The organism is Vibrio sp. D420a, assembly GCF_030248625.1.
In the GTDB taxonomy this organism is placed as follows: Bacteria; Pseudomonadota; Gammaproteobacteria; order Enterobacterales; family Vibrionaceae; genus Vibrio; species Vibrio fortis_A.
Map to the genome: position 1 here is coordinate 57,672 of NZ_JAHGAN010000016.1, position 84,458 is coordinate 142,129.

Genomic DNA, 84,458 nt, shown 5'->3' on the forward strand with positions numbered 1-84,458 from the left:
CCGTGCAGGCTAGAAATCGGTTTACCCGCATCTACACTGTTGGCGGAGACAAACAAACCTGATAGCGTTAACTCAGGGTGTCTGTTTACCATCAGAGCCAGTTCTGCTCCTGTGTAGCCGCTTGCGCCAATGATCGTGGTTTTCAACATTCTCACACATCCATTCTTGAGGTAAGTTACAGTTCAAATTTGACTAATCATACTTAATTTTTGGTTTTATTTGATTTTTTATTCACTAAATATGATTTAATATGTGTTTTACCGCCTTATGGTTTTTCTGTCAATAGTAGAAGTGAAGATATTATGCAATTACCCAGTTTTCTTGAGGTCTACCAGGGCCTAATTTCCACCGATTCGATCAGCTCAACCGATCCAAGTTGGGATCACGGTAACGAGAAGGTCATCGAGAAGATGGCTCAATGGTTTAAAGACTTAGGCTTTAGTGTTGAAGTCGTGGAGGTCGAGCCCGGCAAGCATAATATGGTGGCAAAGATGGGCTCTGGCGAAGGTGGCTTACTACTTGCGGGCCACAGCGACACGGTTCCGTTTGATGAAGGGCGTTGGAATTTCAACCCTCATGCACTGACAGAACACAACAATCGCTTCTACGGATTGGGCACAGCAGATATGAAAGGCTTCTTCGCGTTTATTTATGAGGCGGTAAAGAAGATTGACTGGAGTAAGCAAACCAAGCCTCTATATGTACTGGCGACTTGTGACGAAGAGACCACTATGCTCGGTGCTCGTCACTTCACCGATAATGCCCCTTTTAAGCCGGATTACTGCATCATCGGTGAGCCGACTAGCTTAGTGCCGATTCGTGGTCATAAAGGCCATGTAGCGAATGCAGTGCGAGTAACGGGTAAATCTGGCCACTCTTCTGACCCAGCGCTCGGCGTGAACGCCATTGAGATCATGCATGAAGTGTTGTTTGCTCTGATGCAGCTGCGCGACAAACTCATCAAAGAGTATCATCACCCAGGATTCGCGATTCCTAGCCCGACACTCAATCTTGGTCACATCCACGGTGGCGACAGTGCCAACCGCATTTGTGGCTGTTGTGAACTGCACTACGATGTGCGTCCTCTTCCGGGCATTAGTTTGGATGGTTTGGACAACATGCTGCGCAATGCGCTTAAAGAAGTAGAGGCTAAATGGCCGGGAAGAATTGAGATCACTCCGCTACACGAGCCGATTCCGGGTTATGAGTGTCAACATGATCATCCATTTATTGGTGGCATGGAGTCGGTATGTGAAACCGAGTCACAAACCGTGAACTACTGTACTGAAGCGCCTTTCTTACAACAGCTATGTCCAACACTGGTGCTAGGGCCGGGTTCTATTGATCAAGCGCACCAGCCAGATGAATTCTTGAGCTTTGATTTCATCGATCCGACCATCAATATTTTGAGTAAGTCGATCTATAAATATTGTTTCTAGCTATTGCGCGATAACTCAATATCGCTCGCACTATCGAACAAAAGCGACCTCGAAAGGTCGCTTTTGTGCTGTTTTGATATCATCATCGTGAATTTGTAATTAAATTTCACCTTCGTTCTCTCAGAAAAGAAAATTTATCGCTTCGCCATTTATATAACCAATAATTGCAAACTTAGGATGCTTTATTTGACTAGATACAGCAGTTTTCGCTAGATTGTGTACCTAACAAGGAACAATGGATGTAATTTTTTTACGAGGCAGGATGACAATGAACGAGAAATACGCCGCTCTCAAGAGTAACGTGAGCATGCTAGGACGCTTGCTAGGTAACACTATTCAAGACGCGCATGGCGACGTAATCCTAGAGAAAGTGGAAACTATCCGTAAACTTTCCAAGTCAGCTCGAGCAGGCAACCAAGCTGACCGCGACAGCCTAGTTGAAGAGATCAAAAATTTACCGAACGAGCAACTCACCCCTGTCGCTCGTGCTTTCAACCAATTTCTAAACCTCACCAACATGGCGGAACAATACCACACCATTTCTCGCCACTGTGAAGAGCACGTTTGTGAACCAGACGTACTTCAATCTCTGTTCTCTAAGCTAAACCAAAATGACATCAGCAAACTCGATGCTGCTCAAGCCGTTCGCGACCTGAATATCGAGTTAGTACTGACCGCTCACCCAACTGAAATCACTCGTCGCACCATGATCAACAAGCTCGTTAAGATCAACGAGTGTCTATCAAAGCTTGAGCTGAGCGACCTATCAAACAAAGAGCGCGTGAAAACTGAACGTCGTCTAGAGCAACTGATCGCTCAAGGCTGGCACTCAGACGTGATTCGCCAACAGCGCCCAACTCCGCTTGATGAAGCGAAATGGGGCTTTGCAGTCGTAGAAAACTCACTTTGGGAAGCCGTACCAGAATTCCTACGTGAAATGGATGGCCGCCTAAAAGGTTTCCTTGATGAAGGCCTACCTATCGATGCTCGCCCAGTTCACTTCTCATCTTGGATGGGTGGTGACCGCGATGGCAACCCGTTTGTTACGCACTCAATCACTAAAGAAGTACTGCGCCTATCTCGCTGGAAAGCCGCTGATCTTTACCTAGGTGACATCAACGAGCTGATCACTGAACTGTCGATGACGAAGTGCAACGACACTGTACGCGAACTGGCTGGTGACGAGCACGAAGCCTACCGCGCTATCCTTAAGAGCTTACGTACGCTGCTTACTGATACGCTTGAGGTACTTGACGCGAAACTGCACGATGCAGAAGTACCGAAGAAGACCACACTACAGAATATCAACCAATTGTGGACACCGCTTTACGCATGTTACCAATCGCTACATGAGTGTGGCATGGGCGTCATCGCAGACGGCTCACTGTTGGATACACTGCGCCGTATCAAAGCCTTTGGCGTACACCTAGTTCGTCTTGATATCCGCCAAGAGAGCACACGTCACTCAGACGTTCTTTCTGAGCTAACTCGCTACCTAGGTATCGGTGACTACGATCAGTGGAGCGAGCAAGACAAGATTGCCTTCCTAACCAACGAGCTAAGCTCTAAGCGTCCACTACTTCCACGCGATTGGGAGCCATCTGAGCCAGTTAAAGAGGTTTTAGACACCTGTAAGGTAATTGCTGCACAACCTCGTGAAGCCTTTGGTGCTTACGTTATCTCAATGGCTCGCACAGCGTCAGACGTACTTGCGGTTCACTTGCTACTTCAAGAATCAGGCTGCCCGTACCGCATGGACGTATGTCCATTGTTCGAAACGCTAGACGACTTGAACAACTCTGAAGCGGTAATGAAGCAGCTAATGAGCATCGACCTTTACCGTGGCTTTATCCAGAACCACCAAATGGTCATGATCGGCTACTCTGACTCCGCAAAAGATGCTGGCGTAATGTCTGCAGGTTGGGCGCAATACGATGCAATGGATAAGCTTGTAAAAGCGTGTGAAGAGGAAGGCATTGAGCTGACTCTATTCCACGGCCGTGGCGGTACCGTAGGTCGTGGTGGCGCTCCTGCACACGCAGCACTACTTTCTCAGCCACCAAAGAGTTTGAAAGGCGGTCTACGTGTAACTGAGCAAGGCGAGATGATTCGCTTTAAGCTTGGCTTACCAGATGTCGCAGTGAACAGCTTTAACCTATACGCAAGTGCAATCCTAGAAGCGAACCTACTTCCACCACCAGAGCCGAAGCAAGAGTGGCGCGATCTGATGGAAGTACTATCACAGGTTTCTTGTGAAGCTTACCGCAACGTAGTTCGTGGCGAAGAAAAATTCGTTCCTTACTTTCGTCAGGCAACCCCTGAACTAGAGCTTGGCAAACTGCCTCTAGGCTCTCGTCCAGCTAAGCGTAATCCAAATGGTGGCGTAGAAAGCCTGCGTGCTATCCCTTGGATCTTCTCTTGGAGCCAAAACCGTCTAGTACTACCTGCATGGTTAGGTGCTGGTGAAGCGATTCAATACTCGGTTGATCAAGGCCATCAAGCGCTACTTGAAGAGATGTGTCGCGAGTGGCCATTCTTCTCGACTCGCTTAGGTATGCTTGAGATGGTTTACTCGAAGTGTAATATGGAGATCGCTAAGTACTACGACCAGCGTTTGGTAGACGAAGAACTATTGCCACTAGGTGAGAAGCTTCGCGAACAACTGCAAAAAGACATCAAAGCGGTGCTAAATGTAGAGAACAATGAAAACCTAATGCAGAGCGACCCTTGGGGACAAGAGTCTATCCGCCTACGTAACATCTACGTTGAGCCGTTGAATATGCTTCAAGCTGAGCTGCTATACCGCACTCGTCAGAGTGAAACGCCACCAGCAGAACTAGAAGAAGCGCTTATGGTGACGATTGCAGGCATTGCAGCAGGCATGCGCAACACTGGTTAAGCAGAATAATATTCTAAATAAAGAACAAAAGGTCGCCCATGGCGACCTTTTTATTTTACCCAGAAAACACTATTGAGTCTTTTATCAGTTTTTTGGGTTATTTTGTCCATGTATTCTACTTTATGCTTATTATTTAGATATACTACTGCTCCGCTGCGAGAACACTCCAATCAAAATATTTCGTAGCATTGGACTAGGCAAGCTAGTCCGACTAGGTGATAAACGGCTTTATAAGGTGACACAACCAACAACAAAGAGTGTTGGTGCAACTTAGACATAACCCAATATATCGTGCCGCAAGAAGCACACTTGATGTTTAAGTTTTTGTTTACTGTTTATTGACCATTTGGATTGAAGACATGTCATTACCACACGTAATTCTAACCGTTTTAAGTACACGCGATGCTACTGGTTACGATATCACTAAAGAATTCTCAGCAAGCATTGGATACTTCTGGAAAGCTAGCCACCAACAAGTTTACCGCGAGCTCAACAAAATGGCTCAAAATGAACAGGTAACTTGCGTACTAGAACCTCAAGAAGGCAAACCTGACCGTAAAGTTTACTCAATCACAGACGCTGGCCGTCGCGCACTAGGCGAGTGGTTTGAACAGCCAACTGCTCACCCAACTGTACGTGATGAATTCTCAGCAAAATTGATGGCTTGTGCCGTTCAACCATCTGCTGCATACCAAGTACAACTTTCTGAACTAGTTGAAGAATCACGCAAGCTGGTTTCTCACTACAAAGAGATTGAAGCAGCTTACTACGCAACGCCGTCAACACTAGATAAGCAAGCACGTCTAGAACGACTAACACTGCGTCGTAACCTACTGATCCGTGAAGCTTGGATCATGTGGGCAGAAGAAGTTCTACTAGAGCTTGAAACGCTAGCGTAAGTTTGACACTGGTGATTTCACCAGAGACTAGATAAGCAAAAGGCTTGAATACTGAGTATTCAAGCCTTTTTTGTATCTGCTGTATAGAGTTGAAGCTTACAGTGCTGCAACCTGAGGGCGCACACCTAGAGTGTGGCAAAGTGCGTAAGTCATCTCAGCACGGTTCAGCGTATAGAAGTGGAAATCCTTCACACCTTCACGGCTTAGCGTTCTAACCATATCAATCGCTTGGCTCGCACCTACTAGTTGACGGGTTGTTGGGTCATCGTCTAAGCCTTCAAATTGCTTCGCCATCCAACCCGGTACTTTCACATTGTTCATCGCCGCAAAGCGAGAAGCTTGCTTAAAGTTAGATACAGGTAGAATGCCCGGAACGATCTCTACATCGATGCCTGCAGCCACACAGCGGTCACGGAAACGCAGGTAGCTCTCTACATCAAAAAAGAACTGAGTAATCGCACGGTTAGCACCCGCATCAACTTTACGTTTTAGGTTAAGTAGATCGGCTTGTGCGCTCTTCGCTTCAGGGTGAACTTCAGGGAAAGCCGCAACTGAGATATCGAAGTCATGACGAGCTTTAAGCAGTTTAACAAGGTCTGAGGCATACATTTCTGGCGCACCACCACCTGGAGGAATATCACCACGCAGTGCAACGATACTTTGAATACCATTCGCCCAGTAATCGTCAGCGATCTGAATCAACTCTTCACGGCTTGCATCAATACACGTTAGGTGTGGCGCTGCAACAAGGCCCGTCTGGTCTTTAATCTCTTTGATGATTGAGTGGGTACGGTCACGCTCACCAGAGTTAGCACCGTAAGTCACTGATACAAAATTAGGTTGTAGTGTTTTCAGACGGTGTACAGAGTTCCACAGTGTCTCTTCCATCTTCTCATTGCTTGGCGGAAAAAACTCAAATGACACATTGATGTTGTCAGAAAGCTCAGCAATGTTCTGATTCAAAGCGTCTATGTGACTTGCGTGCGTGTATCCCATCTTACTCTCCCTGTGGCCAACTCAACCACTAAAATCTCAAACCTTTAAACCGACGTTTAGACGTCTATATGTCCACAGAATGTATTGAATACGATTTAATGTCAACAGATCCATTATGAATTTTTCTCAAGTTGATCGTGAGGAATCTTCAAGTCGACAAGTGGGTCACAAAGCAATAATAACGTACAAAAAAGGCTGAAAAACACATTGTGCTTTCAGCCTTATTTATCTTAGTGGATAGTATGCTATTTACGCTAACAAACCATCGATCCGAGCTTTAGAATAATCGTTCTTAGTCTTAGAACAAGCTCGACATTCTGTTCAAATCAGACTGAATCGCACCAGCCGTTACCTCACGTCCTGCACCAGGACCACGAATCACCAATGGGTTATCTTTGTACCACTTACTCTCAATCGCAAAGATGTTGTCACATGGCAGCAGGTTCGCCAGGGCATGCTCTTTCGATAGCGCTTCTACACCTACTGTTGCCTTACCGTTCTTCTCAAGGCGTGCAACATAACGTAGTACCTTATGCTGCGATTGAGCCTTCTCTAGACGCTCAGCCAGCACTTCGCTCAATACTGATGCTTTATCAAAGAAGTCATCGACAGAGAGATCTTGCAGCTCTTCAGGTACCAAAGATTCCACTTTGACGTTCTCAGGTTCAATATCTAGACCAGATTCACGCGCCAGAATAACCAGCTTACGCATCACATCCGAACCATCAAGGTCAGAGCGAGGGTCTGGCTCAGTTAAGCCTTGTTGCCACGCTAGGTCCACCAATTCGCTAAATGGTACTGAGCCATCAAATTGTTGGAACAACCAAGATAGAGTGCCAGAGAAGATGCCTGACAGCGCAATGATGTCATCACCACTCTCACGCAAGTCGCGAACAGTATGATTGATCGGTAAGCCTGCACCTACTGTCGCGTTGTACAACCAATGGCGGCTGATCTTCGCGAACGCGTCTTGTACCTGATGGTAGTAATCACTCGATGCAGAGCCCGCGACTTTATTGGCTGAGATGAGGTGAATACCTTGTTGAGCGATGTCCAGATACTTATCAGCCAACACCTTGCTTGCCGTTACATCCAGAACCACAACTTCATCGTAGCCCTGAATTGAGCCCAGCTTGGTCAGCCACTCGCCGTCCGAATACTCGACTGCCTCGTCACCAAAGCGATCGACAACGGCACGAGCATCGATGCCTTGTTCGTCATACCAATAGGTTTGGCTATCCACCACCGCAACCAACTCAAAGTTCATGCCGCGACGCTTTTCTAGCTCAACCTTTTGCTCAGCGAACAGTGATAACCAGCTCGAACCGATGTTACCCTTACCACACAGCGCAATCGCAACGCGCTTCTGAGCTTGGAACAGCTGAGAGTGAATACCTTTCACTAAGGTTTCAGTTTCCGACTTACGAACGACGGCCACTAAGCTCAAACGAGATTGAGACTCTGAGATAAACTCAACCGGTGCGCTCTTAAGTTGTTGGTAGAAACCGTAGCAGTGGTTCGGGTTCTTCGTTACACCAGCACCTACCGCAGCAACCAGTGAGTAACCCTCTTTAAGTTTGATTTCCGCTTCAATCGCGTGGTCTTGGAGGTATTCAAGCGCTCCACCCGCAATCTCTTCAGTGTAGGCGAGACGCAAACAGTTTTGGTCCGCTTGCAGCTCGTAAGCCAGTGGCTCGAGCTGAGCACGCTTAAGCCCCTCAAGAACCTCACTCTCAAGGCGCTCAAAGTCATGGCCATGACCAAAGGTCAATTGAATCAGTAGGACATCGTCTAGAGACGTGATGATCTTAGCACCGCGTCCCGACGCCAATACACGCTCAATCTGAGTTGAGCCCGATTCCGGTTGATAGCTACAACGTAGGCTAAGATCCATTGCGCTCTGAGCCACAGGTTGTAAGGTGCGACTGTGGAGCACTGGCGCTGCCAAACGTGCTAGCTCGCTTGCTTCATCAAGACGCAGCAAAGGCAACAGGCATGCATCAGAGACCAATCTAGGGTCAGCACTATACACACCAGCCACATCACTCCAGATGGTCACACGATCGACTTCCGCCAATGCGCCAATCACGGTCGCTGAGTAATCCGAACCATTACGACCTAAAAGCACCGTTTCACCGGCACTGTTTTGCGCCATAAAGCCGGTAATCACTACGCGACAGTGAGCGTGTTGGGCGAGAGATTCTTTAATCAATGCGTATGAACGAGCGCGATCCACCTCTGGCTGAGCACCCGCTTCAGCACGCAGAAAGTCTCGTGCATCTTGCGCTACAGCTTGGAGGTCACTCTGACATAAAAGCGCCGCTAGTAAGCGCGACGACCACACCTCACCATGGCCTAACACAGACGCTTTTTGTGCTTCATTCAATGGCGCGGTTAATTCACCTAAAGCCGTAAATTCTCGTTGTAGGGTTGCAGTTAACTGCTCTGCTACTTCGCCCTCTAATAGTTCTGAAACCAGCTCGAGTTGGAACTGACGCAGAGATTGCAGACACTCATGAGCCAAGCGTCCATCTTTATCCAGCGCCTCTAAAAATTCGATCAATCGGTTAGTGGTTTTGCCTGCCGCAGACACCACAACCAAGTCTGTTTCACTAGAGTACTCTTTGAGAATACTGACGACACGCTGATAGCACTCAGGGTTTGCCAAACTGCTACCACCAAATTTATGCAATTGGCGAAAGTTAGCCATTACTTGCTCTCCCCGTTATCGATGAACTGCTGCGCTTTGGCAAAGGCTTGTTCAAGGTCAGCAATCAGGTCTTCTGCATCTTCAAGGCCTACCGATAGTCTCAGAAGCTGATGAGACACACCCGCTTCCGCTAGAGCTTCTTCGCCCATTGCTCGGTGTGTCATCGAAGCAGGGTGACAAATCAAGCTCTCGACACCCCCCAAAGACTCTGCCAATGAAAACAGCTCTAGCTCACCAACAAAGTGTTTCAACGCCTCGAAAGAACCAGCAAATTCAAAACTCAGCATAGACCCAAAACCAGACTGCTGCTTCTTAGCAATCTCATGACCTGGATGCTCAGGCAGGCTCGGGTGGTAAATGGTATCAACCAAAGGTTGTTTCTGTAGCGCCGTTAGAATCTCACGAGAGCTCTCTTCATGAACACGCATACGCGCACCTAGCGTACGAATACCACGCAGCGTCATGTAGCTATCAAATGGTGTCCCCGTTGCACCAATACAGTTGCCCCACCAAGCCAGCTCTTCAGCGTGCTCTTCGGTTTTGGTAATCACTACGCCGCCGATCACATCTGAGTGACCATTGATGTACTTAGTCGTTGAGTGGATAACAAAGTCAGCACCAAGCTCTAGAGGCTTTTGGAACACAGGAGTCAAGAAGGTGTTATCAACCGCCACCAGCGCACCCACCTCTTTTGCCTTGCGGCAGGTTTCTTCAATGTCGACGACACGTACCAGTGGGTTTGATGGCGTTTCCAACAAGATCAATTTAGGCTTGAGTGCGATCGCTGCATCGAATGCGGCTTGCTCCGATTGATCGACAAACAGAACCTTAAAGTCACCCTTTTTTGAGCGTGTATTGAAAAGACGATAAGTACCACCGTAGCAGTCGTGTGGTGCCACGATCAGATCATCGCTACCAAGGAAAGCGGAAACCCAAAGGTTTAATGCAGAAGTACCACAATTGGTCACAACTGCCCCCTTACCAGACTCCAATTCAAACAGGGCTGTTTCTAGCAAGCCACGGTTTGGGTTACCTGAGCGAGTGTAATCATACTTAGGCACTTCACCAAAAGCGGGAAAACCGTAGTTAGTCGACAGATAAATTGGTGGAACAACGGCATGATGTTGAGTGTCTGACTCGATACCAGTACGTACGGCGATGGTTGCTGGTTTCCGGCTGCTCATAGGTGTTTCCTTACAGGTTTTGGCGTCTGAGAATCACAGCAGCTTGTCGGGGTTTTGCGGCTGTGTTAGATATATGTTATTCACTTTACTTTCATAAGAATGAGACGTCAACACTTCTAGACGTCTATATGTCTTTGCTTATGGCGGTAAATCCCGCTAAAATCCCCCCTATTAATTTAATCTAACAACTAAAGTGATGAAGGTACGCAATGGCCGACTGGAATGGTGAATACATAAGCCCATATGCTGAGCATGGGAAGAAAAGCGAACAAGTAAAGAAAATTACAGTTTCTATCCCTCTAAAAGTGTTAAAGGTTCTAACTGACGAGCGTACCCGCCGCCAGATTAACAACCTACGCCATGCAACAAACAGTGAGCTGCTATGTGAAGCCTTTCTGCATGCATATACTGGCCAGCCTCTACCAACAGATGAAGACCTGCGTAAAGACCGCCCAGACGATATCCCAGCAGAAGTGAAAAAGCTGATGACAGAGATGGGTATCGAGTTCGAAGCGTTTGACGAAGAATAATCATAACTCAGTCACTACCTTCAACATTTGATTCGCTTTAGCTGAGCCATATCGATTGCCGAAATCATCTAGCATGAATTTCAGGCATAAAAAAACCGACTCCAGATGAGTCGGTTTTTTATTGTTCTCTTCGCTCTACTAAATGACGATTACGCCATCCAGTCTCTATGCCATATGCTTCTATGCCATATGCTTCTATGCCATATAGTTTGCTGGCATCTCAATACGAGCCACACCTGAATCAACCGCCGCCTGAGCCACTGCTTTTGCTACACGAGGCAGTAGACGTGGGTCCATTGGCTTAGGAATGATGTAGCCTTTACCAAACTCAAGTGCCTCGGCACCTGCTGCTTTTAGTACGTCTGCAGGTACTTCTTCTTTCGCAAGTTCACGAATCGCTTCCACTGCCGCTAGCTTCATTGCATCGTTGATTTCGCTTGCACGAACATCAAGAGCACCACGGAAGATGAATGGGAAACACAGAACGTTGTTTACTTGGTTCGGATAATCACTACGGCCAGTACCCATGATAAGGTCGCTACGAACTTCGTGAGCAAGCTCTGGCTTAATCTCTGGATCTGGGTTAGAACACGCGAATACGATCGGCTTGTCAGCCATCAACTTCAGCGATTCTGCTGGTAGCAGGTTAGGGCCCGACACACCTAGGAATAGGTCTGCACCTTCAATAACGTCTTCTAGAGTACGCTTGTCAGTGTTGTTCGCGAACAGCTGCTTGTATTCGTTCAGATCGTCACGACGAGTGTGAATCACGCCTTTACGATCTAGCATGTAGATCTTCTCACGCTGCGCGCCACACTTGATCAGCAGTTCCATACACGCAACTGCCGCTGCACCTGCACCCAAACAAACAATCTTACACTCTTCCAGCTTCTTACCTTGAAGCTCAATCGCGTTCAGCATACCCGCAGCTGTTACGATCGCCGTACCGTGCTGGTCATCGTGGAATACAGGGACATCACAACGCTCGATTAGGCGGCGTTCAATTTCAAAACAGTCTGGTGCTTTGATGTCTTCTAGGTTGATACCACCGAATGTATCGGCAATATTCGCTACTGTATCTACGAACTCATCGATTGTGCGGTGTTTTACTTCAATATCGATAGAATCTAAACCTGCAAAACGCTTAAACAGTAGCGCTTTACCTTCCATTACTGGTTTAGAAGCAATAGGACCTAGGTTACCTAGGCCAAGAATCGCTGTACCGTTAGAGATAACTGCAACCATGTTGCCTTTACCTGTGTACTTATAAACGTTATCCACGTTCTGTGCGATTTCACGAACTGGCTCAGCCACACCTGGGCTGTAAGCAAGGGCCAGATCTTCTGCAGAATTTGCAGACTTTGTCAGTTCAACGGCAATTTTGCCAGGAATTGGGAACTCATGATAATCAAGAGCTTGCTGACGGAATTGTTCTTGAGGTGATAGTTCTTCAGATTGAGCTTGGAGAGTGTCATCAGACATGGGTGTAGGTTTCCTAGAATATTATTATTTGGGGGAATCCATTTTATATTAATGGATGTACTTCAAAGTTCCTAGGTGGTAAAGCCCCCTGTCTCATTAAAAAACGAGAATTCACTACTAATAAGACCAGTGCCCAGTTGAAATTACTAAACGCCAGATAACAAAAAAGGACACCGAAGTGTCCTTTTTCATGTCTACTAAGCGAGAATTACTTCTTGCTAGATAGAGCACCGAAACGCTTGTTGAAGCGATCTACACGGCCGCCTGTATCAACGATACGTTGCTTACCAGTGTAGAATGGGTGACATTTGTCACATACGTCTAGGTGGATAGAATCTTTACCTAGAGTAGAGTTGAATTCAAATGTGTTGCCGCAAGAGCAAGTAGCTGTTACAGCTTTGTATTCTGGGTGGATACCAACTTTCATGGGAAAACCTCAATTAGGCCGTGTCGCCATCCGATTCTAAGCCGGACACCACACGTTGTTAAAAAATAGATTAAAGACACCGCATCTCACGAAAACGTGATGAAGCCATACCTTTAAGGCGCCGTATAGTAATGAATCTGTGAGGCAGGATCAACCAGTTTGGATGATTTTTTCGCCACTATTGCATGATTTCTTCTTTTATTGCCTTTTTATGCTTTGCATAACTCCATCACCGACTTTGGCAAACAAACTGCTTCTCGAATTTAGCGTCCTTATCCTTTAGACTGGTCGCCCTGCACTCTCCAGAATTAACAAGCGAATTTATGCGTCCAACGATTGCCCGAGTGGCTCTGCCAATCCCCTTAGATAGACAGTTTGACTACAAAATCCCAGGTCATTTGTTTCCTATCATTGGTGGGCGCGTCTCGGTTCCTTTTGGCCGCCAAACTCTGACAGGCATTGTCACTGCTTTAGTCAATGAATCTGAGTTTGAATTCGACAAGCTTAAACCGATTAAAGCCCTACTCGACAATCAACCCGTATGGCCTGACTCGGTATACTCCTTGTTGGTATGGTGCAGCCAGTTCTATCAATACCCGTTAGGCGAAACCTTTGCTAACGCCCTGCCAAGCGCATTGCGTAAAGGTAAACCTGCAGACTTCGCGACACTGGTCGAGTGGCAAATCACACCACAGGGTAAAGATCAGTTAATGCAAGGCTTTGGACGCGCAGTCAAACAGGCCAAAGTAATGCACTTGCTTGAGAATGGCCCTGTTCCGCATCAAGAGTTTATTGACCAAGAGATCTCAAGCTCAGTACTCAAAACCCTTGAAGAGAAAAGTTGGATAGAGTCCCGCGAGAAAAAACCGACGCGTTATGCATGGCCGAGCGATCTTGAAAACGACCAAGACAAGCCAAAGCTCAACGAAGAGCAAGCTATCGCGATTGCGACAGTCAATAGCCAAACCGACTTTGGCTGCTTCCTATTAGAGGGTGTTACGGGTTCGGGCAAAACAGAAGTTTACCTAAATATGATTAAGCCGGTGCTAGAGCAAGGCAGACAAGCCTTAGTTTTGGTTCCTGAAATCGGCCTGACCCCGCAGACCATCAACCGCTTTAAAAAACGCTTTAACGTACCGATTGAAGTTGTACATTCAGGGTTAAATGACTCTGAGCGCCTAAACGCATGGCTATCTGCTCGCGATAAGATCGCAGGCATTGTAATTGGCACTCGCTCGGCTCTGTTTACGCCATTTGCTGACCTTGGCATTATTATCGTTGATGAAGAACACGATGCCTCTTATAAGCAACAAGACAGCTTACGCTACCATGCTCGTGATGTGGCGATTATGCGCGCCCACAAAACGCAGATTCCAATTGTGCTTGGCTCAGCAACCCCTGCATTTGAAACCCTACACAACGCGCAAGTTGGCAAGTATGGCCATCTGACATTGAGCTCACGTGCGGGTTCAGCCGTACCAACCACTAACAAGGTTCTGGATGTTAAGGGGGAGTACCTTGAGAGCGGCTTATCGGCCTCATTGATTGCTGAGATGCAAAGACACCTCAAGTACGGTAACCAAGTGATGCTGTTCTTAAACCGTCGTGGCTTCTCTCCAGCATTGATGTGCCATGACTGCGGTTGGACGGCAGAGTGTAAGCGCTGTGATGCCTACTACACCTATCACCAATACAGTAATGAGATGCGCTGCCACCATTGTGGCTCTCAGCAGCATATCATTCATAACTGCCAAGGGTGTGGCTCGGCTAATCTAGTGACCGTAGGTGTTGGCACCGAGCAGCTAGAAACACAGCTTGGGCAGTTGTTCCCTGAATACAAAACCATACGAATTGACCGCGACAGTACCCGTCGCAAGGGCAGCCTAGAGAATGCCTTAGAATCGATTCGCCGTGGTGAGTACCAGATTCTTATTGGCACCCAGATGCTTGCCAAGGGACACCACTTTCCGGACGTAACTCTGGTAGCACTGCTCGACGTCGATGGTTCGCTCTACAGCAGTGACTTTCGAGCCTCAGAACGCCTAGCTCAACTGTTTATTCAAGTTGCAGGCCGTGCTGGACGTGCAAGTAAGCCTGGCGAAGTGATTCTGCAGACTCATCACCCAGAACACGGGTTGCTGCAAGCGTTGCTGCATAAAGATTACAACCACTTTGCTCAGACTGCGCTCGCCGAGCGTAAACAAGCGATGCTACCGCCCTATACCTTTATGACGCTATTCCGCGCGGAAGCCAATGATCCACACCTTGTCGAAGAGTTCTTAAGACAGGTGCGCCACACCTTGGAATCACACCCACTGTTTGATCAGTTCTGCATGGTGCTTGGGCCCACTCCAGCACCGCTAGCCAAGCGTGCTGGAAAGTCGCGTTGGCAGTTGATTTTGCAAACCCAAACTCGCTCACTTATGCAGAAGTTACTCATGAGTGCAAAACCTGCGATAAATATGTTACCACTCGCAAAAAAGGTACGTTGGTCGCTCGACATTGAGCCGCAAGATCTCAGCTAAACCTTACTGGCTTAAAATTACTGATAGGTTTATTCACAGAAATTTCATATTTATCGTGAGCAACTTCACACTAGTCATGTGATTTTTGTTAATCTAGCCGTAACTTTGTATCGGCTAAACACATAAAATATTGCAATAAAAAAAGTGTTAGCAACACTTTCATAATATCAATCAATTATATAATTATTCACGCCTTAGTCAGAGGCAATAAAGGAATTAGAGAGGGTTTAATTTATGGCGACAATGAAGGATGTTGCCCAGTTGGCAGGTGTCTCAACAGCGACGGTATCACGAGCGCTAATGAACCCTGAAAAAGTATCGGTGACCACTCGAAAGCGAGTTGAAACAGCGGTACTCGAAGCTGGATACTCACCCAACACTTTAGCTAGAAACTTACGTCGCAACGAATCTAAAACCATCATCACCATCGTTCCTGATATCTGTGATCCCTACTTCGCTGAAATCATTCGCGGTATTGAAGACGCTGCCGTTGAAAACGACTACTTGGTTCTTCTAGGTGATAGCGGACAGCAGAAAAAACGTGAGAGCTCGTTTGTAAACTTGGTCTTCACCAAGCAAGCCGACGGTATGCTACTACTCGGAACTGATCACCCATTCGATGTTAGCAAAGCGGAGCAGAAAAACCTGCCACCAATGGTTATGGCGTGTGAGTTCGCCCCAGAGCTTGAACTACCAACGGTACACATCGACAACCTGACCTCGGCATTTGAAGCGGTGAACTACCTAGCTCAGCTGGGTCACAAGCGCATCGCTCAGATCTCAGGCCCGACATCAGCGACTCTCTGTCAATTCCGCCAACAAGGCTATCAGCAAGCCCTACGCCGTGCAGGAGTTACCATGAACCCAGCCTACAGCACGGTCGGTGACTTTACCTTTGAAGCGGGTGCTCAAGCGGTTCGCCAACTACTTGCACTGCCAGAGCAACCAACCGCTATCTTCTGTCACAATGACGCGATGGCAATTGGTGCGATTCAAGAAGCGAAGAAGCTAGGTCTGCGCGTTCCGCACGATCTATCGATTGTCGGCTTCGATGATATTCAATTCGCACAATACTGCGATCCACCGTTGACGACGATTTCTCAGCCTCGCTACGAAATTGGACGTCAGGCGATGCTGATGATGCTTGATATGCTCAAAGGCAATGATGTTCAAGCCGGTTCTCGTCTGCTTGAAGCGAAACTGGTCGTTCGTGGAAGTACGGCGCCACCACGCATTTAATCCATGAAAATAGACTCATAAATCTGCGGCACATTTTGATGTGCCGCTTCCATTTCTACACTATTATCCTCGCGCATTCTGGATTACCATGGGTGCAGAATCACCAACATTTGAAAGACTTGTGGCTAATAGAGATTATGTAAAGCGCGGTCGTGGAAATAAACGCACGGCTAAAAAACCTGCCCCTCGCCGAAAACCATGGCGCAGTGGTCTTTTGGCGATCTTACTGGCCGGTGGCTTTGGCTACGGCTTGTATCTGTTGAGCAATGATCCTGAGCCACCACCGCCGACTGTGGTGACTAAGCCCAAACCAAAACCTAAGCCAGCTAAGGTTATCCCGCCTCCACCCGAAGAAAAGTGGGATTACGTAGAGACCTTACCAAGCCGCGAAGTTGAAGTGAAAGCCAAAGAGCAAGAGGTTTCTAAAGTACCATACATCATGCAATGTGGCGCTTACAAGACATCCGCTCAAGCTGAAGCGCGTAAACTCGACATCGCCTTCCAAGGCATCTCAAGCGATATCCGCAAGAAAGAAGGCAGCAGCTGGTACCGTGTGGTACTTGGCCCTTACAAACTTAAGCGTGATGCTGAGCGTGATCGCCATAAGCTACAAAGAGCCAAAATCGAGCCTTGTGCGATTTGGAAAGACCAATAGATTCCGTAATGAAAACCTCCGCTTTCGGAGGTTTTCTGTTTTTTGAGCCCCCACCGTTTTCTACTGCCCTATCGGTATAAATTGCCCTACATCTACCATGGCAACTTGAATTCTCAGCAGGCCATCCTCATATTGTTTTTATACCCAAAGATAAAAAGATAAAGAGGCCCTACTCGTGACTACCATTGTATCTGTACGTCGTAATAATAAAGTCGTCATCGCGGGTGATGGACAAGTATCTCTAGGCAACACCGTAATGAAGGGCAATGCCCGTAAAGTACGTCGCCTATACAATAATAAAGTACTGGCAGGTTTCGCTGGCGGTACGGCAGATGCTTTCACGCTATTCGAAAAATTTGAAAGCAAGCTGCAAATGCACCAAGGCCACCTAACCAAAGCTGCCGTTGAGCTGGCGAAGGATTGGCGTAGTGATCGCGCTCTGCGCAAGCTAGAAGCCCTATTGGCTGTTGCCGATGAGACGGCATCTCTGATCATCACTGGTAACGGTGACGTAGTACAGCCAGAGCACGACCTAATCGCAATTGGCTCAGGCGGCAACTTTGCACAAGCAGCGGCGACAGCCCTACTAGAAAATACCGATTTAGATGCACGTGAAATCGCAGAGAAGGCGCTAACTATTGCAGGCGACATCTGTGTGTTCACCAACCATCACCACACTGTTGAAGAACTAGAAAGCACCGTTGAGCTACCGAAGCCGGAATAAGACTCAAACCTATATTGCACCCAACAGTGATTTAAGAATTAAGGAATAGACATGTCTGAAATGACCCCTCGTGAAATTGTTCATGAACTGAACCGCCACATCATTGGCCAAGAAAACGCGAAGCGCTCTGTGGCTATCGCCCTACGTAACCGCTGGCGTCGTATGCAGCTAGAAGAGAGCCTGCGTGTTGAGGTTTCTCCTAAGAACATTCTGATGATCGGTCCAACCGGTGTGGGTAAAACTGAAATTGCTCGCCGCTTAGCGAAACTTGCAAACGCACCTTTCATCAAAGTAGAAGCGACTAAGTTCACTGAAGTCGGCTACGTGGGTAAAGAAGTAGAGACCATTATCCGTGACCTGACCGACGTTGCGATCAAGATGACTCACCAACAAGCGATGGAGAAAGTAAAATTCCGCGCTGAAGAGCAAGCTGAAGAGCGTATCCTTGATGCCCTTCTTCCACCTGCTCGTGACGCTTGGGGTCAAAACGAACAAGCAGATGAAGGTTCATCAAACACGCGTCAGATTTTCCGCAAAAAACTGCGTGAAGGTAAGCTAGACGACAAAGAGATCGAAATCGATGTTGCGGCACCGCAGATGGGCGTTGAAATCATGGCGCCTCCAGGCATGGAAGAGATGACTAACCAGTTGCAAGGCATGTTCCAAAACCTTGCTGGCGATACCAAGAAAAAGCGCAAGCTGAAAATCAAAGATGCATTCAAGGCACTGACTGAAGAAGAAGCGGCAAAGCTTGTTAACCAAGAAGAGCTGAAAGAGAACGCAATCTACAACGTTGAGAACAACGGTATTGTGTTTATCGATGAGATCGACAAGATCTGTAAGCGTGGTGATAGCTCGGGTCCAGATGTGTCTCGTGAAGGCGTTCAGCGTGACCTACTGCCTCTTATCGAAGGTAGCACAGTATCGACTAAGCACGGCATGGTGAAAACAGACCATATCCTGTTTGTTACTTCGGGCGCATTCCAAGTGGCTAAGCCATCAGATCTGATCCCTGAGCTACAAGGTCGTCTACCAATCCGTGTTGAACTTGAAGCGCTATCAAGCCACGACTTCAAACGTATCCTAACTGAGCCAAAAGCGTCTCTGACTGAGCAGTATATCGCTCTAATGAAGACAGAAGAGGTGGACGTTGAGTTCACTGAAGACGGCATCACTCAGATCGCAGAAGCAGCATGGCAAGTTAACGAAACGACTGAGAACATCGGTGCACGTCGTCTACACACGGTAATGGAACGTCTAATGGATGAGATTTCATTCGAAGCGACAGACAAAGCGGGCAGCAAGCTAGTAATTGATGCTGGTTACGTGAAGTCTAAGCTAGGCGAATTCGTTGAAGACGAAGACCTAAGCCGCTTCATTCTGTAGCACAAAAATATCCAACTTGTTGCTCTAACGCAAAGAAACAGCAAGCTGATAACCGATTTCAAGGCCCACTCTCGAGTGGGCTTTTTATTACCTAAAAAATGAGCGTATACTCGAAATACGGTATGACACAGTGTCCTTACAACGACAAATAGACCTACGATGAAACAATCTCTACTGATTTGGCTTGATGCCGCACGACCAAAAACTCTGCCTCTCGCACTCGTCTCTATTCTTACAGGAAGTAGTTTAGCGTTCGCTAGCGATCAGTTTTCTCTCTCCATTGCTTTGTTGGCTTTTCTCACCGCGACCTTACTGCAGATCCTTTCCAACCTCGCCAATGACTATGGCGACGCGGTAAAAGGCACCGACAATGATAAACGTCTAGGCCCAATGCGCGCAATGCAGTCGGGTGCTGTCTCAGCCGCAACCATGAAGCAAGCCATCATCCTAAACATTGTGTTTACCATGATTGCTGGGCTTATCTTAATTTTCCACGCCCTATCCTCTATTGAGAGTATTCTCTCTTTCATCGGTTTGGGTGTGCTGGCGATTGCAGCCGCGATTGCCTACACCGTCGGTAATAAGCCTTATGGTTATATCGGCTTAGGCGACCTATCGGTATTCATCTTCTTTGGTCTGCTTGGTGTATCCGGGACTTACTTCCTGCACACAGGGCATATCGAACCAAGCCTATTCTTACCCGCTTTGGGCTGTGGCTTGATGGCGGTGGCCGTACTTAACATCAACAATATGCGTGACATCGAAAACGACAGTGAGTGTGGTAAACGCACCATGGCAGTTAGACTAGGACAGCGCAAAGCCAAGCAGTATCATTTTGTGCTCCTGAGCGTGGCAGTAATTGCCTTTGCCAGCTACCTGCTTATTCAAGATAAACCCGCTTGGATTAGCCTGCCGTTTTCACTGAGCATCATCACTGTTTACAAACATGGTAAGGCGGTTTGGGATACGGACAAACCCGCACAAATCGCACCTATGATGCCAGTTATCGTCAAATGCTCTCTAGTGACTAACTTATTGTTTGCTGGTGTTGTTGTAGCTCAAACTCTATTGACATAATTCAGACTAATCATTGCAAAGGGATCGAGCACCGATATACTCAAAGTAAGCTCATTGTTCAAAAGGTACGCGAATGGAATACAACACTTCAGCACTGTGCGACATCTATCTAGACCAAGTGGATGTCGTAGAGCCGATGTTCAGCAACTTTGGTGGAAGAGCCTCCTTTGCTGGACAGATCACGACACTCAAATGTTTCGAGGACAACGCGCTGATCCGCTCTGTGCTAGAACAAGACGGCTTGGGTCGTGTGTTGTTGATTGACGGTGGTGGCTCACTGCGTAAAGCGCTGATTGATGCAGAGTTGGCACTGCTAGCCGAAGACAATGAGTGGGAAGGTATCGTGGTGTATGGCTGCGTTCGCGAAGTAGACGAACTAGAAGATATGAATCTCGGTATTCAAGCCCTTGCTTCTATTCCAGTTGGTGCTGTACAAGATGGCGTCGGCGAAGTCGATGTTCCAGTCAACTTTGGCAGTGTTAGCTTCCTACCTGAAGATTACCTCTATGCCGATAACACCGGCATCATTCTGTCACCAGAGCCACTCGATGTAGAGTTCGAGCTTGATGCAGAAGACGATGAGAACGAATAGTTGATACAAAAATGCCCGCTAACAAGCGGGCATTTTTTTCATCAGCGTTTATCGCAGCAAAAGTGGATTACTCAACTTCGTCCATCTTGCCTAGTAGGCTGCGAATGCGATCTTGCCATGCTGCATGCTCTTGCTGCATTTGCTGAGTTTTTTGCTCTAGCTCTTCACGGCTTGCTTTTAGCTCACCAGCTTCTGTCGCTAGCTGCTGCTTCTCTTCTTTTAGCTCTTCTACTTCCATTTGCAGAAGTGCAATAGTATCAACTGCTGTTTGAATTTTTGCTTCTAGTTGCTCTAGTACTTCAAAAGACATTCTGGCCTACCTTTAAGTTATCCATTTGATGTTGAAGGTTCACTCCACTTATTGCCCCATTCTACTCAGCAGAGCACGGATAAACACTCTATATCTTCGATATTTTGCGCCATTCGATGAAAAAAACATCGCTTTTTACCGAATATTGACGTTAATTGTGCCAGCACTATTACCTAACTGATTATTTCAGTGAATATTTTAAAATTTCAGCTCTGCTTTGATCGTAAGCAAAGCCACAAAAGCAAAAAAGCAAACGTTTCCTTTGAACTATGGTAAAATCCGCCGCGAAATTTCTATTCCCCCTTTGAAAATTTTGGAGTCCGCATGAAACGCGATTTAGCAATGGCATTTTCTCGTGTCACTGAAGGTGCAGCACTAGCAGGTTATAAATGGCTTGGCCGTGGTGATAAAAACGCTGCCGATGGTGCCGCAGTAGAAGTCATGCGCAGCCTGCTCAACAAAACCGAAATCAGCGGTGAAATCGTGATTGGTGAAGGCGAAATCGATGATGCTCCGATGCTATACATCGGTGAGAATGTCGGTGTTGGTGGTGATGCCGTTGATATCGCCGTTGACCCAATCGAAGGGACACGTATGACGGCTATGGGCCAGTCAAACGCACTGGCTGTACTAGCAGCGGGTGAAAAAGGCAGCTTCTTAAAAGCGCCTGACATGTACATGGAAAAACTGGTTGTTGGCCCTGGAGCTAAAGGTGCTATCGACCTAGAAAAGCCACTAAAAGAGAACCTAGAGAACATCGCTAAAGCACTGGGCAAATCTCTAGATACGCTTGTGGTAACCACGCTAGCTAAACCTCGTCACGACCAAGTGATCGCAGAAATGCAAGCGATGGGCGTGCGCGTATTTGCTGTGCCAGACGGTGATGTCGCCGCTTCTATCCTAACATGTATGCCAGACAGCGAAGTGGATGTGATGTACTGCATTGGTGGCGCGCCAGAAGGTGTGGTATCAGCAGCAGTAATTCGCGCACTAGATGGCGACATGCACGGTCGTTTGCTGCCACGTCATGAAGTGAAAGGCGACAACGAAGAGAACCGTAAGCACGGTGAACTGGAACTTGAGCGTTGTGCTGAAATGGGCGTAACTGCAGGTGTGGTTTTAAAGATGGAAGACATGGCGCGCAGCGATAACGTCGTATTCTCGGCAACGGGCATCACTAAAGGTGATCTGCTAGAGGGCATCACTCGCCAAGGCAACATTGCAACCACAGAGACTCTGCTGATTCGTGGCCGCTGTCGTACAATTCGTCGCATCAAGTCGATTCACTACCTTGAGCGCAAAGACCCAGAAGTGATCGGTCACATTCTTTAATAACGACCACCACGTAAACTTTGTTCAAGGCCAGCACTTTAATGCTGGCCTTTTCTTTTTATAACGATGCTGTCAAGTGGCTATAGTAAATGGTTTGCTTTATAAATGCCTTGCCTCATAATAGTAGTGTTCATGAGGTAGGGATAGTATGAAAACAAGCGACAGAATTTTACACACCATTAAGCGCCATGGAGCCGTTACTGCTAAGCAGCTCGCACAAGAGTTTGGCATGACCACCATGGGAGCAAGGCAGCATCTCCAAAGCCTAGAAGATGATGGTATTCTGGCGTTTCATGACGTTAAAGTAAAAGTCGGTCGCCCAACGCGCCACTGGTCTCTAACCCAACAAGGACACAATCAGTTTTCTGATCGTCACGGTGAACTGACCATTCAAGTTATCGATGCCGTTGAGAACCTGTTTGGAAAAGAAGGCCTTGCCAAAGTCGCTGCAGAGCGCGAGCAATCAACTCTTAAGCAGTACCAACAAGCCTTAGTCAATTGTGATGATCTTCTTAGCAAACTCCAAACCCTCACCCAGCTGCGTGAAGATGAAGGCTACATGGCCGAGCTGCACGATGAAGGCGATCACTACGTCTTGATTGAAAACCACTGCCCTATCTGTAAAGCCGCGACACGCTGTCCAAGCTTGTGCCAATCAGAGCTAAATGTGTTTACCGAGCTGCTCAAAAATGACTGCAATATCAGTCGTTCCGAACACATTATTGCGGGTGAGCGTCGCTGTACATACACCGTGATTCCGTTTTAGTGCTGTCGACCGTTACTGTCTCAAATTTGAGAAGAACACAAACTGAACAAAAAATAACCAAATTTCTTTCTTAAGCTTAAGGCATCTCACTCACGATGCATCACTAAGGAAAGAAAGATGGGACATCCTCAACCCGATCTCAAACTGCCCCCTTTCGATGAATTGGTTGAACTTGCTCAGCGAGATCCGAATGCGTTCAACCAACTCAAGCATGACATGTGTGAGCAGATGATTTGCTCTGCTTCTCACATCATGCAAGACAGACTGCGCGCCCAACAGAGCCACATCGACTTAGTGGTCAGCCGCTGCAAAAACCCTCACCAAACCAACGTTGTGTTAATGCGAGAGTTGCGTTGTCAGGTCTGCAAGTTTCAGGAAGCACTTCAGGGCAACAATTCGAACTCAGAGCCACCACAAGCGACCATCATCGCATTTAAACCAAGAAACACCGACTAACCCTTAGGGAACCGATACAAAAAAGGAGGCGATATGCCTCCTTTTTCTTTCTAAATACTTTTTAGCTTAATGCTTCTCTGCAGTTACTGCGGTTCGTCACCGTAATCATTACGACCTTCAGTGCCCTTCAAAAAGCCACACTCAACCAGAATCCATAAGCCACACACCAATGCAGCGACCGTTGCCACCATATGAATTGGCGAAACAGTTTCAGCGGTTGGTGTCGCCATTGGCGATGCTAAACGCCCCAAAACTAAAGGCACATTCAGTAGCAGCCACATGTTTGATTTATTGCGGTCATGCCAGCGTTTTGCCGTGACTGCCAAATCAGGAATCACCAACATCAGTAAGAAGATTGGCAATAAGATGTATGAGTATGCAGGGAACAACACAGAGATACCGGAGGCAAAGCCCGTAATCGCAACGTAGTAAAATACGTTCCAAATCCAGTAGGTTTTACGGCTGATTCTTCCTTGGAAGGAAAACAGTAACTCTTTCATCGACATCTTAAACACACTCTAATTTGGGATGCGGCCAAAATGGGCTGCAAAAATTAATTAATCACTTTTTGAAAACTGTTGATGTCCATATCGCGAATGTTCACTGTCAGACTTCTTACATGGCTTGCTTGCTCTTGCAGCACCACCATTAATGCTCGTGACAATTCTCTTTTCTGCTCATCAGTGCGGCCAGAAAGTAACTCGAAGCTGATATGAATAAAGTCCACACTGTCGTCCTCTTCCCCTACCAACCAATTGTGGCAACGCAGAGAACGAGATTTGACAGAAGGCGCATCAAACAATCCACAGTGTAATGCAACTTGATGGAGATCTTCTAGCAAACCTTGTACATTCACTCGCTCATCCACCGAGTTTGAGTACTCAAGAACTAAATTTGGCATGGTTACTTCCTATTCTTCACGCAATCGTTTGTCCTTTAATATCAATTAACCGTGAAAAATCCGAGGAGTTCACTATTATTCTGTCTGTTGGATCACTGATATCTGTCTATTATCTACTCTGACCAATCGATAAGATCCCATAAAGACATGACCACAATCATGATCTAACGCGTTTTATCTGTTATATTCTTACGAAGATTTTTTACATTAATTGATTAAATACGGAGATATTCCTATGCGTCGTCCTGTAGTGATGGGTAACTGGAAACTTAACGGTAGCAAAGCAATGGTAACTGAGCTGCTAACTGGTCTTAACGCTGAACTTGAAGGCGTTGAAGGTGTAGACGTAGCAGTAGCTCCACCAGCACTTTACATCGATCTAGCTGAGCGTCTTATCGCAGAAGGCGGTAACAAAATCATCCTAGGTGCACAGAACACTGACCTAAACAACAGCGGTGCTTTCACTGGCGACATGTCTCCAGAAATGCTGAAAGACTTCGGTGCTTCTCACATCATCATCGGTCACTCTGAGCGTCGTGAATACCACAACGAATCAGACGAGTTCGTTGCTAAGAAATTCAAATTCCTACAAGAGAACGGCCTGAAGCCAGTTTTCTGTATCGGTGAATCTGAAGCGCAAAACGAAGCAGGCGAAACTGAAGCAGTATGTGCACGTCAAATCAACGCAGTTATCGACGCTTACGGCGTTGAAGCTCTAAACGGCGCAATCATCGCTTACGAACCAATCTGGGCTATCGGTACTGGTAAAGCAGCAACAGCTGAAGATGCACAACGCATCCACGCTTCTATCCGTGCAATGATCGCTGAAAAAGATGCAGCAGTAGCTGAGCAAGTAATCATCCAATACGGTGGTTCTGTTAAGCCAGAAAACGCTGAAGCTTACTTCGCACAACCAGACATCGACGGTGCTCTAGTTGGCGGTGCAGCTCTTAACGCAGCTGGTTTCGCAGCTATCGCTAAAGCAGCAGCTAAAGCAAAAGCTTAATTTAGACTTCTCAGTTTAAATTGAAGAAAGGGTCAACTCAGGTTGGCCTTTTTTATTGCCTGTCATCCAAGCCTAACTTTCTAATATTCAGGCATAAAAAAACCGCTGACAACGCAGCGGCTCTTTACATTTTTAGACCAAGACCGGCTTAGAATAGCTCTTCAGCAACCTTGAATAGGTCTGAACGATCTGGGTTTTTCATGTTTTCGATACAGTCGATGATATCGTGGTGAACAAGCTGCTCCTTCTCGATACCAACACAACGGCCACCGTGACCTTCTTGAAGTAGGTGAACTGCGTAGTTACCCATGCGAGAAGCCAATACACGGTCGAATGCTGTTGGGCGACCACCACGTTGGATATGACCAAGAACCGTTGCACGAGTCTCACGACCCGTCGCCGCTTCGATCTCTTTCGCTAGCTCATTTGCATCCATCATTAGCTCAGTAAGCGCGATGATTGCGTGCTTCTTACCTTTCGCAATACCGTCTTGGATGTTTTGGATAAGCTGCTCTTTATCTAGACCTGTTTCAGGCGTGATGATGTATTCACAACCGCCAGCAATCGCAGACATTAGGGTTAGGTCACCACAGTGACGACCCATGATTTCAACGATAGAGATACGTTGGTGTGAAGATGAAGTATCACGTAGACGGTCAATGTTATCGATAACTGTGTTCAGTGCAGTTAGGTAACCGATTGTGTAGTCAGTACCGGCGATATCGTTATCGATTGTGCCTGGCAGACCGATACATGGGTAACCCATTTCAGTTAGCTTCTTCGCACCCATGTAAGAACCGTCACCACCGACAACAACAAGTGCTTCAATGCCGTGTTTTTTCAGGTTTTCGATACCTTTTTGGCGAACTTCAACTTCTTTGAACTCAGGGAAACGTGCAGAGCCTAAGAAAGTACCACCACGGTTGATCACGTCAGAGACGCTAGAGCGATCTAGCTTCTGGATACGATCTTCAACCAGACCTAGGTAGCCATCGTAAATGCCGTAAACTTCGATACCAGCAGACAACGCTGTACGAACAACACCACGAACTGCTGCGTTCATACCAGGTGCGTCACCGCCACTTGTTAAAACACCGATTTTCTTAATCATGCTCACCCTCAATATTTGGGAATTTATTATTCAATTCTTGCTCTTGCTGATTGTATATCAACAAGATTTTAAATCTATATTTGTGCGCTATGTTACATTTCCTCAACAGGAATACCACTCAAATCGCACAAAATTATGTAACTTTTCTACTTCTGTAGGAGTATTACAGTTTTACTCAATAACTTTGTTGATTCACATCAGAATCAACATTAATTGTTATTGGCTGATTTTTATATCACCAAAGTATTAGTGAATTTTAGTCAATGTAGCCCAAAAATCCCCCACTTACCATTTAGACCAAGTCGAGTCTCTCGCTACCAAGATTGAAACTTTTGTTGCTTCTCTGGGCCAAATACCACCGAATATGGATCTTGGTGGATCAGTACATCAGCATCCGGGAAAACCGACAACAACTTGTCCTCAACTTCATCGGAAATGCGATGCGCTTCAATAAGTGGCATCTCATCTTGCAGCTCTAAATGCAGTTGAATAAAACGCACTGGACCTGAGCGTCGAGTTCTTAATTGATGAACCCCTAAAACCCCTTCAATACTCAACGCAGCTTCCTTAATTTGAGTCAACTCTTCATCGGGTAGTTTTCTATCGAGCAGAGACTGAATCGCCTCCATTGCCATCTGGTAAGCGCTATAAAGAATATAGCCGCCAATTGCTACAGCAAAAATAGGGTCGGCATGGCTAAAGCCAAGCCAGCTCAAGCCTAGAGCCAACATAATGGCAGCATTCATGTAAAGGTCAGATTGATAATGGAGAGAATCTGCTGCGATGGCTTGGCTGCCGGTTTTCTTCACCACGTGTTGTTGGAAACGAACCAGAGCAAAGGTCACAAAGATGGCAAACAAACTCACATAGATACCCAGCTCTGGTGAGTTAAGCTCTTGAGGTCTAAAGAAGCGTTCGACGCCGTTTAAGATAAGGAAACAGGCCGATCCAGAGATAAACATCGCCTGTGCCAACGCCGCCAATGATTCGGCCTTACCATGACCGAAGGTATGTTCCCTATCAGCGGGTTGCAGCGAATAACGCACCACCAAGAGATTGACTAACGAGGCGGCGATATCGAGCAGTGAGTCGACTACCGAGGCCAAGAGACTCACCGAACCTGTCACCCACCAAACGGCAACTTTTACGACCAATAAGAAGGTCGCGACGATAGTGGCTGCCCAAGCCGCAAGTGTCACAAGACGAGCGTATTCTGCTTTCATATTCTGACTATTGTTTGATCTATTGCACAAAGTATAACCTGACAACAACCGATTGAATATGACAGTCAATCACTTAAATTTTTGTAATCGCGATCAAAAAAAGCGACGCATGGTCGCTTCTTTCGTTTTGCTCATCTAACTCACGTGTGGTGTCACGCTCAATGATTAGCTGTCTTTGTTAGCACGCTTTTCCATCTTCTCTACACACTTAGCCATACGCTCTTGTTGCAGTTCAGTAAACTTTGTTTTTTGCTCAGGAGTCAGTACGCTCATCATTTCGTGCTGTTTTTTCAACATAGCAACACGACGCTCAGTCTGTTTCTCCACCATTTGGCTAGCCAGTTCGTTCGCTGCTGCTTCATCGAAGGTATCTGCCAGAACCAATGCTTGAACCTGTTCACGGTGTGCCTTCATCTCAGCCATTTTTTCAGCTTTGTTCGCAGAACGCTTCTCTTTCATCGCCGCTCGGTCTGCTTCGCGCATCTCTTTAAGTTGGTCTTTTTGTGCATCTGTTAGGTCTAGTTGACGCATGATTTTCTTATCGAAGCCACCGCATTTACCGTGCATACCTTTATGGCCACCTTTGTCGCCACCACCATACGCATACGCACTTGCTGTACCAAACACTAGTGGAAGAGCTGCAGCTGCTAGTACAAGTTTCTTAGTCATTTTCATAATCTTTGCCTCAAATTGGTATAATCATTTGTGTGTCTGCGTCTGTTGGTCAGCGCTTGAGTATAGAATAGAAGCTCACACGTAAAGCAACGTGTAGAAAGCGTAAAGAATCGTAAAGAGTGCAAATTGACGAATAGTTAGCAGTTATTATTTAGGTGTAAACAACACAACAAGGTTCTCCCTATGGCAAATATCCTTCTTATTGATGACGACACGGAACTGACCAGTCTGTTAAAAGACATTTTAAGCTTTGAAGGCTTTACAGTAACGGAAGCCAACGATGGCTACGCCGGTCTCGAAGCCATCAATAACGACATCGACCTTGTCTTATTAGATGTGATGATGCCTAAGCTCAATGGGATGGAGACCCTCAAGAAGTTGCGTGAGTCCTGGGAGACCCCTGTATTAATGCTGACAGCGAAAGGTGAAGAGATCGACCGCGTGATTGGACTCGAGCTAGGTGCTGATGACTACCTACCAAAGCCATTCAGTGATCGTGAACTGCTGGCGCGCATTCGTGCCATCTTGCGACGCACTCAATCAAACGGCAGCACAGAGAAAACAACCAGCAGCGACTGTGTCCGCTACCAAGACTTGGCGGTGTATCCAGGCAAGCAAGAAGCTTACTGTAACGAGCAACTGCTGGATCTCACCACCACCGAGTTCGCCTTGTTGAGCCACCTGATTCAAAACCCGGGACAAGTGATCACCAAGGAATCACTCAGTTTAGATGTTCTCGGAAAAAGATTGGCTGCTTTTGACCGAGCTATCGATATGCACATCTCTAACTTGAGAAAGAAAGTTCCAGAACGCCCTGACGGCAAAGCACGCATTAAGACCCTGCGTGGCCGTGGCTACCTATTTGTTGAGGAAGATTAATGCGCTTACCTAAAATCACCAGCTTATATGGACGTATCTTTGCTATTTTTTGGTTCACCATGTTACTGGTGCTTTTATCAGTGCTCTCTCTGCCACACCTAGATCCACGCGTTGCACGAGATGTTCCTGCAGAACACTACGATAAACTCACTCGTATCGCTAAGGCGACCGAAAAGCGCTTCGCAGGTGAAGACAACCTTGGCAAGATTGTTTTTCAGCTTGAGGGACCACCTCGCAGCCGCAAAGATTCTCGCCCACGCATCTACCTGACCGATTTAGATGGCAGTGTCTTAACCACCAAGCGCCACTCTAACTACAAGGTCAAAGCGATCCGCAACTTTGTGACCACCATTGATAACCCAGAAGTACCCAAGCAGAAACTGTATGGTCATTACATGGTGGCAGGCCCGGTTCCAGTGGTATTGGCCAATGAAGACCTGATGATGTACGTCAGTGTTAAATGGAATCAACCACCACCTTTCTTATTAAGACTGTTCGATAAACCACTGCAGCTGCTCCTCGCGGTAATGCTTGCCAGCACCCCGCTGCTATTATGGCTGGCTTGGGCACTCAGCCAGCCAGCTCGACGACTAGAACGCGCCGCTCAACGAGTAGCGAAAGGCGAGTTTGAGGTCGACCCAACCCTTGAAAAAGGGACTTCTGAGTTCCGCCAAGCTGGGGAAAGCTTCAACCAGATGGTCGAGGCCGTTAATCAGATGATCTCTGGGCAACAGCGATTGCTTTCAGACATCTCACATGAACTGCGATCCCCTTTAACACGCCTAAGAATGGCCAATGCACTCGCTATTCGTAAGCAGGGCGAAAGCCAAGAGTTGGAGCGTATTGATACTGAAGCGCAGCGATTGGAGCAGATGATCAGTGAACTGCTGACATTGTCGCGTATGCAGGTTGACAGCCACATCACACGTGAGATTCAGCCACTTTCGAGCCTATGGGAAGAGATCCTAAAAGATGCGGAATTCGAAGCAGAGCAGATGAGCAAAAGCCTCACCTTCTCTGAGATTCCAGAACGTTCGATCTCAGGTAACCCTAAGCTATTGATGAGCGCGCTTGATAACATCATCCGCAATGCCATCTACTATGGTAAAGATAAGGTCGATGTACAGATGAGCGTCAAGCAAGACCAACTGACGATTCAGGTCAATGATAATGGTGATGGCGTCCCAGAGGCGGAGCTTGAATCAATATTCCGACCATTCTATCGAGTATCGACAGCGCGTGATCGAAACTCCGGAGGCACAGGGCTAGGACTAACCATCACTGAAAGTGCGATTCGTCAGCATAGTGGTACCATCACAGCCAGTCGAAGCTCATTGGGTGGATTGCAGGTCGAAATTACTCTGCCGATCATACCTTTGTAATAACCCTACAAAGATCTAGTTGATAATGGATCTCATTATCATTAAGGTAAATCCTCTAATTAAGGAGGATTTATCATGTCACACACCTTTCCAGAACTGCCATACGCTTACGATGCTTTAGAGCCTTACATTGATGCTAAAACAATGGAGGTTCACTACAGCAAGCACCACAGAACCTATTACGATAAGTTCATGGCAGCGATTTCAGGTACCGATTTAGAGACACAGCCTCTCACAGAAATTTTTGCCAGCATCTCTAAGCACTCACCAGCAGTACGTAATAACGGTGGTGGCTACTACAACCACATCCTTTACTGGAACTGCATGTCTAAAGATGGTGGCGGCGAACCGAGTGGTGATCTAGCCAAAGACATTCTTGCAACGTTTGGTGACTTAGAGAGCTTTAAAGATCAGTTCGCTCAAGCCGCTATCAACACCTTTGGCTCGGGCTTCGCTTGGCTTGTCGTTAAAGATGGTGCGCTGAAAATCGTCTCTACGTCTAACCAAGATAACCCTTGGATGGACGCAGTAGATAGCCAAGGTGAGCCAATTCTAGCGCTCGACGTTTGGGAACACGCTTACTACATCAGCTACCAGAACCGCCGCCCTGACTACATCAATGCATGGTGGAATGTCGTGAACTGGGATGCCGTTGCAGAAAACTACGCACAGGCATTAGCAAACAAAGCGTAATCGTTCGGTGGCAACTGTACTCACTCAGCCTGCCACCGTATACTCAAGCTACTTTTTATCTATCTAGTGAACCAGTATGTTTGATATCGCGCTTTACGAACCTGAAATTGCACCTAACACGGGTAACATCATTCGCCTTTGTGCTAACTGTGGTGCCAACCTACACCTGATTGAACCGCTCGGTTTTGATTTAGAAGAGAAAAAGGTACGCCGCGCTGGTTTGGACTACCACGACCTCGCTCGCGTAAAGCGCCACAAGAACCTTGAAGCATTTCTAGAGTATCTAGAGAACGAACGCGAAGGTGAATTCCGCATCTTCGCCTGCACGACAAAAACCACAGGCCATCACGTAGATGCGAAGTTCCAACAAGGTGATGTTCTGATGTTTGGTCCAGAAACGCGTGGCCTACCAGCAGAGTTGATTGAGAGTATGCCGATGGAGCAGCGTATCCGCATTCCAATGATGCCAGACGCTCGCAGCCTGAACCTATCAAATGCGGTTGCGATCATTGCATTTGAAGCGTGGCGACAAATGGGCTTTGAAGGCGCAGTTTAAGTAAGAGCAATCGACTTAGACGACAGTGCTCTCAAGCGACAATAAAAAAGGCTCTCTCCTTTTGTTCTAGTAAAGAATAAAGGAGAGAGCCTTTTTGATGATGAGATAGATACTAGTTCAAACGGTTACGATCGTTGTCGTCGTCTTTCTTCTCAAATTCACCTTCGAAAGTATTGCCACCTTTTGATTGGTCAAATGGGTCGCGGTTGAATGGATCATCTCCAAATGGACTCTGACCAAAGCCAGCATGACCACCGGCGTGGAATCCACCAGATACATTCTTAACGACCATTTTTTCCATCAGCTTTTTTGCGATTGCTGCACGTGGTGCTGGCAGTAGTACCAACATACCTAACGCATCGGTCATAAAACCCGGCGTTAATAGCAGTACACCCGCTACAGCAAGCATCACGCCTTCAAGGATTTGTTGCGCTGGCATCTCACCCTGCTGCAAACGACCCTGAACCGACATTAAAGTCTGGATCCCTTGGCTACGCACCAGAGATGCACCAACAAATGCTGTCACTAATACCAAGGCGATAGTTGGCCACAATCCTAAGAAGCCACCAACTTGAATAAATAAGCCGATCTCAATGATAGGCACAAAGATAAACAGTAATAATAAGATAGGAAACACAAGCCCTCCTTTGTTGTGTTCAGTGTACGTTGAAAGCTCTCACGAACTCAAATTTATCCTGTAAATAAGCGTGTCCCGCCCTCAAAAAATAGTTTGCACAAGATTGACGAAACAAAAGCAAAAAAGGTGATCAACTTACTATTTTTATGCGCTAGGTACAGTATTATGTGCCACATAAGTCAGGACGGATTTATCAGCCTAAAATTCTGGTGAACGGAGTTTCGCGTAAAGAATAGGCTAATAACTAATTATATTATCAGAATAATTCTCTAAGGATCCTGTTATGGCTACCCAATCTAAAGCTCCTGTTGAAGCTCCTCAAGCCACTCGTCTCGAAGAAGATCTATTAGGTCAACGTCATGTTCCGGCAGATGCTTACTACGGCATCCACACTCTACGCGCTATCGAAAACTTTAACATCTCAAGTGTAACTATCTCAGACGTACCTGAGTTCGTGCGCGGTATGGTGATGACTAAGAAGGCTGCGGCTTTAGCAAACAAAGAGTTAGGTGTAATTCCAAGTGAAGTCGCGAAGCACATCATTGCGGCATGTGACCTTATCCTAGATACGGGTAAGTGCATGGACCAATTCCCGTCAGATGTTTTCCAAGGCGGCGCTGGTACTTCTGTAAACATGAACGCAAACGAAGTGGTTGCGAACGTGGCTCTTGAACTTATGGGCAAAGAGAAAGGCCAATACGAGTTCATCAATCCAAATGACCACGTAAACAAGAGTCAATCAACCAACTGTGCATATCCAACAGGCTTCCGTATCTCTGTTTACAACAGCGTACGTAAGCTTATCGATGCTATCGAATACCTGAAAGGCGCATTCGAACTTAAGAGCCAAGAGTTCAACACCGTTCTTAAGATGGGTCGTACTCAACTGCAAGACGCAGTGCCAATGACAGTGGGCCAAGAGTTCCACGCATGGGCGGTAACAATCAACGAAGAGATCAAAAACCTAGAGTACACATCAAAACTTCTTCTAGAAGTAAACCTAGGTGCAACTGCGATCGGTACTGGTCTTAACGCAGCACAAGGCTACCAAGAGCTAGCGGTTAAACACCTTGCTGAAGTAACTGGCCTAGAGGTTTCTCCAGCAGAAGACCTAATCGAAGCAACTTCAGACTGTGGTGCATACGTAATGACCCACGGCGCACTAAAACGCCTAGCAGTTAAACTGTCTAAGATCTGTAACGACCTACGTCTACTTTCTTCTGGTCCACGTGCAGGCCTAAACGAATTGAACCTTCCTGAGCTTCAAGCAGGTTCTTCAATCATGCCAGCTAAAGTAAACCCAGTCGTGCCTGAAGTAGTAAACCAAGTGTGCTTCAAAGTACTAGGTAACGACAACACGGTTTCTTTCGCAGCAGAAGGCGGTCAGCTTCAACTTAACGTGATGGAGCCGGTAATCGCGCAAAGCATGTTTGAGTCTCTAGACATTCTAACCAATGCTTGTGTGAACCTACGTGACAAGTGTGTTGACGGCATCACTGTGAACAAAGAAGTGTGTGAAGCGCACGTGTTTAACTCTATCGGTATCGTAACTTACCTAAACCCATACATTGGCCACCACGAGGGTGACATCGTTGGTAAGATTTGTGCAGAAACTGGTAAGAGCGTCCGCGATGTGGTTCTAGAGCGCGGTCTTCTAACTGAAGAAGAACTTGATGACATTTTCTCAGTTGAAAACTTGATGCGTCCTCAGTATAAAGGCAAACGCTACGAGTAAGTTTAAATGTAGGGCTCCCAACGGAGCCCTTTTTTAGTCTCGAAAACGATTAACCATAAATTTTAAGCGGTTTTATAACGAGACAAATTCTTACAGTGGCTTCTAGCCAAGGTTCTATTATTTGAACACTCAGTGGCGAGTTTTCAGATAATAAAATCTAAAAATGAGGTGTTACTATGATTGCAGTAGAACTATTCGTTGTCCTACTCTTTATCTTTTTAGGGGCCAGAATTGGCGGTATTGGTATCGGTTTTGCCGGCGGTGCGGGTGTTATCGCTCTGTCGCTAATCCTTGGCGTTCCAACCAGTCAATCTTTTATCCCTATCGACGTTATTCTGATCATCATGTCGGTTATCACTGCGATTGCAGCTATGCAAGTCGCAGGCGGTATGGACTGGTTAGTTCAGATTGCAGAAAACTTTTTACGCAAACATCCTGAACGCATAACTTTTTATGCTCCTATCGTGACGTTCTTGATGACATTGATGGCGGGCACGGGTCACACAGCGTTCTCGACGCTACCTGTGATTGCAGAAGTTGCTAAAGGCCAAGGTGTTCGTCCATCTCGTCCACTATCGATTGCGGTTGTCGCGTCTCAGATTGCGATCACAGCTTCTCCAATCTCTGCAGCGGTTGTTGCTTTTGCTGCGATGCTAGCGCCGTTCGGTGTTGATTACCTAACACTGCTAATGGTTTGTATTCCTACAACCTTCATCGCTTGTATGGTTGGTGCTGTTGTTGCGAACTACATGGGCAGCGAACTTAAAGACGATCCTGTATACCAAGAACGTCTAGAGAAAGGTCTAATCAAACTAGCGACAGAAGAGAAGCGTGAAATTCTGCCAACAGCGAAGAAAGCGACATACATCTTCCTAGCGGCGATCGGTTTTGTTGTTTGCTACGCGGCGGCGATCTCTAGCTCTGTAGGTCTGATTGAAAACCCAGCGCTAGGTCGTAATGAAGCGATCATGTCTGTGATGCTAGCAGCAGCGGCGGCGATTGTACTGTTCACGAAAATCGACGCGGCGAAGATCTCTTCAGCACCAACATTCCGCTCTGGTATGACTGCATGTGTATGTGTACTTGGTGTGGCTTGGTTAGGTTCAACGTTTGTAAACGCACACGTTGCAGAGATCAAAGACGTAGCAGGCGCTCTACTATCTGATTACCCTTGGATGCTGGCACTGGTTCTATTCTTTGCTTCTATGCTGCTTTACTCTCAAGGTGCAACCACTGTTGCTCTTATGCCTGCAGCACTGGCAATTGGCGTAGCGCCTCTTACTGCGGTGGCGTCATTTGCAGCAGTAAGTGCACTGTTTGTTCTGCCAACTTACCCAACTCTGCTTGCAGCGGTTGAGATGGATGACACAGGCTCGACTCGTATCGGCAACCTTGTGTTCAACCACCCATTCTTTATCCCGGGTGTGGTGACTATCGCGACAGCAGTTGCGCTAGGTTTTGGCTTCGGTGGCTTGTTCATCTAATCAGAATCGATCTGTTATTTTTAAAAGGAAGCCTCGGCTTCCTTTTTTATTTGCCGCTATCTCTAGTAAGCCCGATATAACGAAAACATTTTTATAATAAAATCGGCAATTTGAAACTTATTAGTCAGCAATAAGGTCTGATTAAGTTAATATCGCTGTTAACTTAATCAAGATGACTTCACTTATGCGCGCATTTCTCATCACGCTGTGTGTTGGACTGCTTAGTTTGTCCCATTCAGCCTATGCTCTCTTTGGCAATAACGACCAAGGACTTGAACTCGACTCAGCCAATAGCTTTGTTCCTGTTGATCAGGCATTCCCTTTTAATTACTACCAGCAAGACGGTAAAGTGCTTATCGACTGGCAAGTAAAAGAGGGCTACTACCTCTATCAACACAGTCTTGATTTTACAGGTCAAAATCTCACTATCGGCCCTGTGGAGATGGAAAACGGGCAACCTTACCAAGATGAGTTTTTTGGCGAGGTAAGCATTTATACGCAACCACTGTTTGTGCAAGTCCCACTGCAGAGCTACCAAGATGGCTCGCAGCTTGTCGTTAAGTACCAGGGCTGTGCTAAAGCTGGTTTCTGTTACCCACCTGAAATTCGCGTCATTGACATCGAGCCATTCACGCCGTCGGCAGATATCGCGACGAATACAGCCAGTACCTCTGCTAAGGCCGAGGTATCAACACAACCAACTTCAACACCTATCGCAGAAGAGCGCAGCGCGGCGCCAGTTTCAAAAGAAGCAGGCCTTGCTGAACAGCTCGGTGACAGTTGGTGGACACCGCTGCTATTCCTAGCTCTTGGTGTTGGTCTCGCCTTCACGCCATGTGTTCTGCCTATGTACCCGATTCTAACTGGCATTGTGTTAGGTGGCGGTAAGCTAAGCCAAGGCCGTGCTCTGATGCTGTCGTTCATCTATGTACAAGGTATGGCCCTCACCTACACTTTGCTTGGTCTTGTTGTGGCATCTGCGGGTATGCAGTTCCAAGCTGCAATGCAGCACCCTTATGTACTGATTGGCTTGAGTGTTCTATTCGTGGCATTGGCACTGTCGATGTTTGGCGTCTATAACCTACAACTACCAAGCAGTGTTCAGACTTGGCTCAACAACCAAAGCAATAAGCAGCAAGGTGGCAATACCTTAGGCGTGTTTGCGATGGGTGCGATCTCCGGCTTGGTGTGCTCACCATGTACCACAGCTCCGCTATCTGGTGCTCTACTTTACGTGGCACAAAGTGGCGATCTGTTTACAGGTGGTATTGCTCTGTATGCATTGGCCATGGGCATGGGTATCCCACTGATGCTCGTCGCCGTATTCGGCAATAAATTGCTACCGAAAGCCGGCAGCTGGATGGACAAGGTCAAAATCGTATTTGGCTTTATTCTACTAGCAGCGCCTATCTTCCTATTAGAGCGCATTCTTCCTGAGCTTTGGGCAACTGTATTGTGGTCAGCGCTTGGCTTTGTGGCCTTTGGTTGGTTGTATCACAGCAAAAACTCCCTGCCGTTTGGTGGTTGGAAACAGAGCGCAGTCGGCATCATTGCTATGCTTGGGCTATTCGCATCGGCTCAACCGGCTCTGAACTACTGGTTTGCAGAAAAAAGTGTCGAGCAGACTGCTCAAATTGAGTTTGCGCGTATCAATACCATTGAAGAGTTAGAGATCCAGCTTATCGAAGCGAAGAAGTTAGGTAAGCCGGTGATGCTCGATTTCTATGCCGACTGGTGTGTCGCGTGTAAAGAGTTTGAGAAGTACACCTTCCACCAAACCGATGTTGAAAACAAGCTTTCTGGTTTTGTTCTGCTGCAAGCTGATGTGACCAAAAACTTACCTCAAGATATTGAACTGCTTAAACAAATGCAGGTCCTTGGTTTACCAACTATTGAGTTCTGGGACGGTAAGGGTAACCATGTTCCAAATGCTCGTGTTACCGGTTTTATGAACGCTGAAACCTTCTTAAAACACATGCAAAGCCACCAGCTATAACAGCACTGCGTTGATAGAATACAAGCCACGTTTTATTTCTCAAATGAGAACTGAAACGTGGCTTTTACATTTTTATAAAACCTTTCCATACTCGCCTCTCAGCAAAAGTGGATATGCTTCAGACTTTTAGTGCATAAATATTGTCCGCATAGTCAATCGGGTCAATAATAAATGTTAACTAAATTGTTAAAAGTATGAACGTCATGGACTCGACCTATACCATCATCATTGCTGATGACCACCCTCTGTTTCGTAACGCCTTGTTTCAGTCAGTGCATATGGCGATCAGTGGCGCGAACCTTCTAGAAGCGGACTCTCTAGACGCTTTGTTAACACTTCTCAAAAAAGAAGACGAGCCAGATCTGCTGCTGCTCGACCTCAAAATGCCGGGTGCCAATGGCATGTCCGGTTTGATTCAGCTGCGTGCTGAGTACCCTGATTTACCTATTGTTGTTATCTCTGCCAGCGAAGATGCTAGCGTTGTGACTCAGGTGAAGAGCCATGGTGCGTTTGGCTTTATCCCTAAATCGAGTGATATGCGCGAGCTGGTGAGTGCTCTCAACCAAGTGTTGAACGGCGACCCATTCTTCCCAGAAGGCTTGATCACCAATAACGCAGCTTGCAGCGACCTAGCAGAAAAGATTGCAACCCTAACACCACAGCAATACAAGGTATTGGGCATGCTCTCTGATGGTCTACTTAACAAACAAATTGCTTACGAGCTCAATGTTTCTGAAGCAACCATCAAAGCTCATATGACCGCTATCTTCCGCAAACTGGATGTGAAAAACCGTACTCAGGCGGTGATCTTGTTACAGCAGATGGAAACAGAAAGTTAGGCTATTTTCGTAACATCTCACACAGTGATGACTTAAAAGGAATAATAGCCGCTATAATCTAAAGGCTGCAGATTAGCGGCCTCATCCCTCTGTCATTAACTCTGGGAGATTTTCCTTGCTTACTAGTATCATCATTACTCAGTTTGTTGTTCTTTGGGCGGTCATCGACCCAATTGGCTCCGTTCCTGTTTACCTATCACAGACACAGCACCTCACACCAAAACAGCGCCGCGCCGTTGCCCTTAAGGCGATCGCCATCGCAACCGGTGTACTACTCTTTTTCCTTATCGCAGGCCAACTGCTTCTTGAAGCGATGCAGATTCCATTACCCGCTTTCCAAGCTGCCGGCGGATTGGTGCTGCTGTTATTCGCATTAACCATGATTTTTGGTGAGAGCAAACCAGAACAAGAACAGAAAATCTCAGAGGAGGTGTGCAGCAAGCAGCTTTCCGATCTCGCAGTTTACCCACTGGCGATCCCTTCCATCGCCTCACCCGGCGCCATGATGGCGATTGTGATGTTGACGGACAATAACCGCTACTCACTGATTGACCAGAGCATTACCGCAGGGGTTATGGTGTTGGTGCTTGTTATCACCTTGCTGCTGCTACTGGGCGCCACTAAGATTCAGAAGGTGATTGGTAATGTCGGTGCCGCAATCATCAGCCGTGTCATGGGTTTGATTCTAGCGGCGGTTGCGGTTAATAACCTTCTGATGGGTATCAAAGACTTCTACCTATAAGGCTTTCTTGAAAACATTATTTGCTCTCAGCCTCTGTTGGCTGAGGGCAATTCCACTCCCTCATTTCCCCCAAACACTCCTTCAAAGCACCGAATCTGCATCGACAAAATAAAAATCGTCCTCCTTTTGAGTTTTATCTCATCAAAAATCGACATTTCGTTAGACCTTTGGCTAATTTAACAACATTGCAACATCACACTTTTGGGTCAAGGTGCGTTGCAAGCCCAATAAAACAAAGACTTACTACTCTTTTCGCCCCGACTAAAGTTGCACAGATCCCTTGACCTCCCCTTGCTATATTTCAAATCGTAACATTACGTTAACACAAACATTCTACGGAATCGGAAGAAAGGAGAAGGCAATGGCGTTCGAATCAACAGAACATGCTCAAGCCTATTGGAAGGAAAACTTGGGAATTATGGGGACCCTGCTGGCCATCTGGTTTGCAGTGTCTTACGGCGCAGGCATCTTATTTGTCGATGCGCTTAACACCGTACAACTAGGCGGTTTCAAGCTAGGGTTTTGGTTCGCTCAACAAGGGTCGATCTACACCTTTGTCGCCTTAATCTTTGTTTACGTAGTGCGTATGAATGCGCTCGACAAGAAATACAACGTACAGGAAGACTAGAGGTTTAGAACATGGATATTCAAACTTGGACGTTTATTCTCGTCGGCATCACTTTTGCACTCTACATCGGTATTGCTATCTGGGCTCGTGCTGGCTCAACCAGTGAGTTCTACGTTGCAGGCGGTGGTGTACACCCAGTAGCAAACGGCATGGCAACAGCCGCGGACTGGATGTCAGCAGCATCATTCATCTCAATGGCAGGTATCATCTCATTCGTTGGTTACGACGGTGCGGTATATCTAATGGGTTGGACAGGTGGTTATGTACTACTTGCACTCTGTTTAGCACCTTACCTACGTAAGTTCGGTCAGTTTACGGTTCCTGATTTCATCGGTGAACGTTACTACTCGAAAACAGCACGTATGGTAGCGGTATTCTGTGCGATCTTCGTATCATTCACGTACGTTGCAGGCCAAATGCGTGGTGTAGGCGTTGTATTCTCACGTTTCCTAGAGGTTGATATCAACCTAGGTATCATCATCGGTATGGGTATTGTGTTCTTCTACGCAGTACTTGGCGGCATGAAAGGCATCACTTATACGCAGGTAGCTCAATTCTGTGTCCTCATTTTCGCTTTCCTTGTGCCAGCTATCTTTACTTCAATCATGATGACAGGTAACCCGCTTCCACAAATCGGTATGGGTTCAACTATCTCAGGAACGGACGTTTACCTACTCGATAAACTGGATGGGTTGACCGAAGAGCTCGGATTTACCGCCTATACCGAAGGTAATAAGAGCATGGTGGATGTATTCTTCATCTGTGCAGCTCTAATGGTGGGTACAGCGGGTCTACCACACGTAATCATCCGTTTCTTCACGGTACCAAAAGTACGTGATGCACGTATCTCAGCAGGTTGGGCACTACTGTTCATCTCACTACTTTACACAACAGCACCAGGTGTAGCGGCGTTTGCTCGTGTAAACATGATTGAGACAATCAACGGTCCTGACATGCAAGGTGTTCCAGCAGCAGAAGCACCAAGCTGGTACAAAAACTGGGAAAGCACTGGTCTAGTAGGCTGGGAAGATAAGAATGGCGATGGCAAGATGTTCTACTCGGGCGATGAGCGCAACGAGATGAAGATCAACCGTGACATCATCGTACTGGCTTCTCCAGAGCTTGCGAAACTACCAAACTGGGTTGTAGCACTACTGGCAGCCGGTGGCCTTGCAGCTGCACTATCAACAGCAGCAGGTCTACTACTGGTAATCTCAACATCCATCTCGCATGACTTGTTGAAGAAAGGGTTTAGACCAAACATGAGCGACAAGCAGGAATTGTTAGCCGCTCGTCTGGCAGCAATGGTCGCGATTATTGGTGCAGGTTACTTGGGTATTAACCCACCAGGCTTCGTAGCACAGGTAGTAGCGTTTGCATTCGGCTTAGCCGCAGCATCCTTCTTCCCAGCGATTATCCTAGGTATCTTCTACAAGAAGATGAACAAGGAAGGTGCGATTGCAGGTATGTTGGCGGGTATCCTATTCACAGCGTCATACATCATCTACTTCAAGTTCATCAACCCAGCAGCAAGCACGCCAGACAACTGGTGGTTCGGTATCAGCCCAGAGGGCATCGGTACGCTAGGTATGTGTCTGAACTTTGTAGTATCTATCGCAGTGAACAAGGTTACAGCTGAAGTACCACAAGATGTACAAGAGATGGTAGAGAACATCCGTTACCCTAAAGGTGCTGGTGCAGCTCACGACCACTAAGCAACAACTCTCGCAAGAGACTAAAACAAACCAGTGCTTACATTGTAGGGATTAGGCACTGGTTCTCAGAAAGCCGATGCGTCATGTGTCGGCTTTTTCTTTTTGTCCCGCCATTTATAAAAAGAAAGGGTTGTTTTTAACATTTCATTTGATAATAATTATCATTAACATCTAATTAGCGATGGTGAGAGATTAATGCAGCAACAGCAACTTATCTATTCCACTTTTTACAAAGCACAAGACCGTTTTCTCGCTTCCGATGTGGTTGAGGGATATGAGCCATCAACAATCCAAAGCTACATTGACTGCAGTCTAGAGCTTGCGCTTCAGTATGAAAAAGATAGTGAGCATGAAAACATTCTGCTGTGCGAGCTGTTCCTCCGTCAGCTGTTCTTTCACCTAATAGAAGCCATCGAATCACCACAACGCAGCCTGACCTTTCGTCGCGTTTGCCTTGATTTGATCCACACGCCTCTATTTTGTTTAAAGCGCCATTACTACCAACAACCTAACGGTAAACAGAAGTATTTACCGCTCCAACAAACCCTACAACAAGTCCAAGCTCCACTTGGCTAACAAGGATCCAGCATGACCCAAGAATTTCGAATCGAAAAAGACAGCATGGGTGAAGTAAAAGTGCCAGCCAATGCACTTTACCAAGCACAAACCCAGCGCGCCGCTGATAACTTCTCTTTCAGTTCGCACACAATGCCTGCAAGCTTCATTCAAGCGCTCGCTTTCATCAAACAAGCAGCCGCTAACACCAATGCACAATTGGGTCATCTTGAGGGCGATATTGCTCATGCAATTATCGATGCGAGCCAAGAGATCATTGATGGCCAACACCTGGAACAGTTCCCTGTCGATGTCTATCAAACGGGTTCAGGCACCAGCTCGAACATGAATGCCAATGAGGTTATCGCAACGCTGGCTGCACGCGCACTTCAAGGCGATGTCAGCCCAAACGACCATGTAAATATGGGGCAAAGCAGTAACGATGTTGTACCGACAGCAATCCAAGTCAGTGTGGCATTAACAGTAGAGAAGCAGCTACTGCCAGCCCTTGCACACCTGTCAGATGTGTTAGCCACTAAACAGATGCAGGTTGCCGATGTGGTCAAGACAGGTCGTACTCACCTAATGGATGCCATGCCAATCACTCTCGCTCAAGAGTTAGGTGGTTGGAAATTCCAAATTGACCATGCAAAACAAGGCATTGAATCGAGCTTGGAGGCAGTAAAAGCACTCGCTCAGGGCGGAACAGCTGTCGGAACAGGGATCAACGCCGATCCGCGATTTGCAGATGCCTTCGCGCACAACCTGTCTCAAACGACGAAATTGCAATTCAGTTCGAGCGAAAACTTCTTCTTTAATCTCAGCAGCCAAGATGCGATCGTTGCCCTATCTGGACAGCTTAAAACCGCAGCAGTTGCGATCATGAAGATCGCAAACGATCTTCGCTGGATGAACTCTGGCCCACTGGCTGGCCTAGGTGAGATTGAACTGCAGGCGCTTCAACCGGGCTCATCTATCATGCCGGGTAAAGTAAATCCTGTGATTCCAGAAGCAGCAGCAATGGCGGCAGCGCAAGTGATTGGTAACGACACCACCATCACAGTCGCTGGTCAATCTGGCAACTTCCAACTCAATGTGATGCTACCTGTCATTGCACACAATGTGCTTGAGAGCATCGAACTACTGAGCAACAGCTCGGTGGCACTGGCGGATAAAGCCGTAGCTACCTTCACCGTTCGTCAAGATAACCTTGATGAAGCCCTCGCGAAGAATCCGATTCTAGTGACAGCGCTCAACCCAGTTATTGGTTACCTAAAAGCCGCAGACATCGCCAAAAAGGCGTACAAAGAAGGCCTGCCAATCTTAGATGTAGCAGAACGTGAAACCGACATCCCACGTGAAGAGCTGGCGAGCTTATTGAACCCAAGCCAGCTGACGAAGGGCGGGATTGCAGGCTAATCAAGCCCAATAAAAAAGCGAAGCCGGCAGTTGGCTTCGCTTTTGGCCTACTATGATCCAAATGCTAATTAAGCGACACGATTGAGTACTGCTCTTAGCTTGAGTGGCTTAACTGGCTTGGCAATAAAACTGAAACCATGCGCTTTGATCGCCGCTAGCATGTCATCAGTACGATCCGCACTGATAATCACACCTTCGAAACTATCACCCAGTCTCAAGCGACACTGCTGCAGAACTTCGAGGCCGGTGCGCCCATTATCGAGTCGATAATCCGAGAAGATCACATCCGGTTGCCAACTGTCTTCCAGACACTTCAAGCTCTCAACAAGATCCCCCGCAGTTCGCACATCGCACCCCCAGCGACCAATCAGGTTCTCCATGCCGACCAGAATGTCTCGCTCGTTATCCACACACAGGATTTTCAGTTGGGCTATTTCGCTGTTGACGGTCGGTGCCGCCACTTGCGGTGCAGTAACCACCTTCTCAGCTCGTGGCAAGGTAATCGAGAATACGCTGCCTTCATCTGGCCAAGAGCGCATCGAGATTTCATGCCCAAGAACGTGTGCGATCCCTTTTGAAATCGCTAAGCCAAGACCTAAGCCTTGATCTGAACGTACTTGGCTACCACGAGTGAACTCTTCAAAGATCTCTTGCTGTTTATCTTCATCGATACCAGTGCCGTTATCCCATACATCAATACGCACTCGACCATTCACACGCCGTGCACCCAATACAACTTTACCACTTGGGTTATAGCGAAACGCATTGGTCAAAAAGTTCTGAATCACGCGACGCAATAGTTTGGGGTCGGATTGAATAAACAGCGATGATGGCACCATATGGAAATCAATATTCTGTTGCCCTGCCAAAGCACTGAATTCTGCATTCAGGTTGGACAGCACATCATTGATAGCGAAGCTATGGACATTAGTCTCTAGCTTGCCCGACTCTAAACGCGAGATATCCAATAGGTCACCAATCAAGTCCTCTGCCGCACCAAGTGCACTCTCGATATGCGAAGAGAGCTGCTTAACCTCTTGCTCTTTCGCGACTTCTGATAGTGAAGAAGCAAACAAGCGCGCCGCATTCAATGGCTGCATCAAGTCGTGGCTCACCGCCGCCAAGAAACGCGATTTAGATTGTGACTCTTGTTCTGACACTTGAGTGGCTTTCACCAAACGCTGGTTGAGTTTTTCGAGCTCTTGGGTACGCTCGTGAACGCGAGTTTCTAGACTCTCATTGGCGTCTTTCAGCGCCTGCTCCGCTTGTCTAAATACCGTGATATCGGTAAAGCTCATCACGAACCCGCCACTTGGCATCGGGTTGCCTTGCACTTCAATTACGCGGCCATCTGGCCTTACTCGCGAAGAGGTATGGCGGGTGCCTTGTTCAAGGTGAAAGATGCGTCGCTTAACGTGATCCTCTGGATCGCCGGGCCCACATAACCCCTGCTCCGCATTGTGTCGAATCACATCGGCAATTGGTCTACCAACCTGAATCAGTCCGCTAGGGAACACGAACAACTCAAGATAACGCTGGTTCCATGCCACTAAACGTAGCTGTTGGTCGACTACCGCTATGCCTTGACCGATATGTTCAATCGCCCCTTGCAACAAGCCACGACTGAAATCATACAGTTCAGAGGCCTCATCAACGATGGTCGCGACCTCCTCGAGCTGCATATTTCTGCCTTGCAGAGCAGAAGTAAGTACTAACTTAGCAGAGGAGGCACCAAATACACCGGCGAGCACACGTTCAGCATGTCGAATCAAGCTAGCAGGTGATTGTTGATTGGGCAGTAGTGGTCGACCTTGCTGCTGCCAATACGCCTGAAAAGCACTTTTTGCGCGCTTACGTCCCACAAACCGTGAAGCGAGCATCTCTAGCTCAGCAACCGTCACACGGCTCTGGTAAAGACTCATGTTTTCGTTTTCAGGCAAAGGCGCACCAACGAATGCTGCTGATTGTAAGCGCTCACTTAGGCTTGGCCTTGTCGATAGGGATATCACTACATAACAGAGTGTATTCACGGTGATACTAAGCACAATCCCCCAGTTAGAGCTGCTCACATCCCAGTTGACTAACAGGTCGGGTGGCGTGATCAGCCACAACAACAAATTGCTCTCTTGGTCGCCCGCCAGCATGCTGGTTTGGCTCATTAAGGTAATCAGCCAAATAATAGAACCAAACAACAGACCAACATAGACACCTTTACGGTTACCCAAGCGCCAATACATGCCCCCAATCAGGGCTGGCGCAAACTGTGCGATCGCCGCAAACGAGAGAAAGCCTATCGCAGAGAGTGAGTGGATACTATCTAATGCTTGATAGAAGCCCCATGCCCCCAGCAACAACAATAGGATGAGCGCACGACGAATCACCAGCAGCAACCCAGAGAAGTGTCGATGGGTTCTCTGCGTTAGTCGCATCCGGCGCAGCAATAACGGCATCACCAGATCATTGGAGACCATGATCGCCAGTGCAATCGTAGAAACGATCACCATGCCACTCGCGGCCGACGTTCCGCCAAGAAATGCCAGCAAGGCAATGTTATTGGCTCCTTCTGCCATTGGTAGGCTAATCACATAGGTATCGGCAGGCATACCCGTCAAGAGCCCTTGCCCTGCCCACGCAATTGGCAGCACAAACAGCCCCATCAGGATCAAATAAACAGGAAATAGCCAGCGAGCCGTATGCAGGTCTTGAGGTCTTTCATTCTCAACCACCATGGTATGAAACTGCCTTGGCAGACAGACAATCGCCAACATCGTCAGCACAGTATGGATAATAAGAGTGGGAATGTTAGGGGATTCGTAAGTCTGCGCAGCGACTTCAAGCAGATCAATCTTATCGCTACTGGTCGCTAGGTAGATGATAAACAACCCGACAATTAAGAAAGCCACCAGCTTGACGATCGACTCAAACGCGACCGCCATCATCATCCCACGGTGGTGTTCCGTGTTATCGATATGACGGGTACCAAACAACATAGTAAAGATGGCCAAGGCCCCCACCACAAACCAAGAAACGTGGTAATCCTGATAGCCAAAATCTTGCGCCAGACTCGGAGCAACGATATCGAGCCCCATGGTGATGCCACGCAACTGCAGTGCTATGTAAGGCAAAATGCCCACTACAGCGATAATCGTCACCGTGACCGCGAGCCCTTGTGACTTGCCATAACGAGCAGCAATAAAGTCAGCAATCGAGGTGATGTGTTCGCGCTTGGCGATAACAATAAGCCGCGCCAGAATCCGCCAACAGAGTGTAAAAACCAGAATCGGGGCTATGTAGATAGGAAGAAAAGACCAGGGGTTATTACTCGCCTGCCCCACTGTGCCGTAGAAGGTCCACGAGGTACAGTAAACCGCAATTGATAAGCTGTAGATCCATGGTCGCCAGCGTGACAACCAGCGAGTTTGCCGATCTCCATACCAAGCAATTAAAAACAGCACCCCCAGATAGGCGAGTGAGACGGGGATTACGATCCATCCTTGCATTGCGAACCCTTTTCTTCCATAAAAAAACCTCTCCATAAGGGAGAGGTTTCATTTAACTAAGGAAGTGTCAGCAACACAATCAGGTCGATTAATTTCTGTGCTTCAGGCTCTAATTCTCTGCTTTAGCTGTCGCTGCTGCCAATTCGACGTCGACCACGGAGCTGCGCTCGTCCAACTTAATAAACAGAGCTAGCACACCCATTGCCGCCATTACCCAAAAAATGTTCGCGCCCCACAATTCATAGCCCCAACCACTCAGAGTGGTCATCAATGCGATAAACGCACCAAGCGGAATCGCGTTGTAGAGAGCTTGCAGTGCCACCATCTTGTTCTCTTCTTCAGATTGGATGTACTGAATGGCAGCAATGTGCGCCATTGCGAATGTCACACCATGCAGCAACTGCACTAATACCAAGCCGAAGATATCGGTTGTCGATGCCGTAATACCCCAACGTGCAATCACGCCCAGCGCAGCAATAACAAATAGCGTTCGGAGTGCCATACCAGAGAAGAGTCGCTTGCTTAATGCAAATACACCCACTTCAGCCACGACCCCTAAGCTCCACAGATAACCGATGATGGCTTCGGAGTGGCCCGCTTCTTTCCAATAAATCGCGCTGAAACTGTAGTAAGCAGCGTGACTACCTTGCAGCAGTGCCATCAACGCAAGGAACTTCACAACCGAGCGCTCACGCATCAATGCTCCTAACTTTGGACGTACTTGGTGCTGTTCGGATTGCGTCACTGGCATTAGGTTCGGGTTTCTCATTGCCAGTATCAGAGATACAAACACCCCAGCCAATGCCGTATACAAGATCATATCGGTGCCAAACTGCGCCACCAGATAACCAACCACGGTCGAGCCAGCAATAAATGCAACTGAACCCCAAAGTCGTGTGCGACCATAATCCAACACCTTAAGTCGACTGTAGTAGTTCGCCATTGCGTCGGACAACGGAACAACTGGCCCACAACAGAGATTAAATAAGATGGTTGCTAGCAGCATTAATAGGAAGCTACCACCGGTAAAGAAGTGAAACGCGACGAAAATCAGTGCCGCTAAACTCAGCCAGCGCAGAGCAGGCATTAAGTGCTCCGCTTTATGGACACGTGGAGTAATCAAAAGGTTCGCCACACATCGCGTCGCAAAACCCACACCGATCAATACACCAATATCACCTGCCGAAACCCCTTGGTCTTCGAACCATAATGCCCAAAACGGCAGATAGACACCGTAAGCGAAAAAGAAACCGATGAAATACTGAGATATCCATCCATACGGGGAAGGGTTAAACATACATATACCTATATAAACGATTGCAGAGAGGCAGCGGAGATTATGCCTCTACGCAATCATATGAAAAAGGGAATAATTGCTGCTTTGAGTTTCCGTGTTATCAATGACTGTATCGCCGAGGAAAATCGCACGTTTAGACTAAAGTCGTCTGGAGCTTCAGTGAGTTTTTGTCAGACTTAACTTTAGGTTCTTCACTCTATCTGCGACGCTTATGCCTGATAAATTTAATATGCAGCACCCACCCTTCGATAGCTTATCTGAGGCTGAACAATTGACTCTGCGCTCTGCACTCGACGTGGTTTACTATCGTGCTCAAGAAACCATTCTCGAAGCGGATCGCCCAAGTCGTCATCTGCATATTTTAATTAAAGGTGCCGTAGAGGAGCGTGCTAGCCAAGATGGGGAGATTTACGCCCACTATGCAAACGACGATATCTTTGATGTTCGTAGTCAGTTTGAGCCTCACACCAAACACCAATACATCGCACTAGAAGATACCCTCAGCTACCTGCTTCCCACCGATGTATTCCTCGAGCTCTACAATGCAAATGGCCAGTTTGCTGCCTACTTTGATAACAACCTAGCCAAACGTAAAGAGCTCATAGAGGCCGCTAAACAGCAGCAAAACTTGGCTGAATTTATCCTAACCAAAGTCGACGATTCGATTTATCACCCACCTCTGATCCTAGAGCCTAACCAACCTATCAATGAGGTAACAAGAACCCTTAAGGAGCAAGGGCTCGACTCGGCTTTAGTTCGCTTGGCCTATGATGATCTAAAAGCTTTTGGATCATCATGTACCCTACCCTACTCTATCGTCACACGGACCAATTTATTGCATGCTGTGATGCTCGAGGATTACCCCCTTGATGCGCCCGTCGGTGAGATAGCGACCTTCCCTGTTTTGCATGTCAATGATGGTGATTTCCTGTTTAACGCCATGATTAATATGACGCGTAATCGGGTAAAACGCTTGATGGTTTGTGATGGGCAAGAAGCGGTCGGCATGCTCGATATGACACAGATATTGAGTGCCTTCTCGACCCACTCTCATGTACTGACTCTGCGAATTGCCCGCGCCACCAGCATCGAAGAGTTGGCCATGGCCTCCAACAAACAGCGTCAATTGGTTGAGAGCTTAATCAGCAATGGCATTCGAACGCGCTTTATCATGGAACTGATCTCTGCGGTTAACGAGCAGATTATCGAGAAAGCTTTTGAACTGATTTTGCCTCCGGCACTGCAAAACCACTGCAGCCTAATTGTGCTCGGCTCAGAGGGACGAGGAGAACAGATACTCAAAACAGACCAAGACAACGCGCTGATCATTCAAGACGGTTTAGAATGGCATCACTGTGAAGAGGTCATGGCTGAGCTGACTCATACCCTGCAGCAGTTAGGCTACCCGCTCTGCCCGGGCAATGTGATGGTGAATAATCCGAAGTGGGTGCACTCACAACAAGGCTGGAAGGAAACACTGTCCCAATGGGTGAAGAAGGCGACTCCCGATACGGTCATGGACATCGCCATCATGGCAGACGCTCATGCAGTCGCGGGCAATCGAGAGCTACTGCAACCTGTTAAAGATCATTTGAGAGATTTAATGGTGGGACAAGAGCTCATACTCACAGAGTTCTGCCGCCCTGCCTTGAACTTCTCTGTACCGCTATCTCTGTTTGGTAACGTGAAAGCATCTAAATCAGGGTTAGACATAAAACAGGGAGGCATTTTCCCTATCGTTCATGGTGTAAGAGCACTCAGCCTTGAGCACGGCATCAGTGTTAACAACACCTTCGAACGCATCGAAGCGCTAGTGGAAAAGAATGTTCTTGAACGAAGCACTGCAGACAACCTCAGCGAAGCACTCAAACAGTTCTTCAAATGGCGTCTATCACAACGTTTATCGCAGCAGCACAGCAGTAATAAACTCGACGTGAAGCTCATGGAGCGCGCAGACCGAGATCTATTAAGGCACAGTTTGCACGTCGTGAAAAAGTTTAAGCAATGGTTGGGCTATCACTACCAAATTAGGGATTAGATCACCATGAACCGATTAGTACGCTATTACTGGTATCGAAAACTCAAGGGGTCGCCCTATCGGGATCTCTTCACCACCAATTCAGGACAAGAGTTGGTATCGCTCGATTGTGAAACCACCAGCCTAGATCCGAATCAAGCGGAGCTGGTCTCAATTGCAGCGACCAAGATTGTCGGTAACCGCATCATCACAAGTCAGCCATTTGAGGTCAGACTAAGAGCGCCTCAATCTTTAGATTCTAACTCGATAAAAATCCATCGCATTCGCCACCAAGACCTCAAACATGGGGTCGAAGAGAAACAAGCCATCAGCGCACTGCTCGACTTCATCGGTAATCGACCTTTGGTGGGCTATCACATCCGCTATGACAAAAAGATCCTTGATAAAGCGTGTTTAAAACATTTTGGCTTCCCTATGCCTAATCCATTAGTAGAAGTTAGTCAGCTCTATCAAGAAAAGCTCGAAAAACACCTGCCAAATGCTTATTTCGATCTAAGCCTCGATACCATCTGTCGCCAGCTCGATCTGCCACTGCCCACCAATAAACATGATGCATTACAAGACGCTATCTCGGCTGCACTGATATTTGTGCGCCTTCAACATGGTGATCTACCACGCTTCAACTCTTCTTATTCATAAATCAACCCACCTAAATAATTGAAACGATCTAACTCTCAAAAAAACACTTAACTCGCTATTTTTTAAGTGGAAACACGCTTCTCATCCTAAAGTCTAATTGTGGAAATGGCTCTGCTAGCCGACAGTGATAACACAACGACAGTCCACTAACTTGACTTAGAAACTGAACATAAAGGAAGTTGCCAATTCATTAGGAATGTAGGCACAAGGAGAGATGCAATGAGTGAAGCCCACGTTTATCCGGTAAAAGAAAACATCAAAGCAAATACGCACGCGGATAATGACACTTACCTAGCCATGTACCAACAATCTGTTTCTGACCCTGAAGGTTTCTGGGGCGAGCATGGAAAAATCGTAGATTGGATTAAGCCTTTCACCCAAGTGAAAAGCACTTCATTTGACCCAGGCCACATCGACATTCGCTGGTTTGAAGATGGTACACTCAACGTGTCTGCTAACTGTATTGACCGCCACCTTGCTGAGCGCGGTGACGATGTGGCAATCATCTGGGAAGGTGATGACCCAGCGGACGACAAGACGCTAACTTTTAACGAACTTCACAAAGAAGTGTGTGAATTCTCTAACGCACTTAAAGAGCAAGGCGTGCAAAAAGGCGACGTAGTGTGTCTGTACATGCCAATGGTGCCAGAAGCGGCGGTTGCGATGCTTGCTTGTACACGTATCGGTGCAGTCCATACTGTGGTATTTGGTGGCTTCTCACCAGAAGCACTATCAGGCCGTATTATCGATTCTGATTCTAAGGTTGTGATCACCGCTGATGAAGGTGTTCGTGGCGGCCGTGCCGTCCCTCTTAAGAAAAATGTCGATGAAGCTCTGACCAACCCAGAAGTGAAAACCATTCAAAAAGTCATCGTTATGAAACGTACTGGTGGTGATATTGATTGGCACGAGCATCGTGATGTTTGGTGGCATGAAGCAACAGCAAACGTATCTTCAGAGTGCCCACCAGAAGAGATGAAAGCAGAAGACCCTCTATTCATTCTCTACACATCAGGTTCAACAGGTAAACCTAAAGGTGTTCTACACACAACCGGCGGCTACTTAGTTTACGCGGCAATGACGTTCAAGTACGTATTTGATTACCAAGAAGGCGAAACCTTCTGGTGTACAGCGGATGTGGGTTGGATCACTGGTCACACATACCTAATCTACGGCCCACTGGCTAACGGCGCTAAGACAATCCTATTTGAGGGCGTGCCAAACTACCCGAATACTAGCCGTATGAGTGAAGTGGTTGATAAGCACCAAGTAAACATCCTATACACGGCACCAACAGCGATTCGTGCTCTGATGGCGAAAGGTAACGAAGCGGTTGAAGGCACAACACGTAGCAGCCTACGTATTATGGGCTCGGTAGGTGAACCAATTAACCCAGAAGCGTGGGAGTGGTACTACAAAACGATTGGTAACGAGAACTCTCCGATTGTTGATACATGGTGGCAAACCGAAACGGGCGGTATCTTGATCGCTCCTCTACCGGGTGCAACGGATCTAAAACCAGGTTCAGCGACTCGCCCATTCTTTGGCGTTCAACCTGCACTGGTTGACAACATGGGCAACATCATTGAAGGCGCAACCGACGGTAACCTAGTGATTTTAGATTCTTGGCCTGGTCAAATGCGTACTGTTTATGGCGACCATGAGCGCTTCGAGCAGACTTACTTCTCTACCTTCAAAGGTATGTACTTCACCAGTGATGGTGCTCGTCGTGATGAAGACGGCTACTACTGGATCACAGGCCGTGTTGATGACGTACTGAACGTATCTGGCCACCGTATGGGTACGGCAGAAATTGAATCTGCGCTGGTTGCATTCGATAAGATTGCCGAAGCTGCAATTGTGGGTATCCCTCACGATATCAAAGGCCAAGCGATCTACGCTTACATCACCCTGAACGACGGTGAGTTCCCAACAGCGGAGCTGCATAAAGAGGTGAAAGACTGGGTACGTAAAGAGATTGGTCCGATTGCGACACCAGACGTGCTACACTGGACAGACTCTCTACCGAAAACGCGCTCTGGTAAGATCATGCGTCGTATCCTACGTAAGATTGCAACAGGCGATACCGGAAACCTTGGCGACACTTCTACGCTTGCTGACCCAAGTGTGGTTGACAAGCTCATCGCAGAAAAAGCTGAGCTTGCATAAAACTGCGGATAAACAGTCCTAACTTGGGCATGTTTACCTGATATGTTTAAAACACCCCATATGTAAACCGTCACCTGTGTGGCGGTTTTTTTATGCCTGATCTTGATCTCAAATATCCTTCCTTAAATTAAGGCTTCTCCCATTTTTTGTTAACTTGGTAACAATTCCGCACTATCACATTAGGAGATTAGACCAGTAAATTGCTGCGATTTGCGCTGAATTAGCTATAATCTGGTTCTAATTTTTAAAATCGGTCGTTTTAGCTCTAGCAAAACGGCATGATTTGTAAATAAAATGGGACATTCACTCTCGTCGTCACGATAAAGGAAGATAGCCCCACGATGTCTACAAAGTTTCGCATTCTAGTTTTAAATGGCCCAAACCTTAACCTGTTAGGCCTAAGAGAGCCTGCACATTACGGTTCTCAAACACTTGACCAGATAATTGACGGTCTAAAAGAGCAAGCGAAAACTCAGGACGTTGAGCTATCTCACTTACAATCAAATCGTGAGTACGAGCTAATTGAAGCCATTCACGGTGCATTCCAAAATATTGATTTTATTATTATCAATCCAGCAGCGTTTACACACACCAGTGTGGCACTGCGCGATGCACTGCTTGGCGTAGCAATCCCATTTATTGAAGTGCACCTTTCTAATGTTCATGCACGTGAACCATTTAGGCACCACTCTTACCTCTCAGACAAAGCCGAAGGGGTAATTTGTGGCTTGGGTGCACAAGGCTACCAATTTGCTTTGACCGCAGCGATTAACAAGCTTCAGTCAAGGTAACGAACATAACCGAACTAATAGACACCAGCTCCAGTCATAGAGCATGGTTAATTAACAAATAAGAGAAAGAAACGATGGATATTCGCAAAATCAAAAAGCTGATCGAATTGGTTGAAGAGTCTGGTATCGCAGAACTAGAAATCTCTGAAGGTGAAGAGTCAGTACGCATCAGCCGTAACGGCACTGCTCCTGCAGCAGCACCAGTTCAATACGCAGCAGCGCCAGCACCTGTAGCAGCTCCAGCTCCTGCAGCAGCTCCAGCTCCTGCGGCGGCTCCAGAAGCAGCTGAAGCTCCAGCGGCAGTTACTGGTCACCAAGTTCTTTCTCCAATGGTTGGTACTTTCTACAGCGCGCCAAGCCCAGATGCAAAACCATTCGTTAAAGTAGGTCAACAAGTTAACGCTGGCGACACTCTATGTATCGTTGAAGCGATGAAGATGATGAACCAAATCGAAGCGGACAAGTCTGGCGTTGTAACTGCAATCCTAGTTGAAGACGGCCAACCAGTTGAGTTCGACCAAGCTCTAGTAATTATCGAATAATAGAGAAGCCTCATTATGTTAGATAAATTAGTAATCGCGAACCGTGGTGAAATTGCACTACGTATTCTGCGAGCATGTAAAGAGCTAGGCATTAAGACGGTAGCTGTTCACTCAACAGCTGACCGTGACCTTAAGCACGTACTGCTTGCAGATGAAACTATTTGTATCGGTCCAGCTCGTGGTATCGATAGCTACCTGAACATCCCTCGCATCATCAGTGCGGCAGAGGTAACAGGCGCTGTTGCTATTCACCCTGGCTACGGCTTCCTATCTGAAAACGCAGACTTTGCTGAGCAAGTTGAGCAAAGCGGTTTCATCTTCGTAGGTCCTAAAGCTGAAACTATCCGCATCATGGGTGATAAAGTTTCTGCAATCACGGCAATGAAGAAAGCAGGCGTACCTTGTGTACCGGGTTCTGACGGCCCACTGAACGACGACGAAGCAACCAACAAAGCTCACGCTAAGCGTATTGGCTACCCAGTAATCATCAAAGCATCTGGTGGCGGCGGTGGTCGTGGTATGCGTGTTGTACGTTCTGAAAAAGAGCTAACTGAAGCGATCGCAATGACACGTGCAGAAGCAAAAGCATGTTTCAACAACGACATGGTTTACATGGAGAAATTCCTAGAAAACCCACGTCACGTTGAAGTACAAGTGATTGCTGACGGTCAAGGCGGTGCTATCCACCTTGGTGAGCGTGACTGTTCTATGCAGCGTCGTCACCAGAAGGTTGTTGAAGAAGCACCAGCACCAGGTATCACTGCAGAAATGCGTAAGTACATTGGTGAACGTTGTACTCGTGCTTGTCTTGAGATTGGCTACCGTGGTGCAGGTACTTTTGAGTTCCTATACGAAAACGGCGAGTTCTACTTCATCGAGATGAACACTCGTATCCAAGTAGAGCACCCAGTAACTGAGATGGTTACCGGTGTTGACCTAATCAAAGAGCAACTACGTGTTGCTGCTGGTCAGCCTCTGTCTTTCACGCAAGATGACATCAAGATCAGCGGTCACGCTATCGAGTGTCGTATCAACGCGGAAGACCCAGATAAGTTCCTACCTTCACCAGGTAAGATCGAGCGTTTCCATGCACCGGGCGGTATGGGTGTACGTTGGGACTCTCACATCTACACGGGCTACACAGTACCACCTCACTACGATTCAATGATTGGTAAGCTGATCACTTACGGTGAGAACCGCGATGTAGCGATCTCTCGTATGAAGAATGCTCTAGGTGAGATGATTGTAGAAGGCATCAAAGTGAACATCCCTCTACAAGAGTCGATCATGAACGACGAGAACTTCCAACACGGTGGTGCAAACATCCACTACCTAGAGAAGAAACTTGGTCTTCAATAATCGGTTCATTTAAGAACATCACGAAATGCCCACCTCGGTGGGCATTTTTATTTATAATAATTTTATTAATACAAGCTACTGAAAAGATAAAGTTAAATAAGTCAAATTTTCATTTTTGTCTCCGGACCATCCTAATATATCTGATCCTTTAATCAAACTTGTCGTAGATCTGTGTGATGTAAAAATCACCTGGAGACAAGACCATGAAATTGATTAGAACTATTGCAATTGCAACCGCACTCAGCGCAGCTCTAGCAGGCTGTCACGACGATGACGACGACTCCACAGCACAGGACGACTCCTATCTTCGAGTATTCCACGCTTCACCTGACGCCCCAAAAGTAAACGTGATTCTCGATGGGCAACCCGCTCTACAAAACGTTGACTATCAACAGTCATCAGGACAAATTTCCGTATCCCCAGGCGACCATACCGTTCAAGTCGACGCTATTCTCGCTGATGGAACCACCACGACCGTCGTTCCCGAAACTAGCCTTGATTTAATGGCAGGGCAAGAGTACAACGTTGTTGCGACAGGGAAAGTAGGTGACAACTCATTTGGGCCACAGATCATTGCGAGGGACTTCATGGTTCCAACCGATGCACGAGTTCAAGTGATGCACTCTGCACCCGATGCGCCCACTGTGGATGTGTTCATCACAGCACCCAATGCTGATCTTACAATAGCAACTCCCTTCGCCAACGACGTTTCGTTTCTAGGCGTCACCGACGCAATGAACGTACCTGCCGATACTTACCAAGTGCGTATCACGGATCCATCTGATCCAACCCAAGTGTTTTTCGATTCCGGCTCGATAGCGGTTCCTGCTGGTGCCGACTGGTTTGTCGCAGCCACCAATAACACCACCGCTGGCGCATCACCGGTAACTTTGCTTGTCGACACTGGTAGCAGCTCGCTGACGGTTCAAGATACAAACAGCGGCGCTGATGTTCGCGTAGTGCACACTATTTCCGATGCCCCTGGCGTCGATGTGTGGGTCAATGGCACAGCACCAGTAAGTGGTTCGCCCCTGTTTAACCTAATGTATAAAGACAAAACAGATTATCTAGCACTTGATGCTGCATCGACAGACTTTGCAGTAGCTGTTAACGGCAGCAGCCCTGTCAGTATCGTCAGTGCCCTTGGGCTAACTGCTTCACTTGCAGCGAATACAACCTACACTGCCCTAGCTATCGGCAACCTGAGTGATGGACTGAGCAATGATGAGCTTTACGTCGTTGAAGATGATGTTAGAAGAATCGCGACAGAAGCCAAACTGCGAGCGATTCACGCCTCTACGTTGGCAGGCATTGTCGACATTTATGTGAGTGTTGACGCGACTCCAAGTTCTGACGATGTGATTCTAGAAGATATCCCTTACAAAGGAGATAGCGGCTTACTGCCCGTGATGCCTGGCACGGTATACATCATGATCACGCCAGCCAATACCCCTAGCACCATCGCTATTGGGCCAGTAATGCTCGACCTCACTGGCGGTTCAATCACAACGCTTGTTGCGATTGACGACCCTGTCGCACCCACCAGCGTATCAGCAATCAGTTTAGACGACTAATGACCATTTCAACTATCTGCTAGCCTAGTGTTCATCGCGAACACTGGGTTTACTTATATCTGGAACGGCAGTTTTAATTGAGGGTAATCGCTCATTAAATCTGCTAAACTCTGCGCCCAATTCATTTTCAACCATTGTTAAGAGCACATACCCATGCCTTGGATTCAAATCAAGCTTAATGCGACCAACGAAAATGCCGAACAGATCGGCGACATGTTGATGGAAGAGACTGGTGCTCTTTCTGTCACTTTCCTTGATGCACAAGATACCCCTGTATTTGAGCCTCTGCCGGGTGAGACGCGACTTTGGGGTGATACGGATATCCTAGCTCTATACGACGCTGAAATTGATACCAGCGCCGTTCTAGCACAAATCAAAGCGAGCAACATGTTCCCTGCGGATTTCGCTCACAAAGTTGAGCAAATTGAGGACAAAGACTGGGAACGTGAATGGATGGATAACTTCCACCCAATGAAGTTCGGTGAGCGCCTATGGATCTGCCCAAGCTGGCGAGATATCCCAGAGCCGGACGCGGTAAATGTAATGCTTGACCCAGGTCTAGCGTTTGGTACTGGTACCCACCCAACAACAGCACTTTGTTTAGAGTGGTTAGAAGGTCTAGATCTGTCAGGTAAGACAGTGATCGACTTCGGTTGTGGCTCTGGCATCCTAGCGATCGCAGCGATCAAACTCGGTGCAGAAAAAGTTATCGGGATCGACATTGATCCTCAAGCTCTACTGGCATCAAAAGACAATGCTGAGCGCAATGGCGTTGCTGACCAATTAGAAGTGTTCCTTCCTCAAGATCAGCCAGAAGGCCTGATTGCCGATGTTGTCGTTGCTAACATCCTTGCCGGTCCACTACGTGAACTTTCAGGCATCATTAAGGGTCTAGTAAAAGAAGACGGCGTATTAGCAATGTCGGGTGTTTTAGATACACAAGCAGAAGACGTTGCGACTTATTATCGTGATGAGCTTCACATTGATCCGATTGTTGAACAGCAAGAGTGGTGTCGAATCTCTGGTCGCAAGCAAGGCTAGACAAGACTTTGAGCGCTAATTGACTGAATTTTATGCAAATTACAAAAACAAATTGTAAATGCTCAAATATTAGTCTTTTCACGCAGCAAAAAAATGCGTAAAATGCGCGCCCTTGCTGGTACAGAACTGTGATGACGTTTTGAAAATCGGAAATTATCAACTTAAGAACAATCTAATCGTCGCCCCAATGGCTGGCGTAACGGATAGACCATTCCGTGAGTTGTGTCTTCGCTATGGAGCGGGGATGGCAGTCAGTGAAATGATGTCCTCCAATCCTAAGGTTTGGAAAACGTCGAAGTCTCAGCAGCGTATGGTACATGAAGGCGAATCGGGCATTCGATCAGTACAAATCGCTGGTGCAGATCCACAGCTTATGGCCGAGGCTGCGCAATTCAACGTTGAGAACGGTGCTCAAATCATCGATATCAACATGGGTTGCCCAGCAAAAAAAGTGAATAAGAAGCTTGCGGGCTCCGCACTACTGCAATATCCGGATCTTATTGAAGAGATCTTGAAGGCTGTAGTAGATGCGGTTGACGTTCCAGTGACGTTGAAAACTCGCACAGGCTGGGACACGGACAATAGAAACTGTGTCCAAATCGCTAAAATAGCCGAAAACTGCGGCATTCAAGCGCTTGCCCTTCACGGGAGAACTCGCGCTTGTATGTACAAAGGTGAGGCCGAATACAAACACATTAAAGCGGCGAAACAAGCTGTCTCTATACCGGTTATCGCTAACGGTGATATCGATAGTCCGGAGAAAGCGAAGTTTGTACTGGAGTACACCGGTGCTGACGCTTTAATGATTGGCCGTCCTGCCCAAGGACGTCCTTGGATTTTCCAGGAAATCCACCACTATTTGGAAAACGGCACCACGATGGACCCACTCCCAACTACGGAAGTGAAGGACATCATGCTTGGTCATGTTCACGCTCTGCATGAGTTTTATGGAGAGTTTTTAGGTCCGCGCATTGCTCGTAAGCATGTGGGTTGGTACCTAAAAGAACACGAACAAGCGAGTGAGTTTCGCCGTACCTTCAACGCACTCGAAGCAGGTGATCTGCAGCTTGAGGCGCTAGAAGGTTATTTTGATAACGTTGCACCATAATTACGAGAAGAGCTAGACCGAATATGTTCGAACAAAATCTGACTTCAGAAGCATTGACAGTGACTACAGTTACATCACAAGACCAAATCACGCAGAAACCACTACGTGATTCAGTGAAAGCATCATTGAAAAACTACCTTGCTCAATTAAACGGTCAAGAAGTCAGCGAGTTATACGAACTAGTATTAGCTGAAGTTGAACAGCCACTACTAGACACCATCATGCAGTACACTCGCGGTAACCAAACTCGCGCAGCAACTATGATGGGTATCAACCGCGGTACTCTTCGCAAGAAACTTAAAAAATACGGCATGAACTAATCATTCTGACGTATAGAAATTTAAAGCCCAACTTACTGAGTAAGTTGGGCTTTTTTTATCTCTAAGCTCAGTCGTTGCAACAGCTGCCTTTCTGGGTATTCTCAGAATCCAGTGCCGCCAGAATTGAGCAGTGACTCGCATCATCATCCACATGCCCACAGCACGCATCATTGATTTTTTTCAGGGCAATTCGAATACGGCTCAGCTCGGCGATTTTCTCATCAATCATCGTCAATTTAGCACTGGTAATCGACTTCACCTCCGCGCAGCTATGCTGGGTTGCCTCCAAGCGAATATCGAGTAATTCTTTAATCTCTTCCAAGCTCAGGCCCAACGCCTTTGATTTTAGGATGAAGGTCACCTGCTTTTGGTTATTTTCGTCATACAGTCGATAGCCCGACTCACTGCGACTCGCCGGAGCAATAAGGTGATTTTTCTCGTAGAACCGTAGCGTATCCGCTGTTACACCACAGCGTTTCGCTAATTCTCCTATCTGAAACATAGTTTTTCCTGATTTTTCATTACTGCCACAATTAACCTTTTCGTTACTTTTCAGGCTCAAATGGCAATTTTCATAATTATTTTTGAGATGCCAAACGATTGCGCGAGCTTTTTTGTAATAAATTAGTTAGAATGTGCGCCATCAAATTTGGAGACTGTTACTTTCTTAGGTATTAAACATAAGAAGAAACGGAATCTCAAAGGTCTTTACCAAAACTGGCCAATATTTTATCTCTTGCTCTGTTGTACGTTAAACAGAGTGGAGAAGATAGAAACAAGTTCTTTTTTGGCAAATATCTTTATTTTAACTCCATGAATTTGAGGAAGATGGAAGCATGAATAACGCTCGTCCAATTCGCCGCGCCCTAATCAGCGTATCAGACAAAACTGGTATCGTTGAATTTGCACAAGCCCTTGCTAACCGTGGTGTCGATATTCTATCGACTGGTGGCACTGCTCGCCTGCTTGCTGAGAAAGGCATCTCTGTAACAGAAGTATCAGACTACACAGGCTTCCCAGAAATGATGGACGGCCGCGTTAAGACTCTGCATCCAAAAGTTCATGGTGGCGTTCTAGGTCGTCGTGGCCAAGATGATGAAGTGATGGAAACTCACGGCATCAATCCTATCGATATGGTTGTTGTTAACCTATACCCATTCGCAGAAACCGTTGCTAAAGAAGGTTGTACCCTTGCTGACGCTGTTGAGAACATCGACATCGGTGGTCCAACAATGGTTCGCTCTGCAGCGAAAAACCACAAAGACGTAACTATCGTTGTGAACGCTCACGACTACGATCGCGTTATCGCTGAAATGGACGCGAACGAGAAGTCTCTAACACTAGAAACTCGTTTCGACCTGGCTATCGCAGCATTCGAGCACACAGCTTCTTACGACGGCATGATCGCTAACTACTTCGGCACTATGGTCCCATCTTACGGTGAGAACAAGGAAGGTGACGAAGAGAGCAAATTCCCTCGCACGTTCAACCAACAGTTCGAGAAAAAGCAAGATATGCGCTACGGTGAGAACAGCCACCAAGCAGCTGCATTCTACGTTGAAGCAAACCCTGAAGAAGCGTCTGTTTCTACTGCTCGCCAAATCCAAGGTAAAGCCCTTTCTTACAATAACATCGCTGACACTGATGCAGCACTTGAGTGTGTGAAAGAGTTCGACGAGCCAGCATGTGTGATTGTTAAGCACGCTAACCCATGTGGTGTAGCACTAGGTAAAGACATCCTAGAAGCTTACGACCGTGCATTCAAAACAGACCCAACGTCTGCATTTGGCGGCATCATCGCATTCAACCGTGAACTAGACGCAGCAACAGCAACGGCTATCACTGAGCGCCAATTCGTTGAAGTTATCATTGCACCATCTGTATCTGCTGAAGCAGTAGAAATCGTAGCGGCTAAGAAAAACCTTCGCCTACTTGAGTGTGGTGAGTGGACAACTAAGACAACTGGCTTTGACGTGAAACGCGTTAACGGTGGCCTACTGGTTCAAGACCGCGACCAAGGCATGGTATCTGAAGATGACCTTAAAGTGGTTTCTAAGCGCCAACCTACAGAAGAAGAGCTAAAAGATGCCCTATTCTGCTGGAAAGTAGCGAAGTACGTGAAATCTAACGCGATCGTTTACTCGAAAGGCGACATGACTATCGGTGTAGGCGCAGGCCAAATGAGCCGCGTTTACTCTGCGAAAATCGCAGGCATCAAAGCTGCAGACGAAGGTCTACAGGTTGAAGGTTGTGTGATGGCATCAGATGCGTTCTTCCCATTCCGTGACGGTATCGACGCGGCTGCAGAAGCGGGCATCAAGTGTGTTATCCAACCAGGCGGCTCAATGCGTGATGACGAAGTTATCGCTGCAGCAGACGAGCACGGCATGGCGATGATCTTTACGGGCATGCGTCACTTCCGCCACTAATTCTCTTGTCATCATTGGGGCGGTAACTGCGTTGACTACGTTCGCTTACCCTAATCACATAGCGAGCTATGCTCATAGGGATAAGCTCACTTGTCGCCTTGTTAGCGCTCCCACTGATTTAAAGAGACCTCGAATAGTTGAATGGCATAAGTACCAACTACTTTGAGCAAGACTTAACTTAAATTTCTCAAAACCGTCATTCCGTATAGCGAGGAACGAGCGTAATACGGAATCTCTTGGTTTAAAACGTTAAACAGATTCCCGACAGTTTCGTTCCTCAACTTCGAGAATGACGATTTTTGATTGAAGGATTAAAACATGAATGTATTGATCATCGGTGCCGGCGGTCGTGAGCACGCACTTGGTTGGAAAGCAGCACAAAACCCAAACGTTGAAACAGTATTCGTTGCTCCAGGTAACGCAGGTACTGCACTTGAGCCAAAACTAGAAAACGTAAACATCGGCGTTGAAGACATCGCTGGTTTAGTGGCGTTTGCTCAAGAGAAAAAAATCGAACTGACTATCGTTGGTCCAGAAGCACCACTCGTCATTGGTGTGGTTGACGCGTTCCGCGAAGTGGGCCTGCCTATCTTTGGTCCAACTCAAGCGGCAGCACAGCTGGAAGGCTCTAAAGCATTCACTAAAGACTTCCTAGCTCGTCACGACATCCCAACCGGTTCTTACGCAAACTTCACTGAGATTGAGCCAGCTATCGCTTATGTTCGTGAGCAAGGCGCGCCAATCGTAGTAAAAGCTGACGGCCTTGCGGCTGGTAAAGGCGTTATCGTTGCGATGACTCTGGAAGAAGCTGAAGACGCAATCAAAGACATGCTAGCAGGCAACGCATTTGGTGAAGCTGGCAGCCGCGTGGTTATTGAAGAGTTCCTTGAAGGCGAAGAAGCGAGCTTCATCGTGATGGTTGACGGCGCTAGCGTTCTGCCTATGGCCACCAGCCAAGACCACAAACGCGTTGGCGACAAAGACACAGGCCCTAACACAGGCGGTATGGGTGCTTACTCTCCAGCTCCAGTGGTAACGCCAGAAATCCACAACCGTATCCTTGAAGAAGTTATCTACCCAACGGTACGTGGTATGGACGCAGAAGGCGCGCCTTACACAGGTTTCCTATATGCAGGTCTGATGATCGCAGCTGACGGCACACCGAAAGTTATCGAGTACAACTGCCGATTCGGCGATCCAGAAACGCAACCTATCATGATGCGTATGGAGTCAGACCTTGTTGAGCTTTGCCTAATGGCTATCGACGAGAAGCTGGACCAAGCAGAATCTAAGTGGGACCCACGCGCTTCAATTGGTGTTGTTCTTGCGGCTGGCGGCTACCCTGCTGACTATGCAAAAGGTGACGTGATTTCACTGCCTACAGGCGATGTTGAAGGCCAAAAAATCTTCCATGCTGGTACAGCGAATAACGAAGCTGGCGAAGTTGTGACGAATGGCGGCCGTGTTCTATGTGCGACTGCTCTTGGTAATAGCGTTTCTGAGGCTCAGGAGCGTGCGTACGCGCTAACTAAGCAAGTTAGCTGGAATGGTATGTTCCACCGTAATGACATCGGTTACCGTGCGATTGAGCGCGAGCAGAAGTAATCATTGTTGATGATTGCAGATACTAAAAAGGCGCGTCATGCGCCTTTTTTAACTTTTGAACGTAATTTGCAGCCTTCAGAGTATTTGGCCTACCATGATCCTTTTACTCAAAATGCTGCTCAGCAATGATATTTCTACTGCTCTTTCAACAGCGCAGGGCGCGTAATACAGTCATGGCTGTCTTCCGCTAGCATCAGTAACTCCTCAACCGATACACTGCCCTTACCGAGCGATACATCGCCCAATACTGCCGCATAGCTGTCTACCGTCGCTAAGCGATTAATCACGAAGCTTGGCAATGTTTGGTTGAATTCAAATTCAGTGAATTCGTCACCGTCACAGCTCTCGAACGAGCGGCCATTCCAGTAGCCTTGCAGCAACTCTAAACCCTCACCGTTTTGTTTGTCGGTAGCTGTTAAGACACTAGTCGCCTCTTTTTTGTAGCGCTCTAACTGCTCAGCTTGAATCGGTAAGATTTTTCCATCGATACGATGCTGTTGATAAACAGCGTCACCCGACGCATTAAAACGCACGTGGACACGGTATGGCACGAGTTTGCCATTAGAGTCGCGCTGTTCACCTTCACGGATAAACTCACGCAGGATGCCATCAGACCAAGCGTAATCGGTTTTGTACCAGCCATAATCGCCTACAGTAACGTAATCGGCTGAACTGTGTGGCTGTGTAAGCTTATTCGTGACCCAGTAAAAGCTGGTTGCGTCACCCATAACCTGACCACCGGTGTAGGTTTCAAATTGTTCGAGATTTTGTGTCGGACTGGATGAGGAACATCCAACGAGAAGTGCTGAGAAGAGAGAAACGAGAAGAAATGTTTTTTTCATAAAACCTGTACCGAGGTGGAATACGACTACCTCGGTACAGTTTAGATTATTTCACTGAATCTTTCAGTGCTTTACCTGCAACAAATGCTGGAACATTTGCAGCAGCGATTTGAATCTCATCACCAGTTTTTGGGTTACGACCAGTGCGAGCTGCACGGTGGTTTACTTTGAAAGTACCAAAACCAATTAGCTGAACTTGATCGCCATCTTTAAGAGCATCAGTTACTCCACCAAGAGTCGCTTCTAGCGCAGCTTTCGCTTGAGCTTTAGAAAGGTCCGCTTTTTCAGCAATAAAGTCGATTAATTGGGTCTTGTTCATTTTAGGTTTCCCTTCTTTGTATTTTTAAATTCAATTCACTCTAAAACATAAATGCCCCATCTGGCAAAGGTTTGTCGACGATCTTTGACTCTAATGCCGTAGTTTTAGCCATAATATGAGTAATAACTCACAATTTGTTACTCAAATTCCCTTCCAAGCCCTTGTTTAAAGGGGGCTGAGACTAAAATTAATGATGACCAAAGCATCAATTTTTTTCTATAATCCAGCTTGAATCGCTGACAAAGCGTACAATCTATCATTAAGGGCAAACATGCTGCTGCTAACTATCTACGTCTCCATTGCGATTGGAGTTTCTTTTATCTGTTCTGTTTTGGAAGCTGTGTTACTGAGTATCAGTCCGAGCTACATCGCTCAACTCAAGCAACAAGGCCACCCTGCAGCTGAGTCGCTCGACAAACTGAAAACAGACATTGATAGACCACTTGCTTCTATCCTAACGCTCAACACCATCGCGCATACTATCGGTGCCGCGACAGCGGGTGCGCAGGCGGCAGTTGTATTTGGTAGCCAGTGGTTGGGTGTTTTCTCTGCCGTACTTACGTTAGGCATTCTAGTGCTATCAGAAATCGTTCCTAAGACCATTGGTGCAACTTACTGGCGTCAGCTTGCGCCTGCATCTTCAAGAGTTTTACGTTGGATGGTGTTCTTCCTTACACCTTTTGTATGGTTCTCTGAGCAGATTACTAAGCGTCTAGCACGTGGCCACGAAGCGCCAAAAATGCGCGACGAGTTATCTGCAATGGCGATCTTAGCAAAAGAGAGCGGTGAGTTTGCAGAAGGTGAATCAAAGATCCTGAGCAACCTATTAGGCATTCAAGATGTCCCTGTGACTCAGGTAATGACTCCTCGTCCTGTCGTATTTCGTGTTGATGCCGAGATGACGATTAATGAGTTTCTGTCTGAGCACAAAGAGACGCCATTCTCTCGCCCACTGGTTTACAGCGAGCAGAGTGACAACATCATTGGCTTCGTACACCGTCTAGAGCTGTTCAAACTACAACAAGCAGGCAGCGGTGAGAAATCACTGGGTGATGTAACACGACCAATTCACGTGTTGCTCAACAACCTAGTATTACCAAAAGCCTTTGACCAGATGATGGCTAAGCGTCTTCAACTGGCAATGGTGGTCGATGAGTACGGCACCATCCAAGGTATTATTACCCTTGAAGACATCTTTGAGCACTTAGTAGGCCAAGAGATTGTCGATGAAGCTGACAAGAACACTGACATGCAAGAACTGGCGTTTCAACGTTGGGAAAACTGGAAAGAGACCCACGGCGTAATCGAAAGCCGCGATGACGAGCATGAAGAAGAGCTCGAAGAGAAAGAAGAACCAGAGACCGAGGAAAAAACTGAAGCCGAAGCTGAGGTTCAACAAGACTCTGAAGTTTCTTCAGCAGATAAGAAAGCGTAATCAAACGCATACAATAAAGGCTCCCGAGGGAGCCTTTATCTTTACTATTCAATCGTAAGCTTAGATAGCAACGCCAATATTGCTGACCGGCTCTTCACGTAATTCATGACGTAAATCTTTAATCAGTTCAATATCACGCTCTGTGGTTTCACGTAGAGGACGGAAGATAGCCCACTGAACGTCCCACTCTTCACATACTGCTTCGTTCTCTTTTTGATTCTGGTTAGTCACTTCGTCTGCACCCTGAGCAAACTCAAGATCCGCGACCGTCTTAACCGACTGTTGGCTAACCTTAATCACCGCTTCAAATAAGTGTTCACGGTCCAACAAACCATGCAGCAGTGTAGCAAGACCTTGGCACGCATCCATTGCAGGGTATACACCATAGAAGTCGAAATCTTCTGCACTCGGGAATAGCTCTTCAATTTTCTCTAGTTGACGCTCAAAGTTCACCTTCGCGGTTTTTACCGTTAGGATTTCCCAGACACTGTCTAACACATCACGGTAGATTCGTGCTTCGGCAAATTCTGTATTCTCACAAAACATGGCATAGTTAGGGTACATACGCTCACACAGACACGCCATGAAAGTAATTTGTTGCCAAGGTTCTAGTTTTTCAAGACGAACCTGAAGTGGATTCTGTAGCATAGTTACTCAATAGTTGCAGAAAAAGACAGCGAAAGTGTACTTGATAAACCTTAGGGAAAAAAGGTAAGCCGATGAACAATTTCACCAATAAACTCTATATTCTCACCGAGCACGACGAGACCTATCAACAACTGGTCCTTGAACACGCCTTACCCGACCTAGAAATCACCGAAAACGCCGCGGAGGCTGACATTGTACTCGCGGCTCCACCTATAGTTGCTCAACGTCTGAACGAGTTCACCAAGCTGGATTGGCTGCAAAGCACATATGCGGGTATCAACGCGCTAGCTAGCCCTGAGCTTCGTCAGGATTACACACTCACCAACGTCAGAGGCATCTTTGGGTCACTCATTGCTGAGTATGTCATGGGATACAGCATCAGCCACTACCGCCACTTTCAACACTACCACCAGCAGCAAGCTCAAAAGCAATGGCAGCCACAGCTTTATCAATCACTCAGCGGACGTACCATGGTGATCCTTGGTACAGGTTCAATTGGCAGTCACCTCGCCAAGGTGGCGCAAGCCTTCGGTATTCAAGCGATAGGGGTTAACCGCACTGGCATACCACCACGTCAAACTTCATTTGATAGCACTTACCACATCAACGAAGCACACGTCGCTCTCAAACAAGCGGATATCATCGTCAATACCCTGCCCTCGACGCCACAAACCAACAAGCTGCTTGATGGTAAATTGCTCAGTCATTGCCAAGGTGCATTACTCTTTAATGTAGGCCGAGGCAGTACACTCGATGAAGCAGGCCTTCTGTTAGCACTTAAAAACCGCTGGATCGAACACGCCTTCCTAGATGTATTTGAAAGCGAGCCTCTAGCAAAAGAGCACCCTTTCTGGGGGCTGCCTCAAATCACTATCACGCCCCATATTGCGGCTCTTAGTGAACCGCGACAGGTTGTCGAGATATTTGCTAACAACTACCAGTCTTGGCGCGATGGCTTTCAGCTCAAATACCAAATCGATTTCGACAAAGGGTACTAGCGGTTTACTTCACTTGTGGCGCTGCAATTGGGTACTCTTCAAACATCTGCTGCACCTGATCTTGAACGAATTCATTTCGCTCTTCAGAGTCCATGGTTTCAGTTAGCTGTCTTTGAGAGACGGAGCGCCACACCACGTCGTTAGTTTGTGTATCAATCAAGTTCACACTGAGCTTGCCGTATTTCTTCTCTTTGACTCGAGTTGGCGTACTAACGCCAGCACCATAGCGGCTATTAATACTGCCCGTGCCAAAGCCAAAACTAAAGGTTGGCCCATCAGCTAGCAACTCAGACGCCTCTAAAATCTCATAGTAGACCGTCAACTGACCATCGGATTCGGATAGGCGCATACCTCTCAAAGCCATCTCTTTGTCGACCGCTTTCTTAATTCGGGCGCCATCTAAGGTCACTGGCGTATTGGGATCCTCATGATACTGATAGGTAGAAAAACCACTAAAATCGACCGAGGAGTCGTAATCGGTCGCCACGTCCGAAGCACAACCAGAAACCAGCATTGCACTCAATAACCAAGCAAAACCCACTCTCAACATACTCAACTCCTTCGAATTTCCACGTTATGTAGATCATAGTCGAAAATTATCGGGGCACCTGTGAAACTCCGAGAAACAAAAAAGCCCCTCACTGCAATAGTGAGGGGCTTTGGCGAAAATCCTATTTTAAGCGTTACTTGTGGTAAGGCTTAGACAGTTCATGTACCGCTTCTACGAACACGCCTGCATTTTCTGGCGGCACGTCTAGGTGGATACCGTGACCAAGGTTAAATACGTGGCCAGTACCCGCGTCACCGAAGCCTTCAAGAATCGTAGAGACTTCTTCACGGATACGCTCTGGAGAAGCATAAAGCATAGAAGGATCCATGTTACCTTGCAGTGCAACCTTATCACCCACGCGCTTAACCGCATCTTGAATGTTGATAGTCCAGTCTAGACCAACTGCGTCACAGCCCGTCGCTGCGATCTGCTCTAGCCACATGCCGCCGTTCTTAGTGAATAGCGTCACTGGTACGCGACGACCGTCGTTTTCACGGATAAGACCATCAACAATCTTATGCATGTATTGTAGTGAGAATAGGTTGTAATCACGAGGAGTCAGTACACCACCCCAAGTATCAAATACCATAACTGATTGAGCACCCGCTTTGATTTGCGCGTTTAGGTATTCGATAACGCTGTCTGCTAGCTTGTCTAGAAGCAGGTGCAGAGTTTGAGGTTCTGCGTACATCATCTTCTTGATCTTAGTGAACGCTTTCGAGCTGCCACCTTCAACCATGTAAGTCGCTAGTGTCCACGGGCTACCAGAGAAACCGATCAGTGGAACATCACCATTTAGATCTTTGCGGATCTGGCGTACTGCATTCATTACGTATTGCAGTTCACCTTCTGGATCTGGCAGGCCAATTTTCTCTACGTCTGCTTTACAAGTAATTGGCTTATCAAATACCGGACCTTCACCCGCAGCAAAGCGCAGCTCAAGACCCATCGCATCAGGAATCGTCAAAATATCTGAGAACAAGATTGCTGCATCAAGAGGGAAGCGACGCAGAGGTTGAAGCGTTACTTCAGATGCCAGTTCAGCGTTCTTACAAAGCGACATAAAATCACCCGCTTCAGCACGAGTTGCCTTGTACTCTGGAAGATAACGACCTGCTTGGCGCATCATCCATACTGGCGTGTAATCAACAGGCTGTTTTAAGAGTGCGCGTAGATAGCGATCATTTTTTAATTCGGTCATTCCGTAAATTCCAATTCAATCTTGTCTAGTTGTTGGCGTGTATTCTAACACTGATTGCAGGGTAAAAGCTGTGTGCTTTGCAACCTAGATCAAGTTATTAACTTTTAAATCAATGCTTAATTTGCACCCAATCATAGGCACATGTTAAAAATTTGTTCGCTAGCGAAAATTACAATTATAACACTGAGTTCCTACAACTCAGCATCTCATAACGACATCTTACTTACCCCCTCCACTTGTGGAGGGTTTTTTTTAGGTATTTGACCACCCATAGGCCAAATACTCCTGTAGGCCAATCCATACGTTTCAGACAGGTTTAATCCGCAGCGATATCTTCAATTGTCTGCTCAATCAGCGCTCTTGCAATAGTCCCTTTCGGCGCGACTTCTGGCATAGAATCTTTCGTAAACCATTGAGCATCAGACAGTTCGCTGTAATCTGGTTTCAACACACCACCAGCATAGTCGGCAAGAAAGCCCATCATCATACTAGAAGGGAAAGCCCAAGGTTGGCTGCCGAAGTATCGGATGTTAGTCACATCGATTCCTGTTTCTTCTTTCACTTCACGAGCAACACACTGTTCGAGAGTCTCTCCGACCTCTAGAAAGCCCGCTATCACCGTATACATCCCGGTTTTGTGTCGTGGGTGCTGAGCAAGTAAAATCTTATTGTCGTGCCTTACAGCGACAATGATGCATGGAAAGATTCTTGGATAGTGTAACGTACGACAATCACCGCACTGCATCGCCACTTGATTATGATTGAGGTGATTGCGTCCGCCACATTGTGGGCAAAAACGCATGCTTTGGCTCATGTGACCGTACTGAATCGCTTTGCTAGCGAGCAGAAACAGAGCCTCAGGCCAGTGCAGCAATTCACGCAGGCTTTGCATCTCAAATTGAAGATCGCTGTCAGAGTCATTTAGCCAGTAAACATGATGATTTTGATACTGACCAATGCATATCGCGTGTTCGATATTGAGTTCAAAATCCACAGCAGTGCCAAGTGGTAAGCGGCCTTCTATGGTCCAAATATCGCTTCCCGACACGACACACCAGTACGCTTTGTCAGTCATCTTACCGTCACTTTTTTTTAACATCCCTATGCCTCATTGCTTGCAGTTCGTTCATTTTACTGGCAATCTAATTTCATACTAGAGTTGTAGCCGATATTAATTCAGGCTATTACTTTTAGTAGCGTATAACAAATGGACCCCTACTTAAGCACTTATCATGATCACAAGGTTGTGATCAGATCATGAGGACATGGTCATGCTAAATAAATTTAAACAAGTACAAGAACAATGGGGTGGCTCGAATGAGGTCATCGATCATTGGCTCGAAACTCGACAGTCTCTAATCGTCGAGTATTGCAAGCTAGGTACCCTTCAGCCAGCTAACGGGCAATCAAACGTTGTTGAACTCCCTTCTCCTAAAGAAATCAGCTCATTTTGCGATCACGTTGTCGATTATATCTCTGAAGGTCATTTTAAGATCTACGATATGGTCATGGCAAAATGGCAAGCGACTGGCTTTAAAACCAATGACGAAATCGACACGACTTACGCGAAGATCGTTCTCACCACTGAGCCGCTGCTAGAGTTCAACGATAAATACGTAAAAGTAAGTGCAGACGATGAGTTGCCGAACTTCGAGGTCGACATGTCGAAGGTTGGAGAGCTACTTGAAGTGCGTTTTGAAGTAGAAGACCATCTGATTCAGCTTATTGCCGACAGTTTAGCGATTCCGCCAGGCGCATAAGCAAGAAACGAAAAGAAGATTAAATCGTGAGGGTTGGCGTTTATGACGTCAGCCCTTTTGCGTTCTTAGAACAGCATTTCCCAATAGTAAAAGCTCATAATTTGGGTTCTCTTTAAATGGTGAGAGTTAGAGGTGACTCCCTACTCGCTCCCTCTTACACGATGGAATGACACTTTCCTTTCACCCAAAAACAAAAAAGGCACCCGAAGGTGCCTTTTCTTTTAAGCTCTTAACGATTACTCGTCAGAAGAGAAGCCTGCATTTAGAAGTGCAGCTAGGTTGTCAGTAGCTTGTTCAGCTGAAGGACCTTCTTGCTCTTCTTCGCGCTTAGCTTGACGCTCTTGGTGGTATGCGAAACCAGTACCAGCTGGGATCAGACGACCAACAATTACGTTCTCTTTCAGACCACGTAGGTCATCACGCTTACCAGAAACCGCAGCTTCTGTTAGTACGCGAGTTGTCTCCTGGAACGATGCCGCAGAGATGAACGACTCAGTTGCTAGAGATGCTTTAGTAATACCTAGTAGTTCGCGCTCGAAGCGTACTAGTTCTTTACCTTCCGCTTCTAGAGCGCGGTTAGCAATCTTAACTTGTGAGTATTCAACTTGCTCTCCAGGTAGGAACTCAGAGTCACCTGCGTGCGTGATTGTACACTTACGTAGCATTTGACGAACGATAGTCTCGATGTGCTTATCGTTAATCTTTACGCCTTGTAGACGGTAAACTTCTTGAACTTCGTTCGCGATGTACTGAGTCACAGCGTGAATACCACGTAGACGTAGGATGTCATGTGGAGTTTCTGGACCGTCAGCGATTACATCACCACGTTCAATCTTCTCACCTTCAAACACGTTCAGTTGACGATGCTTAGGAATCATCTCTTCGTAAGTTTCGCCACCCTCGCGAGTGATAACTAGACGACGCTTACCTTTCGTTTCTTTACCGAAAGATACAGTACCTGTGTGCTCAGCAAGGATCGCAGGCTCTTTAGGCTTACGAGCTTCGAATAGGTCTGCTACGCGTGGTAGACCACCGGTGATATCTTTGTTACCGCCAGATTTCTGAGGGATACGTGCAAGAGTGTCACCAATGCCAACTTCTGCGCCATCTTCGATGTTTACAATCGCTTTACCAGGTAGGAAGTAGTGAGCTGGCATATCAGTACCAGGGATCATTACGTCGTTGCCTGCTGCATCAACAAGTTTGATAGCTGGACGCATATCTTTACCTGCTGCTGGACGCGCTGCTGCATCAGTTACCTCAGAAGAAGATAGACCTGTTAGGTCATCTGTCTGACGAGAAACTGTTACGCCATCGATCATGTCTACGAACTGGATGCGACCTGCCACTTCAGTGATGATTGGCATAGTGTGCGCTTCCCAGTTAGCTACTACTTCACCCGCATCAACTGAATCTTCGTGACCTTTAGTCAGCGTAGAACCGTAAGGAAGTTTGTGCTTCTCTTTCGTACGACCGAACTCATCAACGATGGTTAGTTCAGATGCACGAGAAGTGATTACAAGCTTCTTGTTTTTGTTGATAACGAATTTAGCGTTGTGTAGCTTAACCGTACCTGTAGTCTTAGCTTGGATGCTGTTCTCTGCTGCTGCAGTAGATGCCGCACCACCGATGTGGAACGTACGCATCGTTAGCTGTGTACCCGGTTCACCGATAGATTGTGCAGCGATAACACCAACTGCTTCACCTTGGTTCACTAGGTGACCACGTGCTAGGTCACGACCGTAACACTGTGCACAACAACCGAAGTCAGCGTCACACGTTACAACTGAACGTACTTTGATGCTGTCTACAGAGTTGTCTTCCATGATCTGACACCACTTCTCATCAATCAGAGTATTACGTGGAATTAGAACATCTTCAGAACCAGGCTTAAGAACGTCTTCAGCTACTACACGACCTAGAGCAAGCTCAGAAAGTGCAACTTTAACGTCACCACCTTCGATGTGAGGCATCATGTCGATACCTTCGTGCGTGCCACAGTCATGTTCGTGTACTACAACGTCTTGAGCAACGTCTACTAGACGACGAGTTAGGTAACCCGAGTTCGCTGTTTTCAGTGCCGTATCCGCAAGACCCTTACGAGCACCGTGCGTTGAGATAAAGTACTGAAGTACGTTTAGACCTTCTTTAAAGTTCGCAGTGATCGGTGTCTCGATGATTGAGCCATCTGGACGAGCCATCAGACCACGCATACCTGCTAGCTGACGAATCTGAGCTGCAGAACCACGAGCGCCCGAGTCGGCCATCATGTAGATGCTGTTGAACGATTCTTGCTGCTCTTCTTCACCGTCACGGTTGATAACAGTTTCAGAAGATAGGTTATCCATCATCGCTTTCGCAACGCGGTCGTTCGTAGACGCCCAGATATCGATAACTTTGTTGTAACGCTCACCCGCAGTAACAAGACCAGATTGGAATTGCTCTTGGATTTCACGAACTTCTTCTTCAGCAGATTCGATCTCATCGTATTTCGCTTGAGGTACAACCATGTCGTTGATACCTACAGAAACACCAGAAAGTGCTGCGTATGCAAAACCTGCGTACATGATTTGGTCAGCAAAGACTACAGTGTCTTTCAGGCCAAGCTTACGGTAAGCCTCGTTAAGCAGGTTAGAAATCTGTTTCTTACCAAGCTTTTGGTTAACTAGGCTGAACGGTAGGCCCGCTGGAACGATTTGCCATAGCATTGCACGGCCGACAGTTGTATCAACCATCTTCGTTTCAGTTGTGCTGTTACCATCTTCGTCTTTAACAGTCTCAGTGATACGAACTTTAACGCGAGCGTGTAGCTCAGCAGTCTTAGTACGGTATGCCTTCTCAGCCTCTGCAGGGCCAGCAAGGTACATACCTTCGCCTTTCACGTTGATCTTGTCACGAGTCATGTAGTAAAGACCCAATACAACGTCCTGAGAAGGTACGATGATCGGATCACCTGACGCTGGCGACAGAATGTTGTTTGTCGACATCATCAGTGTACGTGCTTCAAGCTGTGCTTCTAGAGTTAGAGGCACGTGTACCGCCATTTGGTCACCATCGAAGTCGGCGTTATATGCCGCACACACTAGTGGGTGAAGCTGGATCGCTTTACCTTCGATTAGTACTGGTTCAAACGCTTGGATACCTAGACGGTGAAGTGTAGGTGCACGGTTAAGCAGTACTGGGTGTTCGCGGATTACTTCGTCTAGGATATCCCAAACGATAGCTTCTTCGCGCTCTACCATCTTCTTAGCAGCTTTGATTGTCGTAGCCATGCCACGAGTCTCTAGCTTGCTGTAGATGAACGGCTTAAATAGCTCAAGTGCCATCTTCTTAGGAAGACCACACTGATGTAGACGAAGGTATGGACCTACTGTGATTACAGAACGGCCAGAGTAGTCTACACGTTTACCTAGAAGGTTCTGACGGAAACGACCCTGTTTACCCTTGATCATATCAGCAAGAGATTTCAGAGGACGCTTGTTCGAACCTGTGATCGCACGACCGCGACGACCGTTATCTAGAAGGGCATCAACAGACTCTTGCAGCATACGCTTTTCGTTACGTACGATGATGTCTGGAGCCGCTAGCTCTAGAAGACGCTTCAAACGGTTGTTACGGTTGATCACACGACGGTAAAGGTCGTTCAGATCTGAAGTCGCAAAACGACCGCCATCTAGAGGTACTAGAGGACGTAGATCTGGCGGAAGAACCGGAAGTACAGTCAGAATCATCCATTGCGGATCGTTACCCGATGCAATGAACGCTTCAACTAGCTTCAGGCGCTTAGTGATCTTCTTACGCTTAGTTTCAGAGTTAGTTGTTTCCAACTCTTCGCGCATTTCTTCCACTTCTTGATGAAGGTCCATTGTTGCAAGCAGATCTTTGATCGCTTCTGCACCCATCTTAGCAGTGAATTCATCACCCCACTCTTCTAGACGATCCAGATACTCTTCTTCAGTAAGCATCTGAGATTTTTCTAGATCAGTCATACCTGGTTCAGTTACTACGTACATTTCGAAGTAAAGAACACGTTCGATATCACGTAGAGGGATATCCATTAGTAGACCGATACGAGACGGTAGCGATTTTAGGAACCAGATGTGAGCAACTGGTGAAGCAAGCTCGATGTGGCCCATACGGTCACGACGAACTTTAGTTTGTGTAACTTCTACGCCACACTTCTCACAGATAACACCACGGTGTTTCAGACGCTTGTATTTGCCACAAAGACATTCGTAGTCTTTAACTGGACCAAAGATACGCGCACAGAACAGACCATCGCGCTCAGGTTTGAACGTACGATAGTTGATCGTCTCAGGTTTTTTAACTTCACCGAAAGACCATGAACGGATCATGTCTGGTGAAGATAGACCGATTTTGATTGCATCAAATTCTTCGGTCTTATGCTGCGCTTTTAGAAAGTTTAATAAGTCTTTCACAATCAGCTCCTGTAAGGAGTTAAAAGGAGCTCACCCGCAAAAGTGAGCACCTTCAACCAAATAATCGCTTTTCTCTATAAAGAAAGAAGGGATTACTCTTCGTCTTCTAGCTCGATGTTAATACCTAGCGAGCGGATCTCTTTCAACAGTACGTTGAACGATTCTGGCATACCAGGTTCCATGCTATGGTTGCCATCTACGATGTTCTTATACATCTTAGTACGGCCGTTAACGTCATCCGACTTAACTGTTAGCATTTCTTGAAGCGTGTAAGCAGCACCGTATGCTTCTAGTGCCCATACTTCCATCTCACCGAAACGCTGACCACCGAACTGAGCTTTACCACCAAGTGGTTGCTGAGTTACTAGGCTGTAAGAACCAGTTGAACGAGCGTGCATCTTGTCATCAACAAGGTGGTTTAGTTTCAGCATGTACATGTAACCAACAGTTACAGGACGCTCAAACGCATCACCAGTACGACCATCAAACAGAGTTAGCTGACCAGATTCTGGTAGGTCACCCAGTTTAAGTAGTTCTTTGATTAACGCTTCAGAAGCACCATCGAACACAGGAGTAGCAATCGGTAGACCGCCACGTAGGTTCTTGATCAGAGTACGAACTTGATCATCAGACAGTTCAGCAATGTCAACTTTCTGACGAGTATCACCAAGATCGTAAACCTTCTGTAGGAACTCACGGAACTTGTGCAGCTCTTGTTGTTCCTTAACCATTTGGTTGATCTTGTCACCGATACCTTTCGCAGCCAGACCTAAGTGTACTTCTAGGATCTGACCGATGTTCATACGCGATGGTACACCCAGTGGGTTCAGTACGATGTCGACCGGTTGACCTTTCTCATCGTATGGCATGTCTTCAACAGGGTTAATCTTAGAGATTACACCTTTGTTACCGTGACGACCCGCCATCTTATCACCAGGCTGGATGCGACGTTTAACTGCTAGGTAAACCTTAACAATCTTCAGTACGCCAGGCGCTAGATCATCACCTTGAGTGATCTTACGACGCTTAGTTTCAAACTTCTTATCGAAGTCAGCTTTTAGCTCATCCCACTGCTCAGCAAGTTGCTCAAGCTGTGATTGTAGCGCGTCGTCTTCTAGTGCTTGCTCTAGCCACTTCTTACGGCCGATTGCATCAAGCTTAGCTTCAGAGTAACCACCAGACAGAAGAACAGCTTTAACACGGTTAAGAAGGCCACCCTCAAGAATTTGGAACTCTTCAGTTAGGTCTTTCTTCGCTTCTTTCAGTTGCATCTGTTCGATTTCAAGTGCACGCTTGTCTTTCTCTACGCCATCGCGAGTGAAGACTTGTACATCGATGATCGTACCTGAAACAGAGTTTGGTACACGTAGAGAAGTATCTTTAACATCAGATGCTTTCTCACCGAAGATTGCACGTAGTAGCTTCTCTTCAGGAGTCAGTTGAGTTTCACCTTTAGGTGTTACTTTACCAACTAGGATGTCGCCACCCTTAACTTCAGCACCAATGTAAACGATACCTGACTCGTCTAGTTTAGACAGAGCAGACTCACCTACGTTTGGAATATCAGCTGTGATCTCTTCAGAGCCCAGCTTAGTATCACGAGCCACACAAGATAGTTCTTGGATGTGGATAGTCGTGAAACGGTCTTCTTGAACTACGCGCTCAGATACTAAGATCGAGTCTTCGAAGTTGTAGCCGTTCCAAGGCATGAATGCGATACGCATGTTTTGACCAAGTGCTAGCTCACCAAGGTCTGTTGAAGGACCATCAGCTAGTACGTCGCCACGTGATACAGGTTCACCTGGAAGCACGGTAGGACGTTGGTTAATACATGTGTTTTGGTTAGAACGCGTGTACTTAGTTAGGTTGTAGATGTCGATACCAGCTTCGCCAGGTACTAGCTCATCTTCGTTAACCTTAACTACGATACGAGAAGCGTCTACAGACTGAATCATACCACCACGTTTAGCTACGGCTGTTACACCAGAGTCTACTGCGATGTTACGTTCGATACCTGTACCAACTAGAGGCTTATCAGCTTTTAGAGTTGGAACTGCTTGACGTTGCATGTTCGCACCCATCAATGCACGGTTCGCATCATCGTGTTCTAGGAACGGGATAAGCGATGCAGCGATAGATACTACTTGGTTTGTCGCAACGTCCATGTAGTCAACGTGGTCGCGTGGGTGAAGACCAGATTCACCTTTTTGACGAGCAGTGATTAGCTCATCTGCGAACGTACCTTCTTCAGTAAGAACGGTGTTCGCCTGCGCGATTACAAATTGACCTTCCTGGATTGCAGATAGGTAATCTACTTCGTCTGTTACAACACCATCTACTACGCGACGGTACGGAGTCTCTAGGAAACCGTAGTCGTTACAACGCGCAAATGCAGATAGCGAGTTAATTAGACCGATGTTTGGACCTTCAGGCGTTTCGATCGGACATAGACGACCGTAGTGAGTTACGTGAACGTCACGTACTTCGAAGCCTGCGCGTTCACGAGTTAGACCGCCTGGACCTAAAGCAGAAATACGACGCTTGTGCGTTACTTCTGACAATGGGTTGTTTTGGTCCATGAACTGTGAAAGCTGTGAAGAGCCAAAGAATTCTTTAACAGCAGCAGAAATAGGCTTAGCGTTGATTAGGTCTTGAGGCATGATTGCATCAAGGTCACCAAGGCTTAGACGCTCTTTAACAGCACGTTCTACACGAACTAGACCAACACGGAATTGGTTCTCTGCCATTTCACCTACTGAACGGATACGACGGTTACCTAGGTGGTCGATATCATCAACTTCACCTTTACCGTTACGGATAGCGATCAGCTTCTTCATCACTTCGATGATGTCTGATTCGTCTAGCGTACCGCGCTCTTCTTCTTCTTCACGCTCGATAGAGCTGTTGAACTTCATACGGCCTACAGTTGATAGGTCGTAACGTTCTTCAGAGAAGAATAGGCTTTCGAATAGAGCTTCTGCAGCTTCTTTTGTTGGTGGCTCGCCAGGGCGCATCATGCGGTAGATTTCTACAAGCGCAGAGATACGATCTACAGTGCTGTCTGCACGTAGAGTGTCTGACATGAATGGACCATGGTCTAGGTCATTCGTGAACAATACTTCTAGAGCTTTGTGACCTGCTTGAGATAGGTTAGCAAGTGCCTCTAGGCTGATCTCTTGGTTAGCACCAACAATGATCTCGCCAGTTGCTTCGTTGATGTAATCTTTCGATGCAACTTTACCAACGATGTACTCTACTGGTACTTCGATGTGTTCAACGCCATCTTTTTCAAGTTGACGGATGTGACGAGCAGTAACACGACGACCAGTCTCAACGTAAACTTTGCCGTTTGCTTCGATGTCGAATGACGCAGTTTCACCACGTAGACGATCTGGAACCAACTCCATTAGTAGAGTTTGGTCTTTCACTTCGAAGTTCACTTTCTCGAAGAATAGATCCAGGATCTCTTCTGTCGACTTACCTAGTGCACGAAGGATGATTGAAGCTGGTAGCTTACGACGACGGTCGATACGTACGAATAAGTTGTCCTTAGGATCGAACTCAAAGTCTAACCATGAGCCACGGTAAGGAATTACACGTGCGTTATAAAGAACTTTACCTGATGAGTGGGTTTTACCCTTATCACTGTCGAAGAACACGCCTGGGCTTCGGTGCAGCTGGGATACGATAACCCTCTCGGTACCATTGATTACGAAAGTACCATTGTCTGTCATAAGCGGAATTTCGCCCATGTAGACTTCTTGTTCTTTAATGTCTTTTACAGTACCTGCTGGCGCATCTTTATCAAAGATAACTAGACGTAGTTTAACGCGTAGTGGCTTTGAGTAAGTTACACCGCGGATTTGACATTCTTTAACGTCAAAAACTGGCTCACCAAGACGGTAGCTAACGTATTGCAGCTCAGAATTGCCGTTGTAGCTCTGAATTGGGAATACAGAACGAAAAGCAGCCTCAAGACCGTATTGACCTTCAGGATCCTGTTCGATGAATTTGTCGAAAGAATCAAGCTGGATCGATAACAGGTATGGAATGTCCAAAACTTGTGGACGAGTACCAAAGTCCTTACGGATGCGCTTTTTCTCGGTATAAGAGTAAACCATGGGGTTCCTCAGCTCGCTGATAAGTGACCCAAACTACCCGAAACACTCCTCGGAGGGGGTAGTGACTAACAGCTGTTTACTGTAGTGAACGATTATCTTGGAAAGGTAATCGTTTTTTTGCTCAGGTTATGACGTTTAAACAGCGGGAAAATTCGTCATAGCCCTACAGCGCAAAAAGGCCGGTGGTTATTTAACCACCAGCCAATAGCCGTTAGGCTAAGAAATTAAGTAATAATTACTTAACTTCAACAGAAGCGCCTGCTTCTTCTAGCTGTGCTTTAAGAGCTTCAGCTTCAGCTTTGTCAACGCCTTCTTTTAGAGGTGCTGGAGCTGAGTCTACAAGACCTTTAGCTTCTTTAAGACCTAGGCCAGTTGCGCCACGTACAGCTTTGATTACTTGTACTTTGTTAGAACCAGCAGCAGTTAGGATTACGTCGAATTCAGTTTGCTCAGCAGCAGCTTCGCCACCAGCAGCACCGCCAGCTACAACAGCAGCTGCAGCAGATACGCCGAATTTCTCTTCCATAGCTTCGATAAGCTCAACAACTTGCATTACAGACATTTCTGCAACTGCGTCTAGGATTTGCTCGTTAGTAATAGACATAACAATTCTCTTTTAAGTCAACAATAAGTTTAATTTGCAACCAGTGAAAAGCAAGGCTTATGCCGCTGCTTCTTCTTTTTGGTCACGTAGTGCAGCGATAGTACGAACCAGCTTGCCTGCAGAAGCTTCTTTCATGCACATCATTAGGCGTGCGATTGCTTCGTCGTAAGTTGGTAGTGTCGCTAGTACTTCAGCATCAGTAACTGTGCCTTCAAATGCAGCAGCTTTGATCTCGAAATCTTTGTTCTCTTTAGCGAAGTCTTTGAAAAGACGCGCTGCAGCACCTGGGTGCTCGTTAGAGAACGCGATCAGAGTTGGACCAGAGAAAGTGTCTGTTAGACACTCGTAGTCAGTACCCTGAACCGCACGACGTGCTAGTGTGTTACGAACAACTTTCATGTAAACACCCGCTTCGCGAGCTTGTTTACGTAGAGAAGTCATTGCGCCAACTTCAACGCCACGAGAATCAGCTACAACTGCAGAAAGTGCACCATTAGCTGCTTCGTTGACTTCAGCAACAATTGCTTTTTTGTCTTGAAGATTTAAAGCCATTTGGTTTAACCTCTGGTTGTGATTACAGCACTCATTACAGTGTGTAATGAGCGTTTACGATGCTAATAAACATGAATCACTTCATTTAAATTAGGCATCGCCTACGTAGGTTTTATTAAGCTATAACTCCGAAAAGCACAGCGCCTACGGTCTTGGGATAGATGACTCGAATTGCTTCAGAAATCACCCAACCACAAATATTAGGCGCAGAATTATACACTAAATCTGCGCCTAAGCAAATTAGTTTGCTTGAGTGTTCAGGCTAGCCTGATCAACAGCAACACCAGCACCCATAGTAGTAGAGATGCTTACTTTCTTCAGGAAAGTACCTTTCGCTGAAGAAGGCTTAGCTTTCTTAAGAGCAACTAGCAGAGCTTCAAGGTTTTCTTGAATCTGGTTAGCTTCGAAAGATGCTTTACCGATAGTAGTGTGGATGATGCCGTTCTTGTCGTTACGGTAACGAACCTGACCAGCTTTAGCGTTCTTAACAGCTTCAGCAACGTTAGGAGTTACAGTACCAACTTTAGGGTTTGGCATAAGGCCGCGTGGACCTAGGATAGTACCTAGTTGACCAACAACGCGCATTGCATCTGGAGAAGCAACAACTACGTCGAAGTTCATTTCGCCTTTCTTCACTTGCTCAGCAAGATCTTCCATACCAACAACATCTGCGCCAGCTTCTTTAGCTGCTTCTGCGTTTGCACCTTGAGTGAACACAGCAACGCGGATTTCACGGCCAGTACCGTGAGGTAGCACAGTAGCGCCACGTACGTTTTGGTCAGATTTACGAGCATCGATGCCTAGGTTAACAGCAACATCAACAGACTCAACGAATTTAGCAGTAGCTAGTTCTTTAAGAAGAGCAACAGCTTCGTTGATTTCGTACTCTTTAGTTACGTCAACTTTTTCGCGGATTACGCGCATACGCTTAGTAAGTTTTGCCATCTTATTAACCCTCTACCACTAGGCCCATTGAACGAGCAGTACCAGCGATTGAACGCTTCATTGCTTCGATGTCAGCACCAGTCATATCAGCAGCTTTAGTTTCTGCGATTTCTTGGATTTGAGCGTCAGTTACAGTACCCACTTTTTCAGTGTTTGGACGACCTGAACCAGACTTAACGCCAGCAGCTTTCTTAAGAAGAACAGCAGCAGGTGGAGTCTTAGTTACGAACGTGAAAGAACGGTCGTTGTATACAGTAATAACTACTGGAGTCGGTAGACCTTTTTCAACAGATTCTGTTTTTGCGTTGAACGCTTTACAGAATTCCATGATGTTAACACCGTGTTGACCTAGAGCAGGACCAACCGGTGGCGACGGGTTTGCCATACCAGCTGCAACTTGCAGTTTGATATAAGCTTCAACTTTCTTAGCCATGATATTTCCTAATATTTGGGTACATGCGCTAGCCGCAAGGCAAGCTCCCCATAATTTGAATTAAGCTTTTTACTTCCTCAGAAGTAAAAAGGCGCGAAATTATAATCATAATTCGCGCCTTAAACAACCCTAAAAAGGTGATTTTTTATACTCTTTTAATTTGAACAAGTTGCCAATAAGTTATCCACAACTTTGTTCAACTATTCGAGTCTTAGTCCAGTTTTTCAACCTGACCGAATTCAAGCTCAACAGGAGTTGCACGACCAAAGATCGATACAGAAACCTTAATGCGGCTCTTCTCGTAATCCACTTCTTCAACAGTACCGTTGAAGTCAGCAAATGGACCATCGTTCACACGAACCACTTCACCAGCTTCGAACATAGTCTTAGGACGTGGAGCTTCGCTCGCTTTCTCTAGACGGTTCAGAATCGCATCAGCTTCTTTGTCAGTGATTGGTGCAGGACGATCAGAGGTGCCACCAATGAAGCCCATAACACGCGGAATGCTGCGTACTAAGTGCCATGATTCGTCATTCATGATCATCTGAACTAATACGTAGCCAGGGAAGAATTTACGTTCACTCTTACGACGTTGACCCGCGCGCATTTCCACTACTTCTTCAGTAGGTACTAGCACATCGCCAAACAGTTCTTCCATGTTGTGCATTTTAATATGTTCGCGTAGCGATTGAGCCACACGACCTTCAAAGCCAGAGAAGGCTTGAACTACATACCAACGTTTTTTTGGAGCTTCACTCATGAATCAGAACCCTCTATACCCCAGTCACAAAGGCAACAAGACGAACCATAATGCCGTCGATGCCCCATAGTGCTAGAGCCATAACAATACTTACAGCTAGAACGATCAATGTGGTTTGCATAGTTTCTTGGCGTGTAGGCCAAACCACTTTACGAATCTCCATACGAGATTCTTTTGCAAATTCGATCGCAGCTTTACCTTTAGTTGTCGTTGCTGCAACGCCTAGTGCGGCAGCAATCAGCACAACTACACCTGCAGCGCGAATTACAACTGATAATTCACCATACAGGTAATTACCCACAACAGCGGCGGCTAGCAGAACAAAAGCGACAATCCACTTCATTGTATCTGCTGCACTTGAGCTATCAGGAGTCTCAGCGTTTGCTTTCATAAAACCAACCTGTGATAAGTCTTAAATATAGACGACAATAACCCCGCTGTTGCAGGGCACATTCCTTTGCGTTGCAGAACAACACATCTAACAGTCATTTTAGTCAAAAATGATCGTTTTATTCTTTGCTAAGAGACAAAGTTGCTGTGATTTCACGCAACTCTTTTTTTAGCGCAGAAAAAGGGCATCAAATGATGCCCTTTTTACTAGTGGTTCGTCAAATCTTATGCAAAGATTTTAGCTA

73 protein-coding genes (1 of these 73 only partly in view) are annotated in these 84,458 nt (G+C 46.8%); 43 read left to right on the plus strand and 30 right to left on the minus strand.

The features are described from left to right. Nucleotides 1-149 carry the 5' portion of an N-acetyl-gamma-glutamyl-phosphate reductase gene (argC, locus tag KI743_RS11890; protein ID WP_285466548.1) on the minus strand. The gene continues 856 nt to the left of window position 1, outside the view, so 149 of the gene's 1,005 nt are visible here — the first part of the coding sequence; it begins with the start codon at nucleotides 147-149; the stop codon falls past the left edge of the window. 153 nt (nucleotides 150-302) lie between these two features. Here argC and argE point away from each other — a divergent pair, with 153 nt between their 5' ends. The 3 genes from argE (at nucleotide 303) to KI743_RS11905 (ending at nucleotide 5,237) form a co-directional block, all read left to right on the plus strand. Beyond that, a complete protein-coding gene (gene argE / locus KI743_RS11895) occupies nucleotides 303-1,439 on the plus strand; it encodes an acetylornithine deacetylase (protein WP_032549985.1) in 1,137 nt (378 codons plus the stop codon). Between the two features lie 262 nt (nucleotides 1,440-1,701). Next, nucleotides 1,702-4,338 carry a phosphoenolpyruvate carboxylase gene (gene ppc, locus KI743_RS11900; protein WP_285466550.1) on the plus strand — a complete coding sequence of 879 codons (2,637 nt, stop codon included), beginning with the start codon at nucleotides 1,702-1,704 and terminating at the stop codon, nucleotides 4,336-4,338. 359 nt (nucleotides 4,339-4,697) lie between these two features. Next, a complete protein-coding gene (locus tag KI743_RS11905) occupies nucleotides 4,698-5,237 on the plus strand; it encodes a PadR family transcriptional regulator (protein ID WP_032549984.1) in 540 nt (179 codons plus the stop codon). Nucleotides 5,238-5,333: 96 nt separating this feature from the next. On the opposite strand, the gene metF is transcribed toward KI743_RS11905, so the two are convergent. The 3 genes from metF to KI743_RS11920 all read right to left on the minus strand — a co-directional run bounded on the left by metF (nucleotide 5,334) and on the right by KI743_RS11920 (nucleotide 10,127). Further along, nucleotides 5,334-6,233 carry a methylenetetrahydrofolate reductase gene (gene metF / locus KI743_RS11910; protein ID WP_285466551.1) on the minus strand — a complete coding sequence of 300 codons (900 nt, stop codon included), beginning with the start codon at nucleotides 6,231-6,233 and terminating at the stop codon, nucleotides 5,334-5,336. Nucleotides 6,234-6,531: 298 nt separating this feature from the next. Then, nucleotides 6,532-8,943, minus strand: a complete 2,412-nt coding sequence (locus KI743_RS11915) for a bifunctional aspartate kinase/homoserine dehydrogenase II (protein ID WP_285466552.1) — start codon at nucleotides 8,941-8,943, stop codon at nucleotides 6,532-6,534. Next, nucleotides 8,943-10,127, minus strand: a complete 1,185-nt coding sequence (locus tag KI743_RS11920) for an O-succinylhomoserine (thiol)-lyase (RefSeq protein ID WP_285466554.1) — start codon at nucleotides 10,125-10,127, stop codon at nucleotides 8,943-8,945. Before KI743_RS11920 ends, KI743_RS11915 begins: the two co-directional genes overlap by 1 nt. Nucleotides 10,128-10,336: 209 nt before the next feature. Here KI743_RS11920 and metJ point away from each other — a divergent pair, with 209 nt between their 5' ends. Next, nucleotides 10,337-10,657 carry a met regulon transcriptional regulator MetJ gene (metJ, locus tag KI743_RS11925; protein WP_004415993.1) on the plus strand — a complete coding sequence of 107 codons (321 nt, stop codon included), beginning with the start codon at nucleotides 10,337-10,339 and terminating at the stop codon, nucleotides 10,655-10,657. A 195-nt stretch (nucleotides 10,658-10,852) separates the two neighbouring features. Here metJ and KI743_RS11930 read toward each other — a convergent pair whose 3' ends face one another. Further along, on the minus strand, nucleotides 10,853-12,139 hold the full coding sequence (locus tag KI743_RS11930) for a malic enzyme-like NAD(P)-binding protein (RefSeq protein ID WP_285466555.1): 1,287 nt from the start codon (nucleotides 12,137-12,139) through the stop codon (nucleotides 10,853-10,855). Nucleotides 12,140-12,347: 208 nt separating this feature from the next. Continuing rightward, nucleotides 12,348-12,566 (minus strand): 50S ribosomal protein L31, encoded by a 219-nt coding sequence (gene rpmE / locus KI743_RS11935; protein WP_032549979.1) that lies wholly within the window; start codon nucleotides 12,564-12,566, stop codon nucleotides 12,348-12,350. 323 nt (nucleotides 12,567-12,889) lie between these two features. On the opposite strand from rpmE, the gene priA reads away from it, so the two are divergent. The 7 genes from priA (at nucleotide 12,890) to rraA (ending at nucleotide 20,764) form a co-directional block, all read left to right on the plus strand. Then, the gene (gene priA, locus KI743_RS11940) at nucleotides 12,890-15,091 is read left to right on the plus strand and encodes a primosomal protein N' (RefSeq protein ID WP_285466556.1); all 2,202 of its coding nucleotides are present in this window, start codon (nucleotides 12,890-12,892) and stop codon (nucleotides 15,089-15,091) included. Between the two features lie 234 nt (nucleotides 15,092-15,325). Beyond that, nucleotides 15,326-16,330 carry a DNA-binding transcriptional regulator CytR gene (cytR, locus tag KI743_RS11945; protein ID WP_032549977.1) on the plus strand — a complete coding sequence of 335 codons (1,005 nt, stop codon included), beginning with the start codon at nucleotides 15,326-15,328 and terminating at the stop codon, nucleotides 16,328-16,330. Nucleotides 16,331-16,451: 121 nt separating this feature from the next. Beyond that, on the plus strand, nucleotides 16,452-16,985 hold the full coding sequence (locus KI743_RS11950; protein ID WP_032550059.1) for an SPOR domain-containing protein: 534 nt from the start codon (nucleotides 16,452-16,454) through the stop codon (nucleotides 16,983-16,985). A 175-nt stretch (nucleotides 16,986-17,160) separates the two neighbouring features. Beyond that, a complete protein-coding gene (gene hslV, locus KI743_RS11955; protein ID WP_032549976.1) occupies nucleotides 17,161-17,709 on the plus strand; it encodes an ATP-dependent protease subunit HslV in 549 nt (182 codons plus the stop codon). 51 nt (nucleotides 17,710-17,760) lie between these two features. Next, a complete protein-coding gene (gene hslU, locus KI743_RS11960) occupies nucleotides 17,761-19,095 on the plus strand; it encodes an HslU--HslV peptidase ATPase subunit (RefSeq protein ID WP_032549974.1) in 1,335 nt (444 codons plus the stop codon). A 159-nt stretch (nucleotides 19,096-19,254) separates the two neighbouring features. Beyond that, nucleotides 19,255-20,172: a 1,4-dihydroxy-2-naphthoate polyprenyltransferase gene (locus KI743_RS11965; RefSeq protein WP_032549972.1), complete on the plus strand. Its 918-nt coding sequence runs from the start codon at nucleotides 19,255-19,257 to the stop codon at nucleotides 20,170-20,172. A gap of 73 nt (nucleotides 20,173-20,245) precedes the next feature. After that, entirely contained in the window at nucleotides 20,246-20,764 is a 519-nt protein-coding gene (gene rraA / locus KI743_RS11970) for a ribonuclease E activity regulator RraA (protein ID WP_032549971.1), read from the plus strand. 67 nt (nucleotides 20,765-20,831) lie between these two features. Here rraA and zapB read toward each other — a convergent pair whose 3' ends face one another. Beyond that, complete coding sequence (gene zapB / locus KI743_RS11975) at nucleotides 20,832-21,074, minus strand: cell division protein ZapB (protein ID WP_032549970.1); 243 nt, start codon at nucleotides 21,072-21,074, stop codon at nucleotides 20,832-20,834. 324 nt (nucleotides 21,075-21,398) lie between these two features. Between zapB and glpX the strand changes: the two genes are divergently transcribed. The 3 genes from glpX (at nucleotide 21,399) to KI743_RS11990 (ending at nucleotide 23,628) form a co-directional block, all read left to right on the plus strand. Next, complete coding sequence (gene glpX / locus KI743_RS11980) at nucleotides 21,399-22,406, plus strand: class II fructose-bisphosphatase (RefSeq protein ID WP_032549969.1); 1,008 nt, start codon at nucleotides 21,399-21,401, stop codon at nucleotides 22,404-22,406. A gap of 148 nt (nucleotides 22,407-22,554) precedes the next feature. Continuing rightward, a complete protein-coding gene (locus tag KI743_RS11985; protein ID WP_255229726.1) occupies nucleotides 22,555-23,172 on the plus strand; it encodes a metalloregulator ArsR/SmtB family transcription factor in 618 nt (205 codons plus the stop codon). Nucleotides 23,173-23,289: 117 nt separating this feature from the next. Beyond that, nucleotides 23,290-23,628 carry a DUF3135 domain-containing protein gene (locus KI743_RS11990; protein ID WP_032549967.1) on the plus strand — a complete coding sequence of 113 codons (339 nt, stop codon included), beginning with the start codon at nucleotides 23,290-23,292 and terminating at the stop codon, nucleotides 23,626-23,628. Nucleotides 23,629-23,711: 83 nt separating this feature from the next. Here the strand turns inward: KI743_RS11990 and KI743_RS11995 are convergent, their stop codons facing one another. Beyond that, nucleotides 23,712-24,134 (minus strand): DUF805 domain-containing protein, encoded by a 423-nt coding sequence (locus KI743_RS11995; RefSeq protein ID WP_150893218.1) that lies wholly within the window; start codon nucleotides 24,132-24,134, stop codon nucleotides 23,712-23,714. Nucleotides 24,135-24,181: 47 nt separating this feature from the next. Continuing rightward, nucleotides 24,182-24,529 carry a 5-carboxymethyl-2-hydroxymuconate Delta-isomerase gene (locus KI743_RS12000; RefSeq protein ID WP_032549965.1) on the minus strand — a complete coding sequence of 116 codons (348 nt, stop codon included), beginning with the start codon at nucleotides 24,527-24,529 and terminating at the stop codon, nucleotides 24,182-24,184. 235 nt (nucleotides 24,530-24,764) lie between these two features. On the opposite strand from KI743_RS12000, the gene tpiA reads away from it, so the two are divergent. Beyond that, complete coding sequence (tpiA, locus tag KI743_RS12005) at nucleotides 24,765-25,535, plus strand: triose-phosphate isomerase (RefSeq protein ID WP_032549963.1); 771 nt, start codon at nucleotides 24,765-24,767, stop codon at nucleotides 25,533-25,535. A 148-nt stretch (nucleotides 25,536-25,683) separates the two neighbouring features. On the opposite strand, the gene pfkA is transcribed toward tpiA, so the two are convergent. The 3 genes from pfkA to KI743_RS12020 all read right to left on the minus strand — a co-directional run bounded on the left by pfkA (nucleotide 25,684) and on the right by KI743_RS12020 (nucleotide 28,544). Next, nucleotides 25,684-26,646, minus strand: a complete 963-nt coding sequence (pfkA, locus tag KI743_RS12010; RefSeq protein ID WP_032549962.1) for a 6-phosphofructokinase — start codon at nucleotides 26,644-26,646, stop codon at nucleotides 25,684-25,686. Between the two features lie 314 nt (nucleotides 26,647-26,960). Next, complete coding sequence (gene fieF, locus KI743_RS12015; protein WP_032549960.1) at nucleotides 26,961-27,869, minus strand: CDF family cation-efflux transporter FieF; 909 nt, start codon at nucleotides 27,867-27,869, stop codon at nucleotides 26,961-26,963. 165 nt (nucleotides 27,870-28,034) lie between these two features. After that, complete coding sequence (locus tag KI743_RS12020; RefSeq protein WP_032549959.1) at nucleotides 28,035-28,544, minus strand: CpxP family protein; 510 nt, start codon at nucleotides 28,542-28,544, stop codon at nucleotides 28,035-28,037. A 183-nt stretch (nucleotides 28,545-28,727) separates the two neighbouring features. Here KI743_RS12020 and KI743_RS12025 point away from each other — a divergent pair, with 183 nt between their 5' ends. From KI743_RS12025 to trmL, 4 genes are all read left to right on the plus strand, one after another. Further along, nucleotides 28,728-29,423, plus strand: a complete 696-nt coding sequence (locus KI743_RS12025; protein ID WP_285466562.1) for a response regulator — start codon at nucleotides 28,728-28,730, stop codon at nucleotides 29,421-29,423. Then, the gene (gene cpxA / locus KI743_RS12030; protein WP_032549957.1) at nucleotides 29,423-30,805 is read left to right on the plus strand and encodes an envelope stress sensor histidine kinase CpxA; all 1,383 of its coding nucleotides are present in this window, start codon (nucleotides 29,423-29,425) and stop codon (nucleotides 30,803-30,805) included. The genes KI743_RS12025 and cpxA overlap by 1 nt, the downstream gene beginning before the upstream one ends. Before the next feature lie 75 nt (nucleotides 30,806-30,880). Continuing rightward, entirely contained in the window at nucleotides 30,881-31,498 is a 618-nt protein-coding gene (locus tag KI743_RS12035) for a superoxide dismutase (protein WP_285466565.1), read from the plus strand. Between the two features lie 76 nt (nucleotides 31,499-31,574). Continuing rightward, the gene (gene trmL, locus KI743_RS12040; protein ID WP_032549953.1) at nucleotides 31,575-32,054 is read left to right on the plus strand and encodes a tRNA (uridine(34)/cytosine(34)/5-carboxymethylaminomethyluridine(34)-2'-O)-methyltransferase TrmL; all 480 of its coding nucleotides are present in this window, start codon (nucleotides 31,575-31,577) and stop codon (nucleotides 32,052-32,054) included. A 112-nt stretch (nucleotides 32,055-32,166) separates the two neighbouring features. On the opposite strand, the gene KI743_RS12045 is transcribed toward trmL, so the two are convergent. Beyond that, entirely contained in the window at nucleotides 32,167-32,691 is a 525-nt protein-coding gene (locus tag KI743_RS12045; RefSeq protein WP_285466566.1) for an FxsA family protein, read from the minus strand. A gap of 283 nt (nucleotides 32,692-32,974) precedes the next feature. Between KI743_RS12045 and aspA the strand changes: the two genes are divergently transcribed. The 9 genes from aspA to KI743_RS12090 all read left to right on the plus strand — a co-directional run bounded on the left by aspA (nucleotide 32,975) and on the right by KI743_RS12090 (nucleotide 43,804). Further along, a complete protein-coding gene (gene aspA / locus KI743_RS12050; protein ID WP_032549951.1) occupies nucleotides 32,975-34,426 on the plus strand; it encodes an aspartate ammonia-lyase in 1,452 nt (483 codons plus the stop codon). Between the two features lie 176 nt (nucleotides 34,427-34,602). Further along, on the plus strand, nucleotides 34,603-35,910 hold the full coding sequence (locus KI743_RS12055) for an anaerobic C4-dicarboxylate transporter (RefSeq protein WP_150869398.1): 1,308 nt from the start codon (nucleotides 34,603-34,605) through the stop codon (nucleotides 35,908-35,910). Between the two features lie 184 nt (nucleotides 35,911-36,094). Continuing rightward, nucleotides 36,095-37,906, plus strand: a complete 1,812-nt coding sequence (locus tag KI743_RS12060; protein ID WP_285466568.1) for a protein-disulfide reductase DsbD — start codon at nucleotides 36,095-36,097, stop codon at nucleotides 37,904-37,906. Between the two features lie 203 nt (nucleotides 37,907-38,109). Next, nucleotides 38,110-38,745, plus strand: a complete 636-nt coding sequence (locus tag KI743_RS12065) for a response regulator transcription factor (RefSeq protein ID WP_032549947.1) — start codon at nucleotides 38,110-38,112, stop codon at nucleotides 38,743-38,745. A gap of 115 nt (nucleotides 38,746-38,860) precedes the next feature. After that, the gene (locus KI743_RS12070; RefSeq protein ID WP_239841949.1) at nucleotides 38,861-39,487 is read left to right on the plus strand and encodes a MarC family protein; all 627 of its coding nucleotides are present in this window, start codon (nucleotides 38,861-38,863) and stop codon (nucleotides 39,485-39,487) included. A 361-nt stretch (nucleotides 39,488-39,848) separates the two neighbouring features. Next, complete coding sequence (locus KI743_RS12075) at nucleotides 39,849-40,115, plus strand: DUF4212 domain-containing protein (protein ID WP_032549944.1); 267 nt, start codon at nucleotides 39,849-39,851, stop codon at nucleotides 40,113-40,115. A gap of 11 nt (nucleotides 40,116-40,126) precedes the next feature. Then, the gene (locus tag KI743_RS12080; protein WP_150869400.1) at nucleotides 40,127-41,830 is read left to right on the plus strand and encodes a sodium:solute symporter family protein; all 1,704 of its coding nucleotides are present in this window, start codon (nucleotides 40,127-40,129) and stop codon (nucleotides 41,828-41,830) included. A 195-nt stretch (nucleotides 41,831-42,025) separates the two neighbouring features. After that, nucleotides 42,026-42,406 (plus strand): hypothetical protein, encoded by a 381-nt coding sequence (locus KI743_RS12085; RefSeq protein ID WP_150869401.1) that lies wholly within the window; start codon nucleotides 42,026-42,028, stop codon nucleotides 42,404-42,406. Between the two features lie 12 nt (nucleotides 42,407-42,418). Next, on the plus strand, nucleotides 42,419-43,804 hold the full coding sequence (locus tag KI743_RS12090) for a lyase family protein (RefSeq protein ID WP_285466571.1): 1,386 nt from the start codon (nucleotides 42,419-42,421) through the stop codon (nucleotides 43,802-43,804). Nucleotides 43,805-43,872: 68 nt separating this feature from the next. Here the strand turns inward: KI743_RS12090 and KI743_RS12095 are convergent, their stop codons facing one another. Beyond that, nucleotides 43,873-47,304, minus strand: a complete 3,432-nt coding sequence (locus tag KI743_RS12095) for a PAS domain-containing hybrid sensor histidine kinase/response regulator (protein ID WP_285466572.1) — start codon at nucleotides 47,302-47,304, stop codon at nucleotides 43,873-43,875. A gap of 109 nt (nucleotides 47,305-47,413) precedes the next feature. Continuing rightward, on the minus strand, nucleotides 47,414-48,601 hold the full coding sequence (locus tag KI743_RS12100) for a 3-phenylpropionate MFS transporter (RefSeq protein ID WP_152469409.1): 1,188 nt from the start codon (nucleotides 48,599-48,601) through the stop codon (nucleotides 47,414-47,416). Nucleotides 48,602-48,812: 211 nt separating this feature from the next. Here KI743_RS12100 and KI743_RS12105 point away from each other — a divergent pair, with 211 nt between their 5' ends. The 10 genes from KI743_RS12105 (at nucleotide 48,813) to fis (ending at nucleotide 60,182) form a co-directional block, all read left to right on the plus strand. Further along, the gene (locus KI743_RS12105) at nucleotides 48,813-50,639 is read left to right on the plus strand and encodes a DUF294 nucleotidyltransferase-like domain-containing protein (protein ID WP_285466573.1); all 1,827 of its coding nucleotides are present in this window, start codon (nucleotides 48,813-48,815) and stop codon (nucleotides 50,637-50,639) included. Nucleotides 50,640-50,645: 6 nt separating this feature from the next. After that, on the plus strand, nucleotides 50,646-51,278 hold the full coding sequence (locus tag KI743_RS12110) for a 3'-5' exonuclease (RefSeq protein WP_150869406.1): 633 nt from the start codon (nucleotides 50,646-50,648) through the stop codon (nucleotides 51,276-51,278). Nucleotides 51,279-51,497: 219 nt separating this feature from the next. Next, complete coding sequence (gene acs, locus KI743_RS12115; protein WP_032549934.1) at nucleotides 51,498-53,447, plus strand: acetate--CoA ligase; 1,950 nt, start codon at nucleotides 51,498-51,500, stop codon at nucleotides 53,445-53,447. Nucleotides 53,448-53,788: 341 nt separating this feature from the next. Next, nucleotides 53,789-54,238: a type II 3-dehydroquinate dehydratase gene (gene aroQ, locus KI743_RS12120; protein ID WP_285466574.1), complete on the plus strand. Its 450-nt coding sequence runs from the start codon at nucleotides 53,789-53,791 to the stop codon at nucleotides 54,236-54,238. Nucleotides 54,239-54,312: 74 nt separating this feature from the next. Beyond that, nucleotides 54,313-54,780, plus strand: coding sequence for an acetyl-CoA carboxylase biotin carboxyl carrier protein (accB, locus tag KI743_RS12125; protein ID WP_032549931.1), 468 nt, complete (start codon nucleotides 54,313-54,315; stop codon nucleotides 54,778-54,780). Between the two features lie 15 nt (nucleotides 54,781-54,795). Further along, a complete protein-coding gene (gene accC, locus KI743_RS12130; protein ID WP_032549930.1) occupies nucleotides 54,796-56,139 on the plus strand; it encodes an acetyl-CoA carboxylase biotin carboxylase subunit in 1,344 nt (447 codons plus the stop codon). Nucleotides 56,140-56,342: 203 nt separating this feature from the next. Next, complete coding sequence (locus KI743_RS12135; RefSeq protein ID WP_285466576.1) at nucleotides 56,343-57,713, plus strand: DUF4397 domain-containing protein; 1,371 nt, start codon at nucleotides 56,343-56,345, stop codon at nucleotides 57,711-57,713. A gap of 153 nt (nucleotides 57,714-57,866) precedes the next feature. Continuing rightward, on the plus strand, nucleotides 57,867-58,754 hold the full coding sequence (prmA, locus tag KI743_RS12140) for a 50S ribosomal protein L11 methyltransferase (protein WP_285466577.1): 888 nt from the start codon (nucleotides 57,867-57,869) through the stop codon (nucleotides 58,752-58,754). 139 nt (nucleotides 58,755-58,893) lie between these two features. Then, nucleotides 58,894-59,862, plus strand: a complete 969-nt coding sequence (gene dusB / locus KI743_RS12145) for a tRNA dihydrouridine synthase DusB (RefSeq protein WP_285466578.1) — start codon at nucleotides 58,894-58,896, stop codon at nucleotides 59,860-59,862. Nucleotides 59,863-59,885: 23 nt separating this feature from the next. Further along, nucleotides 59,886-60,182, plus strand: coding sequence for a DNA-binding transcriptional regulator Fis (gene fis / locus KI743_RS12150; protein ID WP_004729744.1), 297 nt, complete (start codon nucleotides 59,886-59,888; stop codon nucleotides 60,180-60,182). A 67-nt stretch (nucleotides 60,183-60,249) separates the two neighbouring features. Here fis and zntR read toward each other — a convergent pair whose 3' ends face one another. Next, nucleotides 60,250-60,684 carry a Zn(2+)-responsive transcriptional regulator gene (gene zntR / locus KI743_RS12155; protein ID WP_285466580.1) on the minus strand — a complete coding sequence of 145 codons (435 nt, stop codon included), beginning with the start codon at nucleotides 60,682-60,684 and terminating at the stop codon, nucleotides 60,250-60,252. A 334-nt stretch (nucleotides 60,685-61,018) separates the two neighbouring features. On the opposite strand from zntR, the gene purH reads away from it, so the two are divergent. Together purH and purD are read left to right on the plus strand one after the other, a co-directional pair. Next, entirely contained in the window at nucleotides 61,019-62,611 is a 1,593-nt protein-coding gene (gene purH / locus KI743_RS12160; protein WP_285466582.1) for a bifunctional phosphoribosylaminoimidazolecarboxamide formyltransferase/IMP cyclohydrolase, read from the plus strand. A 318-nt stretch (nucleotides 62,612-62,929) separates the two neighbouring features. Further along, nucleotides 62,930-64,216 (plus strand): phosphoribosylamine--glycine ligase, encoded by a 1,287-nt coding sequence (gene purD, locus KI743_RS12165; protein WP_150869412.1) that lies wholly within the window; start codon nucleotides 62,930-62,932, stop codon nucleotides 64,214-64,216. 134 nt (nucleotides 64,217-64,350) lie between these two features. On the opposite strand, the gene KI743_RS12170 is transcribed toward purD, so the two are convergent. Continuing rightward, nucleotides 64,351-65,058, minus strand: coding sequence for a DUF1481 domain-containing protein (locus KI743_RS12170; RefSeq protein WP_152469417.1), 708 nt, complete (start codon nucleotides 65,056-65,058; stop codon nucleotides 64,351-64,353). 46 nt (nucleotides 65,059-65,104) lie between these two features. Further along, nucleotides 65,105-65,377: a nucleoid-associated protein HU-alpha gene (gene hupA / locus KI743_RS12175; RefSeq protein WP_004729753.1), complete on the minus strand. Its 273-nt coding sequence runs from the start codon at nucleotides 65,375-65,377 to the stop codon at nucleotides 65,105-65,107. Nucleotides 65,378-65,648: 271 nt separating this feature from the next. On the opposite strand from hupA, the gene KI743_RS12180 reads away from it, so the two are divergent. Continuing rightward, nucleotides 65,649-66,812 (plus strand): CNNM domain-containing protein, encoded by a 1,164-nt coding sequence (locus tag KI743_RS12180; protein WP_285466584.1) that lies wholly within the window; start codon nucleotides 65,649-65,651, stop codon nucleotides 66,810-66,812. Nucleotides 66,813-66,872: 60 nt separating this feature from the next. Here KI743_RS12180 and KI743_RS12185 read toward each other — a convergent pair whose 3' ends face one another. Beyond that, nucleotides 66,873-67,460: a YjaG family protein gene (locus KI743_RS12185; RefSeq protein WP_032549920.1), complete on the minus strand. Its 588-nt coding sequence runs from the start codon at nucleotides 67,458-67,460 to the stop codon at nucleotides 66,873-66,875. A 71-nt stretch (nucleotides 67,461-67,531) separates the two neighbouring features. Here KI743_RS12185 and KI743_RS12190 point away from each other — a divergent pair, with 71 nt between their 5' ends. Then, the gene (locus tag KI743_RS12190; RefSeq protein ID WP_285466586.1) at nucleotides 67,532-68,458 is read left to right on the plus strand and encodes a D-2-hydroxyacid dehydrogenase; all 927 of its coding nucleotides are present in this window, start codon (nucleotides 67,532-67,534) and stop codon (nucleotides 68,456-68,458) included. A gap of 4 nt (nucleotides 68,459-68,462) precedes the next feature. On the opposite strand, the gene KI743_RS12195 is transcribed toward KI743_RS12190, so the two are convergent. The 3 genes from KI743_RS12195 to nudC form a co-directional block, all read right to left on the minus strand. Beyond that, nucleotides 68,463-69,008, minus strand: coding sequence for a DUF4136 domain-containing protein (locus KI743_RS12195; RefSeq protein ID WP_285466587.1), 546 nt, complete (start codon nucleotides 69,006-69,008; stop codon nucleotides 68,463-68,465). 133 nt (nucleotides 69,009-69,141) lie between these two features. Continuing rightward, nucleotides 69,142-70,209, minus strand: coding sequence for a uroporphyrinogen decarboxylase (gene hemE / locus KI743_RS12200; RefSeq protein WP_032549917.1), 1,068 nt, complete (start codon nucleotides 70,207-70,209; stop codon nucleotides 69,142-69,144). A gap of 316 nt (nucleotides 70,210-70,525) precedes the next feature. Continuing rightward, nucleotides 70,526-71,308, minus strand: coding sequence for an NAD(+) diphosphatase (gene nudC / locus KI743_RS12205; RefSeq protein WP_150869417.1), 783 nt, complete (start codon nucleotides 71,306-71,308; stop codon nucleotides 70,526-70,528). A gap of 166 nt (nucleotides 71,309-71,474) precedes the next feature. On the opposite strand from nudC, the gene KI743_RS12210 reads away from it, so the two are divergent. Continuing rightward, complete coding sequence (locus KI743_RS12210) at nucleotides 71,475-71,969, plus strand: Rsd/AlgQ family anti-sigma factor (protein ID WP_032549915.1); 495 nt, start codon at nucleotides 71,475-71,477, stop codon at nucleotides 71,967-71,969. Nucleotides 71,970-72,205: 236 nt separating this feature from the next. Here the strand turns inward: KI743_RS12210 and rpoC are convergent, their stop codons facing one another. The 8 genes from rpoC to secE form a co-directional block, all read right to left on the minus strand. Further along, entirely contained in the window at nucleotides 72,206-76,408 is a 4,203-nt protein-coding gene (gene rpoC / locus KI743_RS12215) for a DNA-directed RNA polymerase subunit beta' (RefSeq protein ID WP_285466590.1), read from the minus strand. Nucleotides 76,409-76,500: 92 nt separating this feature from the next. Beyond that, entirely contained in the window at nucleotides 76,501-80,529 is a 4,029-nt protein-coding gene (rpoB, locus tag KI743_RS12220; protein WP_032549913.1) for a DNA-directed RNA polymerase subunit beta, read from the minus strand. A gap of 235 nt (nucleotides 80,530-80,764) precedes the next feature. Continuing rightward, nucleotides 80,765-81,133: a 50S ribosomal protein L7/L12 gene (gene rplL / locus KI743_RS12225; RefSeq protein WP_032549912.1), complete on the minus strand. Its 369-nt coding sequence runs from the start codon at nucleotides 81,131-81,133 to the stop codon at nucleotides 80,765-80,767. A 57-nt stretch (nucleotides 81,134-81,190) separates the two neighbouring features. Then, entirely contained in the window at nucleotides 81,191-81,685 is a 495-nt protein-coding gene (gene rplJ, locus KI743_RS12230) for a 50S ribosomal protein L10 (RefSeq protein WP_285466591.1), read from the minus strand. A 240-nt stretch (nucleotides 81,686-81,925) separates the two neighbouring features. Beyond that, a complete protein-coding gene (rplA, locus tag KI743_RS12235) occupies nucleotides 81,926-82,630 on the minus strand; it encodes a 50S ribosomal protein L1 (protein WP_032549910.1) in 705 nt (234 codons plus the stop codon). 4 nt (nucleotides 82,631-82,634) lie between these two features. Then, a complete protein-coding gene (gene rplK / locus KI743_RS12240) occupies nucleotides 82,635-83,063 on the minus strand; it encodes a 50S ribosomal protein L11 (RefSeq protein WP_026084318.1) in 429 nt (142 codons plus the stop codon). 211 nt (nucleotides 83,064-83,274) lie between these two features. Further along, nucleotides 83,275-83,823: a transcription termination/antitermination protein NusG gene (gene nusG, locus KI743_RS12245; protein ID WP_032549909.1), complete on the minus strand. Its 549-nt coding sequence runs from the start codon at nucleotides 83,821-83,823 to the stop codon at nucleotides 83,275-83,277. A gap of 13 nt (nucleotides 83,824-83,836) precedes the next feature. Beyond that, on the minus strand, nucleotides 83,837-84,214 hold the full coding sequence (gene secE / locus KI743_RS12250) for a preprotein translocase subunit SecE (RefSeq protein WP_032549907.1): 378 nt from the start codon (nucleotides 84,212-84,214) through the stop codon (nucleotides 83,837-83,839). Nucleotides 84,215-84,458 lie beyond the last annotated feature (244 nt).

Excerpts from the sequence above, each read along its gene's own strand:
- KI743_RS12000 (WP_032549965.1), bottom strand. The coding sequence starts at position 24,529 with ATGCCAAATTTAGTTCTTGAGTACTCAAACTCGGTGGATGAGCGAGTG.
- metF (WP_285466551.1), bottom strand. The coding sequence starts at position 6,233 with ATGGGATACACGCACGCAAGTCACATAGACGCTTTGAATCAGAACATT.
- zntR (WP_285466580.1), bottom strand. The coding sequence starts at position 60,684 with ATGTTTCAGATAGGAGAATTAGCGAAACGCTGTGGTGTAACAGCGGAT.
- metJ (WP_004415993.1), top strand. The coding sequence starts at position 10,337 with ATGGCCGACTGGAATGGTGAATACATAAGCCCATATGCTGAGCATGGG.
- KI743_RS12060 (WP_285466568.1), top strand. The coding sequence starts at position 36,095 with ATGCGCGCATTTCTCATCACGCTGTGTGTTGGACTGCTTAGTTTGTCC.
- KI743_RS12110 (WP_150869406.1), top strand. The coding sequence starts at position 50,646 with ATGAACCGATTAGTACGCTATTACTGGTATCGAAAACTCAAGGGGTCG.
- KI743_RS12055 (WP_150869398.1), top strand. The coding sequence starts at position 34,603 with ATGATTGCAGTAGAACTATTCGTTGTCCTACTCTTTATCTTTTTAGGG.
- trmL (WP_032549953.1), top strand. The coding sequence starts at position 31,575 with ATGTTTGATATCGCGCTTTACGAACCTGAAATTGCACCTAACACGGGT.
- hupA (WP_004729753.1), bottom strand. The coding sequence starts at position 65,377 with ATGAACAAGACCCAATTAATCGACTTTATTGCTGAAAAAGCGGACCTT.
- KI743_RS12065 (WP_032549947.1), top strand. The coding sequence starts at position 38,110 with ATGGACTCGACCTATACCATCATCATTGCTGATGACCACCCTCTGTTT.
- KI743_RS11990 (WP_032549967.1), top strand. The coding sequence starts at position 23,290 with ATGGGACATCCTCAACCCGATCTCAAACTGCCCCCTTTCGATGAATTG.
- fis (WP_004729744.1), top strand. The coding sequence starts at position 59,886 with ATGTTCGAACAAAATCTGACTTCAGAAGCATTGACAGTGACTACAGTT.
- KI743_RS12080 (WP_150869400.1), top strand. The coding sequence starts at position 40,127 with ATGGATATTCAAACTTGGACGTTTATTCTCGTCGGCATCACTTTTGCA.
- acs (WP_032549934.1), top strand. The coding sequence starts at position 51,498 with ATGAGTGAAGCCCACGTTTATCCGGTAAAAGAAAACATCAAAGCAAAT.
- KI743_RS12135 (WP_285466576.1), top strand. The coding sequence starts at position 56,343 with ATGAAATTGATTAGAACTATTGCAATTGCAACCGCACTCAGCGCAGCT.
- purD (WP_150869412.1), top strand. The coding sequence starts at position 62,930 with ATGAATGTATTGATCATCGGTGCCGGCGGTCGTGAGCACGCACTTGGT.
- argE (WP_032549985.1), top strand. The coding sequence starts at position 303 with ATGCAATTACCCAGTTTTCTTGAGGTCTACCAGGGCCTAATTTCCACC.
- priA (WP_285466556.1), top strand. The coding sequence starts at position 12,890 with ATGCGTCCAACGATTGCCCGAGTGGCTCTGCCAATCCCCTTAGATAGA.
- KI743_RS11930 (WP_285466555.1), bottom strand. The coding sequence starts at position 12,139 with ATGTCTGATGACACTCTCCAAGCTCAATCTGAAGAACTATCACCTCAA.
- ppc (WP_285466550.1), top strand. The coding sequence starts at position 1,702 with ATGACAATGAACGAGAAATACGCCGCTCTCAAGAGTAACGTGAGCATG.
- pfkA (WP_032549962.1), bottom strand. The coding sequence starts at position 26,646 with ATGATTAAGAAAATCGGTGTTTTAACAAGTGGCGGTGACGCACCTGGT.
- KI743_RS12105 (WP_285466573.1), top strand. The coding sequence starts at position 48,813 with ATGCCTGATAAATTTAATATGCAGCACCCACCCTTCGATAGCTTATCT.
- KI743_RS12035 (WP_285466565.1), top strand. The coding sequence starts at position 30,881 with ATGTCACACACCTTTCCAGAACTGCCATACGCTTACGATGCTTTAGAG.
- aspA (WP_032549951.1), top strand. The coding sequence starts at position 32,975 with ATGGCTACCCAATCTAAAGCTCCTGTTGAAGCTCCTCAAGCCACTCGT.
- glpX (WP_032549969.1), top strand. The coding sequence starts at position 21,399 with ATGAAACGCGATTTAGCAATGGCATTTTCTCGTGTCACTGAAGGTGCA.
- KI743_RS12180 (WP_285466584.1), top strand. The coding sequence starts at position 65,649 with ATGCTGCTGCTAACTATCTACGTCTCCATTGCGATTGGAGTTTCTTTT.
- prmA (WP_285466577.1), top strand. The coding sequence starts at position 57,867 with ATGCCTTGGATTCAAATCAAGCTTAATGCGACCAACGAAAATGCCGAA.
- KI743_RS12170 (WP_152469417.1), bottom strand. The coding sequence starts at position 65,058 with ATGAAAAAAACATTTCTTCTCGTTTCTCTCTTCTCAGCACTTCTCGTT.
- accB (WP_032549931.1), top strand. The coding sequence starts at position 54,313 with ATGGATATTCGCAAAATCAAAAAGCTGATCGAATTGGTTGAAGAGTCT.
- rpoB (WP_032549913.1), bottom strand. The coding sequence starts at position 80,529 with ATGGTTTACTCTTATACCGAGAAAAAGCGCATCCGTAAGGACTTTGGT.
- accC (WP_032549930.1), top strand. The coding sequence starts at position 54,796 with ATGTTAGATAAATTAGTAATCGCGAACCGTGGTGAAATTGCACTACGT.
- KI743_RS12185 (WP_032549920.1), bottom strand. The coding sequence starts at position 67,460 with ATGCTACAGAATCCACTTCAGGTTCGTCTTGAAAAACTAGAACCTTGG.
- aroQ (WP_285466574.1), top strand. The coding sequence starts at position 53,789 with ATGTCTACAAAGTTTCGCATTCTAGTTTTAAATGGCCCAAACCTTAAC.
- KI743_RS11985 (WP_255229726.1), top strand. The coding sequence starts at position 22,555 with ATGAAAACAAGCGACAGAATTTTACACACCATTAAGCGCCATGGAGCC.
- KI743_RS12090 (WP_285466571.1), top strand. The coding sequence starts at position 42,419 with ATGACCCAAGAATTTCGAATCGAAAAAGACAGCATGGGTGAAGTAAAA.
- KI743_RS12195 (WP_285466587.1), bottom strand. The coding sequence starts at position 69,008 with ATGTTGAGAGTGGGTTTTGCTTGGTTATTGAGTGCAATGCTGGTTTCT.
- KI743_RS12210 (WP_032549915.1), top strand. The coding sequence starts at position 71,475 with ATGGTCATGCTAAATAAATTTAAACAAGTACAAGAACAATGGGGTGGC.
- nudC (WP_150869417.1), bottom strand. The coding sequence starts at position 71,308 with ATGTTAAAAAAAAGTGACGGTAAGATGACTGACAAAGCGTACTGGTGT.
- KI743_RS12020 (WP_032549959.1), bottom strand. The coding sequence starts at position 28,544 with ATGAAAATGACTAAGAAACTTGTACTAGCAGCTGCAGCTCTTCCACTA.
- KI743_RS12095 (WP_285466572.1), bottom strand. The coding sequence starts at position 47,304 with ATGCAAGGATGGATCGTAATCCCCGTCTCACTCGCCTATCTGGGGGTG.
- hslU (WP_032549974.1), top strand. The coding sequence starts at position 17,761 with ATGTCTGAAATGACCCCTCGTGAAATTGTTCATGAACTGAACCGCCAC.
- KI743_RS12100 (WP_152469409.1), bottom strand. The coding sequence starts at position 48,601 with ATGTTTAACCCTTCCCCGTATGGATGGATATCTCAGTATTTCATCGGT.
- hemE (WP_032549917.1), bottom strand. The coding sequence starts at position 70,209 with ATGACCGAATTAAAAAATGATCGCTATCTACGCGCACTCTTAAAACAG.
- KI743_RS11995 (WP_150893218.1), bottom strand. The coding sequence starts at position 24,134 with ATGTCGATGAAAGAGTTACTGTTTTCCTTCCAAGGAAGAATCAGCCGT.
- KI743_RS12075 (WP_032549944.1), top strand. The coding sequence starts at position 39,849 with ATGGCGTTCGAATCAACAGAACATGCTCAAGCCTATTGGAAGGAAAAC.
- KI743_RS12085 (WP_150869401.1), top strand. The coding sequence starts at position 42,026 with ATGCAGCAACAGCAACTTATCTATTCCACTTTTTACAAAGCACAAGAC.
- rplK (WP_026084318.1), bottom strand. The coding sequence starts at position 83,063 with ATGGCTAAGAAAGTTGAAGCTTATATCAAACTGCAAGTTGCAGCTGGT.
- fieF (WP_032549960.1), bottom strand. The coding sequence starts at position 27,869 with ATGAAAGCAGAATACGCTCGTCTTGTGACACTTGCGGCTTGGGCAGCC.
- rraA (WP_032549971.1), top strand. The coding sequence starts at position 20,246 with ATGGAATACAACACTTCAGCACTGTGCGACATCTATCTAGACCAAGTG.
- rpmE (WP_032549979.1), bottom strand. The coding sequence starts at position 12,566 with ATGAAAGTTGGTATCCACCCAGAATACAAAGCTGTAACAGCTACTTGC.
- KI743_RS12025 (WP_285466562.1), top strand. The coding sequence starts at position 28,728 with ATGGCAAATATCCTTCTTATTGATGACGACACGGAACTGACCAGTCTG.
- KI743_RS11905 (WP_032549984.1), top strand. The coding sequence starts at position 4,698 with ATGTCATTACCACACGTAATTCTAACCGTTTTAAGTACACGCGATGCT.
- nusG (WP_032549909.1), bottom strand. The coding sequence starts at position 83,823 with ATGAGTGAAGCTCCAAAAAAACGTTGGTATGTAGTTCAAGCCTTCTCT.
- cytR (WP_032549977.1), top strand. The coding sequence starts at position 15,326 with ATGGCGACAATGAAGGATGTTGCCCAGTTGGCAGGTGTCTCAACAGCG.
- purH (WP_285466582.1), top strand. The coding sequence starts at position 61,019 with ATGAATAACGCTCGTCCAATTCGCCGCGCCCTAATCAGCGTATCAGAC.
- KI743_RS11920 (WP_285466554.1), bottom strand. The coding sequence starts at position 10,127 with ATGAGCAGCCGGAAACCAGCAACCATCGCCGTACGTACTGGTATCGAG.
- secE (WP_032549907.1), bottom strand. The coding sequence starts at position 84,214 with ATGAAAGCAAACGCTGAGACTCCTGATAGCTCAAGTGCAGCAGATACA.
- cpxA (WP_032549957.1), top strand. The coding sequence starts at position 29,423 with ATGCGCTTACCTAAAATCACCAGCTTATATGGACGTATCTTTGCTATT.
- KI743_RS12190 (WP_285466586.1), top strand. The coding sequence starts at position 67,532 with ATGAACAATTTCACCAATAAACTCTATATTCTCACCGAGCACGACGAG.
- rplL (WP_032549912.1), bottom strand. The coding sequence starts at position 81,133 with ATGTCTATTACTAACGAGCAAATCCTAGACGCAGTTGCAGAAATGTCT.
- rplJ (WP_285466591.1), bottom strand. The coding sequence starts at position 81,685 with ATGGCTTTAAATCTTCAAGACAAAAAAGCAATTGTTGCTGAAGTCAAC.
- tpiA (WP_032549963.1), top strand. The coding sequence starts at position 24,765 with ATGCGTCGTCCTGTAGTGATGGGTAACTGGAAACTTAACGGTAGCAAA.
- KI743_RS11915 (WP_285466552.1), bottom strand. The coding sequence starts at position 8,943 with ATGGCTAACTTTCGCCAATTGCATAAATTTGGTGGTAGCAGTTTGGCA.
- zapB (WP_032549970.1), bottom strand. The coding sequence starts at position 21,074 with ATGTCTTTTGAAGTACTAGAGCAACTAGAAGCAAAAATTCAAACAGCA.
- KI743_RS11965 (WP_032549972.1), top strand. The coding sequence starts at position 19,255 with ATGAAACAATCTCTACTGATTTGGCTTGATGCCGCACGACCAAAAACT.
- rplA (WP_032549910.1), bottom strand. The coding sequence starts at position 82,630 with ATGGCAAAACTTACTAAGCGTATGCGCGTAATCCGCGAAAAAGTTGAC.